Here is a 112,517-nt window from a genome sequence, read left to right on the forward strand (position 1 = left end):
TTCCGGGTGGCTTCCAGGTCGTACGGTGCTACCGCGCCGGCTCAGTTCTGCCGGTGGTCGCCCGCCGCGAGCCGGAGCAGGTGGTCGGCCAGGGCCTGGCCGCCCGCCGCGTCCCGGCTGATCAGCATGAGGGTGTCGTCGCCCGCGATGGTGCCCAGGATGTCGTGCACCTCGGCCTGGTCGATCGCCGAGGCCAGGAACTGGGCCGCGCCCGGCGGGGTGCGCAGGACGACCAGGTTGGCGGATGCCTCCGCCGAGATGAGCAGCTCGCCGGCCAGCCGGGCCATCCGCTCCTCCTTCACCGACTCCCCCAGCGGCGCCTGCGGGGTACGGAAACCGCCCTCGGACGGTACGGCGTAGATCAGCTCGCCGCCGGCGTTGCGGATCTTGACCGCGCCCAGCTCGTCCAGGTCGCGCGAGAGCGTCGCCTGCGTGACGCTCAGCCCGTCGTCGGAGAGCATCTTCGCGAGCTGGCTCTGCGACCGCACCGGCTGCCGGTTGAGGATGTCCACGATCCGGCGGTGGCGTGCGGTGCGGGTCTGCGGTACGGCCTGGCCGCCGTGCTGCGCCTCGGTCATCGTCGCATTTCTCCGGATCGTTGGTCGCTGTGTACCGCGTCGAGGACGGCGGGCAGAGCCTGGAGGAACACCTCCACCTCGTCGTCACCGACGATCAGCGGAGGCGCGAGCCGTACCGTGTCGGGCACAGCCGCGTTCACCAGGAGTCCGGCGTCCTGAGCCGCCTGCTGCACCTGCGCGGCGAGCGGCTCCGTGAGAACGATACCCAGCAGGAGCCCCGCACCGCGCACATGATCGACCAGCGGGTGCCCCAGTGCCTCGATCCCGTGCCGCAGCCGGTCGCCCTGCCGCTTGACGTTGTCGAGAATCCCGTCGGCCGCGATGGTGTCCAGTACGGCGAGCGCGGCGGCGCAAGCGACCGGGTTCCCGCCGAAGGTGGTGCCGTGCTGACCCGGCGTCAGCAGGTCGGCCGCCGCACCGAAGGCGATCGTCGCGCCGATCGGCAGACCGCCGCCGAGACCCTTGGCGAGGGTGACCACATCGGGCTCGACGCCGTGCGCCTGGTGCTCGAACCAGTGGCCGGTCCGGCCGATGCCGGTCTGCACCTCGTCCAGGACCAGCAGGGTGCCGGTGGCGGTGGTGATCTCCCGGGCCGCCTTCAGATAGCCGGCGGGCGGCACGACGACGCCGTTCTCGCCCTGGATGGGCTCGATGATCAGCAGCGCGGTGTCGGTGGTGACGGCGGCGCGCAGCGCGTCCACGTCGCCGAACGGCACATGGGTGACGTCACCGGGCAGCGGATGGAACGCCTCCTGCTTCTTCGGCTGGCCGGTGAGGGCGAGGGCGCCCAGCGTCCGGCCGTGGAAGGCGCCGGAGGTGGCGACCATGTGCGTGCGGCCCGTCAACCGGCCGATCTTGAAGGCGGCTTCCACCGCCTCCGCACCGGAGTTGGAGAAGAAGACCCGGCCGGCGCGCCCGAAGAGCTGCAGCAGCCGCTCCGCCACGGCCACCGGCGGCTCGGCGATGAAGAGGTTCGACACGTGGCCGAGCGTGCCGATCTGCTCGGAGACCGCCCGGACCACCGCCGGATGACCGGTACCGAGGGAGTTGACCGCGATACCGCCGATGAAGTCGAGGTAGACCTTGCCGTCGGCGTCCCAGAACTTCGCGCCCTCGCCGCGGACCAGCGGGACGCGCGGCGTCCCGTAGTTGTCCATCAGCGAGCCCTGCCAGCGCTGCGTCAGTTCCTCGTTGCTCATGACCCGTCCCCCTGCGCGTCGGGCACGATCATCGTGCCGATGCCGTCGTCCGTGAATACTTCGAGGAGCATCGAGTGGGGCACCCGGCCGTCGATGATCCGTGCGCTGCCGACGCCGTTGCGCACGGCGTGCAGGCAGCCCTCCATCTTGGGCACCATGCCGCTGGCCAGCTGGGGCAGCAGCTTCTCCAGCTCGCTCGCGGTGAGTTGGCTGATCACGTCCTCGCTGGACGGCCAGTCGGCGTAGAGCCCCTCGACGTCGGTGAGGACCACGAGGACCTCGGCGCCCAGCGCCGAGGCGAGCGCGGCGGCTGCAGTGTCCGCGTTGATGTTGTAGACATGGCCGTCCTCGCCCCGGGCGATGGACGAGACGACCGGGATCCGGCCGTCGTCCAGCAGCGCCTGGATGGCGCCCGGGTCGACATGGGTGATCTCGCCGACGAGGCCGATGTCCACCTGCTCCCCGTCGACGACCGCGTGCCGCTTGACGGCCGTCATGGTGTGCGCGTCCTCGCCGGTCATCCCGACGGCGAACGGGCCGTGCTCGTTGAGCAACCCGACCAGCTGCCGCTGGACCTGGCCGGCGAGCACCATCCGGACGACGTCCATCGTCTCGGGGGTGGTCACCCGCAGTCCCGCGGTGAAGGACGACGCGATGCCGAGCCGGTCGAGCTGCGCGCTGATCTGCGGGCCGCCGCCGTGCACGACGACGGGCTTGAGGCCCGCGTGCCGCAGGAAGACGACATCCTGGGCGAAGGCCGCCTTCAGCTCCTCGTCGACCATGGCGTTGCCGCCGAACTTGATGACGACGGTCTTGCCGTTGAAGCGGGTGAGCCACGGCAGCGCCTCGATGAGGATGCGGGCCTTGGGCAGCGCGGTGTGGTTGCGCGCGGTGGGGTTGGTCATGAGCTGTACGCGCTGTTCTCGTGGACGTAGTCCGCCGTCAGGTCGTTGGTCCAGATGGTGGCCGCGGCGGCGCCCGCGTTCAGGTCGGCGGTGATGACGACCTCGCGGAACCGCATGTCGACCAGGTCGCGGTCCTCGCCGACCGAGCCGTCCTTGCAGACCCAGACGCCGTTGATGGCCACGTTGAGCCGGTCCGGCTCGAAGGCGGCGGCGGTCGTGCCGATCGCGGACAGCACCCGGCCCCAGTTGGGGTCCTCGCCGTGGATCGCGCACTTGAGGAGGTTGTTGCGGGCGATCGACCGGCCGACCTCGACGGCGTCGTCCTCGGTCGCGGCGTTGATCACCTCGACCTTGATGTCCTTGGACGCGCCCTCGGCGTCACCGATCAGCTGCCGGGCCAGATCGGCGCAGACCTGCTCGACGGCGGCGGCGAAGTCGTCGTAGGCGGGGACGGTGCCGGAGGCGCCGGAGGCGAGCAGCAGCACGGTGTCGTTGGTGGACATGCAGCCGTCGGAGTCGGCCCGGTCGAAGGTGGTGCGGGTGGCGGCGCGCAGCGCGGTGTCGAGCGTGCCGGCGTCCAGGTCGGCGTCGGTGGTGAGCACGACGAGCATGGTGGCCAGGCCCGGTGCGAGCATGCCCGCGCCCTTGGCCATCCCGCCGACGGTCCAGCCGTCCTTCTCGACGACGGCTGTCTTGTGCACCGAGTCGGTGGTCTTGATCGCGATGGCGGCCTTCTCGCCGCCGTGCGCGGAGAGTTCGGCCGCGGCCTTCTCGATCCCCGGCAGCAGCTTGTCCATCGGGAGGCGCAGGCCGATCAGGCCGGTGGACGCGACGGCGACCTCGCCCGCGTTCTGGCCGAGGACCTCCGCGACCTTCTCGGCGGTCGCGTGCGTGTCCTGGAAGCCGAGCGGCCCCGTGCAGGCGTTGGCGCCACCGGAGTTGAGGACGACGGCGGACACCAGCCCGCCCTTGACGACCTGCTCGGACCAGACGACGGGCGCGGCCTTCACACGGTTGGAGGTGAAGACGCCCGCGGCGGCCAGGCGCGGCCCGTTGTTGACCACGAGGGCCAGATCGGGGTTGCCGCTGTCCTTGATCCCGGCGGCGATGCCCGCGGCCGTGAATCCCTGTGCTGCCGTGACGCTCACGGTGCCACTCCTGTCGTGGAAAGTCCCATGTCCTCGGGGAGTCCGAGGGCGACGTTCATGCTCTGCACCGCGCCGCCCGCGGTGCCCTTCGTCAGGTTGTCGATCGCGCTGATGGCGATGATGCGGCCGGCCGCCTCGTCGTACGCGACCTGCAGCTGCACGGCGTTCGAGCCGATCACCGCGCCGGTCGACGGCCACTGCCCCTCGGGCAGCAGGTACACGAACGGCTCGTCCGCGAAGGCCTTCTCGTACGCGGCGCGCACCGCGTCGGCGGTGACCCCCGCCTTCGCCCGCACGCTGCAGGTGGCGAGGATGCCGCGCGGCATCGGTACGAGGGTCGGGGTGAACGAGACGCCGACCGGCTCTCCGGCCACGGCCGACAGGTTCTGGATCATCTCGGGGGTGTGGCGGTGCACGCCCCCGACGCCGTACGGGGTGACGGATCCCATGACCTCGCTGCCCAGCAGGTGCGGCTTGAGCGCCTTGCCCGCGCCGGACGTGCCGGAAGCGGCGACGATCACGGCCTCGGGCTCGGCGAGCCCCGCCGCGTACGCCGGGAAGAGCGCCAGCGAGACGCCGGTCGGGAAGCAGCCGGGCACCGCGATGCGCTTCGAGCCCTGCAGCGCGACCCGCGCCCCGGGCAGCTCTGGCAGCCCGTAGGGCCAGGTCCCGGCGTGTGCGGAGCCGTAGAACCGCTCCCAGTCCGCGGCATCGCGCAGCCGGAAGTCGGCGCCGCAGTCGACGATCAGCACGCCGTCGCCGAGCTGCTCGGCCACCGCCGCGGACTGCCCGTGCGGCAGCGCGAGAAAGACCACGTCGTGTCCGGCCAATACCTCGGCCGACGTCGGCTCGAGCACCCGCCCGGCCAGCGGCAGCAGATGCGGCTGCAGCGCGCCCAGTAGCTGTCCCACGTTGGAGTTGCCGGTGAGCGCACCGATCTCGATCTCCGGGTGCCCCAGGAGCAGCCGCAGGATCTCGCCCCCCGCGTACCCGCTCGCTCCTGCCACCGCTGCCCGCAAAGCCATCGAACCCTCCTCGTCGATGGCATGACTATACGGTCCACCGAAGCTTTATGCAAAGCTGCTCCTGCGCCCCACCTCTCCCGGACGCCGGTGCGACGGCTCGCCCCGGCGCTGGGCCGTGTCCTAGCCTGAGCCGCATGGACGAGCTCGACGGAGTGGAGATCATCGCCTTCGCGAACGCCGGGGCGTTCGAGGACTGGCTGGCCGGACACGTCACGCGCCATGAGGGTGTGTGGATCAGGATGGCGAAGAAGACGTCGGGCATCGCGACGGTCACCTCCGACGAGCTGGTCGACATCGGGCTCTGCTACGGCTGGATCTCCGGGCAGCGGCGGTCCCTCGACGAGCGGTACTACCTGCAGAAGTACGTGCCGCGCCGGCCCAGGAGCCTGTGGTCGCAGGTGAACGTGGACAAGGTCGCGACGCTGACGGCCGCCGGGCGGATGCGCGAACCCGGGCTCGCCGAGGTGCGCAGGGCGCAGGAGGACGGGCGGTGGGCGGCAGCCTACGAGTCGCAGCGGACGGCGACGGTGCCGCCCGACCTGGCGGCGGCGCTCGATGCGAATCCCGCCGCCGGGAAGGCGTTCGAGGCGCTCGACAGGACCGGGCGTTACCTGACGATCCTGCCGCTGCTCCAGGCGCTCACGCCGGAGGCCAGGCAGGTCCGGCTCGACAAGGCCCTGCAGCGGCTGGTGAACGGCGAGGGCCCCGAACAGGCCCTGCCCGGGCCGTCGGTGTGAGCTTCCGTCCGGCGGGCGGGCGGACCCTGACCCGTACTCCCCGTACTTCAGAGCTACGCGGAAGGTGCGCTCCCCGGCGGGACGCCGACCACACCGTGTGATCCATAACTTCGGTACCGGAAGAACGAAGGACATCCCGGTACGGAAGGACCACCCTCCATGGCGTCCCGCCCGCGCGACAACCGTCTGCGCCGCACACTGCTCGCCGCGCTCGTCACCGTGTCCGTGGCGTTCCCGGTGGCCGGGGCCGCCCGTCCGGCGGCTGTTCCGGCGCCCGCGCCGGCCGTGCTCGCCCCGCTGACCGCGGCGACTCCCGCCGCTCTCGGTGTGCGGTACGCCGCCAACCGCGACGGCATCCGGGCGGCGGAGCGGATGGCCGGGGAGCACGGCGACCGCAGGCGGGCGCGTGCCTTGCGCGCCATGGCGGAGCCGGCGCGGCACTTCCTCTCGTTCGACGGGCGGAACGGCGGCCGCACCGCCGAGGTGTTCGGCGATCTGTCCCGCGCCACCGAGATCGCCGTGCTGGTACCGGGTTCTGACACCAACCTCGACACCTACGAGCGCTTCCGGGCCGGCGCGGTGGCGCTGGAGCAGGAGCTCGGCGCTCGGGCCGCGGTCGTCGCCTGGCTCGGCTACGAGACGCCCGGCACGATGAGCCGCGAGGTGCTGACGCCGGGGCGGGCCAAGGGCGCCGCGCCCCGACTCCGTTCCTTCATGGCCGAGTTGGGTGCGATCAAGCCCGCCGCCCGGACGTCGCTGCTGTGCCACTCCTACGGCTCGGTCGTCTGCGCCCTGGCCGCCCGGGACCTGAAGGTCGCCGCCATCGTGCTGTACGGCAGCCCCGGCACCGGCGCCGACACCGTCGGCGCCCTGCACACCCGGGCCACCGTCTGGGCGGGCCGGGGTGCGGACGACTGGATCGCCGACGTGCCGCATGTGCGGATCCGACTGCCGTTCCTCACCGTCGGGTTCGGGACCGACCCGGTGTCGAAGAGGTTCGGCGCCCACACCTTCGACGCGGGCGACGGCGGCCACAGCGACTACCTCAAGCCCCGTTCCGCGTCGCTGCGCAACATCGCCCGGATCGTCTCCGGCCAGAACCCTTCCGAGGAGGGCCGCCGTGCGTGAGCTCGTGCGACGGATCGACTCCGCCACCCCGCCCGACCGCGACCGTGCCATCGACGCGCTGCGCGCCCTCGCCGTCCTGGGCGTGGTGCTCGGGCACTGGCTGGTGACCGCGCTGGTCGCCGACAGCGGGACGGTGCACGGTGCGGGGCCGCTCCAGCGGATGCCCCGACTGGCCCCGGTCTCCTGGCTGTTCCAGACCCTCGCGGTCTTCTTCCTGGTCGGCGGACACGTGGCCGGGAAGGGTTACCCGGCGGCGCGGGCCCGCGGCACGACGTACGGGCAGTGGCTCGGCGCCCGGATGACGCGGCCGTTCGGACCGGTCGCCGCCGTGCTGGTGGTGTGGAGCCTGGCTGCCGGTGTTCGCCGTCGCGCTGCTGGTCTGCTGGGCCGCGTTCCGCACGTACGAACAGGGGCGCCCGAAAACGGGCGGCCTGGTCGTGCGCGAGGGGCGCCCCGCCCGATCGGCGGCGACGCGGCGTGCCTAGGCTGGATCTTGTGAAGCGGGGGGACATGACGGAGCAACCGGTGCCGGTTCTGCGGAGGTTGCTGCGTACCCTGCGCGAGGACCTGTGGACGGGGGCCGATCCGCTGCCCCGCACGGGACGGCCGCGCTGGCTGGACTGGCGCCCGGCGATCACGGTGCCGCTCGTGTTCGTCGCGTTGGGCCTGCTCATCGCCAATACGAACGAGTACGCCGTCAACTACCGGACGGGCGGGGCGGTCGGCCTGCTGCTCGCCACGATCCAGTCGGTGGCCCTCGTCGCGGTGCTGTTCCGCCCGGTCCCGGCCTGGTGGGCGTCGACGATCGCCATGGCTGTGGCCGCGGTGCGGGCCGATGTGGTCGGGAGCACGATCTTCCCGTGGACGGGCGCCGGCCTCACCCAGCAGGCCATGGTGCTGTTCCTGCTCGCGCTGCGGGTCCGCCCCCGCGTCGCCGCCGAGACGCTGGCCATCAGCGTCGTGGCGGGACTGATCAGTGGCGCGTCCGTCATCACGGGGCACGCCGACGATGTCCGCCTCGGCGCCGTGATCTTCACGACGGCCACGGTGCTCGGCGCGGCGCTGCGCGGGCTCGGGGTGGCCCGTACGGAACTGGTCGCGCAGGAGGAGATCACCGCCGAGGAGCGGGCCCGGCGCACCCTGCTGGAGGAGCGCAACCGGATCGCCCGCGAACTGCACGACGTGGTCGCCCACCACATGTCGGTGATCTCCATCCAGGCGCAGGTCGCCCCGCACCTGGTCGAGAACCCCTCCGAGGAACTGCGGGAGAACCTCGCGGGCATCCGCGCCAACGCGGTCGAGGCGCTCACCGAACTACGGCACGTGCTCGGCGTACTGCGCTCCGAGGACACGCTGCCGAACAGCGCCCGGCACACCCCGCAACCCACCCTCGACCGACTGGACGAGCTGGTCGGCAACGTGCGCGGCGCCGGGCTCCCGGTCACCACCCGGACCACCGGGGAGCCGCGACCGCTGCCGCCGGGAGTCGAGCTGTCGGCGTTCCGTATCGTGCAGGAGGCGCTCAGCAACGCGATGCGGCACGCGCCCGGGGCGGCGGTTCTGGTGGAGGTCGGGTACACCGCGTCCGGCGTCACGGTCCGGGTCACCAACACCGCGCCGGACCGGGCCGCACCGCCCTCGCGAGAAATCGGGCACGGGCTGCTCGGGATGCGCGAGCGCACCGCGATGCTGGGGGGCGAACTGGCCACCGGAGCCACCCCGGACGGCGGCTACGAAGTGACCGCGATACTGCCCGCGCGCCCCCCGGTCGCACCCGCAGACCCTGCCGCGCCCGCCGACCCCGTTGAGGACACTCCATGACGACCATCCGCGTTCTGATCGCCGACGATCAGATGATGGTCCGCCAGGGCCTGACGGTGCTGCTCAACGCCGAGCCCGGTATCGAGGTCGTCGGCCAGGCCGTGGACGGCATCGACGCCGTCGCCAAGGTGGCCGAACTCGCCCCCGACGTCGTCCTGATGGACATACGGATGCCCCGCCTCGGCGGCATCGAGGCGACCCGCCGTATCACCGAGCCGGCGGGCGCCACCGTCAAGGTCCTCGTCCTGACCACGTTCGATCTCGACGAGTACGTCTACGAGGCGCTGCGCGCGGGAGCGTCCGGTTTTCTGCTGAAGGACGCGTCGGCCGCCGAACTGGCCCAGGCGGTGCGGGTGGTGGCCTACGGCGACGCCCTGCTCGCCCCGAACATCACCAAGCGCCTCATCGCCGAGTTCTCCCGCATGGCCGGCGCCCCACGGGCCCCGCTCAAGGACCGCATCGGCGATCTGACGGAACGTGAGACCGAGGTCCTCTCCCTGATCGCCCAGGGTCTGTCGAACGCGGAGATCGCCCAGCGTCTCGTGGTGGCGGAGCAGACCGTGAAGTCCCACGTCAGCCGGATCCTGGTCAAACTCGGCCTCCGCGACCGGACCCAGGCGGCCGTCTTCGCCTACGAGACGGGCCTCATCCGCCCGACCGGCTACTGACGGCCGGGCCGTCCTCAGCTCAGGACGTGGAGTCGGCGATCTCCGTGACCGCTCGGCGAGGAGATTCCTCAGCCGGGCGGAACGGCTCCCTCGCCGGCCGGCGGGTCATACCGACGCCGACGAGGACGACGGCCATGCCCGCGACGGTCCGGAGGTTGACGTCCTCGTGGAGCACGATCGCGCCCAGCGCCACCGAGACCACCGGCAGCAGGTATCCGACCGTGGCGGCGTTGGTCGCGCCCTCGTCCGCGATGAGCCGGTAGGTGAGGTGGAAGGTGATCCCGGTGGCGAAGATCCCCAGGACGACCACCGCCGTCAGAGCGGCGGGACCGGGGTGAAGGGGCGCGAGTCCGCCGATCGGCAGGGTCAGCGCACTGAGTCCCGTCGCGGCGAGGAGTTGGGACGCGGAGAGCGCGATGGTGGCGGTGCCCTTCCCGACGAGATGGCGTCCCATGTAGGCGAACGCGACGGCGTAACTGGCCGCCGCTCCAAGGATGGCGGCGGAACCCCAGCTGACGAGTCCGCCCCGCCCCCACGGGGCGAAGATCAGCAGCGTGCCCGCGAAGCCGAGGAGGAGTCCGCCCAGCCGGGCGGGGCGGAGCCGGCGTTCCGTGCCGATGGCGACACCGATCAGCAGGGACCACAACGGGGTCGTCGCGTTCAGGACGCCGGCCACGCCGGAGTCGACCGTCTGCTCGCCGACGCTGAACAACGCGAACGGCAGCGCGTTGCAGAAGAAGGCGGCAACGGCGATGTGACCCCAGGTCGCACGGTCACGCGGCAGGCGGCGGCGCGCCGAGAAGCACAGGACGAGCAGGACCAGGGCGCCCAACGCGCAGCGGGTGAAGGTGACTTGGGCGGGCGACAGGCCGTCCAGGGCCACCTTGATCCACAGGAACGTCGATCCCCACAGCAGGGCGAGTACGCCCATCCGCACCAGCGCCATCGGGCCGGAACCGCCCTGTCCGCCCCGCGTGCCACTACCGCCGTCGCCGCCACTGCCGCTGCTGCTCACTCGCTGTCTCCCTGTTCGGTCTTCCGGCGTTCACCGTGCCTCCGGTCGACCCGACAGGACAAGAGAAAAGAGTTGCATGCACCATTAAGCTCTCCTACATGCTCGATGTGAGACGTATGCAGGTGCTGCGGGCGGTCGTCACCAGTGGTTCGGTGACCGCGGCGGCGGCGAATCTGGGGTACACGCCGTCCGCCGTCAGCCAGCAGGTGGCGGCCCTGGAGAAGCAGGCCGGAACGGCGCTGCTCGAACGCTTCGGCCGGGGCGTACGGCCGACTGCGGCCGGGCTGCTGCTCACCGAACACGCGGCCGTGATCAGCAGGAACGTCGCCGAGGCGGAGACCGCGCTGGCCGATCTCCGGGCCGGGCGCACCGGGCAGTTGTCGATCCGCTACTTCGCCACGGCGGGCGCGACGCTGGTGGCGCCGGCGCTGGCGCGGCTGCGCGACGAGCATCCGGGCGTGCGGATCGATCTCAAGCTCATCGACCCCGAGGACCCCCTTCCCGAGGTGCAGCAGGGCCGGGCCGATCTGGCGATCGTGGTCCATCCGCGCGACCGGCCGAGCGCGGGCATCCGCCTCGTGCACCTGCTCGACGACCCCTACCGCGCGGTGCTGCCCAAGGGGCACCGGCTCGCGGCGAAGAAGGTGCTGGATCTGACCGATCTCGCGGACGAGCCGTGGGTCGGCAACGAATGGCCGGCGGGCCCCTGCCTCGAATCCGTCCTCGACGCCTGTGCCGCGGCGGGCTTCAGCCCGGATTTCGTGGTCGAGAGCGTGGACTACGCCACGGCGCAGGGGTTCATCGCCGCCGGCCTCGGGGTCGGCCTGATGCCGACGCTGGGGCTGGGAAACCGCCATCCCGGAGTCGTCGTGCGCAAGGTCCGCGGACCGGAGCCGGTCCGGGCGATCTACGCGGCGGTACGCGAGACCTCGCCGGCCCAGCCCGCGCTGCTCGGCCTGATCGACGCCCTCCGGGACGCGGCGGCCCGCTGAGCCGGCGGGAAGTCCGCGATCAGCGTTTCACCGCTCGCACGATGACGAACTTCGGGTCGCTCGCGACGACCTCGCAGTTGCCGAAGACCCGGCGCAGCTTCACGTGGTAGCCGAGATGCCGGTTCCCGATGACCCACAACTCACCCCCGTCGCGCAGCGCGTCGCGGGACCCGGTGAACATGTGCCAGGCCGTCGTGTCGGTCGTCGCCTGGTGGGTGTGGAACGGCGGATTGTTCAGCACCAGGTCCACCGAGCCGGCGGGGACGGACGACAGGCCGTCGTCCACCAGGAACTCGGCCTTGCCTGCCGTTCCGGCGTTGGCCCGGAAGGTGGCCTCGGCGGAGGCCACCGCGGAGAACGACTCGTCGATGAACGTCACTTCGGCGTCGGGGTTGGCCAGCGCCGCGGCTGTGCCGACCACGCCGTTGCCACAGCCCAGGTCCACGACGCGTTCGGGGCCGTGGCGCTGCGGCAGGTGCCGCAGGAAGAACCGGGTACCGATGTCCAGGCGTTCGGCGCAGAAGATGCCCGCGTGGTTGGTGACGGCCAGGCCGGAGGCCGCGCCGAGGTCGGCGGGCAGCTCGTACGTGCGCGGCCACGGGCTGTCGGTACGGACGAGGGCGGGGTCCGGCGTACTGAAGACGAGCCGGGCCTTCTTCGCGGCCAGCGACGTCCTGGTCGGACCGATGAGCTCTTCGAAGAGCTTGAGCGTCGAGGTGTGGATCTCGGTGACCATCCCGGTGCCGACGACGACGGTACCGGCGTGCAACCGCGGTGCGAGCCGGTGCAGTTGGTCCTCCAGGAACGCCAGGCTCTTGGGCACCCGGACCAGCAGTACGTCGATCCGCTCCGGGACGGCGTCCATGGCCGAAAGCAGCCGTACCGCGTCGGCGTCGGCGCCGCTGCGCGCCAGATTCGCCCGGGTCGCCTGCTGGGCGAGGAAGGAGTCGGTGATCTGTACCGGGCGGTGCGCGGCGAGCGAGGTGACCAGCGCGCCCCACCGGTCGCCCACCACGACCACGGTGCCCGACAGGTCCACGGGCTCCGCGTCGATCCCGTCCAGGTGCCGCAGCAGGTACTCGTCGGCGGCGTCCCAGGCACGGAGCCTGTCGCGGGGGTCCTCGGGGAATCGGGTGAGGTCGTACGCACCCGATGACGTCGTCAAACGGTTCATTGTGCCCTCAGGCTAACCGAGTCCCCAAGGCCCCCGGGCCACCGAGTCGGGCGAGCACGGTCGGACGCGGGCCGGCGCCGGGCGGGCACCGGGCGGCGGACCGCTACGCCTCTGGGGCGGCTTCCGTGGTGAAGGTCCACGACAGCAGGGCGGTGGCCTCGTCGGTGTCCGCTCCGGTGGAGCGGTAGGTGGCGAGGGCGGCGGGGTTGTCGCGGTCGGTGAGCACCCACATCCCGTAGCAGTCGCGCTCGCGGGCGAGCGCCGCCAGCCCGCTGACCAGGGCCCGGCCGATGCCGCGCCGCCGGTGCCCTTCGGCCACCCCGAGCTCGTAGAGGAACATCTCGGTCCCCTTGTCCGGGTGGGTCATCTCCACCCCTGTGACGAACCCGGCCGGCTCCGCTCCCTGATAGGCCACCAGCAGGTGATGTCCCGCCTCGGCGAGGAACCGGGCCGCCCACTCCGGACGGGCCGGCCCGTCGAAGAGGGTCTCGGCGGCGATCACGTCCGCGGCCCGCGTCACCCGACGGATCTCCAGCACCTTCGCCTCCTGGTGTACGGCACAACGGTTCCCAGCAGGACTCTGCCCGACACATGCCCCCGCCCGCCCACCGTACCCAGCGATTCCGGCCGAAGCCCCGCTCCTGCGGGACCTCGGCCGGGGTACTAGCTGTCGACGGCGACCGGGGCGTCGGCGGTGCGGTGGGTGCCGGTGCGCGTGCGGGCGTGCTGGGCGGCCTGCGACAGGTCCGCGTCCGCGAGTTCGGGGAGCGCGGTGAGCAGGTCGAGCACCGCGCGCGCCACCGGCAGATCGGCGGCGGCGGTCGCGAGGCCGACGTCCTTGGCCGCGAGCGCCACGGGGAAGTGCGCCTCGCGGGCGAACGCCCGCTGTACGACGCCGGCCAGCGGGCCCTTCTTCAACTCGCCGACCACGAGCTCCTCGGGCAGCCTGAGGGTGTCCGCGAGGGCGAGCGCCTCTCCGACCAGCGCGACCCCGCCGATGATCGAGTTGATCAGCACCAGCTTCAGCGCCGCTCCCGATCCGGTCGCACCGCAGCGGGTCACCGTGCCGAGGCACTCCAGGATCTTCAGGACCGGGTCGGGGTCCCCGCCCGCCAGCACCCACAGTTCACCCGTCGCCGCACGGTCGACGCTGCCCATCACCGGGGCGTCGATCAGCGCCACCCCATCCGGCAGCCGCCCTGCCAGCTCGTCCGTGGCCCGCGGTCCGATGGTCGACATGTCGATGAGATACGTCCCGGGGCGCAGCGCGGTCGCGACACCGTCCGCCCCGTCCATGACCTGCCGCATCGCCTCGGGGCCGGCCAGCATCGTGATCACCACATCGGCGCCGGCTACCGCCTCCGCGGGGGTGCTCGCCTGACGGGCTCCCGCCGCCACGAGCGGTTGTGCCCGCGAGGCGGTGCGATTCCACACGGTCAGCGGGTGGCCTGCCGCAAGCAGCCGGCGCGCCATGACGGCGCCCATGTGTCCCAGGCCCAGAAACGCGATCTTTTCCATATCGACGACGCTAGGGGCGGCCAAGCCGTGCGACAAGCGAATGTCTAGCATAGAAGGCATGCCAGAACCGCATGTCTCCATGGCCTTCGCCGACGACTTCTCCATCTCGTGGCTCCGGATGTTCACCGAGGTCGCCCGCCTCGGTTCGTTCACCGCCGCGGCGAATGGCCTCGGCTACACCCAGTCCGCGGTGTCCCGGCAGATCTCCGCGCTGGAAGGGCAGACGGGCGCCCCGCTCTTCGACCGGCTGCCGCGCGGGGTGCGGCTCACCGAGGCGGGTCGCAGCCTGCTGCCGCACGCCGAGGCCGTGCTCGACCGGCTCGGCGCGGCCCGGCAGGACCTCACCGCGCTGCGCGACCTCGACGCCGGCCGGCTGCGGATCGGCGCGTTCGCGACGGCCGAGGCGGCGCTCGTCCCCAGGGCGATCGCCGCGTTCCACGCCCGCCATCCGGCGGTCGCCATCACTCTCAAGGAAGGTGTGACACCTGCCCATCTCGCCGGGCTGGCGGCCGGGGAGATCGATGTCGCCGTCGTCAGCACCACGTTCGGGCATCCGCTGGACGACTTCGACCTGCACCATCTGCTGGACGAGAGCATGCTCGTCGCGCTGCCCGCCGGCCACCCGTTGGCCGGCCGGTCATGGATCAGGCTCGCCGAACTCGCCGAGGAGCAGTGGGTGACGGGCAGCGCCCGGCCCGGGGGCACCCTGATCAGCTCCGCGCTGCGGACCGGATTCGAGCCGCGGATCGGCTTCGTCGCGGCCGAGTGGATCGCCAAGCAGGGCTTCGTCGCGGCGGGCCTCGGCGTCACCCTCGTCCCGGCCCTGGCCGCCGCCTCGGTGCGGGCCGACATCGCCCTCGTGGCGCTGCATCCCGACGACGTTCCGGGGCGGGCCGTCTACGCCGCCACCGCGCGCGGCCTGTCGCCGTCCCCGGCGGTCGGCGCGTTCCTCGGCCTGCTCGACGAGGCCGTCGCCGGGCTGCTCGCCGCTCTCGGCGGACCCGGTAACGGCGGAGCGGGCGGCGGCTGAAGGCCGTTGTCAGTGCCGGGTGCGACGATCCGGACATGACTGCGACCGCCGCTGACTTCACCTGGTTCGACGACCGCTTCCCCGGTCTGGCCGAGGCGTACTGCATCACGCTGGTGCGCGGGCTGGCGCCCGAGGAGCTCCTGGAACGGCTCCATGCCACCGGGCGGATACGCCTGAAGGGGGCCGAGTCCCTCGTCGAGCCCGCCTACGACGCCTGGGACGCGCACGACGGGGACCGGCTGTTCATCGCCGTGGCCGAGGTCGGCGAGTGGGCCCTCGCGATCGAGCCGAACGGCTACCTCGGCACGATGGACCAGTTGATCCTTCCGCTCTCCCAAGGCACCCGCCTGGTCTCGCACTTCAGGAACGTCAACGCCGTCGACCACTTCCACTGGTGCGAGGACGGCGAGTTGCGGCTGCATTTCGAACCGCTCTTCCCGTTCAGCCGGGACGGCAGCGACCCGGACGGGCTCGAACCGGTGATGCGTCAGGTCGGCTTCGATCTGAGCGACAAGGACGACCGGCAGTACCAGCTCAACACCGAGGCGGCGTTCGCCCTCGCCGAGCATCTGACCGGGGTCCGGCTGACGGCGGAGCTGCTGGAGAGCGCCGAGTTCCTGTGCGGCACCGCCCCGCTGCCCAGACGGTAGCGGGCAGGACATGGGCGGGGGAACGGACTTGGGCATGGAGCGGGGCCCGAGAGCGTGTCCAGCTCCCGGGCCCCTGTTGATGCCGCCCATGTGCACACGCCGGCGCGATGGGGTGCGGGTCAGTTTCACGTCGTCTTGTTCTGCCATTGAACTACCGCCGCAGGAGGGAGAGCGGCGGACCGGATTCGAACCGGCACCTGACGACCAAGCCCGAACCCGGAGGATCCGGCGATCGGCGGCGAATGCTGAGTCTGGAGCAAGAGTCTGAGATTGATCGCGGTCTGCCTCTGCCAGTTGGGCTACCCCGGCCGGTAGTGCCGGGAGAGGGACTCGAACCCCCACTGGAACCACGTCGTCACGACAAGCTTCAGGCTGAGCTTTGCGCTCCTCGCGCACCCTCCGCACACAGGCGGAGGGGGTCTGTTGTGGTGCGGTCGCCTACGGCCCGAGAAGGTAGCCGAGTACGGCGTCCCCGACCCGCTGGTCGGTGACTTCCGCGCTGTTGGCCTCCTCGCGGGCGAACTTGACCGCGTTCTGCAGCTTCTCCACCCGCTCGAGCAGCTCGTTGACCCGCCGGGCCGGAAGGGCGCCGGAGAACTTGACGGTCGTCCAGTAACCGACCGGCACGTCCTCGTAGTACACGTCGACCTGGGCGGGGTGCTTCTCCGTCGCCTCGGCCTTGACGTGGTTGCGCGGCACCTTCTTGGTACGGATGGTGCGTACGGGCTCGGTCTTCCACGCGTCGCTCGACGGGTCGAGGTTCCACGACTCCGCGGCGTCGAGCACCGGCAGCTTGCGGATGAAGGTGTGCAGGTCCACCAGCTGCTTCTCCAGGAACAGCAGGTACGACACGGGCACCTCCCGCACCAGCGCGCGCCCGTCGACCGTCACATCGGCGCGGGCCTCGCAGTTCGCCCAGTCCTTGGTGGCGGTGACGTCGAAGAGCCGGGTGAGGGTGACCGCGGTCGTCCGCAGCACGTCCTCGGCCTTGATCTGGACCCGGGTCGACTCGGGGGGCAGCTGTTCGCCCTCCTCGTCCTTCGGCTGGTAGGTCCGGGAGAGCCCGGAGAGCAGAGCGGGCTTCTGCAGGTCGTGATGGGAAGCGGTCAGTTCCTGATGGGACTTGGACTTGACGCCCTTCTCGACCGCGATGATCTGATTGAGTTTCGCCACACCGCGACGCTAACAGGCCGGAAGCCTCTTGATCGAACGAATATTCCCGCCGAATCCGGGCGGTAACCGGCGGGCGCGCCTAGACTTGGAAAGAATTCAGGTACATGTCCTCCTGATCAGGGGTGACCGCGGATGAACGCGAATGTGGGAGATGTCCTGCTGGTACACGGCAGGGTCGTCGGACAACACGACCGGTCCGCCGAGATCGTCGAGGTGCTCGGCGAGGACGGCACACCGCCGTACCGGGTGCGGTTCGACGACGGCCACGTGGCCCTGGTGTCACCGGGCCCGGATTCAGAGGTGCGGCACCGGGACCAGCCGACGCCCGCGCCGTGAGCGGCGCGGTGCGGCCGTGAGCGCGGCCGCTCCGCCCCTCAGTCATGCCCGGACCTAGCGCGGCACGTGCACGCAGTGGCCGTAGTGGTCGGCGACGACCCGGGACATCGCTCCGAGCGGGTCCGCCACCACCTGGGTCGACGAGTAGAAGATGTTGCCGCGCACCTGCGGGTGGTCGCGGTCGAAGGTGAGGTGGCGGGAGAGCTCGGCGGGGTCCTGCCAGGCCGCGGGCTGGCCCGCGAGGCCCACCTTGTACAGCGCCTCACCCACGTAGAGATCGACATCGGTGCCGGAGACCACGTCCGCCCACCAGGGGACGAGCTTGGCGTAGTCGGCGGCCGGGAACCCGATGTTCCAGTACACCTGCGGAACGATGTAGTCGATCCACCCCTTCTTCACCCACCCGCGGGTGTCGGCGTGCAGGTCGTCGTAGGTCTGGACGCCCGCCGTCGTGTCGGAGCCGAGCGGGTCGGTCGCCCGGTTGCGCCACACCCCGAAGGGGCTGATCCCGAAGCGGGTGCGCGGCCGGATCCGCTGGATGCGGACCGCCGTCTCCCGCACCAGCCGGTCGGTGTTGTCGCGCCGCCAGGCGGCCCGGTCCGGGAACCCCGATCCGAAGGCGGCGTACGCGGCATCGTCGTCGAAGACCTGCCCCGCCACCGGGTACGGATAGAAGTAGTCGTCCCAGTGGACCGCGTCGACCGGATAGCGCCGCACGGCGTCGAGCATCGCGTCCTGGACGAAGCGCCGCACCTCCGGCAGCCCCGGGTTGTAGTACAGCTTCCCGCCGTACGGGACGACCCACTCGGGGTGCAGCCGCGCCGGGTGGGTCGGGGCGAGCAGGCTCGGGTCGGCGTTGTTGGCGATGCGGTACGGATTGAACCAGGCGTGCAGTTCCAGGCCGCGCCGGTGCGCCTCGCGCACGGCCGTGCCGAGCGGGTCCCAGCCGGGGTCCTGGCCCTGGGTTCCGCTGAGGTACTGCGACCACGGCTCGTACGGCGACGCCCACAGCGCGTCCGCGGTGGGCCGGACCTGGAGCACCACCGCGTTGAGCCGGCGCTCGACGGCGGTGTCCAGCAGATCGAGCAGTTCCTGCCGCTGCGTCGCCGCCGGCAGGCCGGGGGCGGACGGCCAGTTCGTGTTGGCGACGGTCGCGATCCACATGCCGCGGAACTGCCGCTCCGGCCGGTCCCGTTCCGCGTCCGGTGCCGCTTCGGCCGCGGCGGCGGGTGTTCCGGTGGCGGCCCCCACGGCCACCGCGCCCGCGGTGCCGATGGCGCCCAGCGCGAAGGTCCTGCGAGTGATCTGGCCCATCCGTGCCCCCTGATCGTCGGGTGCTGTCCCGCTGATGATGGTGCGGCCGGGGGGCCGGAGCAATCCTCCGCACCGGCGGAGTAACGTCGGAGCGGGCGAGCCCGCTACCGCGTGGTCCGCCCGCTTATTCCTGTACCACAGCGAAAGGCTTACGAGTGAGCGACATCCAGCGCGTCGGAGTGGTGGGGGCCGGGCAGATGGGCTCCGGGATCGCGGAGGTCTGCGCCCGCGCCGGACTGGACGTCCGCGTCGCGGAGACCACCGGCGAGGCCCTGGAGCTCGGCCGTACCCGTCTGACGAACTCCCTCGGGAAGGCCGCCGAACGCGGCAAGATCACCGAGGAGGAGCGGGACGCGACGCTCGCCCGTCTGAGCTTCACCACCGACCTCGGCGAGTTCGCCGACCGTGATCTCGTGATCGAGGCCGTGGTCGAGAACGAGCAGGTCAAGACCGAGATCTTCCAGGTCCTCGACCAGGTGGTGACCCGGCCGGACGCGATCCTGGCCTCCAACACCTCGTCCATCCCCCTGGTGAAGCTCGCGGTGGCCACCTCGCGTCCCGAGTACGTGCTCGGGATCCACTTCTTCAACCCGGCCCCGGTGCAGAAGCTCGTCGAGCTGATCCCGGCCCTCACCACCGCCGACGACACCCTCAAGCGCACCGAGAGCCTCGTCACCGACGTCCTCGGCAAGCACGCGATCCGCGCCCAGGACCGCTCCGGCTTCGTGGTGAACGCGCTGCTGGTCCCGTATCTCCTGTCGGCGATCCGGATGTTCGAGTCCGGAATCGCCAACCGCGAGGACATCGACAACGGTATGGAAATGGGCTGCGCGCACCCGATGGGCCCGCTCAAGCTCTCCGACCTCATCGGTCTTGACACCATCGCGGCCATCGCGGATTCGATGTACCACGAATTCAAGGAGCCGCTGTACGCCGCTCCCCCGCTGCTCCAGCGCATGGTCGACGCGGGCCGTCTGGGCCGCAAGACCGGCGCCGGTTTCTACCAGTACTGACAGCTCGAAGGAATGAACAGCTGAACCGGCCCGCCATCTCGATGGCGGGCCGGTTCGTCATTTGTTGGAATTCTCGTAGGCGCTGACGACTTCCTCGGTCGGGCCGTCCATGAGGAGCTCGCCCTTCTCCAGCCACAGCACCCGGTCGCAGGTGTCACGGATCGACTTGTTGTTGTGACTGACCAGGAAGACCGTGCCGGCTTCCTTGCGCAGCTCGCGGATGCGCTCCTCCGAGCGCCGTTGGAAGGAGCGGTCGCCGGTGGCCAGCGCCTCGTCGATCATCAGCACGTCATGGTTCTTGGCCGCCGCGATCGAGAACCGCAGCCGGGCCGCCATGCCCGAGGAATACGTCCGCATCGGCAACGAGATGAAATCGTCCTTCTCGTTGATCCCCGAGAAGTCCACGATGCCCTCGTAGCGCTCCCGGATCTCCTCCTGCGACATGCCCATCGCCAGCCCGCCGAGCACGACGTTCCGCTCGCCGGACAGGTCGTTCATCAGCGCCGCGTTGACACCCAGCAGCGAGGGCTGGCCGTCGGTGTAGACCCGGCCGCTCTCCGGCGGCAGCAGGCCCGCGACGGCCCGCAGCATCGTGGACTTGCCCGACCCGTTCGACCCGATCAGACCGATCGCCTCACCCCGGTAGGCGGTGAAGCTCACCCCGCGCACCGCGTGGACCAGCCGGACGTTCGGGGACGACTTGCGGGACACGAGGCGGCCGAGGGCGGCCGTCGCGCTGCCCTTGCTGTTACCGGCGCCGTGCACCCGGTAGACGATGTGCACATCGTCCACGATCACGGTCGGGACGCGGGATCGGGCCGGAGCCGTCCCGGCGGCATGGGTGTCGGTCCCGGTGGCGCTCTTGTCGATCTCTGCGGTCTCAGCCACGGCCGTACTTCTCCTCAGCCTTCCAGAAATACACGTACCCGCCGACACCCACCAGGACCGCCCAGCCCACCGCGACCGCCCACACGTGCGGCGGCATCTGCTCGGCCGTCACGCTGTCGATCAACGCGAAGCGCATCAGGTCGATATAGACCGCGATGGGATTCACATCGAGCAGGATCTTCACGAAATACGGTGCCGACTTCGTGAAATTGCTGATGCTGTACATGACGCCGGAGGTGTACATCCACGTCCGCAGGATGAACGGCATCAGCTGCGCCAGGTCCGTCATCTTGCTGCCCAACCGGGCCACCGCCAGCGCCAGACCGGCATTGAACACCGACTGGATGAACAACGCCGGAATCGCCAGCAACCACGACCAGGTCGGCACCTCACCGGTCATCAACACGATCGAGAACAGCACCAGCATCGACATCAGCAACTGCTGCAACTGCATCAACGTGAACGCGATCGGCATCGACGCCCGCGGGAAATGCAACGCCCGGATCAGCCCCAGATTCCCCGAGACCGCCTTCACACCACTCATGATCGACGACTGGGTGAACGTGAAGATGAAAATACCCGCCACCAGGAACGCGATGAAGTTGTCCACACCACGGTCGGTACCCAACAACAGCCCGAAGATCAGGTAGTACACCGCCGCGTTCAGCAACGGCGTCATCACCTGCCACAACTGACCCAGCCGCGCGTCGGTGTACTGCGCCTGCGTCCGCGCCTTCGCGAACTCGTTGATGAAGTGCCGCCGGCCCCACAACTGCCGGGTGTACTCGCCAAGGCCCGGCCGGGCACCACTGACCGACAGCCCGTACTTCGCCGCCAGATCAGCGGCCGACAGACCGCCGTCCGGGCTGTCCAGGTCCTGCGCCGCCGCGGGGGCGTCCATATGCAAGGTCATGTGACGCGCTTTCGTTCGAGGCGAAAACGGGGAGTGAACGCGATGCGACGGAACGGATCCGTCTCGTCGTCCGGTCTGAACGGTAGAGCATTTCAAGGATGGAACGCAACCGTTCCGTCGCCACGTCGCGCTAGGCTCGGTGGCATGCCAACGGAGCCCCGTACCCCTCGTCGCGCCCCCGCGGGAGCCGCAGTGCTCCGGGAGGACGTGACGGACGCCATCCGCAGCGCCGTCTTCGACGAGCTGGCGGCGGTCGGCTACGGCCGGATGTCCATCGAGGGGATCGCCCGCCGGGCCGGCGTCGGCAAGGCTGCCGTCTACCGGCGCTGGCGTTCGAAGCTGCCGCTGGTCCTCGACACGGTCTCCGCCGTGGCGGTCCAGGGCATGCCGGCGCCCGACACCGGCTCGCTCCTCGGCGACGTCCGGTTACTGCTGGAGGTCACCGCGCGCGCCCTGCGGCACCCGGTCGCGTCGCAGATCATCCCGGACCTGCTCGCCGAGGCGGCGCGCAACCCGGAGATCGCCGCCGCGTTGCAGACGGCGCTGCGCGACACCCAGCGCGGCATCTCGGCGGCGGTCGTGCGCAAGGCGGTCGAGCGCGGCGAGCTGGCGGCCGGAACCGATGCGGACCTGTCGCTCGACCTGATCGCGGGCCCGCTCTACTGGCGGCTCGCCGTGATCCGCTCCCCGCTGCCCGCCGGCTACCTCGACAGCCTCGCTGCGGCCACGGTGACCGCCCTGAAGGCGGCCGGGCCGGCGCGCTGACCGCTGCCGGCCGGGGTCAGTGCTCGGGCGACCGGATGGAGACGATCTCGCCCTTCCAGAGCTGGAACCAGTGTCCTGCCGCGAGGAGTTCCTCGGAGGCGCTGTTGAGGGCCGCGACTCCGTCACGGGTGTGATGGCGGTCGGAGAGATAGACCTCGACCTGTCCGCGGCGTTCGCGGACGACCGCGCCGACATCGGGTTCGAGAGGGGCCAGGAGATAGACGATCCGGATCACGGTGTTCCCCACTGATGGCACGCGCGGCCGGCCGAATCCAGGCACCGGATGCGCGTCACGGGGCAACGTACCGCCCGGCCCGTACGCCGACAACGTCTGTATCAGCCAACAAACGCACGGCATCCGGCCCCGCACGGACGGGTCACCGCACGGGCCCGGCACGGCACCGACCGGACACCGCACGACCGACACCGCGCTTCCGGGCACCGCACCGGCCGGCGGCTGGCTACCGCTCCTCGGCCCGCGCCCGCTCCCACGCCTCGACCGTGGCCCGCAACCGCCTGCGCTCCGCCGGCGGCATGGCCTCCGCGTAGGTGACGATGACGCGCATGTCGTCGTCGTAGCCCTGCACCTCGTCCGAGACCCAGCCGAGGAACTGTTCCGCCGCGGCCCGCTGCACGAGCGCGGCCGGCCGGCGCAGGGCGGCGGCGATGGCGCGCAGCTGGACGGGCCCGGGGGCGGTGGCGACCTGGCCGCGGGCGAGCTTGTGCAGGTAGGGCTTGGAGACGGTGGCCCCGGTCACCGGGTCGATGGCACGGTCGGCGAGGTCCTGGTAGGACTCCCCGGCCGTCTGCGCCTCCTGGACCAACCGGGACAGCTGATCGTGGAGTTCGCTGCCCGCCATGCCCACCGTCCCAATTCGTAGACGAAACGTCTCTCAAGTGCTTCACTATTTTTACATGAGACCGGACCATCCCCATAGAGCACTCTCACCCGTGATCCTCAGCCTCCCCCTCAGCACGCTCACCATCGTCGTCGGCGGACGCCGCGCGCTGGTGCCCGCGGTCGCCGTCGCCGCCCTCTCCCTCCTGCTGCTGATCGGCGCCGCCGCACCCGCCGTGTGGTCCCGCAGGCCCGCACGGCGGGCGGCAGCGCTCCACGTCCTGAACAGCCTGCTCGGCCGCGAGCATCAGCCCAGGCGCAGATGATGCAGCATCAGCAGTGCGGCGGCCATGTTCGACGCGGGGACCTCACCCCGCGCGACCATGTCCGGCACGGTCTTCAGCGGCACCCACTCGCGCCGGTCCGACTCGAAGTCGTCCTCCGGATGACCGACGTACTCCGCCTCCTCCGACCAGTAGACGAAGTGCCGTGCGTCGGTGAGGCCGTTGGAGGGCTCGACGGTCAGCAGGTGCTGCAGCGGCCCCGGACGCCAGCCGGTCTCCTCCAGCATCTCCCTGGCCGCCGCCGCCTCGATGTCCTCACCGTCCTCGACGACGCCGGCCGCGAGCTCCCACCCCCAGCTGTCGGTGATGAACCGGTGCCGCCACAGCAGCAGCACCTCGTTCGCCTCGTTGACCACGGTGGCCAGCGCGACCGGGCGCAGCCTGATCAGATAGTGGTTGAGATGACGCCCGTCGGGGAGTTCGACATCGGCGAGATTGACGCGCATCCAGCGGTTTCTGTACACAGTTCGCTCACTAAGGTTCTTCCATTGCACGATTCCGCCACCTTCCTTTCGGATGGTGACAACATCGCAGCTCGCGTGAGCGTCACAATGGAACGCGGAGCAGCTCGTCGATGAGCCCCGCGGCCTGGACTGCCGGCACGCTGTCATAGGCGGCCAGATGGCGGCGGACCTCCGCGAACCGGTCGCGCAGACGCTGCGATTCCATACCCCGCCCCTGCTCCACCATCCGGACCGCCAGCACCGCGGCGTGATCGGCCTCGCCCCGGCGCAGCTCCACATGGGTCAGCACGGCCAGCCGGTGCACCCGTCCGCGCGCGTGCGAGGGGGAACTCACCGACTGGACGGCGTGTTCGAGCGCGGGCCGCAGTTCTCCCAGGCTCATGAACGCCTCGGCCAACTGCACGTCCACCAGCCCCGGTTGGACGTAGGCGGTCTCCGCGGGCTCCTCCTCCACCCTGATGCGCTGCTCCGCGGTCTCGGCGAGCCGACCGCAGCGATGCGCGCTCGGCCGGTCGCCGAGCCGCCCGTACGCCTTGGCCTGCATCGCGTACAGATCCGCGGCCAGCGCCGGGGTGACGTTGTGGCCCGCGGTGCGCAGCGCCGCCTCGGCGAACGCCACCGCCTGCCGGTAGTCGCGCAGATGGAGCGACTGGTAGACCAGCATGCCGACCACGCAGGCGCCCAGACCCCGGTCCCCCGACGCCTTGGCCAGTCGCAGCGACTGGTGGAAGTACCGCTGCGCGAGCCCGTGCGCGTCCGTGTCGTAGGCGCAGATCCCGGCGATACCGACGAGCGCCCCGACCGCGCGGTGCAGCTGCCGGCCGACTGGATCGGTGTAACGGCCGCGCAGCAGCGGTGCGGCCTGGGCGTTGAGGAAGCCGACGACGCGGTCCCGGGTCGCCACTCCGCCCGCGCCCCGGTACAGCTCCTCGTAGTGCGCGCGGGCGGCGTGCAGCATCGCCACGTCCGCTCCGGTCACCCGCTGCACCCCGGTCCGCGAGACGTCCATGTCCTCCGGCGGGTTCTCCCACTCCCACAACGGCATGACCGCCTTGGGCCCGGTCAGGACGGGCGCGGTCCGCACATGGGGGCGCTGCTGTTCGTCGGCGCGCCATAACGCGGTGGCGCGCTCCACGAAACCGGTCAGCGGAGTGCCCGCCGTCTGGGCCACGGCTCCCCGGTCCATCCCGATGTCGGCGAGGGTCAGCGGGCGTTGCACCAGGCCGCCGAGCACCTCGCAGATCAGCTCGGGCACCTGGCCGCGGGGGCGCTGGCCCTTGATCCAGCGGGTCACCGCGGTGCGGTCGTAGCGGAGCGGCATTCCCCGGGCCCTGCCGAGTGCGTTGATCCGGGCGGCCAGCCCCGCATGGGAGGCGCCCGCCTCGTCGAGGACTGCGTCGAACAGCGTGTTGGGTTCCATCCGGTCCCCCTGGTTTCGCCCACTGCGCGCAGCGTAGCGCCACCCCGTTCACACGGGGTGTGAGCGGAGCACCCGCATATGCCTGTCGCACACGCTCCCCCGGGAGTTGGCGGGGCGATTGACTGTGCCGCGGGTCGCCGACTCCCCCTCGTGCATTGGCGGTGACCCACCCCGCACCACCCGCCCTGCGTAGCCAGGCACACCGCGGCAGGACGGGTGGTGCGGTCCGCGACGATCTCTGGAGGCCGACCGTGACCGGTACATGCTTCCGCTGCGCGGTGAGCGGCGCCGGGACGACACGGGTCGGCACCCTGCGCCCGCGCGAGGGCGGCGACTATCCCGTCTGGGCCTGTGACGAGTGCCTGCCGGCCGCGCCCGACCCCGACTACTGCTTCTTCGTGCCGGCGACCTCCTGCACGGCGGCGTCCCCTGCGTCGCGCTTGGCGGAGTCCACACCGTTCATCGCACCGGACCGGGACGCGTACGCCGCATTGACGGCGATGATCTCGCCGTTGCCCGCCCTGAGACGGAACTTCCACCTGTCGGCCCTGTCCTGGTAGACCTCGAGCCCGCCGGTCACAGCGAGCGCCTCGCAGTCGGCGGCGCCGGGCGCATCAGCGGAGCGGCGTTCCCGACAGTGCGGAGGAACGGTTCCGCAGCGGGACACGAGCCACGGCGCGGAGCAGGACGAGCAACGCCATGTCGTCGGTCGGCCGCCCGCCGGTGTGCCGCAGGGCCGCGGCGCTCAGCGCGCGGGCCAGGGGTGCGGCGGCCAGCGCCCCGCCGATCCGCGCGGTGGCGGCCGCGGCCGCCACGGCTTCGGGGAGCGCGAAGAACGTCCCCGACGCGTTGCGGGCGTCCTGCAGCCCGTCGGTGTAGAGCACCAGGGCCTGGCCCGGCAGCAGCGCGCCGCGGTGGGCCGGCGCCGCCCGGTCTGCGTCGTCCAACAGGCCGAGCGGTGGCAGGGTTTCGCCCAGGGCCATCGGCCGCGGTCGCTCGCCCGTCGCGTACGGCCCGGTCACGAAGGGCAGCGGATGGCCGCAGTTGACCGTTTCCAGCGTTCCGTCGTCGCCCAGCTGCAGCAGCAGGAGGGTGACGAACTCCTCGGCGACCGGGTTCTGCGATTCGGTGTCCGCCACCGCCGGGTGCTCCGCGCACGACCGCTGCCGCAGATGGCGGTTGAGCGAGCGGTCCAGCCGGGACAGCACCCCGGTCAGTTCGGGCTCGTCGTGCGCGGCCTCGCGGAAGCTGCCGAGCAGCGCGGCGACCGAGTCGATCGCGGCCAGCCCGTGGCCCCGGACGTCGCCGACCACCGCCCGCAGCCCGTACGGCGTGGCCAGCACCTCGTACAGGTCGCCGCCGACCCGGGCGCCCCGGCTCGCGGAAAGGTACTCGCCCGCCACCGCGTAGCCGTTCACCCGCTGCGGCAGCGGCCGCTGCAGCACCCTTTGGGTGGCGACGGCGATCTCCCGGGTGCGCTCCAGCTCCGCGGCCATTCCCGTCCGGCGGGCGGCCATCCAGAAGCACAGGGCCACCACGGCGAGCACCGCCACTCCGGTACCGAGCCGCTCCTGGAACTCGCGGGTGCCGCGGCCGACCAGCCCGAACGCCAGCGCCGCGAACGCGACGACGCCGCTGACCAGCACGCACTGCCGCCGCCCGCTGCCCACGCACGCGATGGCGGGCGCCACGGCCAGCGCCGGCAGCAGGCTCACCCCGTCGGGCGCCACCGCCGCGAGCACCAGCACCACGGCGATCCAGACACCGGGCAGCACGTACAGCAGCACGGCCGGGAGACCGTACGGCACCCCGAGAACTGCTCTGATACGGATCATCCCGCCGGCTCCCCCTAGGTCGTGTCGTCGAAGTTTCGTCTGGCCGGCGGGGTCTGGCAGGCACGCTCGCGGCGTTGTCGTCGGTCGCCGATGGCCCCCAGCTACCGCTGGGAGGTGCCCCCACCGCAGGGACTCCTCCTCCGCCTTGCGATCGCACGCACCAGACCCCGCCGCCCCCGCCCTCCGGGCGGACGACGCTACTTCGACGACGCTCCCACGCAGCCGTTGGCGCGGTCGGCGACGAACCGCTCCCACAGGGAACGGACCCCCGCGTCGCGACCGATTCTGTCGATCCGTGCCGCACCCATGACACCCAGCCCTGCAGAATCACCCGATCGAGCGAAGAAACCTCTCGCCGGGGACAACCGCTTACCTATAACTCATACTTCTGCCTCTCATACGATCCATCTCTTCGACTTCTATGTCACGGCGACGCACCATGGGGAAGAGAAACGAATCGGCCGACGAACGACCCGAGGAGAGCGAAGACCATGACTGCCACACGCGAAGCCGCCGCACAGCCGGAGGATCTGGCCCGTCTGTTCGTGGAGCGTGCGAACGCGGGCGACGCCGAAGGGATCGCCGCCCTCTACGAGCCGGACGCGGTGCTGGGGTTCCCGCCCGGCAGCGAGACCATCGGCCGGGAGGCGATCCGCGGCGTCATCGAGCAACTGCTCCAGCAGGCGCCGCACTTCACGCTGGAGGAATCGCTGCCCACCCTGGTCAACGGCGATCTGGCGCTGACCGCGACGCGGGCCGCCGACGGGACCGGCGGCCGCGCCCAGGTGGCACGCCGCCAGCCGGACGGCAGCTGGCTGCGCATCCTCGACCGGCCCGAGTCCCGCGACCGGTAGCCGTGCGCCCGCGCCCTTCGCCGGGGCCGGACAGACGAGTGGGGCGCCCCCGGAGATCCGGGAGCGCCCCACTCGCGTTCGGTCAGGCCCGACGGCCCCGCGTCACGCGCCGCGCAGGACGGCGCCGGTGGCCGCGGTGGCCGCGGCGACGGCCGCGTCACGGGCGGCGGTCGTCTCCTCGGCCGTGAGGGTGCGGTCGGCGGCCCGGAAGCGCAGGGCGTAGGCGAGGGACTTCTTGCCCTCACCGACCTGCTCACCGGTGTAGATGTCGAACAGCCGCAGCGACTCCAGCAGTTCACCGGCGCCGGTGCGCAGTGCGGCCTCCACCTCGGCGGCCGGGACGGACGCCTCGGTGATCAGGGCGACGTCCTGCGTGGCCACCGGGAAGGTGGACACCCGGGGTGCCGGGACCGGGCCGGAGGACGCCCGCTCCACACGGTCCAGGTCGAGCTCCATGGCGGAGGTCTGCGCCGGCAGGTGCAGTGCCTTGACGACCCGCGGGTGCAGTTCACCGGCGTGACCGACGAGGATCTCCTCGCCGTCCACGACGGCGAGCAGCGCCGCGCAGCGGCCCGGGTGGAACGGGGCGTGCTGGTCCTGGCGGACGATCAGCTCGACCCCGGCCTCGCGGGCGACGGTGCGGCCGGCCTCGATGGCGTCCGCCCAGCTCGCAGCCTTCCCCCTGCCCCACCAGCCGGCCTGCTCGCGCGCGCCGGACAGGGCGACCGCGACGCGGCGCGGCTGTTCGGGCAGCGCGGCGTTCAGCGCCGCGATCTCCTCGTCGGTGGGCCGGCGGTCGACCGGCAGCCTGGGCGGCACCTGCTCGGCGCCGGTGGGCCGGAAGACCAGACCGGTCTCGAACAGGGCCAGGTCGTGCGAGCCCCGTCCGATGTTGCGGCGCAGCGTGGCCAGCAGCCCCGGCAGCAGCGTCGTGCGCATCGCCGGTTCCTCGTCGGAGAGCGGGTTGACGAGCTTGACGGTGCGGCGGCGCGGGTCGTCCGCCTCCAGGCCGAGCTGGTCGAAGGCCGCCTCGCCGAGGAACGGCGTGTTCTGCACCTCGACGTAGCCCGCTCCGGCCAGCGACCGGCCGACCCGGCGGCGCAGCTGCTGCGATCCGGTCAGACCGCGGCCGGACGGCAGCTTGGGCAGCGTCGACGGCAGGTTCTCGTACCCCTCCAGCCGGATGACCTCTTCGGCGAGGTCGTTCGGGTCGGTGAGGTCCGGGCGCCAGCTCGGCACGGTGACGACGAGCTCGTCGGAGCCGTAGACGTCGCAGCCGACCTGCTGCAGCCGGCGCACCACGGTCTCGCGGCCGTACTCGGTGCCCGCGACGCGGTCCGGGTGGTCGGCCGGGATGGAGATGGTGCGCGGCGCGGACGGGGAGATGATCTCCGTGACGCCGGCCTCCGCGGTGCCGCCGGCGAGCAGCACCAGCAGGTCCGCGGTGCGCTGTGCGGCGGCCGAGGTGGTCTGCGGGTCGGTGCCGCGCTCGAAGCGCTTGGACGCCTCGGAGGACAGCTTGTGCCGGCGGGCGGTGCGGGCGATGGCGACCGGCTCGAAGTGCGCGGCCTCGATGACGACGTCGGTGGTGCCGCGCACCTCGCCCGTCGTCTCGTCGCGGACCGCGTCCGCGATCTCGGTGTTGGCCCCGCCCATGACGCCGGCCAGGCCGATCACACCGCTGTTGTCGGTGATCACCAGGTCCTCGGCGTCCAGCACCCGCTTCACGCCGTCGAGCGTGGTGAGCTTCTCGCCGGGCTGCGCGCGGCGGACGCCGATCGGGCCGTCCACCCGGGTCCGGTCGTAGGCGTGCAGCGGCTGGCCGAGCTCCAGCATCACGTAGTTGGTGACGTCCACGGCCAGGCCGATCGGCCGCATGCCGGCCTTCTGCAGCCTGCGCTGCAGCCAGATCGGGGAGCGGGCCTCGGGGTCCAGGCCGACCACGGTGCGGGCGGTGAAGCGGTCGCAGCCGACCGGGTCGCCCACCTGGACCGGGTAGCCGTACGCGTTCGGCGCCGGCACGTCGAGGAGGGCCGGGTCGCTCAGCGAGATCCCGTAGGCGATGGCGGTCTCGCGGGCGACACCGCGCATCGACAGGCAGTAGCCCCGGTCCGGGGTGACGGCGATGTCGAGCACCTCGTCGACGAGCTCCAGCAGCGCGATGGCGTCGGTGCCGGCCTCGTGCTCCGGCGGGAGCACGATGATGCCGTCGTGGTCGTCGCCCATGCCCAGCTCGGCGGCGGAGCAGATCATGCCGTGCGAGGTCCTGCCGTACGTCTTGCGCGCGGCGATCTTGAAGTCGCCGGGCAGCGTCGCGCCGGGCAGGACGACGACGACCTTGTCGCCGACGGCGAAGTTCCGGGCGCCGCAGACGATCTCCTGCGGCTCACCGGTGCCGTTGGCGCTGCCGACGTCGACCGTGCAGAAGCGGATCGGCTTCTTGAAGCCTTCCAGCTCCTCGATGGTGAGGACCTTGCCGACCACCAGCGGGCCGGTCAGGCCGGCGCCGAGCTGCTCGACGGTCTCGACCTCGAGGCCGGAGGAAATGAGCTTGGCCTGGACGTCACGGCCGGTTTCGCCGGCGGGCAGGTCGACGTACTCCCGCAGCCAAGAAAGCGGGATCCGCATCAGATCTCCATCCCGAACGGAAGGGTGAAACGCACGTCACCCTCGATGATGTCTCGCATGTCCTCGATGTTGTGGCGGAACATCAGCAACCGCTCGATGCCGAAACCGAAGGCGAAACCGCTGTACTTCCGGGGGTCGACGCCGCACGCGGTGAGCACCCGCGGGTTGACCATGCCGCAGCCGCCCAGCTCGATCCAGCCCTCGGAGGAGCAGGTCCGGCAGGGGCGGTCCGGGTTGACGGCCGACTCGCCGCGGCACGCGAAGCACTGCATGTCCATCTCGGCGGACGGCTCGGTGAACGGGAAGTACGCGGGCCGCAGCCGGGTGGTGAGGTCGCTGCCGAACAGCGCCCGGACCATGTGGTCCAGGGTGCCCTTCAGGTCCGCCATGGTCAGGCCCTCGTCGATGGCGAGCAGCTCGACCTGGGCGAAGACCGGGGTGTGCGTGGCGTCCAGCTCGTCGGTCCGGTAGACCCGGCCGGGGCAGATCACGTAGACCGGCGGCTCGCGGTCGATCATCGAGCGGATCTGCACCGGGGAGGTGTGGGTGCGCAGCACCACGCCCGACTCCGCGCCGTCGCCGGCGGGGGCGCCGGACAGCGGCTTCACGAAGAAGGTGTCCTGCATCTCACGGGCCGGGTGGTCCGGCGGGAAGTTCAGGGCGTCGAAGTTGAACCACTCGGCCTCGATCTCGGGGCCTTCGGCGACCTCGTAGCCCATGGCCACGAAGACGTCCTCGATGCGGTCCGAGAGCGTGGTGAGCGGGTGCCGGGCACCGGCCGGGACCCGGTCGTAGGGCAGCGTGACGTCCACTGCCTCTTCGACGAGCACCCGGGCGTCGCGCTCGGCCTCCAGCTCGGCCTGGCGGCCGGCCAGCGCCTTGTTCACCGCGCCGCGGGCCTGGCCGACGCGCTTGCCGGCCTCCGCCTTCGCGTGCGGCGGCAGCGCGCCGATCTCACGGTTCGCGAGCGCGAGCGGCGACCGGTCACCGGTGTGTGCCACCTTGACCTCGTGCAGCTCCTCGAGGCCGGCGGCCGCGGCGATGGCGGCGAGCGCCTCGTCCCGCATGCGCTCGATCTCTTCGGGTTTCAGTGCCTCGACCTCGACAGGGTCGTACGACTTGTTCGGTGCCGACATCTCTTCCCGTTCCGAATTGGGTGCTGTGAGCGGCCTGCCCGACCGGACACATGCCAAGGGTCGAGTCTACTGGGGCCGCGCTGATTGGCCGGTCACGCCCATCGGACCGAGCAGGGCCATGGCTCAGGCCATGAACGCCGGCGCCCCGACGGGCAGAATAAATCGGAACTGTGCGCCGCCGCCGGGGGCCCGGCCGACCGCGATCGTCCCGCCGTGCGCCTCGACGATGCCCTTGACGATGTACAGGCCCAGGCCGGTGCCACCGCGCTTGCTGCCCCGCCAGAAGCGGGTGAAGACGCGGCTCATCGACTCCTCGGGGATGCCGGGGCCTTCGTCGCTCACCGTCAGTGCCGTACCTTCCGCGCGATCCTTGTCGGGGGCTCCCAGAAGGGAAGGTGCCACCTCGATGGTGACCTGTCCCTCGCCGTGCCGCACCGCATTTTCCAGCAGGTTGCCGAGGATCTGGTCGATCTTGTCGGGATCGGCCCACAGCGCGGGCAGCGGCTGGGTGACGTCGACGCGGAACCGCTCCCTGGACTGCCCGGCGGCCACATGGGAGTCCACATGGCGCTGGACCATCGCCGCGATGTCGACCGGCTGGCGACGCACCTCCAGGCGGCCGGAGTCGATCCGGGAGATGTCGAGCAGCTCGGCGATCAGCCGGGTGACGCGGTTGGCGTCCTGGTCGACGGTCTCCAGCATCAGTTTCTTCTGGTCGTCGGTGAACCGCTCCCACTTGGCCAGCAGGGTCGCGGTGAAGCCCTTGACCGAGGTCAGCGGCGAGCGCAGCTCGTGCGCGACGGTGGCGATCAGCTCGGCGTGGCTGCGCTCGGTACGGCGTCGCGCCTCGGTGCCGCGCAGGGCGACGACGAGCCGGCGGACGGGCCCGGTCGGGTGGGTGCGCACATAGCGCGCCGAGACCAGTACCTCGCGGCCGCCGGGCAGCAGCAGATTGCGTTCCGGCTGGCCCACCCGGATCGCGAGGCCCTTGTACGGGTCGGTCAGCGACCACCAGCGGCGGCCCTCGAGATCCTCCAGCGGCAGCGCCCGCTCGATGGGCACGCCCAGCACGTCGGCCGGGTGCAGCGCGGTGATCCGGGCGGCGGCGGAGTTGAAGCAGATGACCCGGCCGTCCTCGTCGGCGACGACGAGTCCGTCGGGAAGGTCGTCCGGTGTCAGCCCGTACTCGCCCAGGCCCGCCGCCCAGCCCTCGAGCGTGGCAGGCGTGGTGCTCTCGGTAGCCGCGACATCCATCCCGCACCCCCCTCTCAGGGCCCCCGGGCCGCAACCCTACTAGCTGGATGTGACGGAGCGGCACCCTCCGGGGGCACGCTGCGCGCGGGCGGAGGCATAGAGGCACACGGCGGCGGCCGTCGCGAGGTTGAGACTCTCGGCCTTGCCGTGGATCGGGACGCGCACCACCTCGTCCGCCAGGGCCCGGGTCTCCTCGGGCAGTCCCCAGGCCTCGTTGCCGAAGATCCAGCCGGTGGGGCCGCCCATGGTGCCCTCGTCGAGTTCGGCGTCCAGGTCCCGTACGCCGGCTCCGTCGGCGGCGACCAGCCGCACACCGGCCGCGCGCAGACCCGCGACGGCCTTCTCGACGGGCACTCCGACGGCGACGGGCAGATGGAAGAGACTGCCGACCGAGGCGCGGACGCACTTGGGGTTGTACAGGTCGACGGAGGCGTCGGTGAGGATCACCGCGTCGGCCCCGGCCGCGTCGGCGCAGCGCAGCACGGTCCCGGCGTTGCCGGGGTCGCGGACGTGCGCGAGGACGGCGACGAGCTTCGGGGCGGATCGCAGGATTTCGTCGAACGGGGAGTCCAGGAAACGGCAGATGCCGACGATGCCCTGCGGGGTGACGGTGTCGGAGATCTCGGCGACGACCTCGTCGGCCGCGGTGAGCACCGGGGCCCCGATCGCGCGGGCGGCCGCGATGATGTCAGCATGCCGCTCGGCGGCCTCCAGGGTCGCGTACAGCTCGACGAGCGTGCGCCCGGCGGGGCCGCCGCGGTGGCTGATGGCCTCCCTGACCGCCTGCGGGCCCTCGGCGATGAACCGTCGCTCCTTGCCGCGGAAGCTGCGCTTGGCCAGGCGGTGCGCCGCGGTGACACGCGGGGATCGCAAGGAGGTCAGCTCGGGCTCGGGGCTCGCCATGGGGAGTGCTCGCTTCTGGGGTGGATCCGGGGGGTGACGTAGGGGCCTGTCCGGACAGCACACGGACCCGCAGGCTCAGCCTGCGGGTCCGGGGACTGCGTGGGGGTCACTCGGGGCGACCCCGGCAGAACCCCGTCGCGTCGTTCTCAGGCAGCCTTGGGCGCGTTGACGTCCGTCGGCAGCGCCTTCTTGGCAACCTCGACCAGCGCGGCGAAGGCGTTGGCGTCGTTGACGGCCAGCTCGGCGAGGATCTTGCGGTCCACCTCGATGTTGGCGGCCTTCAGACCCTGGATGAGGCGGTTGTACGTCATGTCGTTCAGGCGGGCAGCGGCGTTGATGCGCTGGATCCACAGCTGACGGAAGTCGCCCTTGCGCTTCTTGCGGTCGTTGAAGTTGTAGACCAGGGAGTGGGTAACCTGCTCCTTGGCCTTGCGGTACAGGCGCGACCGCTGGCCGCGGTAACCCTTGGCCGCCTCGAGGACTGCCCTGCGCTTCTTGTGGGCGTTTACTGCCCGCTTGACGCGTGCCACTTGATGACTCCTTGTAGGGGACCGCGGGGGGACTCACGCGGCCCGAAAGCGATGGGATCCCGGTTTGACGTCGCGCCCCTTGATGTCCTCACGGACGACGGGGCGCGGCCGTCACAGACCGAGAAGCTTCTTGATCTTCTTGGTGTCGGCCTTGGCCAGCTGGACCGTGCCGGCGAGGCGGCGCGTCTTGCTCGACGGCTTGTGCTCGAGCAGGTGACGACGGCCGGCGCGCTCACGCATGATCTTGCCGCTGCCGGTGACCTTGAAGCGCTTGCTCGCACCGCTGTGCGTCTTGTTCTTCGGCATGTCGCCGTAGTCTCCTCGTCGCTGGCCCTCCCGTCCGCCACAGGTGCGGACGGAGAGCGTCAGTACTGCATTTCCATCCCGGAACGGTGCCCCGGGGCCTTACGCGGACTCAGTTGTCCTCGACCGGCTTGTCGGCAGGCTTCTCGGCCGATTCCTCGGCGGAGTCGACGACCGGCGCCTCGGCGGACGCTTCCGAACCCTCGGAGTTCTCGACGGTGCCGTCGAAGGACTCGTCCTGCTCGTCCGAATCGTCGTCGGGCGCGTAACCCTGACGCTCGGCCTTACGAACAGCCGCTGCCTCGCGGGCTTCGGCCATCGCTTCGGTCTTCTTCTTGTGAGGACCGAGAACCATGATCATGTTTCGGCCGTCCTGCTTCGGATTCGACTCGATGAAGCCGAGCTCCTCCACGTCGGACGCCAGCCGCTGCAGCAGTCGGAAGCCCAGCTCGGGGCGGGACTGCTCGCGACCACGGAACATGATCGTGATCTTGACCTTGTCGCCCTGCTTCAGGAAGCGGACGACGTGGCCCTTCTTGGTGTCGTAGTCGTGCGGGTCGATCTTCGGCCGGAGTTTCATCTCCTTGATGACCGTGTGCGCCTGGTTCTTGCGCGCCTCACGTGCCTTCATGGCCGATTCGTACTTGAACTTCCCGTAGTCCATGAGCTTGCACACGGGCGGACGTGCGGTCGCTGCGACCTCGACCAGGTCGAGGTCGTATTCCTGCGCAAGCTCCAGGGCCTTGGCAAGCGGCACGATGCCGACCTGCTCACCACTGGGACCGACGAGTCGCACCTCGGGGACGCGAATGCGGTCGTTGATGCGAGGCTCGACGATGCGGGGCTCGGCGCTGATGGGGCCTCCTCGGTTGCACCACGCGGCCGCCTGGCGGACAGCCACGTAACGTCTGTGTCGTCCGACCCCTGTACTCAGAACGTAAAAAACGCCCCATACAGGTCACAGGCAGGGCTCCTCAAAACCGGGAGCACCGCCACGGAACACCGCGGGGCGCATCGGGCAACGCGTTCGGCATCCGGGAGAACCATCCACCGAAGAACGCTGCCTGACCGGACCCGCCAACCTCTCGGTCGGTCGGGTGGGAGATCGGAGCCTCCACTTGTGGGCCGGGCACAGGTGTGTCCGACCGGTCGATTTGCAAGCATACCAGTGACCTGGGGAAGCCCGTAATCGGCGGGATCGTACCCGTCGACATCGGCCTGCCGCACGGTCGCCTATCGTGAGGGCCATGAGTGACGAGAACCAGACCCCCGACTTCGACGCGATGACCCGCGACATCGCGGACGTTCCCGCGGTCGAGGTCATCACGACGGTAGCGGTCCACCTGATGAGCGCGGCGGCCGTCAACCTGGGCCTCGCCGAGGAGGGCCCCGAGCACAAGGACCTGGACGAGGCCCGGAAGCTGATCACCGCGCTCGCCGGCCTGGTCACCGCGGGCGCGCCGGAGATCAGCACCTACCACGCCGCCCCGCTCAAGGACGGTCTGAAGTCGCTGCAGCTGGCCTTCCGCGAGGCGTCCCTGGTGCCGGACGAGCCCGGCCACGGACCCGGCGAGAAGCTCACGGGCCCCGTCTACAGCTGAACCGGGAGCGGACCTCCGGGAGCCGGCCGGGCGCACCGCGTCAGGCCGGCTCCGGCCGTTCCGCCCCGGCGTCGTCGGCCTCCTGCTCGACCTCCTGCTCGGCCAGCCGGAGGCCGCCGTGCCGGGCGGACGTCGGCGGGTGGGTCACATGGTGCACCAGCGCCGCCAGCGCGCCGCCGATCAGCGGCGCCACGATGAACAGCCACAGCTGCGACAGCGCGGCTCCGCCCGCGAACAGGGCGGGGCCGAGGCTGCGTGCCGGGTTCACCGACGTGCCGGTCAGCGGGATGCCGACCAGGTGGATCACGGCCAGCACCAGACCGATCGGCAGGCCGTCGAAGCCGAGCACCGCCACCTTGTGCGTGACGGAGAGCACCACGAACACCAGCAGGAACGTCAGCACCACCTCGACGACGAACGCGCCGCCGATGTTAATGCCGACCGCGGACCGGCTGCCGTAGCCGTTGGTGCCGAACGCCCCGCTGGTCTTCAGCCCCGGCACCTGCTTGGCCACCAGGAAGAGCAGCGCGGCGCCCGCGATGGCGCCCAGGAACTGGGCGACCCAGTACTCGACGGCGGTCCTGACGCCGACGCGCCCGGCGACGAGCATGCCGAGGGTGACGGCCGGGTTCACATGGCAGCCGGAGATCGGGCCGAGCGCGTAGGCCAGCGCCAGCAGCGTGAAGCCGAAGGCGAGGGCGATGCCCAGGGTGCCGATGTACTCACCCGCCAACACCGCCGATCCGACGGCGAAGAAGACCAGCAGCAGCGTGCCCAGGAATTCACAGGTCACCGTCCGCTTGTCCACGGGGCCTCCTTGCGTCCATCGCCGACCGTTCGTCCGCACTGTCTGATCTCGCATTCTCGGCCCCGGGACCGCATCGCACATTTTGGCAGACAGTGGGGCATACCGGATGCCTCGTAGCCGCGGACCGGGCCGGTTCGCTCAGCGGGCGAACAGTGGCTCGCCCGACACCTCGGCGTCCGGCCCCAGCAGCGCGAGATCGAGACCGCGGACCAGCCGGGAGCGCAGCACCTCGTCGGCGGCCAGCGCGGTGGCGATCCGCCGGGCCACCTCGGCCGCGGTCGCGGCCGGGGCGAGGACCAGGCCGAGGGTGCCGTCCGAGGTTCCCGCCGGGGACAGGTACGCGCGCAGCACACCCGGCTCGGCGGCGACGGCCGCGCGCAGCGCGCCGAGCACCTCCGGATCGCCGAGCGGGTCCACCTGCTCGCGCCCCAGGGCGACGGCGCGCAGCGCCGGACCGGTGAGGGCGTACGGGGCCGGGCCGGCCATGTCGATCAGCAGGGTGTCGGCCTTCTCGTGCGCGAGGGCCTGGAGCGCCTGGTGCAGCGGGACGGCGACCGGCCGGGCGTCGGGGCGCCAGCGGGCGAGGGACGCGACGGAGGTGAAGGCGGGCAGCGCCCGCCGTCCGTCGGCGGCCTGGATGGTGGGCACCGCCATGTCGCTGGTCTTCTCGCGGCGCAGCCCGTCGGGTCCGGTCTCGACCTCGCCCAGCACGGCGACGACGGGGACCAGCAGGCGGGCGGCGGGCAGTGCGGCGAGCACACCCGGCTCGGCGCGGCTGTCGTCGGCGTAGGCGGCGAGTGCGGCGGCCAGCGCCGCGTCGGCCGAACCGTCGTCGTCGGCGAAGCCTGGATCAGGGATATTCTTGAGCGACACGCTGTGCAGCGTATCGGGGACCCGGCCGCTGCCCGCCGACGGCCGCGTTGCGCCTGATTTCTTATGCCCTGTTCATCCGCGTCTCAGGGTGCACGCAGGTTCGATTCCTATGGTCGAGCAAATGCGAGCTCACCACCGGCACCGGACCCGTCGTACCGGCCGTACCGTCGTCATCGCGACCTCTGCGGCCGCCGTACTGGCGGCCGGCGGCGTGATGGCGGGCATCCACACGACAGCGCGGCCGCCGGCACTGGTGCACCAGGCCGCCGAGGCGGCGCCCTCCACCGGTGCCGCGCAGCCGACCGGGGAGGGCGGGGAGAGCGTGCAGCCCGAGGAATCCGCGGCGGACCGGGACCAGGAGCTGAGCGACGCGCTCGACACGGTGGCCGGCGCGACCGAAGCCGACTTCGCCGTCGCCGTGCTGGACACCGCGTCCGGTGTCCAGGCGGTGTACGGGGACGGGGCGTTCGACACGGCGAGCATCGTCAAGGTCGACATCCTCGCGGTGCTGCTGCTGCGGGCGCAGGACGCCGGGCGCGATCTGACCGTGCAGGAGAAGGCGTACGCCACCGTCATGATCGAGCAGAGCGACAACGACGCCGCCACGGCGCTCTGGCACTCCATCGACGCCGCGGACGGCCTCGCCGAGGCCAATGAACGCCTCGGGCTGACCGGGACCGAGGGCGGCGACGGCGACCTGTGGGGGCTCACCAGGACCACGGCCGCGGACCAACTGCGGCTGCTGCAGGCCGTGTTCAGTGACGACTCACCGCTGAACGCCACCTCGCGGACGTATCTACGGGGGCTGATGGAGCGGATATCCACCGGCCAGGACTGGGGGGTGACGGCCGCGGCGGCGACGGCGTCCGAGACCGCGCTCAAGAACGGCTGGCTGCAGCGCAGCACCAACGGGATGTGGGACATCAACAGCATCGGGCGTGTCGCCACGGACCGGAACACCTATCTCGTCGCGGTCCTCACCAGCGGAAACGCCACTCAGGCGGAGGGGATAGCGCTGGCCGAGGACATCGCGCAGGCGGCGGTGGGGGCGTTCACGTAGCGATGCCGTGCGACGCCCGGCGCCGCGGGCGGCGTCCGAGGCGGGGGCGGAACCAGAGCAGGGCCGCGGCGGCGACCAGGACGCCGCCCAGCAGCGCGCAGGTGACCGCCACACCGTCGCCGAGGCCGCCGCTGTCCCCGGCCGGCGAGAGCGTGATCGTCGGACCGGCGCCGAAGTACCGCCGCGCGGAGGGTGCCGGGGTCGGCGCCTCGGCCCGGGGTTCGAGCCTGGCCGCCGCCTTGAGCGCCGCGGCCGGGTCCACCAAGCCGGTGCCGACCGCGTCGCTGCGGCCGCCGGCGGGCCGCTCGCGGGTGGTGCTCTCCAGGAGCTGCTTGATCTGGGCGGGGCTCAGCTTCGGGTAGGCGGAGCGGATCAGGGCCACCGCGCCGGAGACGTACGCCGAGGCGGGGCTGGTCCCCCACCCCTCGAAGTACTTGCGGCTGGGGTCGGCCAGGACGACGTCGACGCCCGGCGCGGAGACGGAGGCGTACCAGCGCCGGGTGGAGAACGAGGCGTGCGCGCCGACCCGGTCCACGGCCGCGACCGCGATCACCCCCGGGTAGGCGGCCGGGTACGAGGCCCGGTCCGCCTGCTCGCCGCCGTTGCCCGCCGACGCGACGACGACCACGCCCTTGCTGAGCGCGTACTGGATCGCGTTGTCCTCGTCGGCCGCGGGCGCGGCGGTCGCGCTGTCGTCGCCGAGCGAGAGGTTGATGACGTTCGCACCGTGGTCGGCGGCCCAGCGGATCCCCTCGGGGAGAGCGTGTCCCCGGGTGGCACGGGCCTGGTCGCGCTTGGGGTCCTTCTCCTCCAGGATCACCCGGACCGGCAGGATCTTGGCCCGCGGCGCGATGCCGAGGACGCCCTGCTCGTACCCCGGGCCGTGGCCGTGTCCGGCGATGATGGCGGCCATTCCGGTCCCGTGCTTGGCCCAGGTGGGGGCTCCCGGGCCCGCTCCGAAGCCCACCAGGTCGTTGCCGGCCAGTACCTGTCCGGCCAGGTCGGGGTGGGTGCCGTCGACCCCGGTGTCCAGAACGGCGACGGTGACGCCCGCGCCCTGGGTCGTCCGCCAGGCGTCGTGCGCGTGCAGCGCGTCCAGCGCCCAGTCCGCGTCCCGTGCCGAGTCCGCCCGTGCCGACGCGGCCGGCAGCACGGCGAGGACGGCGGCCAGCGCGACGGCGGCGGTACGCCCGAGGGCGGTTGATCTCATCAGGGCCGATCTCATCAGGACGCCCCCGGGGACGACTCGGTGCCGGCCGCCACGGCCTTGCGCAGCCGGGCGTCGAGGTCGGCGGCGAGGACGAGGGCGTCGGTGCCGAGACCGGCCTGGGCCGGCGCCGAGGTGGCGCCCTTGGCGGTGGCTTCGGCGGCCGGCTGGGGTTCGGGGACCCGGCGGCCGTCCGCGAAGCCGCTCACCGCGTAGACCACGACGGGAAGGGTCGCGGAGACGGTCACCGTCCAGCTGGCCCGCTGCGCGTCGCCGAAGGAGGCGGCCGCGGTACCGGGGAAGGCGACCGGATGGGGCATCAGATCCATGCGGGAGCCGAGGTGTTCGCTGCTCCAGCGGTGATTCAGCGCGCTCATGCCGGCGGCGTCGCCGCCGGTGACGAGCAGGCCGACCGTGGTGACGCGGCTGGAGGTGGCGTCGACGTAGGTGGCCCGCAGGACCTGGACGCACCCCACGGGGGCCAGCACCTTCGCCAGCAGCGGGTCGAAGGCTCCCGCGCAGCCGGCGGCCGGGGCGACGCCGATGCGCGTGTAGGTGCGGTCGGCGCCCCCGGGTCCCGCGCCCGGCCGGCTCACGACGGGCGGCAGGAGGGTGTCGACCGGCACGCTGTGCCACAGGTCGCCGGCCCGGGCGTACGCCCCCTGCGTGGGCCCGACCGCGGCCGGATCGTGGTTGATCAGGGCCCCTGTCGCGGCGCCGGTGAACAGTCCGAGGCCCAGGACGAGGCAGAGCGCCGACGCGGTCCGGCTCGCGGCCGTCCGCGGACGGCGGGCGGGCGGCGCGGGCACCGTGAACGGCTCGGGTACGGCGGGTGCTTCGGGTCCGGCGGGCGCTGCGGCGTGCCGCCGCGGCGGCATCGGCGGCGCGGCGGGGCGCGGTGGCTCCCCGGGCTGCGAGGGGAACGCCGGCGCGGCGGCCGGGGGTGCGGCGGGTGGCGGCGGCACGGTCGGCGGCGCGGGCGTCCGGTCTCCCTGCGGATCCTGCGGGCGGCGGGCGGCGATGGGCTCGCGGGCCGCCGGGCGGTGCACGGGCCGCGGCGGAGTCGTCGGGTACAGCGGGGGAAAGGCGGGCGGCCGCGGGGCCGACGGCTGCCCCGGTCCGTTCTCGACCCCCGTGCTCACCGATGCCCCCTCGCGATGTCCGTACGTGGCCTGGGCGCCACTCTACGGGCTCCGGCCGTGCCGCGGATCGGGGGCGGCGCAGGTCGCGGGGGGTACCGCTCGCCGAGTGCCGCCACGGCCGCCGCAGACCCGGCGGTAACGGGATGTTCCACCCCGGGGGCAACCCCGGAGCAACCCCGGAGCAGTCCCAGAGCAGCCCCGGAGCGTTCCCGGACTCCCCCGGACCGGCCGCGGGCCGCCCGGGACCCGCCCGTGACCCGTGACCCCTACCGTTCGGTAGTCGCCGTCTGGCAAGCTGCGCGCATGTCTCATCCCGCAGCCGACCGCGTCCGGTACGACCGGGCCACCGCCCATCTCGACGCCCCGGTCGCCATCGTCGACCTGGAGGCGTTCGACGCCAACGCCGCCGATCTGACGCGCCGGGCCGGCGGGAAGCCGATCCGGGTGGCGTCCAAGTCGGTGCGGTGCCGGGCGCTGTTGGAGCGGGTGCTGGCCCGTGAGGGGTTCGCGGGCATCATGTCGTTCACCCTGGCCGAGTCGCTGTGGCTGGCGCGGGCGGGCTTCGACGACGTGCTGCTGGCGTATCCGTCCGCCGACCGCGACGGCTTCGCGGAGCTGGCCGCGGATCCGAAGCTGGCCGCCGCCGTGACGGTGATGGTCGACGACATCACCCAGCTGGATCTGATCGACGCGGCCCGCCGCGGCGGCTCGGAGCGGGTCCGGGTCTGTCTGGAGCTCGACACGTCCCTGCGGATGCTGGGCGGCCGGGTACGGATCGGCGCCCTGCGCTCCCCGCTGCGGGAGCCCGCGCAACTCGCCGAGCTGGCACGGGCGATCGCCCGCCGGCCCGGATTCCGGCTGGCTGGGATCATGGCGTACGAGGGCCATGTGGCCGGGGTCGGCGACTCGCTGGCGGGACGGCCGCTGCGCTCGCGGGCGATCCGGCTGATGCAGTCCGCGGCCCGCAAGGAACTGGCGGTCCGGCGGGCCGAGGTGGTGCGGGCGGTACGCGCCGTCGCGCCCGAGCTGGAGTTCGTCAACGGCGGCGGGACCGGCAGCGTGCAGCACACGGCGGCGGAGGACGCGGTCACCGAGATCGCGGCCGGCTCCGGGCTGTTCGTACCACGGCTGTTCGACAACTACACGTCGTTCCGGGGGCGTCCGGCGGCGCTCTTCGCGCAGCCGGTGGTGCGCCGTCCCGGGGTGGGCGTCGTGACCGTGCTGGGCGGCGGCTATCCGGCGTCGGGCGCCGCGGGCGCCGACCGGCTGCCCGTGCCGTATCTGCCGCAGGGCCTGCGCTACGACCCGCAGGAGGGTCCCGGCGAGGTGCAGACGCCGCTGATCGGATCGCCCGCGGACGATCTGCTGATCGGCGACAAGGTGTGGTTCCGGCACGCCAAGGCCGGGGAGCTGTGCGAGCGCTTCGCGGAGCTGCAGCTGGTGGAGGGCGACCGGGTCACGGCGACGGTGCCGACCTACCGGGGCGAGGGCAAGACGTTCCTGTGAACGTCCCGGCCCCACCTCCGGTGGCCGGCGGGCGCGCGGTCAGACGCCGGTGCCGCCCGTGCCGCCGGAGCCACTGGCGGCCTTGATGCCCTTGGTGATCTGGTCCATCACGTCCAGGCCGGGGGCCTGCGCGTTGATGTCGAAGCCGAAGCGGACCACGACGAGCTGCTGGGGGTTGGCCGGTGACGGGAAGACGAGCGACTCGACGTAGCCGTCGTCGCCGACCTTCGTCACGACCTGCCAGCGCACCAGGTACCCCTGCTTCCCCGCGACGGTGACCGCCTGCGACAGCAGTTCCTTGTGGGAGGTGAGCCCGCCCTCGTAGGACTGCTCCGCGTTGAGCGGGATGTCCTCCTTGGCGGCGGCCTCGGGCGTGGTGCTCTTGAGCTTGTACGCCGCGGCCGGCACGGAGAACACGCCACCGCGGACGCACTTCTTGGCCGGGTCGGAGACGCACGGGTAGCCGCCGATGGTCAGCCCCGCGCCGCCGGCGCCCGCCTTGCCCTGCCAGCCGGGCAGGATCGGCAGGCTGACCTTGTCGAGTGCGTCCACGACGACACCGCTGGTCTTGGGTGCCTGGCTGGGATCCGGGCCGGGGCTCTGTGTCGGCCCGCCCGACCCTCCGTTCGGCCCGCCGTCCGCGTTCGGCGCGCTCGTGGACGGGGACGCCTGGTCCGAGCCCTTGCCGTCGCCGCTGTCCTTCAGCATGACGACGCCGCCGATCACACCGCCGACCAGGACGAGGACGGCGATGATGCCGATCGCGATCGCCCCTCCCCTGCGGGCGGGCGGGACCGGCCCGCCGGCGCCGGGATAGGCGGCGTAGGACGGAATGCCGGGGGCGGCGGCCTGGTCGGCCGGGGTCTGGGCGGTCCGCGTGTACTCGCTCCACGCGGTGCCGTCCCACCACCGTTCCAACGCCGGGCCGTTGCCTGTGTGCCCGGGCTCTGGATACCAGCCGGGCGGGGTCGTCATGGTCACGGCCGTCACCCTATGGCCACTGCATGAGAATCCCGTAAGCCCGGCGGTTACAGGCAGGTCACGCGACCGGCCGGCGGTGCGCCGGGCAGCGCGCCGCACGTCCCACCGCACGTCATGCCGGCACGTCCCGTCACGCCGGCCGGCGGGTGAGGGACAGCAGGTCGCGGGCGGGTCCCGTCGGGCGGTGGCCGGTGGGCCAGACGGCGCGCAGGACGCGTTCCAGCGCGATGCCCTCCACCGGGACCTCGATCAGCCGGCGGGCGGTCAGCTCGTCGGCGACGGCCAGTTCGCTGAGTACGGCCGGGCCCGCGCCGCTCAGGGTGGCCCCCTTGAGCGCGGTGGTCGACGCGAGTTCGAGCAGCGGTACGGCCAGGCCGCCGTGTGCGGCGAGGGCTGCGTCCAGCACCTGGCGGGTGCCGGAGCCCTGCTCGCGCAGGATGAAGGCGGTGGCGGCGAGTTCGGCCGCGGACAGCGGCTTGCGCCGCCGCGCCCAGGGGTGCGCGGGCGCCACCACGACGACCAGCCGGTCATGGGCGACGACCACCGCGTCCAGGCCGCCCGGCACATCCAGGCCCTCGACGAATCCGAGGTCGGCGCCGCCGCTGATGACGCGTTCCGCGACGGCCGTCGAGTTCCCCGCGTACAGCGACACCGCGGTGTCGGGATGCCGGCCGTGCAGCACGATGAGCCAGCCCGGCAGCAGGTACTCGGCGATGGTCATGGACGCCGCGACCCGCAGCCGGGAGTCGCGGCGGGTGCGCAGCGCCCGCGCTCCGGCGTCGAACGCCTCCGCCGACTCCACGACCCGGCGGGCCCATTCGGTGACCAGCGCGCCCGCGTCGGTGAGGGTGGACCCGGTGGGCGAACGGTTCACCAGCGCGACGCCCAGCTGCCGTTCGACGGCCCGCACCCGGCTGCTCGCGGCCGGCTGGCTGATGCCCAGCTCGCGGGCGGCCCGGCCGAGGCTGCCGAGCCGGGCGACGGCGAGCAGCAGCTCCATCGCGCCGAGGTCGGGCACCCGGTGGGCCAGGCCCGCCCGGGGGGCGCGGTCACCGGTGTTTTCGTCGGAACTCATAAGTCCAGGTTATGCCCCCATAGAGACAGCCCGCCTTCCGGCCGGGCCGCCGGTCGGGGAGCGTAAGGGGCATGGCAACCCTCGCCCCTGTGCGCGCCCGCGCTCTCCACGATCTGGAGATCCGCCCCGGCGCCCTGCGTCACCTCGGACCCAACTGGTACGCCACCGTGATGGGCACCGCCATCGTCGCGAACGCGGGCGCCGCCCTGCCGCAGCACGTCCCTGGCCTGCACGTCGCCTGCACGTTCGTCTGGGCGCTCTCCGCGGTGCTGCTGGCGGCGCTGCTCACCGCCCGCGCCGGGCACTGGCTCCGCCACGGCGACCAGGCCCGCCTGCATCTGCTGGACCCGGCCGTCGCCCCGTTCTACGGCTGCCTGCCGATGGCGCTGCTCGCGGTGGGGGGCGGCACGCTGAGCCTGGGCTCCCCCGTGATCGGGCGGACGGCCGCGATCGCCGTCGACTCCGTGCTGTGGACCGCGGGCACCGTCAGCGGGCTGTTCATCGCGGTGGCGGTCCCGTATCTGATGATCACCCGGCACCGCGTCGAGCCGGGCAGCGCCTCTCCCGTCTGGCTGCTCCCGGTGGTGGCACCGATGGTGTCGGCCGCGCTCGGCCCGGCGCTGGTCGCGCAGCTGCCCGCCGGCCAGTGGCAGGAGGCGATGCTGCTGGGCTGCTACGCGATGTTCGGGCTGAGCCTGCTGGGCACGCTGACGATGCTGCCGCTGATCTGGTCCCGGCTCGTGCAGCACGGGCCGCTGCCGCTCGCGCTGACCCCGGCCCTCTTCCTGGTTCTGGGCCCGCTCGGCCAGTCCACTACCGCCGTGGGCCAGCTCGCCGATGTCGCACCGGGCGTCGTCCGGGCACCGTACGCGGCGGCCATGAGCGGGTTCGCCGTGCTGTACGGGGTACCGGTGATGGGCTTCGCCCTGCTCTGGCTGGCGCTGGCGGCGGCGCTGGTGGTGCGGGCGGCGCGCCGCGGAATGCCGTTCGCGATGACGTGGTGGGCCTTCACCTTCCCCGTCGGCACCTGCGTCACGGGCGCCGCGGGGCTGGCCCGGCACACCGGCCTCGACGCCTTCGGGTGGCTCGCGGCCGGGCTGTACGTCTTCCTCGTCGCGGCCTGGGCGGTCGCGGGTGCGAGGACGGTGCGCGGGCTCCTCAGTGGAGCGCTGCTCGCAGCGCCTCGCTGATCGCGGCGGGCGCGGCCCTGAGCGAGGGGCCGTACCAGGTGAGGTGGCGGCCGCCGACGAGTGCGGCGGGCAGGCCGGGAAAGGCTTCCGGGCCGTCGTCGGCGGTGAAGGCGTACGGCTCGTCGGGCAGCACCACCAGATCGGCGCCGGCGGCGCGCAGCTCCTCGACGGGGATCCGCGGATAGCGCTCGCCGTGCGCCGCGTAGACGTTGTCCACGCCCAGCCGGGCGAGGAGATCGCCCGCGAAGGTGTCCCGGCCGAGCACCATCCAGGGCCGCCGCCAGATCGGGACGACCGCCCGCAGCCGCCGCTCGGGGACAAGCAGCGAGCGCCAGGCGGCCTCGGCCTCGTCGAGCCAGCCGGGGCGCCGCAGACCGCAGCCGTCGACCAGCACCCGGTGGAGTTCGCCGAAGGCCTGGTCGAGGTCGCGGATCTCGGTGACCAGGACGGGGACTCCGGCGGCCCGCAGCTCGGCGAGGTCCGGCGCGCGGTTCTCCTCCTCGTTGGCGATCACGAGGTCGGGCGCGAGAGCGATGATCCGGGCGGTGTCGGGGTTCTTGGTCCCGCCGATCCTCGTCACGTCGAGACCGGCCGGGTGGTTGCACCAGTCGGTCGCGCCGACCAGCAGCCCGGGGGCGGTCTCCGCCACCGCCTCGGTGAGGGAGGGGACAAGAGAAACCACGCGCCGTACGGCAGGACGATTCGTCACCGGCCCACCGTACGGCGCGCGATGGGCCGCCCGGCGCGCGGTGCAGGTCGCGCGGCCGGGCGGCCGGTTCAGGAAGCCACCGGGGCCATCTTGTCGATGACGCCGGGGTTCTTCTTCAGCCAGGCGCGTACGCCGTCCTGCTCATGGCCCTGTCCCGCGTCCTGGATGGCCGCTTCGAGACTGGTCAGCTGCGCTTCGCCGAGCTTGAAGTCCTTGAGCCACTGGGCGATCCGCGGCTCCTTGGCGGCGAAGCCCTTGTGGGCGAGGGTGTGCACGCCGTCGCCGGCGCCCCAGGCGGCCTTGGGGTCCTTGAGCTTCTTCAGGTCGTACTTGCTGTAGGCCCAGTGCGGGGACCACAGGGTGACGACGACCGGCTCCTTGGCCTTCAGCGACCGGTCGAGCTGCGCGAGCATGCTCGCGGTGCTGCCGGTGGTGACCTGGTACTCGCCGTCCAGGCCGTACTCCTTGAGGACCTTGTCGTTGAGCATCTTCATCATGCCGGCGCCCGGCTCGATACCGATGATCCGGCCCTTGAACTTGCCGCCCTGCCCCTTGAGGTCCGCCAGCGAGTCGACGCCCTTGACGTAGGAGGGAACGGAGAGTTCCAGGGAGGTCGGGCCGTACCAGGAGCCCAGGTCGTCCAGGTTCTCCTTGTACTTGTCCCAGTACGACTGGTGGGTGGTCGGCAGCCAGGCGTCGGTCTGGAAGTCCACCTTCCCGGCGGAGAGCCCGGTGTAGAGCGGGCCGACGTCGTACTGCGAGAGCTTCGGCGTGTAGCCGCGCTCCTCCAGGGCTTCCTTCCACAGGTAGCTGGAGGCGATGCCCTCGTCCCAGGGGATGTAGCCGATGTTCACCGGGCGCCCGTTGCCGACGTTCTTGCCCGCGGCGGCGGTGTTCGTGTCGGCCGAGCCGCCGAAGATGTTCACGCCGCCCGCGACGAGGGCGAGGACGACCACGCCGACGACCGCGACGCTGGTGTGCGGCCGGTAGTTCCAGACGCGGATGCCGCGCAGCGCGGTCAGCGCCGCGGTGGCGCGGCGGCCGAGCGGTGAGACCCGGGTGCCGAGCGAGGCGGTCATCCGGTCCAGGTACATCGCCAGGATGACGACGGAGATCCCGCCCTCGAAGCCCAGCCCGACGTTGACCTGGCTGATCGCGGTGAAGACCGAGGCACCCAGGCCGCCGCCGCCGACCATGCCGGCGATCACGACCATGGACAGGCCCAGCATGATGACCTGGTTGATGCCCGCCATGATGGTGGGCAGCGCCAACGGCAGCTGCACCCGCAGCAGGGTGTTGCGCGAGGTGGTGCCGAACGCCTCGGCGGCCTCGATCAGATCGCCGTCGACCTGCCGGATACCCAGCTCGGTCATCCGGACGCCCGGCGGGATCGCGAAGACGATGCAGGAGATGACGCCGGGCACCTGGCCGACGCCGAAGAAGAAGATGCCCGGGATCAGATAGACGAAGGCGGGCATCGTCTGCATGAAGTCCAGCACCGGCCGCAGGATCGCGCTGACGGTGCGGTTGCGGGCCGCCCAGATGCCGAGCGGAATCGCGAGCACGACGGTGATCACGGTGGCGACCAGCACCAGCGACAGCGTCGCCATCGCCTGGTCCCACTGCTCGATCGAGTCGATGAGCGCGAAGCCGGCGAAGGTGAGCACGCCCGCCGTCACCCCGCGCAGCCACAGGGCGAGGACCGCGAGGATCCCGGCGAGCAGCAGCGGTGCCGGCGCGCCGAGCACGGCGTCCAGGCCGTCGTACATACCGGACACGACGTTGGTGATGATGTCGAAGAGCCAGGCGAAGTGGTCACGGAGGAACGTGACGGCGCTGTCGATCCAGTCGCCGAGATGGAGCCTAGGCATCGGCCGACTCCTTTCCGAAGGGGCTGTCCGGGGTGCCGGCGGAGCCCGCGCTCACGCCCGCCAGCGCCCGGCCGCGGTCCACGTCCTCCATGAAGGAGGCGACGTAGGAGTCGGCGGGCTGCAGCAGCAGTTCCTCGACGGTGCCGTTCTGGACGATCCGGCCGTCGCGCATCACCGCGATCCGGTCCCCGAGGCGCACCGCCTCGTGGGGGTCGTGTGTGATGAAGACGATGGTCTTGTGCAGGGTCTTCTGCAGATCCAGCAGCTGCTGCTGCATCTCGCGGCGGATCAGCGGGTCCAGCGCGCTGAACGCCTCGTCCATCAGCAGGACGGGGGCTTCGGTGGCGAGCGCACGGGCCAGGCCGACCCGCTGCTGCATACCGCCGGAGAGCTCGTCGGGCCAGGACTTCTCCCAGCCGCCGAGTCCGGTGAGCTCCAGTGCCTCGCCGGCCCGGCGCTCACGCTCGGCACGGGCGACGCCCTGCACCTCGAGACCGTAGGCCGCGTTCTCCAGGACGCTGCGGTGCGGGAAGAGCGCGAAGTGCTGGAAGACCATGCTGATGCTGTGCGAACGCACCCGGCGCAGCTCGGTGTCGTTCAGCGCGGTGAGGTCCTGGCCGTCGAACAGTACGCGTCCGGCAGTGGGCGGGAGCAGTCCGTTGAGCGTGCGCAGGAGGGTGGACTTGCCCGATCCGGACAGGCCCATGACGACGAAGACCTCGCCCTCCTGCACCTCGAAGGAGGCATCGATCACAGCTGGTGTGACGCCGTCCTCGCGCAGCTCGTCGCGGTCCGCACCGGCTTCGAGCCGGCGGACCGCTTCTTCGGGCTGTCGCCCGAAGACCTTGTACAGATGCTCAACTTGCAGCCTTGACACATATACCTCGCGGCTCGCAGGAAGAGCGACGCACAGCCCCCGCTTGTGGGTCGCTCACTTCAAGACCGGCGGCTGCCCCCCTTTACACAAACCAAACCCACCGGTGACTCAGGTCACATCTCGTCACATTCGGGACCATCGCACGGCTGAGGTCCTCGTACGGCCGGGATCACCCGGTCCGGGGCCACCGTTGCCGGACGCGCCGTGCAGCGCGCCGGAGTCACCCCGCGCGGGCGTGCCATGCTGGCCGCGTGACTGACGCGCGCCCGAACAAGCTGCTCCTGCTCGACACCGCGAGCCTGTACTTCCGCGCCTACTTCGGCGTCCCGGAGTCGGTGAAGGCACCCGACGGCACGCCCGTCAACGCGGTGCGCGGACTGCTGGACTTCATCACCCGGCTCGTCACCGACCACGCCCCCGACGAGATCGTCGCCTGCATGGACGCCGACTGGCGGCCGCAGTGGCGGGTCGACCTCATCCCCTCCTACAAGGCGCACCGCGTCGCGCAGGAGGCGCCCGAGGGTACGTCGGGGCCGGACACCGAGGAGATCCCCGACACGCTCTCCCCGCAGGTCCCCGTCATCGAGGCCGTCCTCGACGCCGTCGGCATCGCCCGGGTCGGCGTGCCGGGCTACGAGGCGGACGACGTCATCGGCACCCTCGCCGGCCAGGCCCTGTGGGCGACGGACATCGTCACCGGCGACCGCGACCTGTTCCAACTCGTCGACGACGCCCGCGGCGTGCGCGTGCTCTACCCCCGCAAGGGCGTCGGCGACTGCGACTTCATCACCGAGGACGTCATCCTGGAGCGCTACGGCGTCCGCGCCGACCAGTACGCCGACTTCGCGGCGCTGCGCGGTGACGCAAGCGACGGCCTGCCGGGGGTGAAGGGCATCGGCGAGAAGACCGCCGCGCAGCTCATCACCGAGCACGGCGACCTCGCCGGGGTCCGGCGGGCCGCCGCGGATCCGGTCTCCAAGCTCACCCCCGCCAAGCGCAGGGGCATCCTGGAGGCTTCGGCCTACCTGGACGTCGCCCCCAAGGTCGTCACGGTCGCCCCCGACGTCCCCCTCCCCCCGTTCAACCCGGCGCTCCCCAGCGAGCCGGCTGACCCCGAGGTCCTCGAATCCCTCGCCGTCCAATGGGGCCTGGGCAGCTCGCTGATGCGCCTGCTGGACGCGCTGGCCGAGGCGCACTAGAGGCTGCGCCGGGGTCCGTCGCCGGCGCCGCCCAACTCCTTCGGTCAGCAACGGGGTTACCACGCGTAGCACGGCGCGCCGCCGACACACACTCCGACACTTCGGACAGATCCAGTCCACGAATGGCTAAATTCGAAAGGATCTTCCCTCAAAACAGTGCGGGATCAGTCGGTCGCGGTGTGTACTGTGCGGATCCGCTTTCCGGGCGGACTGCACCGTTCCCCTCGCTCCCTGATCTCCCTGAGGTCCATTCGATGATGGAAATACCGGACCTGGCCGCCGGCGGCCTGGCCGCCGGGACCGTGTTGGCGTTCGTCCTGGGGGGCGGGCTGTGGCGCTCGCGCCGTCACCGGGCCCGGCAGGGCGAGGAGATCGCCGCCCTGCGCTCCCATCTGGACGGCGCGCGGCAGGAAATCGGCCGCTCCGCCGACGCGTTCACCGCCGAGATCGTCCATCTGGCGAACCAGCGCATGCCGGCGGAGGCCACCCGCGCCGCCCACCCGCACATCCAGGTGCCCGGCCCGCTCCACCCGGAGCTCGCCGGCACCGGGCTGGGCGCCGGGCTCGACAGCGTCTTGGACGGGCTGCTGACCGCCATCGCGCAGGAGCGCAAACGGGTCGACGCGGCCGCCCGCGCGGGCATGCGCGGCGCCACGCGCGACATCCAGGCCGGGCTGTACCGGCTGCAGGACGTGCTGCGCGGCATGCAACAGCGCTACGACGACCCGGAGTTGTCGCAGACGCTGTTCGCGCTCGACCACGAGAACGAGCAGTCGCTGCGGCGCGCGCAGGTCACCGCCGTGGTGTGCGGGGCCTGGGTGGGGCTGGCCCGCGAGGAGTCCCACCTGGTGGAGGCGGTGACAGGTGGCCAGTCCCGGCTCGTCGGCTACCACCGGGTCCAGATCCACAACCACCTGGAGTCGGGCATGGCGCTCGTCTCGCACGCCGTCGAACCCGTCGCGATCATCGTCGCCGAACTCCTCGACAACGCGCTGCGGCACTCCGCCCCGGACACCGAGGTCACGGTGAACCTCGAACGGGCCCACCACGGCGTCACGGTCACCATCGACGACGCCGGGGTCGGCATGGCCACGGACGAACGGGCCTACGCGCAGCGGATGGTGGCGGGACGCGACCCGATCTTGCTGTCGGAGCTGGGCGACCCGCCCCGGATGGGGCTGGCGGCGATCGGCCAGCTGACCCGGAAGTTCGACCTGTCCGTCGACCTGTCGTCGCCGTCGCCCTACGGCGGCGTCCGTGCGGTACTGCTCGTCAAGAACCACCTGCTCAGCCGGATCGACCCGGTAGAACGGCCGCCCGCGGCCAGCACCCCTCGCTCCACCCGCCCCGAGCTGTCGGCGGAACCGCGGCCCGTGCCGCATGCCAAGGCGCAGCCGCCGGCGCACGTCGCCACGCGCGACTCCGCCGCCATCACCCACGAACCCGCGCCGGACGGCGACGCCCTGCCGCAGCGCCGCCGCCGGGCCCGCGCCGACGTCGTGCCCGCCCAGGCCGCGGCGGAGCCGGCCGCGCCGCGCGTGCGCACCCCCGAGGAGGCGGCCGCCGCGCTCGGCGCCCTGCAGTCCGGGACCGCCGCGGCGCGATCCGCACTCGAAACCGAAGGGAACGACCCGCGATGACCAGCCGAGAAGCCGGTGACACGGCGTGGGTGCTCGACCCGATCCTGGAGATCCCGCACGTCCGGGCGGCCGTTCTGCTCACCAGGGACGGCCTGGTCTCCGGATTCTCCGCGGCACTGTCCCAGGCAACCGCGGAGCGCACCGCCGCGATCACCAGCACGGTGCAGGGCGCGTGCCGGGCGGCGGCCGCGGCCTTCGCGGACCAGGACGAGGCGCAGATCCGCCAGATCGTCATCGAGTCCGACCACGGCTACATCCTGGTCGCGCCCACCACGCACGGCACGGTCGTGGCCGCCTTCGGCGACCCGGAGGTACGGCTGGACCTGCTCGCCCACCGGGTGCACTCGCAGGTGGCACGGCTCGGCGAGAAGGCGATGGCCGCCGCGCCCCGGGGAGCCGATGGCGGCTCTCCGGTATGACGGGCCGCCGGAGCGGCCGCCCTCTGGTCCCCGCGTATCTGTCCACCGGCGGGGTGGCGCGGCCGAGCCGCAACAGCCTGGAGCGCCTCTCGGTGCTGACCGGCGAGAAGCACGTCCCCGACGGGCTGCCCGCCGCCCGGCACGCGCTGCTGAAGGCGCTGGACGGCGGCTCGCTGACCGTGGTGGAGGCCGCGGCCCTGCTGGAGCTGCCGGTCTCCGCCGTACGCGTCCTCGCCGCCGATCTGATCGATCTGGGGCTGGTGAGCGCCCGCCCGCCGGTCCCCGTGGCCGCCCTGCACGACCCCGACCTGTTGAAGAGAGTGGCCGATGGCCTCCGCGCCCTCAAGCAGTAGCACCGGCACCGACGGCCTGCACCTGCCGGACAGCGCCCGCGACCTGGTGAAGATCCTGGTCGCGGGCCCCTTCGGGGTGGGCAAGACCACGCTGATCGACTCGGTCTCGGAGATCCGTCCGCTGCACACCGAGGAGCACATGTCCGAGGCGTCGGTCCAGGTCGACGACCTGGCCGGGGTGCGGGACAAGACCACCACCACCGTCGCCATCGACTTCGGGCGGATCAGCCTGGCGGGGGGCGTCGTGCTGTACCTGTTCGGCACCCCCGGCCAGGAGCGCTTCCGCTCCCTGTGGGCGGACATCGCCTACGGGGCGCTCGGCGCGCTCGTGCTGGTCGACACCCGTCGCATCGACGACTCCTTCGACGTACTCGGCCTGGTGGAGGAGACGGGGCTGCCGTACGCCGTCGCGCTCAACACGTTCCCCGACTCGCGGCCCTACACCGAGGACCAGCTCCGCCGTTCCCTGGATCTGGATCCCGGCACACCCATGGTGAGCTGCGACGCCAGGGACGCGAACTCCTCCATCGACTCGCTGCTCGCCCTCGTCCAGCACCTGATAGCCCGCGACCGTCCGGAGACCTGGTGAACCCCTCTCCCTACCCCGCCCCCGCCGAGACCTTCTCGCTGTCCGCGCCGGTGCGCCTGTGGGAGGACGGCTTCGCCGCCGACCCGCACGCCTACTACGCGACGCTGAAGGCCCAGGGCCCGATCGGCTGGGCCGAACTCGCCCCCGGGATACCCGCGTACGTGGTCACCGACCGCCGCGCCGCCCTCGAAGTGCTGCACGACCCGGAGACCTGGTCGCACGACCCCAGGCCCTGGGAGGCCACGGTCGCCGAGGACTCGCCGATCCTCGGCATGATGCGCTGGCGGCCCAACTCCCTGTTCTCCGACGGCGACACGCACATCCGCTACCGCCGCACCCTGATCGACGCGTTCGACCTGGTGGAGCCGCACGATCTGCGCGAGCGGGTGCACCACGCGGTGGACGTGCTGGTGAACCGGTTCGGCCCCGCGGGCAGCGCCGACCTCGTCGCCGACTTCGCCCGCCCCCTGATGTCGCTGATCTTCAACAACCTCTTCGGCCTGCCCGACAGTGAGAGCGGACGCCTCGAAGCCGCGCTGGGCATGATGATGGAGGGCGGGGCGGAGTCCGCCCAGGGCGAGGCCGAGTACGGCAGTTACGTCATGGGGCTCGTCGGCGCCAAGAGCGCGCAGCGCGGCGAGGACCTGACGAGCTGGCTGCTGGACCACCCGCTGGCGCTGACGCCGGAGGAGGTCGTCTGGCAGGTCTTCCTCACCCTGGGCGCGGGCCACGAGCCGAGCGCCAACCTCGTCTCCAACGCGCTCTCCCGGATCCTCGGCAACCCGGCCTACTACTCGACGCTGACCAGCGGTTCGCGGCCGGTCATGGAAGCGGTCGTCGAGGTGCTGCGGTACGAGACCCCACTGGCGAACTACGGCATCCTCTACGCCCGCGAGTCGCTGAGCTTCCACGGTGTCTGGGTGCAGGCGGCCGTCCCCGTCGTCGTCTCCTACGGCGCCCTCGCGCTCTTCTCGGAGCAGGAGTTCGCCGGGACCCACCACCCCCGCGACGCCTCGCATCTGTCGTGGTCGGCCGGTGAGCACGCCTGCCCCGTCAAGCAGCACGCCCTGCTGATCGCCACCGAGGCCATCGAGCGACTCACGCAGTGGCTGCCCGACCTGACGGCGACCACCCCCCGCGAGGACCTCACCTGGCGTCCAGGACCTTTCCACCGCTCCTTGAAGGCCCTTCCCGTCCGCTTCACCCCGCGCATCCCCGACCAGCCTGGAGACCGAGCATGACCGTGTCCCCCCGTGTGGCCATCGACCCGTTCGGCGCCGACATCCCCGCCGAGAGCGCCCGGTTGCGCGCCCTCGGACCAGTGGTGGCCGTCGAGCTGCCGGGCGCCATCCCCGCCTGGGCGCCCACCGGCTACGACACCCTCAAGGCCCTGATCCTGGACCCCCGGGTCAGCAAGGACCCCCGCAAGCACTGGTCGCTCTACCCGGAGATCGGCGAACACCCGGCCTGGGGCTGGATCATGGGCTGGGTCGGCGTGGTCAACATGCTCTCGACGTACGGCCCGGACCACACCCGGCTGCGCAAGCTCGTCGCCCCCAGCTTCACCGCCCGGCGCACCGAGGCGATGCGCGCCCGGGTGGAGCAGATCACCGCCGAGCTCCTCGACCGGCTCGACGCGTCGGGTGCTTCGGGCGAACCGGTCGATGTACGGGCCGGCTACGCGCACCCGCTGCCCATGCAGCTGATCTGCGAGCTGTTCGGGGTCCCGGACGACCTGCGCGAAGACACCGGCCGGCTGATCGCCGCCATCATGGACACCTCCGATCCCAGCCCGGAGCACGCCGCGTCCGTCCAGCAGCAGATCGGCACCGTGCTGCCCGCGCTCATCGGCTACAAGAGCGAGCACCCCGGCGACGACATGACCACCGAGCTGATCAAGGTCCGTGACGAGGACGGCGACCGGCTCAGCGACGAGGAGCTGCTCTACACCCTGCTGCTCGTCATCGGCGCCGGCTTCGAGACCACCGTCAACCTCATCGGCAACGCCGTCGTCGCGCTGCTGCAGCACCCCGAGCAGCTCGCGGCCGTCCGCGCCGGCGAGATCGGCTGGGAGGGCGTCATCGAGGAGGTGCTGCGGGTCGCGCCGTCCATCGCCTCGCTCCCGCTGCGGTTCGCCGTCTCCGACATCACCATCGAGGGGGTGACGATCCCGGCGGGCGACGCCATCGTCACCACGTACGCCGCCGCGGGCCAGGACCCGGAGCACTACGGGCCGGGCGCAGCCGAGTTCGACGCGGCCCGCAAGTCGGACGACCACCTCGCCTTCGGCATCGGCGTCCACCGCTGCATCGGCGCCCCGCTGGCCCGGATGGAGGCCCTCACCGCGCTCCCCGCGCTCTTCGAGCGCTTCCCCGACCTCCAACTCGCCGTCAAACAGGATGAGTTGCAGCAGGTCCCGTCCTTCATCGCCTACGGCTGGCAGGAGATCCCGGTCCGGCTGCACGGCTAGGGCCTGTCCGGCGGACCACGGCCGCGGCGCTGCTCCCGCGGGAGTACGCGCCGCGGACCGGCTGCCGCGGACGAAGTACGGCCGGCCCCTCCTCGCGCCGGACGCGGCGGAGGGCGGCCGGGGGCGAGAGTGGTCCGCGGGGCGGAGCGCCCCCGACGGACCACCGACGACCGGGACAGCCGCCTTGGAACACGCACGCACCAACGAAGAGTCCGACGCGGACACCGCCGCGGAGGCACTGGGGTCGCCGCCCGACCCGGACCCGGACCCGGACCCGGCCCCACGGCGCTCCCGGCTGCGGTGGTGGGTCCGGCGTACCGCCCTGGTCTGTGCCGCACTGCTGGTCGTGGTGACCGCCGCGTCGTTCGCGTACAACGGGTTCACCTCCGACCGGGCGGCGCCGCCGCCGGGGCTGACGTACGTGGAGGCGGCCGGTATCCACACCCGCTACGAGACGTGGGGGCAGAAGGGCTCGCCGGTCGTCCTGGTGCACGGGGCCTTCGAATCGGCCGACACCTGGTCGCGGCTGGCCCCGCTGCTGGCCCGGGACCACCGGGTGTACGCCCTGGACCTGACCGGCTCGGGATACAGCGAGCGGAGCGGCCCGTACACCGTCGACCACTTCACCCGGCAGCTGCTGGGCTTCCTCGACGCCATGCGGCTGGGCGGTCCCGGTGAGCGCCCGATTCTGGTGGGCCACTCCAGCGGCGCCGCGATGGTCGCCGAGGCCGCGTTGCGCGCGCCCGGACGCGTCGGCGGGGTGATGCTCCTCGACGGCGACGCCCTCGACACGGGCGCCGGCCCGCCGCCCGGGCTGCACTACGTGCTGATCGATCCGTACCGCACGAGCCTGCTGCGGCTCGCGCTCGGTTCCGACTGGCTGATCCGCAAGGTGTACGACGCCCAGTGCGGGCCCGGCTGCCCGCGCCTGGACAGTGCGGGCGTGGACCAGTGGCGGCGGCCGCTGCGGGTGGCGGGCGCCGAGGGCGCCCTGTGGAGCATGCTGGGCGAGGGCGTACCCGGAATGTCCGCGGACCGGCTGGCGGGGCTGCGCGCGGTGGACGTTCCCAAGGCGGCCGTGTTCGGCGCGCAGGACGACGTGTTCAGCGAGCAGACGCCGGCCGAGACCGCGGAACGCATCGGGGCCCCCGCCCCGACCCTGATCCCCGGGGCCCGCCATCTGACGATGATCTCCAGCCCGGACGCGGTCGCCGCAGCGGTGGAAGCGCTCGCCGGCCGCACGGCACGCTGATCCGCCGGCCGGCCACACCGCGGCCGATCCGCCCCCGCCGGGCGCCCGGCGGCGGGCCGTCGCTCCGGCCGGTACCGGCCGAACCCGTACGCTGCTGGCACAGGTCGACCGAGGGAGACAGCGCATGGAACTGGCGCCACGAGTGCGGTACGCGGTCACCGACCGGCACGGCGGGGTGAGCAGGGCCCCGTTCGACAGCAGAAACCTCGGCGGGGCCACCGCCGACGACCCGGCCGCCGTCCGCCGCAACCGGCAGCTGACCGCGTTCGAGCTGGGGCTGGACGCCTCCCGTGTCGTCCTGATGCGCCAGGTGCACAGCGCGACGGTGGCCGAGGTGACCGCGCCCTTCGGTCCGGACGCGCCGCCGGTCGACGCCGTCGTGACCTCCGAAGTCGGCCTGGCGCTGGCCGCGCTGGCCGCCGACTGCGCCTCGGTCCTGCTGGCCGACCCGGTGGCCCGGGTCATCGGCGCCGCGCACTCCGGACGGGTGGGAACGGTGGCCGGCATCGTGCCGGCCACCGTCGACGCCATGGTCGCCAAGGGCGCCGACCCGGCCCGGACGGTCGCCTTCATCGGACCGACGGCCTGCGGCAAGTGCTACGAGGTTCCCGACGCCATGCGCGAGGAGGTCTGCGCCACGGTCCCCGAGGCGTGGGCCACCACCACGCAGGGCACCGCAGGACTGGATGTACGGGCGGGCATCGCGGGGCAGTTGGCCCGCGCCGGGGTGGCCCAGGTCCGGCACGACCCGCGCTGCACCATCGAGTCGAAGGAACTGTTCTCGTACCGGCGGGAGCAGACCACCGGACGGTTCGCCTGTTACGTCTGGTTGACGCTGTAGCGCGTCATCGACCGATCCCGGGACACCGCCCACACAACGGACCAATCGGTTAGGCTTACCTAAGTTGTGTCCGAGGTACCCAGGTGAACGAGAGGGTGGGAAGAGTCCATGGCGGACCGTCCGGCGCGCAGGACCCCGAAGCTCAACCGGGCGCGCGTACTACGCACCGAACGCATCACCCCGCACATGATCCGCGTGGTGCTCGGTGGCGAGCAGCTCGCGGGCTTCGGCGCGGGCGAGCACACCGATCACTACATCAAGCTGCAGTTCCCGGTGGACGGGGTCGCCTACCCCGAGCCCATGGACCTGGAGACGGTCCGCCGGGACTTCCCGCGCGACCAGTGGCCGCGTACCCGCACCTACACCGTGCGCGCCTGGGATCCGCAGGCGGTGGAGTTGACCGTCGACTTCGTGCACCACGGCGACGAAGGCATCGCCGGCCCGTGGGCGGCCCGTGTGCAGCCCGGCGAGGAAGTGCTGTTCGGCGGCCCCGGCGGCGCCTACTCGCCCGGTGAGGACGCCGACTGGCATCTGCTCGCCGGTGACGAGAGCGCGCTGCCGGCCATCGCCGCGTCCCTGGAGGCGCTGCCCGAGGGAGCGCTCGCGAAGGCGTTCATCGAGGTGGCGGGTCCGGAGGAGGAGCAGGAGATCATCCCGTCCGGGAAGGCGGACATCGTCTGGCTGCACCGTGGCGACCGGCCGATCGGGGCGGCGCTCGTCGAGGCGGTGCAGGCCCTGGAGTTCCCGCCGGGCACCCCGCAGGCCTTTGTGCACGGCGAGGCGACGTTCGTGAAGGAGCTGCGGCGCCATCTGCGGATCGACCGCGGTCTGGAGCGCGAGCAGCTCTCCATCTCGGGGTACTGGCGGCGCGGCGCCGACGAGGACGGCTGGCAGGCCTCGAAGCGCGAGTGGAACCAGCAGGTCGAGCAGGAGCAGGAGTCGGTTCCGGCCGGTTCCTGACGTCGGACGCGCCCACGGCGGCCGGGCCCGGATGTTCCGGGCCCGGCCGCCGTGTTCGCACCGTCCTCAGACCGACTTCTGGTACGCGCGGAAGGTGCGGGTGGACAGCCACACCGCGGCCACCGCCAGCGCCAGAAGCGCGCCGCCGCGGCTGAGCACCGAGCCCCAGTCGGGGTCGGCGGCCATCGCCGAACGGCCCGCCACCAGAGCCCAGTTGACCGGGTTGAAGTCGGCGATGTGCCGCATCCACGACGGCATCAGCGTCACGGCCATGAAGGCCGAGGACAGGAACGTCAGCGGCAGCAGCAGGAAGGTGTTGATGCCGATGATGCTCTCGCGCTGCCGTACCAGCATGCCGAGCGCGTTGGAGAACGCGCCGAACACCGTACCGAGCAGGATCGACGCGAAGACCAGGATCAGCAGTCCGGTGATGCCGCCCGGGTAGTCGGCGCCGCCCAGCTTGCCCAGCAGCACGATCACCACGGACTGCAGTGCGGTGCTGATGCCCTGCTGCACCACATTGGCGTTCATCAGCGCGGTCCGGCTGACCGGAGTGACGAGGAAGCGGTTCAGCGTGCCGCGTTCGATCTCCTCAAGGGTGCCCATGCCCGCCCACATGCTGGAGGACAGGGCGCTCATCACCACCACGCCCGGCACCAGGTAGTCCAGGTAGGACGTGGTGCCGAAGCCGCCCAGCTCGACGACCTTGCGGAACAGCGAGCCGAAGAGGAACAGCCAGATCACCGGCTGGACCAGGGTGATCACCAGGAAGGCCGGCTGCCGCAGGATGGCCATGAGCTGGCGCTGCGTCATGTACCAGGTGTGGTTCAGGGTCGCCGTACTCATCGGGCACCTCCAGCGGTGGCCGGGACGGGGGCGCCGTCACCGGTGTCGGCGTCCGCGAAGCGGCGGCCGGCGTAGCGCAGATAGACATCGTCGAGGGAGGGCCGGGCCACGGTCACCGAGGCGACGGCCGCGCCCTCGCGTTCGAGGACAGCGAGCACGTGCGGCACCGCGGAGGGGCCGTCGTCGGCGCGGGCCCGCAGGTGGCGGCCGTCGACGACCGCCTCGCGGACGCCCGCGAACTCCGACAGCGCCGTCTCCAGCAGCCGGGCGTCGACCGGACCGGTGTCCTCGCGCAGCACCACCTGGACGGCGTCGCCGTGCAGTTCGCCCTTCAGGTCGTCGGGCGTGCCCTCGGCAACGATGCGGCCGCGGTCCACGATCGCGACGCGCTCGGCGAGCCGGTCGGCCTCTTCCAGATAGTGGGTGGTCAGCAGGATCGTCAGGCCCTCGTCGCCGGCCAGCCGGGCGATCTCCTCCCACATGGCGGTACGCGCCTCGGGGTCGAGACCGGTGGTGGGCTCGTCCAGGAAGAGCACCTCGGGCCGGTGGACCAGTCCGATGGCCACGTCCAGCCGGCGCTGCATGCCGCCGGAGTACGTCTTGACCAGCCGCTTGGCGGCATCGGTGAGGGCGAAGCGGTCCAGCAGTTCATCGGCCCGCCGGGTCAGCGCGGCGCCTCGGAGCCCGTAGAGCCGCCCCTGCAGGAGCAGGTTCTCCCGGCCGGTGGCGACCGGGTCGGCGCCGGACTTCTGCGCGACCACGCCGATGGCCCGGCGGACCCGGTCCGGATGGCGCAGCGCGTCATGGCCCGCGACGGTCGCGGTCCCGGAATCGGGACGGGCGAGCGTGGTGAGGATCTTGACGGTGGTGGACTTGCCGGCGCCGTTGGGGCCCAGCAGCCCGAAGACCGTGCCGGCCTCGACCGTGATGTCCATACCGTCAAGGGCCTTGATGCCGCCGGGATAGGTCTTGGTCAGGTTGTGCGCCGCCACAGCGGGCGCGCGAGTGGTCGTCATGACGTTCCTCCGCATATCGGTGTTCGGTGTCCGCCGAACCGATCGCGGGAAGGGGGCCGGGCTATCCTGGGTGTGCCGCACCTGGATCGCCTGGCACCTGCTTCGCGCGGTTGTCCGGCCGATGGGTTACGCCTCCGGTGTCCGCTGTTCCCGCAGCGGGCGCCGGAGTTGTCGTTCTGAGCGTCGTATATCGAGGTCAGAGCTCTTTCATGTGCTCCCGGAACTGTTCGCCGATCCCGGAGTCGGTGACCTGCTTCTCGATCTCCGCCCATTCGCCGGGGATCTCGCCGCTCTGCTGCCAGGACCGCCATTCGGCGAGGCCGGAGATGGTTCCCTCGGCCAGTTCTGCGAGGAAGCCACGCGTCCAGGCGATCTCCGCCTCGATCATGTGGACCTGGTACTCGGTCTCGATGAGGAACATCCGGGGCAGGTCCCCGTCCAACTTGCCGAGCACCCCGCGGATCGCGGCCACCTGAATCTCCAGCTTGGCGACCCGCTGTCCGAGCAGACCGATCGCCTCGTCCGGCGGCAGCATCAGGATGAGCGAGAGCGCCGCCTCATAGGCGGGATACTCCCGCACCGGCACGGCCACCAGATCGGCCAGCCAGTCATGCATCTCCACCCGGCCGTCCGCGGTCAGACCGTACATCGTCCGCTCCGGGCGGTTGCCCTGCCGATGAGTCCCGGCGACCTCGACGAAGCCGTGCTTCTCCAGGTTCTGGACGACGGTGTAGAGCGAGCCGTAATTGATCTTGATGCTCTGCTCCTTCCCCCGCTGCCGGAGCACCTGCGCGATCTCATACGGATGCATCGGCCGCTCCCCCAGCGTGGCCATCACCGCCAGCGCCAACGGATTGGACAGCTTCCGCCGCTTCGCCATCATCGTCACCTCGCTCCCGGATATCCGTGGCCGAGCATATCGCGTGTACGCGAGTCCGACAAGCACGATACATCGCGAGTTTGACGCAATGCGCGCAAGCTGAGGCCATGCCACGGCACACCAAAAAAACCCCGCCCGCCGGTAAATCCGGCGGGCGGGGTGGCGGGTACCGCCTGGGCTCAGCCCACTGAGGAGTAGGACACGACGCCTCGGCGTAGTGCCTCTACGGCTTTGCGGGCGTTTTTGCGGACCGGGCTGTCGGCGGGGGCTGCGTCGGAGATCTGGCCGAGGACGTCGATGACCTGCTTGCACCAGCGCACGAAGTCGCCGGCCGGCATCTCCGCGTCGCTGAGCACCGCGTCCAGGCCGTGGCCCGACGCCCAGCGGTAGACCGGCCAGGCGAAGCCGAGGTCCGGCTCGCGCTGGCCGACGCCCTCGGTCTGGTGGATCCGGTGGTCCTCCTCCAGCGCGTCGAGCCGGCCCCAGATCCTGACCATCTCGGCGAGCGCCTCCTTGGCGTTGCCGGTCGGGAGCTTGGGCGCCATCGCGTCGTCGGACTGCCGTGCCTCGAAGACCAACGCCGAGACGCACGCCGCCAGTTCGGCCGGGCCGAGGCCGTCCCAGACGCCCTCGCGCAGGCACTCGCTGGCCAGCAGGTCCAGCTCGCCGTAGAGCCGGGCCAGCCGCTTCCCGTCGGGGGTGACCTGCTCGCCCTTCAGGTAGCCGAGCTCGGTGAGGAGCCCGCAGATCCGGTCGAAGGTGCGGGCGATGGTGTTGGTGCGGCCCTCGATGCGCCGCTCCAACTGCTTGGTGTCGCGCGCCAGTCGGTGATAGCGCTCGGCCCAGCGGGCGTGGTCCTCGCGCTCGTCGCACCCGTGGCAGGGGTGCGCGCGGATCTCGGTGCGCATCCGGGCGATCTCGGTGTCGTCGGCCGCGGCCGCCCGCGACCTGCGGTGCCGCTCCGGCTCGAAGTGACCGGCCTTGGTCCGCATCGCGGAGGCCAGGTCCCGACGGGACTGCGGGCTGCGCGGGTTGAAGGACTTCGGGATCCGCATCCGGTCGACGGCTTCGACCGGAACCGGGAAGTCGATCTGCGCGAGCCGCTTGACCTGCCGCTCGGCGGTGAGCACCAGCGGACGCGGGCCGTCCAGGCTGTCCTCGTGCCGCCGGTGGCCGGGGCTGCGGCCGGCCGGGATGCCGGGTTCGAGCACCAGGGCGAGACCCATGTACTTGCCCGCCGGGACATGGATGATGTCGCCCGGCTTGAGCTTCTCCAGCGCGTCCGACGCGGCGGCACGGCGCTGGGTGGCGCCCTGTCGCGACAGTTCGGCCTCGCGCTCCTTCAACTGGCGGCGCAGCCTCATGTAGTCGTCGAAGTTGCCGAGGTGGCAGGTCATCGACTCCTTGTAGCCGTCGAGCCCCTCCTCGTTGCGCTGCACCTGCTTGGAGATCCCGACGACCGACCGGTCGGCCTGGAACTGCGCGAAGGAGGTCTCCAGCAGCTCCCGCGAGCGGTGCCGCCCGAACTGGCCGACCAGGTTGACCGCCATGTTGTACGACGGCTTGAAGGACGAGCGCAGCGGATACGTCCGGGTACCGGCCAGTCCCGCGACGGCGCCCGGGTCGAAACCGCGCTGCCACAGCACGACGGCATGGCCCTCGACGTCGATACCGCGGCGGCCGGCCCGGCCGGTCAGCTGGGTGTACTCGCCGGGGGTGATGTCGGCGTGCGTCTCGCCGTTCCACTTGACGAGCTTCTCGAGCACCACGGAGCGGGCCGGCATGTTGATGCCCAGCGCCAGGGTCTCGGTGGCGAAGACCGCCTTGACCAGGCCCTTGAGGAACAGCTCCTCGACGACCTCCTTGAAGGTCGGGAGCATGCCGGCGTGGTGGGCGGCGACGCCGCGCTCCAGGCCCTCCAGCCACTCGAAGTACTTCAGGACGTGCAGGTCCTCGTCCGGGATGGCCTTGGTGCGCTCCTGGACGATGGCCCGGACCCGCTCCCGGTTCTCGTCGCTGTTCAGCCGCAGCCCGGCGTAGAGGCACTGCTGGACGGCGGCCTCGCAGCCGGCCCGGCTGAAGATGAAGGTGATGGCCGGCAGCAGCCCCTCGGAGTCGAGCCGCTCGATCACATCGGCGCGGCTCGGCGTCCACACCCTGCCGCTCGACCGGCGCTCGCGCTCGCGGTCCGCCTCGTAGCCGCGCTTGTTCCGGTCGCGGGGGTGGACGGTCCGCTGGTTCTCCATCCGGGCGAGGCGTACGAGGTCGGGGTTGACCTCGCGGCGGGCGGCCTCGGCGGCGCCCTCCTTCTCCTCGAAGAGGTCGTACATCCGGCGGCCGGCCAGCACGTGCTGCCACAGCGGTACCGGACGGTGCTCCGAGACGATCACCTCGGTGCTGCCGCGCACCGTGTCGAGCCAGTCGCCGAACTCCTCGGCGTTGGAGACGGTCGCCGACAGCGACACCAGCGTCACGGACTGCGGGAGGTGGATGATCACCTCTTCCCAGACGGCGCCGCGGAAGCGGTCGGAGAGGTAGTGGACCTCGTCCATCACGACATAGCCGAGGCCGTCGAGGGCCGAGGATCCGGCGTAGAGCATGTTGCGCAGTACCTCGGTGGTCATCACGACCACCGGTGCGTCGCCGTTGACGCTGTTGTCACCGGTCAGGAGGCCGACCTTGTCCGCGCCGTACCGCTTGACGAGGTCGCTGAACTTCTGGTTCGACAGTGCCTTGATCGGTGTGGTGTAGAAGCACTTGCGGCCCTCGGAGAGGGCGAGGTGGACGGCGAACTCGCCGACAATGGTCTTTCCGGAGCCGGTCGGCGCAGCGACCAGCACTCCGCTTCCGGCCTCCAGAGCCTGACATGCCGCGATCTGGAACGGATCCAGGTCGAAGTCGTACAGCGCGCGGAACGGCGCGAGGGCAGTGGCCTGATCGGCCGCGCGACGCCGGTCTGCGGCGTAGCGCTCGGCGGGGGACATCTCATCGGTCATCTTGCCACCGAGCGTACCGGCCCCCACTGACACACCGCGTGATCTTTTCTTCGTACCGGCACCCGGACCCGCGACGGACGGGCACATGACCAGCACGGTCGGACATCAGACCAGCAGCCGCAGGGCCCCCGGCACCGTCACGGCGGTCATCGGCAGCGGCCCGATCCGCTCACCGTCCGCGTACCCCGTCACATCGTCCGCGGCCAGCCGCACCCGTGCCGCCCGGTGCACGGTGACCTTCGGATGGCTGGGATGCGTCCCCCGGTAGACCCGGGGGAAGACCGTCAGGAGCGTGGTGCGGCTGCACGGCCCGACCACGGTGACGTCGAACAGCCCGTCGTCGAGGAGCGCGTCGGTGCAGATCCGCATCCCGCCGCCGTACGACGACCCGTTGCCGACCGCGATCAGCGTCGCCTCGATCTCCCGCTCCGGGCTGTCGTCGAGCTGGATGCGGTACCGGATCGGGCGCAGGGCGGCGAGTTCGGCGAGCATCGCGACGTCGTAGCGGAAGCGTCCGGTGGGCCGGCGCATCCGGTTGCCGCGGTCGTTGACCCGAGAGTCGAAGCCGGAGGCCAGTACGGTCCCGAACCAGCGGTCGCCGACCTTGCCCAGGTCGACCGCCCGGGTACGCCCTTCCTTGAGCGCGTCGGCGGCCGCCTGGCCCGCGGCCGCGGGGTCCCGGACGGGCAGCCCGGTGGCGCGGGCGAAGTCGTTGCCGGTGCCGACCGCGATCACCCCCAGCGGGGTGTCGGTGCCGGCCACCGCCTGCAGGGCCAGCGAGACCATCCCGTCGCCGCCGACGGCCACCAGTGCCCCGGTCCCGGCGGCGACCGCCTCGCGGACCCGCACCAGGGCGTCCGCGGCGTCCTGGCCGACGACGGTACGGACGGTGAACCCGGCGTCACGCATCGCGCGGGCGGCCGGCTGCGCGGCATGCGCGCCCCGGCCGCGTCCTGCGGTGGGATTGACGAAGAGGGTGATGTCGCTGGTCACGCGCGGACCCTACCGCGGGTGATCACCCGCGTCGAGGTCGAGGGCGTGGGCGAGGGTCGAGGTCAGGTGGCGTCGTCGAAGTCGTCGGTGGGACGGTCCGACGCGGACGGGGTGGGTGCGGCGCCGACCTGCTCGGGGATGTGGTCGAGGCTGGACGCCTCGTCGTCGTCGAGCGAGAAGTCCGGGTCGGCCTCGCGGCGGCGGCGCTTGCGCAGGTCGTTGAAGAACGCGATCCCCACGGCCCCGAAGTACAGGAACACGATCGGAGCGGCGAGCAGCGACATCGAGAACGGGTCGCCGGTGGGGGTGGCCACCGCGGCGAAGATGGTGATGCCGAGGACCATCACGCGCCACCAGCCGAGCATGCGCTTGGCGGTGAGCACTCCGGTGAAGTTCAGCAGGACCAAGAGCAGCGGCAGCTCGAAGGCGCAGCCGAAGACGATGATCATGCGCACGACGAGGTCGAGGTAGTCGTCGAGCGGGAACAGGTTGCGCGCGTCGTCGACCGTCAGGTCGATCATGATCTGCGCGGTCTGCGGCAGGATCACGTAGGCGAGATAGCCGCCGCCGAGGAAGAGCGGTACGCCCGCGGCGACGAAGGAGATCGCGTAGCGCTTCTCCTTGGTGTGCAGTCCCGGCGCGAGGAACGCCCAGAGCTGGTAGAGCCAGATCGGCGTCGTGGCCACCAGGCCTGCCATCAGGGAGACCTTCATCGCGATCGCGAAGGGGCCGGTCAGCCCGTTCACGGTCATCTCCGCGCACGGCTGGCCGTCGGCGCCCTTGATCTGGCCGTTGACACAGCCGACGGACTTCAGCACCGGGTGCATGAAGAATTCGATGATGTCGCGGTAGAAGAACGACGCGACGATGGTGACGATGATGATCGCCAGTACCGACTTCAGCAGCCGGTTGCGCAACTCGCGCAGGTGATCCGCGAGCGGCATTCGCCCTTCGGGATCCTTCTCCTGCTTGCGGGCAGACTTGAGCACCCACGTCCTCGTCTCGTGCGGCAGCCGTCAGCGGCTTGTTGCGAACCGGTACGGGCTGAGGTCAGCCCTGGGTGGTGTGGTTCGGCTCCGTCACCGGGCGGGCGCTGGTCACATCGCCGGGGGCGGCCTGGATCGTCTTCGGCGCGGCGGGCGCGGACTCGGCGGTGTGGGCGTCGGCCACCGGAGCCTCGTCGTCCTTCTTCATCGCCTTGGCCTCGCTCTTGAGGATGCGGGCCGACTTGCCGAGCGACCGGGCCATGTCGGGAAGCTTCTTGGCGCCGAACAGCAAGATGATGACGAGAAGGATGAGGACGATCTCGAGGGGCTTGAGATTGCCGAGCATAAGTGTCTACCTTCTCACCGAGGCGGCGTGGGTCCATGTCTTCGGCGACCCGGACGTGTGTCCGTACCGCCGTACTGGCTGTGATCGTAGCGTGCGGTGGTAAACGACCGGCAACCCGTCGGCAACCACCAGGTGCGGCCCCCGCCGCTCATTCATGGGGCCACGTTACGCAGCGTACCCTCCGGGACCGCCGGGAACGAGGGCCGTTGTGTAACGCCGGAGCCGCTCCGCTCCGCGATCCCCGGGTTCCGCCAGGTCCGCCGGGTCGGAGGGGCCGCGCGTCAGTGCCGGGAGATGTCTCCGGCGCGCTCCGCGAGCGGCTCCGCGGCCCGGCTCAGCCGCTCGGCGGCGCGGGAGAGGTCGTCGGTGCTCCTGGCCACCTGCCCGGCCAGCCGCCGGACCTCGGCGAAGACCCGGACGGCGAGCACGCCGAGCACGAGGATGCCGGCGGTCGAGAGGCCGACGTACAGGTAGAGCCACCACATGGCACCGAGCCTATCGGCTCGGCCGGCGCCCGGATGTCCTCGGGCACCGGGGCGTCAGCAGATGTGCAGGCGCATGGTGCGCACGCCGCCGCCGGTGAGCAGCTCGATGATCCGCTCCCCCGCCGGCTTGCGGACCGCCAGCCCGCACTCCGGGCAGGTGAAGGAGTAGAAGGTGGTCCGGTGGGTGCGGCCGATCGCCAGCCGCAGCTCCTGCGACGCCAGCTCGAAGCGACCGCGGCAGTCCGGGCACGCGGCCTTGAAGAGCACCGCGGACGGCGCCGGGGCCGTCATCGTCGAGGTCGCTGCCCCCGTCATCGTCACTCCCTATTCTCCGTACGCCGCCAGTGCCAGCACGGCCGCTTCGCGCGCCCGGTCCGCGAGGTCGGCCGGCGAGACGATCCGGCCGTCCCGGCCCAGCCGCAGCGCGAGCCGGCGCAGCGACCCCGGGTCGGGGGTGCGCAGGCTGATCCGCAGACCCCCGTCGGGCAGCTCGTCGGCGCTGTCGTACGGGTAGTACTCGGCGACCCAGCGGCCGCCGGGGCCCACCTCGATGACGACCTCCGGGTCGTCGCCCGCCGGCTGCACCAGGCCCAGCGACAGGTCGCGCGGCTCGATCCGCGGCGGGTCGGAGGGCTCGTCGAGCAGCTTGATCTCCGCGACCCGGTCGAGCCGGAAGGTCCTGCGGTCCTCCGACAGCCGGCACCAGCCCTCGAAGTACGTGTGGCCGACCGCGAAGAGCCGGATCGGATCCACCTCGCGCTCGGTGAGCGCGTCCCGGGCCGGCGAGTAGTAGCGGATCCACAGCCGCCGTCGCTCAGCGATGGCCCGGTCCACATCGGCGAAGACGCTGCCCTCGGACTCGAAGGTCACCGACAGCTGGGAGCTGGCGGCCGCCACCTCGCCGGCCGCGGTCTCCAGCTTCGCGGTGGCCCGCAGCAGCGCCTGCCGGTCGCTGTCGCGCAGACCCGGCAGGTTCGCCACCGCCCGCGCCGCCACGAGCAGCGCCGTGGCCTCGTCGGCGGCCAGCCGCAGCGGCTGCGCCACATCGTCGACGTTGTGCCACCAGATCCGCTCGCCGTCGGTGTCGATGTCGAGCAGGTCACCGCCGCGGAAGCTCGTACCGCACAGCGGCAGTACGTTCAGGTCGCCGATCAGCTCGGCCTCGGTGACGCCGAAGGCACGGGCCACATCGGTGACGCGCGCGCCGGGGCGCTCGCGCAGATAGGTCACCAGCGAGAGCATCCGCCGGGTCTGGTCGATCGCGTTCGCCATGTCGTGAAGTCCCGTCAGTCCTTGGCCACGGCACGCAGCCGGTCCACCACATCGGCCCGCAGTTCCGCGGGTTCCAGGACCACCACGTCGGGGCCGAACTCCACCAGCCAGGCGTCGAGTCCGTGCCCGTACGGGATCTCCAGTTCGTCCCATTCGGCGTCCACCGGCTGCGAGGTCACGGCCTTGGCCCGCAGCGGATAGCCCGAGTCGCGGCGCAGCCGGATCCGGGCGGTCGCGGTCGCGCCCTCGCCCGCCCAGCTCGCGACCGCGGCCCGTACGTCCACGTGGTCGGGGACCGGGGCGCTGAAGGCGCCGCCGCGGGAGCGGACCTTGCCGGAGATGCGGGAGAGCCGGAAGACGCGTACGGCGCCGCGGTCGCGGTCCCAGCCGGCCAGGTACCAGTGGCCGCGCCAGCACTCCAGGGCCCACGGCTCGACCTGCCGCGGCTCGGGGCGCACCGCGTTCGCCTTGCGGTAGTCGAAGGAGACGGCCCGGCGCTCGCGCGCCGCGACCATCAGGGACTCGAACGCCGGCTCGGGGGTCGGGATACGCGGTTCCAGCGCGCTGTGGGTGTCCTCGAACGGGACGCCCGCTGCCCGGAGTTTCTGCAGCGCGCCACTGGCGGCCTCGGCGAGCCGGGCCTGCTGCCACACCTTCGCGGCCAGGCTCAGCGCGGCGGCCTCCTCGGCGTCCAGCGCGATCTCGGGGAGCCGGTTGCGGTCGCGGCGGGCCAGATAACCCACATCGCCGTCGACACTCTCCACCGTCTCGATGATGAGCCCGAGTTCCCGCAGATCGTCCTTGTCGCGCTCGAACATCCGGTTGAACGCGTCGTCGGAACCTATCTCGTGATAGGCCTCGATCGACTCGCGCAGTTCCCGCTTGCTGACGGGACGCCGGGTGTTCATCAGGCACAGCGCCAGGTTCATCAGTCGCTCGGCCTTGGCAATCGCCATCGCGCACCCTTCGTCTTCAGCTCTCGATCGACGACCGTACCGCTCCGGGGAGCTGCGGCAAAAGCGAGGGCCCACGCCTGCCGGCGTGGGCCCTCGAATCGCTGCTGCTCAGACCGAGATCAGGTCCACGACGAAGATCAGGGTCTCGCCCGGCTTGATCGCCGGGGTCGGGCTCTGGTTGCCGTACGCGAGGTGCGCGGGAATGGTCAGCTGACGACGGCCGCCGACCTTCATGCCCTGCACGCCCTGGTCCCAGCCCTTGATGACGCGGCCGCCACCGAGCGGGAAGGTGAACGCGGAACCGCGGTTCCAGCTGGCGTCGAACTCCTCACCCGTGCTGAACGAGACGCCCACGTAGTGGACGCTGACGTTCTGCCCCGCCTTGGCCTCCTCGCCCGTGCCTTCCCAGATCTCCTTGATCTCGAGGTCGGCCGGCGGCTCGCCTGCGGGGAAATCGATCTCGGGCTTCTCGATGTTCACTGCGGTGACTCCTTGATACGTTGCGGGCAACCCGGACAGTCTTACAGAAGTCCCAGGATGTCCAGCGAGAAGACCACGGTCGAGTTCGCCGGAACCCCCTGCTGCGCGGTGGCGCCGAAGCCCTCGGACGGGGGCAGCACGAGCAGCAGCCGGCTGCCGACCTTCTTGCCGACCAGGCCGTTCACCAGGCCCTTGATCTGGAGCTGGTTCAGCACCGTGATCGGCGTCGTCTTGCCGGTGGCGTAGCCGTCGTCGAACTTCTTGCCGTCCTTCCACACGTATCCCACGTACTGGATGACGACACCGTCGGTGGGCTTCAGGACGGGTCCTGTGCCCTCGATGATGTAGTTCGAGACCAGCGCCTTCGGCGGGTCCACCTTCGGGATCGTGACGGTCGGTGCCTTGCCGTCGGTGTTGGTACCGACCTTCGGCAGCTTCGCGTCGTCCTGCTTGGCCTCGGTGCCCTTGGCCGTCTTCAGTACCGGCGGCGGCGTGCTGGCCTTGAGGATGTCCACGACGAACACCAGCGTGGAGTTGGCCGGGATGTCACCCTGCGCCTGGGCGCCGTAGCCGAGGGACGGCGGAATCGACAGCATCACGCGGCTGCCGACGTTCTGGCCCACCAGGCCCTGGTCCCAGCCCGGGATGACGCCGCCCGCGCCGAGCGTCACCGGGAACGACTGCTTCCGGTCGAAGCTGTTGTCGAAGGGCTTGTCCGAGACCCAGGTCTGGCCCAGGTAGTTGACCTCGACCTTCTGGCCCTTGGCGGTCTTCGCGCCGGTGCCCTTGCTGACGACCTCGACCTTCAGATCCTTGGGCGGATCCCCCTCGCCCTTGGCGATGGTCGGCTTCTCGCCGACCTTCACCCCGGCCGTGATGGATGGCAGCCCCATCGAGGACTTGAAAGCGGCGGAATCGGAGTCGGAGCCCTTGTCGCCACCGCACCCTGCAGCGAGCAGCAGCGCGGGGACGACGAGCAGAGCGGCAAGTCGGCGCACGTAATCCTCAGATCTCGGTTGGCACTGGCGTTTCGCGCCACTCTAAGGCGTGCGGCAGGCCCCGTACGAAGACGTACGGGGCCTGTGAGTGAGCTGTGACTCTTTCCCGCCGGATCCTGCGCAGGTCACATCCCGGCGATGAGCTTCTCCACCCGGTCGTCGACCGACCGGAACGGGTCTTTGCACAGCACCGTTCGCTGCGCCTGGTCATTGAGCTTCAGATGCACCCAGTCGACCGTGAAATCACGCCGCTGTTCCTGCGCACGGCGGATGAAATCGCCGCGCAGCCTGGCACGTGTGGTCTGCGGGGGAACGGATTTCGCCTCGAAGATCTTCAGATCACTGCAGATCCGCTTGGCCTGGCCCTTCTTCTCCAGCAGGTAGTACAGCCCCCGACGGCGGTGGATGTCGTGATATGCGAGGTCCAGTTGGGCGACGCGCGGGTGGGACATCGTGATGTTGTCCCGATTCCGGTACCGCTCGATCAGCTGGTACTTCATCACCCAATCGATTTCGGTGCCGATGGCCGCGAGGTCACCGCTGCCGATCGATTCCAGGGCGCGGCCCCACAGCTCCAGCACCTGCTCGATCACGCCGTTGCGGATGCCGCGGCGTTCACAGAAGTCAACAGCCTTGGAGTAGTACTCCTCCTGGATCTCCAGGGCGGACGCCTCGCGGCCGGTGGCCAGCCGCACCTTGCGGCGGCCGGTGATGTCATGGCTGACCTCGCGGATCGCCCGGATCGGGTTCTCCAGGGTCAGGTCCCGCATCACGATGCCCGCCTCGATCATGCGCAGGACGAGGTCGGTGGCACCGACCTTCAGCAGCATGGTCGTCTCGGACATGTTGGAGTCGCCGACGATGACATGCAGGCGCCGGTAGCGCTCCGCGTCCGCGTGCGGCTCGTCACGGGTGTTGATGATGGGCCGGGACCGGGTCGTCGCGGAACTGACGCCCTCCCAGATGTGCTCCGCCCGCTGGCTGACGCAGAAGACCGCACCGCGCGGCGTCTGCAGCACCTTGCCCGCGCCGCAGATCATCTGTCGGGTGACCAGGAACGGAATGAGGATGTCGGCGAGGCGGGAGAACTCGCCGTGTCGCGCGACGAGGTAATTCTCGTGACATCCGTAGGAGTTTCCCGCGGAGTCGGTGTTGTTCTTGAACAGATAGACATCGCCGGCGATGCCCTCTTCGTGCAGACGCCGTTCGGCGTCCACCAGAAGGCCTTCGAGGATGCGTTCGCCGGCCTTGTCATGGGTGACCAGCTCGGTCAGATTGTCACACTCCGGAGTGGCGTACTCCGGGTGCGAGCCGACATCGAGGTACAGGCGGGCGCCGTTGCGCAGAAAGACATTGCTGCTCCGGCCCCATGACACGACACGGCGGAAGAGGTACCGCGCCACCTCGTCAGGAGACAGACGCCGCTGCCCCCTGAACGTGCATGTGACGCCGTACTCGTTCTCCAGCCCGAAAATGCGGCGGTCCATGACTGAACATTACGCCTGATGCGTGGTGCTGAAACCGGGTTCGGCGCTACCGATTCGATCTTTTTCCAACTCGGTTTTCAGGTTTGGGAACGTGAGGAATCGGCCGGTCGCGACCAGCACCGCCAGCGCGGTCAACCCGCCGCCCGCCGCGACGGCGAATCCGGCGGCGACCCCGCCGAACTGCGCGGCAGGTCCCGCGGCGGCCGTTCCCAGCGAGGCGCCGACGCCGATCGCGGTCACCAGCCAGGAGAACGCCTCGGTCACCGTGCCGCTCGGCGCGTGCCGGTCCACCACCACGAACGCGCAGGCCAGTACCGGCGCCAGGAACACTCCCGCGAGCCCCGACAGGACCGTCATCGCGACCACCCCGGGGACGAGCATCAAGGGCGCGTAACAGACGGCCAGTCCGACGGTGAGCGCCCGCAGCCGGCGCTCCGGCGTGCCCGGCCACGTCCGGGCGCCGTACGTCACACCGCCGATGAGCGCGCCGAGCCCGAGCGACGACAGCAGATAGCCGTTCACCATGCCGCCGCCGTGCGCGTCCCCGTAGGCGACCGCGGCGACCGCGATCGCGCCGAGCGCGACGCCCACGAAGAACAGGCAGGCGATCAGCGCGCGCAGCCCCGGAGCGCGCAGCGGCCCGAGCCAGTCGGCGGCCCGCGGTTCCGCCCGCCACTGGCGGGACGGCGGCGCCGTGACCACGCCCAGCGCGCCCGCCACGCCGACCGCCGCGATCCAGAGCACGGCGGCGGTCTCGGAGGCGACCGCGACCAGGGCGGTGACGAGGAGCGGGCCGATCGTGAACATCAGCTCCTGGGCGGCGGCGTCCAGCGCGTACGCGGCGTGCAGCCGGTCCTCGTTCTTCAGGACGCCGGGCCACAGCGCGCGCAGCCCGCCCTCCAGCGGCGGGGTGAACAGCCCGGCGACCGCCATCGCGACACAGGCTACCGGGAGCGGGTCGGGGCCGACCAGGGCGAACAGCACCATGCCGGCGGCCGACAGCAGGGCCGCCGGGAGCATCACGCGGGGCTGGCCGTACCGGTCGACGATCCGGCCCAGCAGCGGCTGGCCGACGGCCGTGCCCAGCCCGTAGAGCGCGCCCAGCGAGCCGGCGAGCGAGTAGCTGCCCCCCTCGGAGCGGGTCAGCAGCACGATGCAGAGCGCGGCCGTCGCGTTGGGCAGCCGGCCGATCAACGTGCCGCCGAGCAGCCGCGCGGCATGCCGCGTCCTCAGAAGATCCCCGTACCCCGCCGCCATGCCGGCCCCTCTCCCCCGGACACCGCCGAAGTGTTACGTATAACTAGATGCGTCATACGTACCATGACGGCAGGCCGCGGGTCCATCCGCGGGGACCGGAAGGATGCCCGGAGTGACCGATACCGCACGCCCCACCTCACGGGACGTGGCCCGGGCCGTGGGCGTCTCGCAGGCGACCGTGTCGCTGGTCCTGGGCGGCAAGTCACGCGGGCGGGTCTCGGAGCGCACGGCGGAGGCGGTCCGCGAGGCGGCCCTGACGCTCGGCTACCGGCCGAACCTGGCGGCCCGCAACCTCCGGCTCGGCCGCACCCGGACGGCCCTGCTGGTCGTTCCGGCGCTGACCAACGAGTACTTCGCCCGGGTCTACACCGGCGCCGCCCGCGTCGCGGCTGAGCACGAGTTCGGCGTGGTGCTCTACCCCTCCCCCGACGGCATCGGTCCGGCCCGCGACCCCTTCGGCTCCGCCCGCGCCTCGCTCGACGGCGTCATCGCGTCCTCGATGGCCGCCGGCGCGCTCGACGCCATCGGCGGCGGCGACCTCCCGCTCGTCATGCTCGACAGCGACCCCGGCGCGGGGGTGGCTGCCGCCACCGTCAACTTCGACATCGCCGACGGCATGCGTCAGGTGGCCCGCTGCCTGCTGGGCCTCGGGCACCGCCGGTTCACCCACCTCGCCTCCGCGGTGGACACCTGGACCTTCCACGTACGCGCGGGGGCACTGGCCGACATGCTGGCGGGCGTCGGTGACGTGACGCTGCACACCGAGCGCTCCGCGCACAGCGTCGAGGATGCCCGGCGCGCCGCCGAGCAGGCCCTCACCCGACCCGGCCCCCGGCCCACCGCCCTGGTCTGCGACGACGACATCCTCGCCGCCGGGGCGTGCAAGGCCGCCCGCCGGCTGGGCCTGCGGGTGCCGACCGACGTGTCCGTGACCGGATTCGACGACCTCGCGCTCGCCACCGCCGTCGAACCGGAACTCACCACCGTCCGGCTCCCCGCCGACGAGATCGGCGGCCGCGGCATGTCCGCACTACTGGCCGTCCTGGACGGCCGTCCGGCCGACGGTAGCGACCTGCGGGTAGATCTCATCGTCCGAGGCTCCACAGCCCCACCGGCGACCTGAGTCAGATCGCAGCCTTCGCACGGCGCCGGCAGCGTCTCTGCAACGGCCGAGGAAGCGGCGTGAAAGACGCGCCCGCCTCCTCCCGCAGGCCGGAGCGGACGTGAGGGGGCCGGGGCCGCAGGGGTGGGGTTCGAAATGCTGCCGAGCTATTTGTGGGCCGCCAGGCCCGTAAATAGTCGATTTCGAAGCCCCGCCCCGGAGGGCCCGGCCCCCGTCACCGGAGCACCGGCGTGAGCCACGTAGCGGGCCGCAGGCCTACTCCTCTTCTTCGTCCGAAGGATCGTCCGTCTTTGTGGTTGCCGCGCTGTCCGCCTCCAGGAGGCGGGCCAGCTGACGGCCCAGGATCCGCTTGAACTTGCGCTGCTGCGGTCGCGTCCGGTCCAGCACCGCGACCTCCAACTGCTCGGCGGTGAGCGTGCGTTCCCCGCCGTTGCTGTCCCGGCCGAGGGACTCGGCCGCCAGCTTCAGCGCCTCCGCGAGCGTCATGCCGTCGCGGTGCCGCTGGTCCAGGTAGGTGCCGATCGAGTCCGAGTTGCCGCCGACCGCGACGGCGCCGTGCTCGTCGACGATCGAGCCGTCGTGCGGCAGCCGGTAGATCTGGTCGTCCTCGGCGGCCGCGCCGACCTCCGCAACGATCAGCTCCACCTCGTACGGCTTCTCGCCGACGCTGGAGAAGATGGTGCCCAGCGTCTGGGCGTAGACGTTGGCCAGACCGCGGGCCGTGACGTCCTCACGGTCGTAGGTGTAGCCCCGCAGATCCGCGTAGCGCACGCCACCGATCCGCAGATTCTCGAACTCGTTGTACTTGCCCACCGCCGCGAACGCGATCCGGTCATAGATCTCGCTGACCTTGTGGAGGGCGCGGGACGGGTTCTCAGCGACGAACACGATGCCGTCGGTGTACTGCAGCACGACGACGCTGCGGCCGCGCGCGATGCCCTTGCGGGCGTACTCCGCACGGTCGGCCATGGCCTGCTGGGGTGAGACATAGAACGGCGTCGACACCGGCTATCCGTCCCTTTCTGTCAGTGGCGAGAGTGCTTACTCCGGTCCTGCCGGACCGTCAGAGCAGCTCGGCACGCGGGCCGTCGGGCTGCTCCAGCCGGCGCTCGTGGATGGCACGGACGACATCGGACGACTCGTCCTCGGTGAGCTTGCGGAAGCCCTCTTCGGTGATGACGGTGACGATCGGATAGATGCGCCGCGCCAGGTCGGGACCGCCGGTGGCCGAATCGTCATCGGCGGCGTCGTACAGGGCCTGCACGACCAGCGTGATCGCCTGGTCCTCCGTCAGATCCTTGCGGTACAGCTTCTTCATCGAACCGCGGGCGAAGACCGAGCCCGAACCGGTCGACGCGAAGCCGTGCTCCTCGGAGCGCCCGCCCGTCACGTCGTAGGAGAAGATCCGGCCCTTCTCGCGGTCCACGTCGTATCCGGCGAACAGCGGGACCACGGCCAGCCCCTGGAGCGCCATCCCGAGATTCCCGCGGATCATCGTGGAGAGCCGGTTCGCCTTGCCCTCCAGGGAGAGCACCGCGCCCTCGATCTTCTCGTAGTGCTCCAGCTCCAGCTGGAACAGCCGCACCATCTCGACGGCGAGACCGGCGGTGCCGGCGATGCCCACGGCCGAGTACTCGTCGGCCGGGAAGACCTTCTCGATGTCCCGCTGCGCGATGACGTTGCCCATCGTGGCGCGCCGGTCACCGGCGAGGATCACCCCGCCGGCGAACGTCGCGGCCACGATGGTCGTGCCGTGCGGGATCTCGATGGCGCCCTGCAGCGGTGGCAGGCTCCGGTTGCGCGGCAGCAGATCCGGTGAGTGCTCGCCGAGGAAGTCGATGAACGAGGACGAGCCAGGCGTCAGGAAGGCAGCCGGTAGACGCCCTGTGCTACGAGTGTTGGCTTCCACACGTTTCCTTCCAGGTAAGCGGCAGCCCGGCGCATGGCATCAGGCCGGTCTTTGAACTGCCCCAGCGCTGCGTTGCAGCTGAAGCACAGTACGCCTCGGACCCTACCCGTCTCGTGGCAGTGATCCACATGCTCTGGCAGAGACGACAAACAGATGGGGCAGATTCCTACTTGGGATGTGACGAGCTCGTCCCGTTCTGCTTCCGTCATCCCGTACTTGTTCTTGAGATGCCTGGCGCGCCCTTCTACTGCACGGCACGCCTTGCAGTAGGTCGCCAAGCCGTCGGATGCGCTGCTGTTCCCGGACCACTGCGCAGGCGGTTTGATCTCGGTGCAACGCGGGCATCGCTTGTGTCCCGGTGGAACCGCAACTTTCTGGCGGACGCTGAGACCCTTGGCTTCCTGGCGCTGCCGGTAGTACTCCGCGGAGCACTCCCGACAGTAGGCCTGGAGCCCATCGCGCATCGACGTGTTGCTGGCGAACGCGTCCCGCGGCAACATCCTCTTGCACCGGGAGCATTTCCTTCCTTGGTGCAATTCGGACATGCTTCCGACTACTCTCCGCCCTTCTGAACGAAACTTCGAACGAAATCCTCAGCATTGGCCTCGAGGACGTCATCGATCTCGTCGAGGATGTCGTCGACGTCCTCCGAGAGCTTCTCGTGGCGTTCCTTGAGTTCGTCGGAGGCCTGCGCGTCCTGCGCTACCTCTTCGACTTCCTCTGTGGCGCGTGTCGCCTTCTGCTGTCCGCCGTCGGTGTCCTTCGTAGCCATGACGCTCACCCCGCTCGGTTGCGTTTCCTACTTGATCAGACCCTACAAGCCGGGTCCGACATCGGCCCTGTTTCCGCTCACTTGCTTGATTCCCGGTTCTGGGCCATTTCAGCCGCCGGAAAGGATGCGGACCAAGTCTTCCGCCGTACGACAGCGGTCCAGGAGCTCCTTGACGTGGTTGCGGGTGCCGCGCAGCGGTTCCAGGGTCGGAACCCGCTGCAGGGAGTCTCGGCCCGGCAGATCGAAGATGACCGAGTCCCAGGATGCGGCGGCGACGTCGTCGGCGTACTGCTCCAGGCAGCGGCCGCGGAAATAGGCGCGGGTGTCCTCAGGAGGCTTGGTCTCGGCCCGCACGACCGCGGGCTCGTCCAGGAGCCGTTTCATGCGGCCGCGGGCCACCAGGCGGTTGTAGAGGCCCTTGTCGGGCCGTACGTCGGCGTACTGAAGGTCGACGAGGTGCAGGCGCGCCGCGTCCCATTCGAGGCCGTCACGGCGCCGGTAGCCCTCCAGGACCTCCTTCTTGGCGACCCAGTCCAGCTCGCCCGACAGGCTCATCGGGTCGTTCTCCAGCCGGTTCAGGACGTCCTCCCAGCGGCTGAGGACATCCTTCGTCTGGTCGTCCGCGTCGGCGCCGAAGCGCTCCTCGACGTATTTGCGGGACAGGTCGAAGTACTCCATCTGGAGCTGCACGGCGGTGAGCGTCCGGCCGCTACGGAGTGTGATGAGATGTTGCAGTGTGGAGTCGTGGCTGACCTGGTGCAGGGTGCGCACCGGCTGGTCCACGGCCAGGTCCACCTTGATGAAGCCGTCCTCGATCATCGACAGCACGAGCGCGGTGGTGCCGAGCTTGAGGTAGGTCGAGATCTCGGAGAGGTTGGCGTCCCCGATGATGACGTGCAGGCGCCGGTACTTCTCCGCGTCCGCGTGCGGCTCGTCACGGGTGTTGATGATGGGGCGTTTGAGGGTGGTCTCCAGGCCGACCTCGACCTCGAAGTAGTCGGCGCGCTGGCTCAGCTGGAAGCCGTGGTCGTGGCCGTCCTGGCCGATGCCGACGCGGCCGGCGCCGGTGACGACCTGGCGCGAGACGAAGAACGGCGTCAGATGGCGCACGATGTCCGAGAAGGGGGTCTCCCGCTTCATCAGATAGTTCTCGTGGGTGCCGTAGGACGCGCCCTTGTTGTCGGTGTTGTTCTTGTACAGGTGGATCGGCTGGGCGCCCGGGAGCTGCGCGGCCCGCTCGGCGGCCTCGGCCATGATGCGCTCGCCCGCCTTGTCCCACAGGACGGCGTCGAGCGGGTTGGTGACCTCGGGTGAGGAGTACTCGGGGTGGGCGTGGTCGACGTAGAGCCGTGCGCCGTTGGTGAGGATGACGTTGGCCAGGCCGATGTCCTCGTCGGTGAGCTGGCTCGAGTCCGCCGTGTCACGGGCGAGGTCGAAGCCCCGGGCGTCCCGTAGCGGATTCTCTTCCTCGAAGTCCCAGCGGGCGCGGCGCGCCCGGTGCATCGCCGCCGCGTAGGCGTTGACGATCTGGGACGAGGTGAGCATGGCATTGGCGTTCGGGTGTCCGGGAACGGAGATGCCGTACTCCGTCTCGATACCCATTACTCGCCGTACGGTCATGCGGCCCTCCTTGCCCGGCGCCGCCCCGTGCTGGGGCTGACGCTCAAGTACCGCTGCGCATATGGCCCGAGCGCGACTGCTGTTCCCTGAGCCGCACTGCATGGCGCGGTACGGAAGAGCCTAGAACGCGATTGCGGCGGTGGGGAGATCATTTCACTCATTACTCCGGTCCTGGCCTACCTGTGGACAAACACTCCGGCTGCGGGTACCCGGTCGGGCGCCCGCAGCCGGAGGATTGCTTTACAGGTACTGCCCGGTGTTGGCCACGGTGTCGATCGAGCGGCCGGTGTCCGCGCCCTGTTTTCCGGTGACGAGCGTGCGGATGAACACGATCCGTTCGCCCTTCTTGCCGGAGATGCGGGCCCAGTCGTCCGGGTTGGTGGTGTTGGGCAGGTCCTCGTTCTCCTTGAACTCGTCGACACAGGCGGCGAGCAGGTGGGCGACGCGAAGACCGCGCTGGTTGTGGTCGAGGAAGGCCTTGATCGCCATCTTCTTGGCTCGGTCCACGATGTTCTGGATCATCGCTCCGGAGTTGAAGTCCTTGAAGTACAGGACCTCCTTGTCGCCGTTGGCGTACGTGACCTCCAGGAAGCGGTTCTCCTCCGTTTCGGTGTACATCCGCTCGACGACGGCCTGGATCATGGCCTCGACGGTGCCGGCCTTCGATCCGCCGTGTTCCGACAGGTCCTCGCTGTTGAGCGGGAGTGTGGGAACGAGGTACTTCGAGAAGATGTCCTTGGCCGCCTCGGCGTCCGGCCGCTCGATCTTGATCTTGACGTCCAGACGGCCGGGCCGCAGGATCGCCGGGTCGATCATGTCCTCGCGGTTGGAGGCACCGATGACGATGACGTTCTCCAGCCCTTCCACGCCGTCGATCTCGGCGAGCAGCTGGGGGACGATGGTGTTCTCCACGTCCGAGCTGACACCGGATCCGCGGGTGCGGAAGAGGGATTCCATCTCGTCGAAGAAGACGATGACAGGGGTGCCCTCGCTCGCCTTCTCCCGGGCTCGCTGGAAGACCAGGCGGATCTGACGCTCGGTCTCACCGACGTACTTGTTGAGGAGTTCGGGACCCTTGATGTTCAGGAAGTAGCTCTTCCCCTGCGGCTGTCCCGTGACTTCGGCGACCTTCTTGGCAAGGGAGTTGGCCACTGCCTTGGCGATGAGGGTCTTTCCGCAGCCGGGGGGGCCGTAGAGCAGTACGCCCTTGGGTGGGCGCAGCTCGTACTCCTTGAACAGGTCGGCGTGCAGGTACGGGAGTTCGACCGCGTCCCGGATCTGCTCGATCTGACCGGCGAGGCCGCCGATCTGCTTGTAGTCGATGTCAGGGACCTCTTCGAGTACGAGGTCTTCGACCTCGCTCTTGGGGACCCTCTCGTACACGTAGCCGGAGCGGGGCTCCAGCAGAAGTGCGTCGCCTACGCGGAGAGCGCCGTCCAGGAGTGGCTCGGCGAGCCACACCACCCTCTCCTCGTCGGTGTGTCCGACGACCAGGGCTCGTTCGCCGTCCTCGAGGATCTCCTTGAGGGTGACGATGTCGCCGACGCGCTCGTACTTCATGGCCTCGACCACGTTGAGCGCCTCATTGAGCATGAGTTCCTGACCTCGCCGGAGGTCTTCAAGTTCGACGGAGGGGCTGACGTTCACCCGCAGCTTTCGGCCGCCGGTGAAGATGTCCGCCGTTCCGTCCTCGTTCGCCTGCAGAAAGACGCCGAAACCGGCAGGAGGCTGCGCGAGCCTGTCCACTTCTTCCTTGAGGGCCACGATCTGGTCGCGGGCCTCGCGGAGAGTGTTCGCGAACCGCTCGTTCTGAGCGGACACGCCTGCCAGGTTGGTCTGCAGCTCGACGATCCGCTCTTCGAGAATTCTCGTGTGACGCGGAGAGTCGGCGAGCTTACGTCGCAGGACGGCGATTTCCTGCTCAAGAAAGGCGACCTGGCTCGCGGTGTCTTCTGAACCACGAGCGGGTCGGCCGCCACGGGTGATGTCGTCGTCGTGGGCCGCCACGGTCCTCACCTCCTCCAAGGGGAGCTGGACGTTTCCAGACCCTACCTGGGCCGGTGGGGGTTGAAACCCCTAGATCACAAAGACGGTCGGGGTGTGTCCGATCTTCACCCTTGCGTACGTCCTCACGCCAGGGGGATACCCACGGATCAACATCGGAAAGCGGCCGGTTGTATCGTCGGTTCGGTCAACACCCGTCAGGGACTGTTGCGGTCCGTGTGCGGGCCGATCCATGAACGGCAGGCGAGGTACCCCGTGAGTGACGTGTCCGAGGCCGGCGCGGAAGAGCTGGAAGTCTGGATCGACCAGGACTTGTGCACCGGCGACGGGATCTGTGTGCAGTACGCGCCGGAGGTGTTCGAGCTCGACATCGACGGCCTGGCGTACGTCAAGGGCCACGACGACGAGCTGCGGCAGGCGCCCGGCGCCACGGCACCGGTTCCGCTGACCATGCTGACCGATGTGGTGGATTCGGCCAAGGAGTGCCCCGGCGACTGCATCCATGTGCGCCGCGTCGCCGACCGGGTCGAGGTGTTCGGTCCCGACGCCGGGTGACGGCCCGCGAGCGGCCGGTGACGGACGACAGCGGCGGGTGACGGTTCAGATGCTGTTCGCGAGCGCGCCCGGTGTGGCGTAGTACCGGCCGGCCCGCCACTGCCAGGTGTACGCGCGCTTCTGGTCCGGGCAGCAGCGCGGCGTGGTGTCGCTGGAGTACCCGAGGACCGTCGCTCTGATGATGCGGCCCTGGATTCCGAACCCGGTGATGCTGCGCTGCTCCGCCGGATCGACCAGGGTCGCCACGATGCGCGGCGCGCTGCCCGGCGCCGCGCCCGCCGTCAGCACGTAGACACCGCTGGGCGGGGTGCCCGCCTCGGTCCGGCAGCGCACGACGGCGACGGTCTCGGGCCTGCCGTCCTGGTCCAGATCCCCCGAGACGCGGCTGACGACGTCCACCGCGGCTCCCGCACAGTCGAGCGGGTACGTGGCCGACTTCGGGTCGGGTGCGGCCTGCGTGGTGGCTTCAGGGGCGTGCGAGGAGGCATCGGCGGGCTGGACCAGGGCCCCGGCGCCGATGACCGCGCCGAGCAGCGCGGCGGTGGAAATCCAGTGCACCGAGCGGGCTCGGGTATGCGGAAGGGCCGGTCCTGCGGAGGGCTGCACTCGCCTGGCTCCTGGGGAGTTCGATCGGGGGGTGGCCAGCATGGTGCCACACGTCACACTCCGGTGGAACAGCAGGGGCGGCCGGGAGAACCGGGATATGGGAAACGCGAGAGGCGCCGGTGCCGGATCCCTTGCGGGGGATCCGGCACCGGCGCCTGTCGACGTTCTCGGTTCGCGACCGGGCGTGGCCCGGTACTACTCAGCGGCTGCCTCGGGGGCGGCCGGCGCCTCGACTGCGGGCGCCTCGACTGCAGGCGTCTCGACTGCAGGCGTCTCCACGGCCGCGGGTGCGTCGGCGGTGGCGTGCTTACCGCCGCTTTCGCTGCCGGGGCCGGTGTAGTCCTCGCCGTACGAGCCCTTGGAGGGGCGGCGGCGGCGCATCGGCGGCTCCACGCCGTCGGCGAGCCGGCGGGCGGTGAGCAGGAAGCCGGTGTGCCCGATCATGCGGTGGTCGGGACGGACCGCGAGACCCTCGACGTGCCAGTTCCGGACCATGGTCTCCCAGGCCGCGGGCTCGTTGAAGGTGCCGTGCTCACGGATGGCCTCGACGGTGCGGGCCATCTGCGTGGTGGTGGCGACGTAGCAGCACAGGATGCCGCCGGGGACGAGCGCCTTGGAGACGGCGTCGAGGCATTCCCAGGGGGCGAGCATGTCCAGGATGACGCGGTCGACATCGGTGTCGGACAGATTGTCCTGGAGGTCGCCGACGGTCAGCTGCCAGGCGGGGTGTTCCCCGCCGAAGTAGCGCTGGACGTTCTGGGTGGCGATCTCCGCGAAGTCGGCGCGGCGCTCGTAGGAGTGCAGCATGCCCTGGTCGCCGACGGCGCGCAGCAGGAAGCTGCTGAGCGAGCCTGATCCGACTCCGGCTTCGACGACACGGGCGCCGGGGAAGATGTCGGCCATCGACAGGATCTGCCCCGCGTCCTTGGGGTAGACCACTGCGGCACCGCGTGGCATGGACAGGACATAGTCGGGGAGCAGGGGGCGCAGCGCCAGGTAGGCGACGTTCCCCGTGGTACGGACAACACTTCCTTCAGGAGCACCGATCAACTCGTCATGCTGGAAAGCACCCTTGTGGGTATGGAACTGCTTTCCGGCTTCGAGCGTGAACGTGTAGTGGCGTCCCTTGGGGTCGGTGAGCTGGACCTGGTCCCCGACTTGGAATGGGCCGCGACGGCGGGCGGCACCGGTCGGTTCGGACATGTGAACAGCCTAGCTGCTCTTTATGGGGCTCGGTTCGCCTCGGGTTCTGGTGTTGGCGTTCAGACCTCGGGGCTGACGTTCAGACCTGTGGCCTTGCCATCGCGGCGATGAAGGCTCGCTCCACGTCCGCCGTGGAGAGCACTCCGTAGATCTCGCCCGTCGGCTCGACCACGAGGTACTCCGTCGACGGCGTCGCCCGCAGGGTGTCGAGCAGGTCCTCGCCCGCCAGCTCCGTCGAGACCCTCATGCCCGGCTTGAGGTCCTGGGCCAGGCCGCTGACCGCGACCCAGGGGCGGCGGTGTTCGGGGACTCCGACGATGGCGGCCTCGCGGACGACCGCGGTCGGGTCTCCCTGGCCGTCGACGACGACCAGGGCGCGGGCGCCGGCCTCGTTGGCGCGGCGCAGGGCCTCGGACAGCGGGGTGTCGGAGCTGACCGGCACGGCACGCCGGGTCAGGGTGCGGGCGCGCAGGTCGGGGAGGCGTTCGCGCAGCCGGGCCATGCGCAGGCTGTTTCCGGCGCCGGTCCAGATGATGGCGGCGAGGATCGCGGCGAGCAGGGCGTCGGTGAGGGAGTCGAAGCCGCTGCTGTCGGCGGTGTTGTTGTAGGTGAGCAGGGGCAGGCCGAGGACCGCGATGGCCAGCGCGCGGCCGGTCCAGGCGGCGGCGACCGTGCCGCTCATGGGCTTGCCGGTGATCTTCCACACGACGGCCCGGAGCATCCGGCCGCCGTCCAGCGGGAGGCCGGGAAGCAGGTTGAACACGGCGACGATCAGGTTGCTGATCATGAGGCCGGCGAGGAGCACGCCGGGCACCGTGCCGGGCTCCACGACCTTCATGCCGCCGTAGAAGACGCCGGCCAGCACGAGGGAGAGCAGCGGTCCGACGAAGGCGAGGACGAACTCCCGGCCGGGGGTCTCGGACTCCTTCTCGATCTCCGAGACACCGCCGAAGAACTGCAGCTGGATCCGGCGCACGGGCAGGTCGAAGCGCAGAGCGGCGACGGTGTGCGCGAGCTCGTGGATGAGCACCGAGGCGTAGAAGGCGACGGCGAAGAAGAGCGAGACGAGGTAGCGGACGTTGCCGAGTTCCGGCAGGACCTTGTCGAGCTGGCCGCCGAAGACCCAGGTGATGAGGGCGGCGACCAGGAACCAGCTGGGGGCGACATAGACGGGTACGCCGAAGATGCGGCCCATGAGGATGCCGCCGCCGGCTTCGCGCGGGCTCTTGTTCTGACCGTTCCCCGGCTGGGCCTGCGTGCCCCGGGACGGCGGCTGCCCGCTCTCGCTCACTGGTTCCCCTCGTTCATGTGTGAACCCTCGCACCGGCCAAGTGGATCATGCAATGCGAGGGGCTCTGCCATCGATGGTATTGCCCGGTGGTCCGCGGCCGACACCGGCTGTCGGTGGGAGGCCGTAGGGTCGTCTGCCATGGGCACCAGCACCTCAGACATCCCTCCCCGGCCACCGTCGTCGCTCTCCCCGTCGCGGGCCTCGGACTTCATGCGGTGTCCCCTGCTCTACCGGCTGCGGGTGATCGACAAGTTGCCGGAGAAGCCGAGCGAGGCCGCCACGCGGGGCACCGTGGTGCACGCGGTGCTCGAACGGCTCTTCGACTCCCCCGCTGTCGAGCGTACGGCGGACCGCGCCCGGTCGATGGTTCCGGGCGAGTGGGAGAAGCTGCTGGCCGCCCGGCCCGAGCTGGCCCAGCTCTTCGAGGTGGCGGACGCACCCGCGCTCACCCGGTGGCTGGAGAGCGCCGAGCAGCTCGTCGACCGCTGGTTCACGCTGGAGGACCCGACACGGCTGGAGCCCGCCGAGCGGGAGCTGTACGTGGAGACGGTGCTGGACTCGGGGCTGACGCTGCGCGGGTACGTCGACCGGCTCGATGTGGCGCCGTCCGGCGATCTGCGGGTGGTCGACTACAAGACCGGCAAGGCGCCCCGCCCGGAGTACGCCGGCGAGGCGCTCTTCCAGATGAAGTTCTACGCGCTGGTGCTGTGGCGGCTGCGCGGGGTGGTTCCGCGCCGGCTGCAGCTGGTCTACCTCGGCAGCGGCGATGTGATCATGTACGACCCGTCCGAGTCGGACCTGCGGAGCGTGGAGCGCAAGCTGCTTGCGCTGTGGGAGGCGATCCGCGAGGCCACCGCGACCGGCGAGTGGCTGCCGCGCCGGACCAAGCTGTGCGGCTGGTGCGACCACCAGGCGGTCTGTCCGGAGTTCGGGGGCACTCCCCCGCCCTATCCGCTGCCGCTCCCGGGCCCCGCGCCGTCCGGGGACGACGTGATCTAGGCAAGAATGGGGCGGGTCCGGCAACGACGAGGGAGATCTTGTGGCGATTCGCGTCCTACTGGTGGACGACCAGCCGCTGCTGCGTACCGGCTTCCGCATGATTCTGGAGGCCGAGCCGGACCTTGCCGTGATCGGTGAGGCCGGGGACGGCCAGCAGGCGCTGGACCAGGTGCGGGCGCTGCAGCCCGATGTGGTGCTGATGGACATCCGGATGCCGCGGATGGACGGGGTCGAGGCGACCCGCCAGATCACCGGCCCCGGGCGGGACGGGCCGGCCAAGGTCCTGGTGCTCACCACCTTCGACCTGGACGAGTACGTGGTCGAGGCGCTGCGCGCCGGTGCCAGCGGCTTCCTGCTCAAGGACGCGCCGGCCGCCGAGCTGGTGCAGGCGATCCGGGTGGTCGCGGCGGGCGAGGCCATGCTCGCGCCCAGCATCACCCGCCGGCTGCTGGACAAGTACGCGGGGCGGCTGCCGTCCGGCGAGGAGTCCGTGCCGCAGCCGCTGCACACCCTCACCGAGCGCGAGGTCGAGGTGCTGAAGCTGGTCGCCCGCGGCCTGTCGAACGCGGAGATCGCCGCGGAGCTCTTCGTCAGCGAAACGACCGTGAAGACGCATGTCGGGCATGTGCTGACCAAGCTGGGCCTGCGCGACCGCGTCCAGGCGGCGGTGTACGCGTACGAGAGCGGGCTGGTGCGGCCCGGAGCCGGCTGAGTCGCGGCCGGTAACGTGCCCGCCATGCAGACCACTCTCCACGGGACCTCGGTCACGCTGCGTCCGGCCGGGGCCGACGACATTCCCGCGCTCGCCGCGATCCGCTCGACCCCGGAGGTGTTCGAGCGGTGGCGCGGTGAGCGGGACGGCATGGCCGCGTCCATCGCCGAGGACCTGGCCGAGCCCGGCACCGAGATGTTCGTCATCGAGTACGAGGGCCGGGTGGTCGGCGCGATCCAGTGGGCCGCCGAGGAGGAGCCCGACTACCGGCACGCGAACATCGACATCTATCTCGACCCCGCCTGCCACGGCCGCGGGCTCGGCACCGATGCCGTCCGCACCCTCGCCCGCCATCTGATCACCGACCACGGCCACCACCGGCTGGTCATCGATCCCGCGGCCGACAACACCGCCGCGATCCGCTGCTACGCCAAGGTGGGATTCCACCCGGTCGGCATCATGCGCGACTACGAGCGCGGTCCCGACGGAACATGGCACGACGGCCTCATGATGGACCTGCTGGCGCGAGACTTGTCCGGTTAGGACAGAACCCGGCAGGGTCCGACCGATCCCGGGCGCTCTGTCATACCCCCCGCCTAGGATGACCGGGACGGCTGGAGCTGACGGCCGACGGTCGACAAGGGGCTCTCGATGAGTGATCTCGCGGCAATGGACGGCGTGGCCTCGGAGCTGCAGCTGGAGCGGCACCGGGTGGAGCTGACGGGGTACTGCTACCGGATGCTGGGATCGGCGTTCGAGTCGGAGGACGCCGTCCAGGAGACGCTGGTCCGGGCGTGGCGCAGCTTCGACCGGTTCGAGGGCCGGGCGTCGCTGCGGTCGTGGCTGTACCGCATCGCCACCAACGTCTGTCTGGACATGCTGAAGGCGCGCGAGCGCCGGGCCCGCCCGATGGATCTCGCCTCCCCCGTCTCGTCCTCGTCCCCGTTGACCCCGGCCCTGCCGGAGGCGACGTGGATCGAGCCGATGCCCGACGGCCGGATGCTGCCCTCCGGCGGCGATCCGGCCGAGGTGGCCGCCCAGCGCGATTCGGTGCGGCTGGCGTTCGTCGCCGCGCTGCAGCACCTGGCGCCCCGGCAGCGTGCGGTGCTGATCCTGCGGGAGGTGCTGGCCTGGAAGGCGAGCGAGGTCGCCGAGCTGCTCGACACGACGGTGGCGTCGGTCAACAGCGCGCTGCAGCGGGCCCGTTCCGCGCTCGCCGCCAGCGATGTCACCGCCAGTGACCCGGCCCGGCCGATGGACGAGACGCAGCGGGCGCTGCTGGCCCGCTATGTGGACGCCTTCGAGCGCTACGACCTGGACTCGCTCACCTCGCTGCTGCGCGAGGACGCCACGCTGTCGATGCCGCCGTACGAGCTGTGGTTCCGCGGTCCCGCGGACATCCGCGGCTGGATGCTCGGGACCGGGATCGGCTGCGCCGGATCGCGGCTGCTGCCCGTCACGGCGAACGGCTCACCGGCGTTCGGTCAGTACCGGCCCGCCGCCGACGGCGGCCACGAGCCGTGGGCGCTGCAGGTCATCGAGATCTCAGGCGACCGGATCACCGGGATCAACTCCTTCCTCGACACCGCGCACCTGTTTCCGCTCTTCGGCCTGCCCCCGCGGCTGGAGCCGTAGCCCCGGCCCCGGCTCCAGGGGGAGGACGTCCCGCAGCCCCGCCAGGGCCAGCAGGTCGCGCAGCCGCCCGCCGGCGTTCCGCAGCCGTATCCGGCAACCGAGCCGCCGGGCGGTGAGCTGCAGCCGGGCCAGGGCCTCGACGGTGGCCACGTCCGGTTCGGTGAGCGCGGCCACGTCGCAGGTCACCCAGCCCGGCTCCGCGCCGTGCAGCCGGGCCCGCAGGCGCGCGCACAGCTCGGGGATGCCGGCGCGGGTGAGAGGGCCGGCCAGGGCCCAGACGAGCACGTCCGGGCCCTGCTCCGGCTGCCGTTCGTCGCGCTCCGGCACCTCGTCGGCTGCACTCAACGTCGGCCTCCTGTCGTGGGGTTCTTCTACGACAGACCTCCCGGCGGGGCAGAACTCATCGCCGGTTGGGTGTTCCAGCCGGAGAGGCCCTAGCAGCCCGGTTCTCCGGCCGGCTCGACGACGTCGGCGACGGCGCAGCTGACGTTGTCGGGCCCGCCGCCCGCGTTGGCCAGCGCTATCAGCTCGCGGACGGCCTGCTCGGGGTCGGTGACCGCGCGGAGCACCTGGTGGATGTCCGGTCCCGGCACCACGGCGGTCAGGCCGTCGGAGCACAGCAGGTAGCGGTCGCCGGGGAGGGCGTCGTGCAGGCGCAGGTCGGCGGCGGACGCGTCGCCGCCGTCGAGGGCCCGCAGCAGCAGCGTCCGCTGGGGGTGCGAGGCCGCCTCTCCGGGGCTGATGCGGCCGTCGTCGACCATGGACTGGACGAGGGTGTGGTCGTGGGTGATCTGGAAGAGTTCGCCGCCGCGCAGCAGATAGGCGCGCGAGTCGCCGATGTGGACGAGCGCCAGCTGCGATCCGGTCCACAGCATGGCCGTCAGGGTCGTTCCCAGCCCCTGAAGCGACGGATCGGTGTCGGCCAGGCCCCGCACGGCCAGGTTGGCCTGTTGTACGGCGTTCTCGAGGGCGTTGAGGAGACCGCCGGCGGGGACGCCGGGGCCCGTGGCGCCCGTGCGGGCCGCCTCGGCGGTGTCGAAGCGCTTGAGCGCGTCGATGGCGGCCGCGCTCGCGGGCGCTCCGCCGGCTCCGAATCCGTCGGCGACGGCGAGCAGCCGCGCGCCGGCGTAGGCGGCGTCCTGGTTGCTCTCGCGGATCAGGCCGGTGTCGGTGAGCGCTGCGTAGCGGATCGCCAGTGGTGCTCCGGTCCGGTTCATGTCGGTGTCCTTCCGTGCCAGGTGGTCGACGAGGAAGGTCGCGAGGTCCCGCCGGGCGTCGGTGTCGGACTCGACCTGTTCCCAGAACGCGGCGACGGCTTCGGCGGCCGCGCCAGGTGCCAGGTCGCACACCACCCGTATCCGCGCCAGCGGCATGCCGAGCCGCCGGAGCCAGGCCACCAGCCCGGCCCGTTCCAGCTGGGCCGGATCGTAGAACCGGTAGCCGGTCAGCGGGTCGACGCGGGCCGGTGGCAGCAGTCCGAGTTCGTCGTACAGGCGCAGCGCCTTCGGCGACAGGCCGGACGCGTGTCCGAACTCCCCGATCGTCAGCAGCACCGTGGTCGCCTCCTCCTGCCGGGCGACGTGCCCGGCTGCCCCGATGCTGTGGTCTGCCCCAGGGACAAGGTCAACCCCCGCTGCCCCGGCACAGCGGAACGGGCCCGGACGACAGTGTCGTCCGGGCCCGCACCAGTGTCCTGATCAGCCGGTCACACCTCGGCCCAGCTCCCAGTACTGGGTCGTGGAGGAGGCGTTGAGCGTCCACTCGGTGCCCGTGATGTCGCTGCGGGCGGCGAGGTACTGCTTGCCCTGCCACAGCGGCAGCATCGGCACATCGCCGGCGATGATGTTCTGCACCTGGGTGAAGTCGCCGATGGTGGCGCTGCGCTGGGTCTTCTGCCGGGTGGAGTCGATCAGCTGGTTCTGGATGAGGGGGTTCGCGTACGCCAGCGCCAGGAAGTTGTCCTTGGCGAGGAACGGCGCGACGTAGTTGTCCGGGTCCGGGAAGTCGGGGAACCAGCCCATCCCGTACACCTGGTACTGGTGCTTGCGCCCACCGTCGGTGTACGCGTGCCAGTCGGCCACCGGCTGCAGTTTGATCTTGAACAGCCCGCTGGCCTCGAGCTGCTTCTTGAGCAGCTCGAACTCCGCTTTGGTCGCCTCGCCGTAGTGCTCGGTCGTGTACGAGAGCGTCAGCTCGACCGGCGAGGTGATGTTGGCGTCCTTCAGCGTCTTGCGGGCCTTCTGCGCGCTCGGGACGCCGTAGGAGTTGTAGAACGAGTTGGCGTGGCCGGTGATGCCCGCCGGGACCATCGAGTAGAGCGGCTCGGCGGTGCGCAGGTAGACGTCGCGCGTGATGGCCTGCCGGTCCACGACCTGGGCGAAGGCCTCGCGGACCGCCTTCTGCTTCACGACCGGGTCGGCCGTGTTGAAGACCAGGTAGCGGATCTCGGTGCCGGGCGCCTCGGTCAGCTTGACGTTGCTGTCGGTGCTGATGTTGAGCCGGTTGAGCTGCTCGGGCGTCATCGTCCGGTTCATCACGTCGATGTCGCCGGCCTTGAGGGCCTTCTCCATGTCCGTGGAGCTCTTGAAGAACTTGAGCTCGATCTTGCTGTTGTTCAGCTTGATCGTGCCCTTGTAGTGCGGGTTCTTCGTGAAGACGGCCGAGTCGCCCTCCTTGAAGGACTCCAGCTGGTACGGCCCGGAGCCCACGATGTCGAAGCCCGGGTGCTGCTTCTTCGCGTCGTACACCTCGCTGTCCACGATGGCCGCGGCGGGCGTGGCCAGCTTGTACGGGAAGGTGGCGTCGGGGTCCTTGAGGTGGAAGACGACCGTGGCGTCGTCCGGCGTCTCGACCTTGTCGACGTTGGTCAGAAGGCTGTACGGGCCGTTCTCGTCCTTGATCGTGAGCATGCGGTCGATGGAGAACTTCACGTCCTTGGACGTGAGCGCATGCCCGTTGGAGAACTCCAGACCGTCACGCAGCGTGCAGCGGTACTGCTCGCCGAGCCCGTCGGTGAAGTGGCATTCCTTGGCGGCCTCGGGCTCCGGGTCCGTACCGCTGCGCGGGTAGCGCAGCAGTGTCTGGTACGTGTTGTAGAAGACGTTCCAGGACTGGATGTCGTAGCCCGTGACCGGGTCGAGCGGCGCCGGCGCCTGCGGCGTCATGTGGAACTCGTCCGTGGTGCCGAAGACGATCGCCTTGCCGTCGTCCCCGCTGCCACTGCCGGATCCACAACCGGCGAGTACGGGCGTCATCAGACCCACGACTATCGGCAGCGCGAGCAGCTTGCGATTCATCCTCGACGTTCTCCCTTGTATGTGCTGATCAACCCGTTACACCCCGACCGAGTTCCCAGAACTGGGTGGTGGTGGAAGAGTTGAGCGCCCATTCCACACCGGTGATGTCACTGCGGGCAGCGATGTACTGCTTGCCCTGCCACAGCGGCAGCATCGGTACGTCCTGGGCGATGATCTTCTGAGCGGTCTCGAAGTCATTGATGGTGGCGCTGCGCTGGGACTGCTGGCGGGTCTGCGGGATCACCTGGCGCTGGATGACATCGCTCTGGTAGGGCAGCTTCAGGAAGTTGCCCTTGTCGAAGAACGGAGCGATGTAGTTGTCCGGGTCCGGGAAGTCGGGCAGCCAGCTCAGAGCGTAGGCCGCGTACTTGTGCTTCTTCACCTCGGTGAGGAAGACGTTCCACTCCTCGCTCTTGAGCGTGACGTCGAAGAGGCCGCTCGCGTCGAGCTGCTTCTTGATCGCCTCGGCCTCCTCCTTGTTGCTGGAGCCGGCGAGGTCCTTGCGGTACCAGTAGTCGAACTTCACCTTGTCGTCGATCCCGGCCGCGTGCAGCAGCGCCTTGGCCTTGACCGTGTTCGGGTCGCCGTAGGTCTTGAAGAACGAGTTGGCGTGGCCGGTGATGCCCACCGGGACGGGCGAGTAGAGCGGTTCCGCGGTCCGCTGGAAGACATCACGGGTCAGCGCCTGGCGATCGACGATCTGGGCGATGGCCTGGCGGACGGCCTTGGGCCGTACCGCGGGGTCCGTGGTGTCGAAGAACAGATAGCGGGCCTCGGTGCCGGCCGCCTCGGTGAGCTTGACGTTCTGGGTGTCGCCGGCCTTGAGCAGCCGGTTGATCTGGTCGGGTCGCATGGTGCGGGTGGCGACGTCGACGGTGCCCTTCTCGAGCTCGGACTCCATCGCGTCCGCGGACGTGAACATCCGCAGCTCCACCTTGCTGTTGTTCAGCTTCAGCGTGCCCTGGTAGTTCGCGTTCCTGGAGAAGACGGCCTTGTCGTCCTGCTTGAACTCGTCCAGCGTGTAAGGACCGGAACCGACGATATTGAAGCCGTCGTACGGCTTGTCCGCGGGATAGACCTGGCTGTCGAGGATCGCGGCGGCGGGCGTCGCCAGCTTGAGCGGGAAGGTGCTGTCCGGCGCCTTGAGGTGGAAGACCACCGTCCTGTCGTCGGGCGCCTGCACGGTGGCGACGCCGGATATCAGCGAGGCCGGGCCGTTGTCACTGTTGATCTTCAACATGCGGTCGACCGAGAACTTGACGTCCTCGGCCGTCAGCGCGTGACCGTTGGAGAAACTGAGCCCCTTGCGGAGGGTGCACTGGTACACCTGCCCGACCAGGTCGCTGAAGCCGCATCTCTCCGCGGCGTCGGGTTCCGGGTTGGTGCCGCTGCGCGGGTAGCGCAGCAGCATCTGGAAGGTGTTGTAGAAGACGTTCCACGTGGCGCTGTCGTACGACGTCGCCGGATCCAAGGGGGACGGGTTCTCCTTGGTCAGCTTGATGCTGTCCGTGGTCCCGACGACGATGGGTTTACCGCTGGTGTCACCGCCACTGCCCGAGCTGCCGCAAGCGGCGAGGGCGGGTGCGACGACGCCGAGAAGCATCGGCAGCACCAGTAGCTTACGGTTCATCCTCGTCGTTCTCCCTTTGGTCTTTCAGTGCTCAGTCGATCCTTGCCGTTCCCGGGCGGGCGACGCTACGCCTGCGCCGCCCGCCACCGTGTAGGTGATGATGCGGTTATCCGCCGGATCCGGGGTACAGGTGGCAGGCCACTTGGACATCCGTTTCCGACAGCAGGTTGAGCCGCGGGTCCTGTGCTGGCGAGAACTCCACCACGGCCCGGCCGCCTTCGGCGTGCATTGTGATCACGCCCCGCCAGAAGGGCTCGCGCGGCTCGGCCGCCGAGGCCTCCTCACGGAGTCGGCGGAGGTATTCCAGCACATCTTCCGCGCTGTGCCCCCGGCCGGGGGTGACAGCGGCAGAAGTGACACCGGGTTCGGAGAGCCCTTCAAGATCGCCGAAGAGCGCCCTTTCCTTGGTCACCTCGGCCACCGGCAGTTCCATCCAGCGGCGTTCCAGCAGGCCACGCAGGTCGCGGGCCTCCCAGCCGCAGCCGGCCAGGGCGACCGGGCAGCGGGGGTGGAAGGAGCAGCCGAGCGGCGGCTTGGCCGCGTCAGGAATCTCGCCGCGCAGAAGTTCGCGCTCGACCGCGAGGGTCGGGTCGGGCTCGGGGATCGCCGCCAGCAGCGCCTTGGTGTACGGGTGCTTGGGGTCGGCGAAGACCTCCGCGGTGGGCCCGTACTCGACGATCCGGCCGAGGTACATGATCGCGATGGTGTCGCAGAAGAACTTCGCGCTGGCCAGATCGTGCGTCACGTAGACGTACGTCAGGTCCAGGTCCCGCTTGAGGTCCAGCATCAGCTGCAGGATCTTGGCGCGGACGCTCATGTCGAGCATGGAGATCGGCTCGTCGGCGACGAGGAGCTCCGGCTCGGCGATGATCGCGCGGGCCAGCACGGCCCGCTGCTTCTGGCCGCCGGACAGGTCGCCGGGGAACTTCGTCAGGTACCGCTCGGGAGGGGTCAGACCGACCCGCTCCAGGGCGTCGGTGACCTTGGCGTCGTACTCCGCGTCGCTGCTCACCAGGTTGTGGATGCGCAGCGGGTGGCCGACGGCGGTGCGGATGTCCATCGCCGGGTTGAGCGAGGCGTGCGGGTCCTGGAAGACCATCTGCAGCTTGCGGCGCAGCGGCCGCATCTTGCGCTCGCCGAACTCGGTGATGTCCTCACCGCGGTAGCGGATGGCGCCGCCGGTGGCCCGGTTCATGCCCAGCAGGGTCCGGCCGAGGGTGGTCTTGCCCGAGCCCGACTCACCGACCAGGCCGAGCACCTCGCCCTTGCGGAGCTTCAGGTTCACGCCGTCGACGGCCTTGACCGCACCGGCGGCCTTGCCCGTCAGCCGGCCGAAGACGTTGCCCCGCATGCCGAAGTGGACCTCGAGGTCCTCGAGCTCGACGAGTGTCTCGCGGTCGTCGAGCGCTACGACACCGCTCGCTTCTGTCTCAGGCTTCGTCAGCAACGCTGATCTCCTTCACGGCGGCGAGCGGCTCGCGCCCACCCGTTCCCAACTCGTCGGCCATCGAGGGATCGACCTCGATCGCCTGCTGCCAGCAGACGCTGTGCACGCCGGACGGCAGTACCACCTCGGGCGGCTCCACCTTGGCGCATCCCTGCATCGCCACCGGGCAGCGCGGGCTGAACCGGCAGCCCTCCGGGGGGTGCACCAGGTCCGGGGGGCTTCCCGGGATGAAGTGCAGTCCGGTGGTGGAGAGCGAGATCGTGGAGCGGAGCAGCTCCTTGGTGTACGGGTGCTGGGGGTTCGCGAACACTTCGCGGGCATCGCCCTGTTCGACGATGTGGCCCGCGTACATCACCGCGACCCGGTCGCACGCTTCGGCGACGATACCGAGATTGTGGGTGATCAGCACAAGGGATGTGTCGAAGTTCTTGCGCAGATCGGCCAGGATTTTAATGATCTGTGCCTCGACGAGGACATCGAGAGCCGTGGTGGGCTCGTCCGCGACGATGAACGCCGGGCGCAGCACCAGGGCGAGCGCGATCATGATGCGCTGGCGCATACCGCCCGAGAACTCGTGGGGGTAGCTCTCGTACCGGCTGGCCGGGATGCCCATGCCGCGCAGCGCCTCGACGGCGCGCTCGCGCAGCTCCTTCTTCGAGAGCTCCTTGTGGTGCGTGTGCAGGGCCTCCTCGAAGTGCTGGGAGATCCGCATCAGCGGGTTGAGCCGGGTCATCGGCTCCTGGAAGATCAGCCCGAGGTCCGGGCCGCGGAGCTTCTGCAGCTCCTTGGGCGACAGGCCGACCAGATTGCGGCCCCTGCCCCCCTTGCTGTTCAGGATCACTTCACCGTCGACGGAGGCGACGGTGGGCGCCAGGCCCAGCACGCCGCGGCCGAGGGTGGACTTGCCGCAGCCGGACTCGCCGACCAGGCCGAGCGTCTCGCCGGGGCGGACGTCGAAGCTGACGCCGTCGACGGCGCGGACCGGTCCGCGCTCGGTGCCGTACCAGACGCGCAGGTCGCGTACGGAAAGGACAGGTTCGGTCATTTCGCGGCCTCCCCTTCTTCTGCAGTTGCTGCGGTGACGGTGCGGCGGCGGCTGAACGCGGGCAGCAGCACCTTGGTGATACGGCGACGGCGCATGGTCGGGTTCAGCACGTCGTTGAGGCCCTCGCCGAGCAGCGTGAAGCCGAGGATGGCGATCACCATGGCGGCGCCCGGGTAGACGGTGGTCCACCACATGCCGGCGTTGATGTCGTCGATCGCGCGGTCGAGGTCGTAGCCCCACTCGGCGGCGTCGGTGGGCTGGATGCCGAGGCCCAGGAAGCCCAGGCCGGCCAGCGTGCCGATGGCATCGGCGGCGTTCATCGTGCCGATGACGGGCACCGACTGGATGACGTTGCCGAACAGGTACTTGCGGATCACCACGGACGGCTTGGCGCCCATCGCGCGGGCCGCCTCCACGAAGGTGGCCTCACGGGCGGAGAGCGCCGAGGCGCGGACCACCCGGAAGTACTGCGGGATGTAGACCACGGTGATCGACAGCGCGGCGGTCACCACGCCTCCGCCGGTGATGCCGGAGAAGACGAAGCCCGTCACGATGGCGAGCAGCAGGTACGGGAACGCGAAGAGCGCGTCCATCACCAGCACCAGGATGCGGTCGAGCCAGCCACCGAAGTACCCCGACAGAAGGCCCAGGAGGACGCCCAGGACGAGCGAGAAGACGACGGCGAGGACCATCACCTCCAGCGCGGTGCGGGCGCCGTAGACGGTCCGTGAGACGACGTCCAGGCTCTGCACGGTGGTACCGAACCAGTGGTCGCCGTCCGGCGCGCCCTGCTTCGGGAAGTTCTTGCCGCCCGACTGGTACGTGTCGAAGTTGTACGGGGCGATCAGCGGGGCGAAAACCGCGGTGAGCACGAAGATCGCGGTGAGGGCCGCACCGGTCCACAGCATGAACTTGGGCACGCCGTGGGCCTGCCGGACGGCGATCACGATGCGTCGCAGACCGCCGAAGCGGATGGACTTTCCGGTGCCCGGAGCCTGGGGGGTGATCTCCGGGTCGAGCGGAACGGGGAGAGTTGTCTGGGCCATCAGTACCGCACCCTCGGGTCGATCAGCGCGTTGACGAAGTCGATCAGCATGCTGATCGCGACGACGACGAGGGCGAAGACGGTGACGATGCCCTGGACGGCGACGTAGTCGCGCTGGGTGATGTAGTCGATGAGCTGGCGGCCGATACCGGGCCAGCTGAAGATCTTCTCGGTGAGGACCGCACCGCTGAGCAGCATCGCGACCTGGAGGCCGAGGACCGTGATCACCGGGACCATGGCGTTGCGGAAGGCGTGCCGTCCGACGACGGCGCCCTCCTTCACGCCGCGGGCGCGGGCCGCCTCGATGTAGTCGCCCTGCAGCGACTGGATGAGGTTGATGCGGATCATGCGGATGAAGACACCGACGATGATCAGGCCGAGCGCGATCGAGGGCAGGACCAGGTGGGTGGCGATGTCGCTCACCGCGTCCCAGTCACCCGCGATCATGGCGTCCACGATGAGGATGTGGGTCTGGGTCGGCACGTTCAACTGCACCAGGGGCGAGGCCTGTCCGGAGGTGGCGCCGAAGGCGAGCATCAGCATCGGCCCGGCGACGGTGACCGGCACCGCGTAGCTGAGGATGCCGAAGAGCCGGCCGCCCACGTCGACCGCGCTGTCGCGCAGCCGGCCCGCGAGCAGGCCCACCGGGATGCCGATGACGGTCGCGAAGACCAGGGCCCCGAAGGTCAGGGTGAGCGTGGCGCCGCCGTTCTCGATGATGATGTCGCGCACGCTGCGACGGTCGGAGAACGTGGTGCCGAAGTTCAGGGTGACGACGGACTTCAGGTAGTCCCAGAACTGCTGGTACAGCGGGGCGTCGAAGCCCGCGGCGTGCTTTCTCGCAGCGAGTTCCGCCGCGTTGAGCTTGCCGCCCTGGGAGGCCGAAATGGGATCACCGGGGGCCACCCGCATCAGGACGAAGACCATTACCAGCAGGATGAGGACCATGGGTATGGCGAGCGCGATCCTGATGAGGATGTAGCGGCGCAGTGACCCGGACTGCTTGCTCATGGAGGGGTGTCTTTCTTAGCCGGAGTGGCGGGGGGGGGGGGGGGGGGGGGGGGGGGGGGGGGGGGGGCGGCGGGGGGGGGGGGGGCGCGGGGGGGGGCCCCCCCCCCCCCCGGGGCCCGGCCGGCCGTCACTTGCCCGTCGAGAGTTCGTAGAAGCGGAACATCGTCGGGTCCAGCGCCTTGTCCACGCCGGTCACACCGTCACGCACGACAGCGGTCTGCTTGCCCTGCCAGACCGGGATGATCGGGGCGTCCTCGGCGACGATCTTCTGGATCTCGGCGAAGGCCTCGTTGCGCACCTTGGGGTCGTCGGAGCCCTGCTCCTTGACCAGCAGCTGCTGGATCTGCGGGTTGTCGTAACCCGTGCCCAGGAACGGCGACTTGCTGAGGAACGGCGACACGTCGTTGTCGGCGTCCGGCAGGTCAGGGAACCAGCCGATCATGTACGAGGCGTAGCTGCCCGCCTTCTCGTCCTTCTGGTACTGCTGCCACTCGGTCGAGCTCAACTTGACGTTGAACAGGCCGGAGGCGTCCAGCTGACGCTTGATGGCGGTGGCCTCGTCGGCAGCCGCGGCACCGTAGTGGCTCGGCGTCCAGGTGTACGACAGCGCCACCGGGGTGGTGATGCCGGCGGCCTGCAGGATCGCGGCGGCCTTCTCCTTCGACGGAGCGCCGTACTTGTCCTTGAACGCCTCGGTGTGACCGTCGATGCCGTTGCCGACCATCGAGTAGAGCGGGGCGACGGTGCCGTTGTAGGCGTCCTTCGCGATGCCCTCGCGGTCGATGACCTGCGCGACGGCCTGACGGACCGCCTTCTGGTCGGACGGCTTCACCTTCGCGTGGAAGACGAAGTAGCGCTTCTCGGTGCCCGTGCCCTCGACGACCTGCACGCCCTGGGTCTTCTTCAGGTCGGCGGTGTCGGTGGGCGACAGGGTGCGGAAGGCCGCGTTGACGGTGCCGTTCTTGACGGCCGCCTTCAGCCCGGACGCCTCGGCGAAGTACTGCAGGACGAACTGGTCGTTCTTCGGCTTCACCGGGCCGCTGTACTTCGCGTTGACCTTGAAGGAGGCCTGCTGCTTCGCGGTGTACTTGTCCAGGGTGTACGGGCCGGAGCCGATCACCTTGGTGCCCGCGAGGAGCTTGTCCGCCGGGAAGGTCTTCTCGTCGACGATCGCACCGGCGTCGGTGGCGAGGACCGACGGGAAGGTGGAGTCGGCGCTCTTCAGGTGGAAGATCACCTGGTCCGCACCCTTGGCCTCGGTCGACTCGAGGGTGCCGAAGAGGCTGGACGGCCCGTTCGGGTCCGCGATCTTCAGCATGCGGTCGAACGAGAACTTGACGCTGGCCGAGGTCAGCTTGTCACCGTTGGAGAACTGAAGGCCGGTCTGCAGGGTGCAGGCGTAGGTCTTCGGGTCGGTGAAAGCACACGACTTGGCGGCGTCCGGCTCAGGCTTGGTGCCGCCCGTCGGAAAGCGCATCACCTTCTGGTAAACGCTGTCGATGACCTCCCAGGAGCCGTAGTCGTACGCTCCTGCCGGGTCGAGTGACGACACGGAGTCGATGGTCCCGACGATCACGGCGCCCTTGCTGCCGGACGCCGAATTGTCCTTGTTGCCACCGCACGCGGTCACACCGACGGCCAGGAAGGCCACGGCAGCTGCGGCGACGACACGCTTAGTACGTGACATCTAGTGATTCCCCTTGCTCAAATGCCGGTCGTTCGATTCGGCATTGACCAGTCAGGACACTAGTGGGAACGCTCTACTGCGCCAGAACACGGAGAAGTTGAGGCAAAATCACATCCCGATAACGGCACTGCAAGTACCGATATGCGGACGATGGAACGATCCGCCCCTCTGTGTCGCAACCCGGACACAACGGCGCGTTTCTTGCCCTCAAATACGCAAACGGATCATGCGCGTCCGTACCTGTCGACCAACTGGGGGGTGACAAAAATCACGTGCCCAAAAATTGGTCCAGGTCGGAATTCAGCCATCACATTCGTAACGCGGAATGAGCAGCCGGGCGCCCAGAGTTTCCAAGCTATTCAGCGGCATACGCTCAGTGAACAGTCGCATTCAGAGAGCGCAGAAAGGGCACGCTCAGCTGCTCCAGGGAGCCCACCACGGTGCGGCCGGGAGCCGCCTCGATCGGGACGATCGAGGGCACCGCGACCACCTGGCAGCCGGCCGCCTCGGCGGAGGCCACACCGGTCGGCGTGTCCTCCACGACCACGCACCGGGCCGGCTCCGCGCCGAGCCGGGCGGCGGCGAGCAGATACGGGTCGGGGAACGGCTTGGTGCGGGCGATCTCGTCCCCGGCGAGGGTGAACGCGAAGTTCTCCGCGCCGAGCGAGCGCAGCACTGAGTCGATGATGTGCCGGTGCGAGGCGGAGACCAGTGCCGTGGGCACCTCGTGGGCCGCCAGCTCCGTCAGCAGCCGCCGGGCGCCGGGCATCAGCGGCACGCCCCGGGCGATCAGCTGGACGAAGCGCGCGTTGATCGCGGCGGACAGCTCCGGCAGTGTCACCTCGGTGCCAGTGACGGCGATCAGATGGCCCAGGCTGCGGGCCATGGGGCCGCCGACCACGATCCCGCGGTGCTCGGCGTCCAGGGCGTGGCCCAGGGTGGCGAAGACCTCCACCTCGGCGGCCCACCAGATGTCCTCGGTGTCGACCAGGGTGCCGTCCATGTCGAGGAGCACGGCCTGCAGCCCGCGGCCCTGGGCCGGACGGGTGTCGACGGCGGGGATGCTACTGGTCATGCGCACCACTCCTCAGCTGGGCCAGGGGGGCACAAAGGCCGGTCGCGGCACACTCCTGATCGGAGAGTCGCGACCGGCCTGTGCCGGACCGTCCAGTGTACTTCGGGCGGCTGACTAACGCTTAACGGGCGTTGAAGTACTTCGCCTCCGGGTGGTGAATGACGATCGCGTCGGTGGACTGCTCCGGGTGCAGCTGGAACTCCTCGGACAGCTTCACGCCGATCCGCTCCGGCTCCAGCAGCTCGGCGATCTTCGCCCGGTCCTCCAGGTCGGGGCAGGCCCCGTAGCCGAGCGAGAAGCGCGCGCCCCGGTACTTCAGGGCGAACATGTCCTCGACCTCGTTCGGGTCCTCGCCGGCGAAGCCCAGCTCGCTGCGGACCCGGGCGTGCCAGTACTCGGCCATGGCCTCGGCGAGCTGGACGGACAGTCCGTGCAGCTCCATGTACTCACGGTAGGCGTTGGCGGCGAACAGCTCGGCCGTCGCCTCCCCGATCCGGTTGCCGACCGTCACGACCTGCAGACCCACGACGTCGATCTCGCCGGAGTCCTCGGGGCGGAAGAAGTCCGCCAGGCAGAGCCGGCGCCCGCGGCGCTGGCGCGGGAAGGTGAAGCGGGTGCGCTCGCTGCCGTCGTCGTTGAGCAGGATCAGGTCGTCGCCCTTGGACACACACGGGTAGTAGCCGTAGACCACGGCCGCTTCCAGCAGGCCGTCGGTCTGCAGCCGATCCAGCAGGCCGCGCAGCCGGGGCCTGCCCTCGGTCTCCACCAGCTCCTCGTACGTCGCGCCGCCCGCGCGGGCCTCCTTCAGGCCCCACTGGCCCTTGAAGAGCGCGCCCTCGTCGACCCAGGACGCGTAGTCCTTGAGCGGGATGCCCTTGATGACGCGGCTGCCCCAGAACGGCGGCGTCGGGATCGGGTTGTCCACGGCCACGTCCGAGCGGATCTGCCCGAGGTTGATCTCGGGCTCCTCCTCCACGACACTGGCGCGCTTGGCCACCCGGCGCTGCTTGAGCTCGGGCAGGACGGCGCCGGGGACGCCGCGCTTGACGGCGATCAGCGCGTCCATGAGGCGCAGGCCCTCGAACGCGTCGCGGGCGTAGCGGACTTCGCCCTCGTAGATCTCGTGCAGGTCCTGCTCGACGTATGCGCGGGTCAGGGCTGCGCCGCCGAGGATGACGGGGTAGTCGGCGGCCATCTTGCGCTGGTTGAGCTCCTGGAGGTTCTCCTTCATGATCACGGTCGACTTCACCAGGAGTCCCGACATGCCGATCACGTCGGCCTTGTGCTCGGTCGCCGCGTCCAGGATCGCCGCCACCGGCTGCTTGATGCCGAGGTTCACGACGTTGTAGCCGTTGTTGGACAGGATGATGTCGACGAGGTTCTTGCCGATGTCATGGACGTCGCCGCGCACGGTGGCCAGCACGATCGTGCCCTTGCCCTCCGCGTCGGACTTCTCCATGTGCGGTTCGAGGTAGGCGACCGCGGTCTTCATGACCTCGGCGGACTGGAGCACGAACGGCAGCTGCATCTGGCCGGAGCCGAACAGCTCACCGACGACCTTCATGCCCTCCAGCAGCGTGTCGTTGACGATCGCCAGGGCCGGGCGGGTCTCGAGCGCCTCGTCCAGGTCCCGGTCCAGGCCGTTCTTCTCACCGTCGATGATCCGGCGCTGCAGCCGCTCGTCGAGCGGCAGGGCGGCGAGCTCCTCGGCCCGGCTGGCCTTGACGGACTTCATGTCGACGCCCTCGAAGAGTTCGAGGTACTTCTGCAGCGGGTCGTAACCCTCGCTGCGCCGGTCGTAGATCAGGTCCAGGGCCACATCACGCTGCTCCTCGGTGAGCCGCGCGATCGGGAGGATCTTGCTGGCGTGCACGATCGCGGAGTCGAGGCCGGCTTCCACGCACTCGTTGAGGAAGACCGAGTTCAGCACGACGCGGGCGGCCGGGTTGAGGCCGAAGGAGATGTTCGACAGGCCCAGCGTCGTCTGCACCAGCGGGTGGCGGCGCTTGAGCTCGCGGATCGCCGCGATGGTGGCCAGGCCGTCCTTGCGGGACTCCTCCTGGCCGGTGGCGATGGTGAAGGTCAGACAGTCGACGAGGATGTCCGATTCGAGGATGCCCCAGTTGGTGGTCAGGTCCTCGATCAGCCGCTCGGCGATGGCGACCTTGTGCTCCGGGGTGCGCGCCTGCCCCTCCTCGTCGATCGTCAGCGCGATCAGCGCGGCACCGTGCTCCGCCGCCAGCGCCGTGATCTGCGCGAAACGGGACTCGGGGCCGTCGCCGTCCTCGTAGTTGACGGAGTTGATGACGGCGCGCCCGCCGAGCTTCTCCAGTCCGGCGCGCAGCACCGGGACCTCGGTGGAGTCCAGCACGATGGGGAGGGTGGAGGCGGTCGCGAAGCGGCCGGCGACCTCGGCCATGTCCGCGGCGCCGTCGCGGCCGACGTAGTCCACGCACAGATCCAGCAGGTGCGCACCTTCGCGGATCTGGTCGCGGGCCATCTCGACGCAGTCGTCCCAACGGCCTTCGAGCATGGCCTCACGGAACTTCTTCGACCCGTTGGCGTTCGTCCGCTCGCCGATGGCGAGGTACGAGGTGTCCTGCCGGAACGGGACGGTCTGGTAGAGCGAGGCGGCGCCCGGCTCCGGGCGCGGGCTGCGCGGGGTCAGCTCCAGGCCGCGGACGCGCTCCACGACCTGCCGCAGGTGCTCGGGCGTGGTGCCACAGCAGCCGCCGACCAGCGACAGCCCGTACTCGCGCACGAAGGTCTCGTGCGCGTCAGCGAGCTCCTCCGGTGACAGCGGGTAGTGCGCACCGTCCTTGCCCAGCACCGGCAGGCCCGCGTTGGGCATGCAGGAGACCTGGGTGCGGGCGTGGCGCGCCAGGTAGCGCAGGTGCTCGCTCATCTCGGCGGGGCCGGTGGCGCAGTTCAGGCCGATCATGTCGATGCCGAGCGGCTCCAGCGCCGTCAGCGCCGCACCGATCTCGGAGCCCAGCAGCATCGTGCCCGTCGTCTCGACGGTCACGGAGCAGATGAGCGGCAGGCTGAGGCCGGCCGCCTTGAGGGCGCGGCGGGCACCGACGACCGAGGCCTTGGTCTGCAGCAGGTCCTGGGTGGTCTCCACCAGGATCGCGTCCGCGCCACCGGCGATCAGACCCGCCACGTTCTCCTCGTACGCGTCGCGCAGGGCGGCGTAGGGGGCGTGGCCGAGGGTGGGCAGCTTGGTGCCGGGGCCGACGGAGCCGAGCACCCAGCGCGGGCGGTCGGGCGTGGCGAAACCGTCCGCCACCTCTCGGGCGAGCCGGGCGCCGGCTTCGGCGAGCTCGAAGATGCGCTCGGGGATGTCGTACTCGCCGAGCGCCGCGAGGTTGGTGCCGAAGGTGTTGGTCTCGACGCAGTCGACACCGGCGGCGAAGTACTCCTCGTGGACCGACCGGACGATGTCCGGACGGGTGATGTTCAGGATCTCGTTGCAGCCTTCCAGGTCCTGGAAGTCCTCGAGCGAGGGGTCCTGGGCCTGGAGCATGGTGCCCATCGCGCCGTCGGCCACCACCACCCGGGTGGCGAATGCCTGACGCAGCGCGTCGGCTCGGGCTTGGCTGGCGAGGGTGGAGGACGACTGCGGGGCCATGGATGTACTCCCAGGAGTGCGACGGCTGTCGGCTTTACGTGCCTGGCCAGGGTAGCGGGCGCGGTGCGCCGGCCTCGAAAGAGTTCCGAGGGGTGGACGAAGGTGTCAGAATCTTCTCTGAGACTATGGAGTTCGACAATGTCGAACGGCTTGCGGAGGTTGGCGGATGCCCGGACCGATTCAGTCGCTGGCGAGGGCAGCCGCGATCCTACGGTTGCTGGCCGGTGGTGAGCGCCGGCTGGGCCTCTCCGACATCTCCTCCTCCCTGGGCCTGGCCAAGGGGACCGCGCACGGCATCCTGCGCACCCTCCAGCAGGAGGGCTTCGTCGAGCAGGACGCCGAGTCGGGCAAGTACCAGCTGGGCGCCGAGCTGCTGCGGCTGGGCAACAGTTACCTGGACGTGCACGAGCTGCGGGCCCGCGCGCTGGTGTGGACCGACGACCTGGCCAGGTCCAGCGGCGAGGCCGTCTACCTGGGCGTACTGCACCAGTCCGGCGTGCTGATCGTGCACCACGTCTTCCGCCCGGACGACAGCCGCCAGGTGCTGGAGGTGGGTGCCATGCAGCCGCTGCACAGCTCGGCGCTGGGCAAGGTGCTGGCCGCGTTCGACCCGGTCGCGCACAGCCAGGCGGCCGAGAACGAGCGGGCCGCGCTCACCGCGCGCACGGTCACCGACGCGGTCGGCTTCGAGGAGGTACTGGAGCTCGCCAGGACCCGGGGCTGGGCCGCGGACCTGGAGGAGACGTGGGAGGGCGTGGCCTCGGTCGCCGCGCCCATCCTGGACCGGCGACGGATGCCGGTCGGCGCGGTGGGGATCACCGGAGCCGTGGAACGGGTCTGCCAGGAGGACGGCGACATCCAGGCGCGGCTGGTGGCGGCGGTGCGGGACTGCGCCCGCGCCGTCTCGCGCGACCTGGGCGCAGGACGGTTCTAGGCCCCGGGTCACGATCCGGAGTCCTCGGCCCCAAGCTCTTGACGGGGAAGATATTGAAGAGAAAACTGCCGTTCGGCGGTCGACATTGTCGAACATCGGACGGGACCCGGTCCGCCTGAATGGACGTATGACAAGGGAGTCGCGGTGTCCAACAGCCATATCTTCTTCGGCGAGACCATCGGTACCGCCATCCTCATCCTGCTGGGCGGTGGCGTCTGCGCCGCCGTCACGCTCAAGAGCTCCAAGGCCCGCAACGCGGGCTGGCTCGCCATCACCTTCGGGTGGGGTTTCGCGGTACTCACCGCGGTCTACATCTCCTCGAGCCTCTCGGGGGCGCACCTCAACCCCGCCGTCACCGTCGGTATCGCCGTCAAGACGGGCGACTGGAACGATGTGCCGCTCTACATAGCCGGGCAGATGCTCGGCGCGATGATCGGCGCGGCGTTGGTCTGGGTGGCCTACTACGGACAGTTCCAGGCGCACATGGACGACAAGGAGCTGGCACCGCCGCTCGGACCCGACAGCGGTCCGGGCGGACCGGTCCTCGGCATCTTCTCCACCGGACCCGAGATCCGTAACACCGTGCAGAACCTCGCCACCGAGATCATCGGCACCGCCGTTCTCGTCCTGGCCGTTCTCACCCAGGGCCTGACGCCGGGCCTCGCACTCTCCGGAACCGGCGCCCTGATCACCGCTCTGGTGGTCGTCAGCATCGGTCTTTCACTCGGAGGGCCCACCGGCTACGCGATCAACCCGGCCCGGGACCTCGGCCCGCGTATCGTGCACAGCCTTCTGCCGCTGCGCAACAAGGGCGGCTCCGACTGGGGCTACGCCTGGATCCCCGTCGTCGGCCCGCTCGTCGGCGCCGTTCTGGCGGGCGGCCTCTACCGGCTGGCCTTCGCGTAACCCCTCCTGTCCGACCGACGCAGACCCCTTGAGGAGCACACCGTGACCGACGCACACACCGCAGGGCCGTTCATCGCCGCGATCGACCAGGGCACCACGTCCAGTCGCTGCATCGTCTTCGACCGGGACGGCCGCATCGTCTCCGTCGACCAGAAGGAGCACGAGCAGATCTTCCCGAAGCCGGGATGGGTCGAGCACGACGCCGCGGAGATCTGGACCAACGTCCAGGAAGTCGTGGCCAGCGCGATCGAGAAGGCGGGCATCACCTCCGCCGACGTCAAGGCCATCGGCATCACCAACCAGCGCGAGACCACGCTGCTGTGGGACAAGAACACCGGCGAGCCGGTCCACAACGCGCTCGTCTGGCAGGACACCCGTACCGACGCGCTCTGTCGCGAGTTGGGCCGCAACGTCGGCCAGGACCGCTTCCGCCGCGAGACCGGCCTGCCGCTGGCGAGCTACTTCGCCGGCCCGAAGGCCCGCTGGCTGCTGGACAACGTCGAGGGCCTGCGCGAGCGCGCCGACCGCGGCGAGATCCTCTTCGGCACCATGGACAGCTGGGTCATCTGGAACCTGACCGGCGGCCCGGACGGCGGTGTGCACGTCACCGACGTCACCAACGCCTCCCGCACGATGCTGATGAACCTGCACACCCTGGAATGGGACGAGAAGATCTGCGAGTCCATCGGCGTCCCGATGACGATGCTCCCGGAGATCCGCTCCTCCTCCGAGGTCTACGGCACCACCGCCGCCGGCGTGCTGGCCGGCGTGCCGGTCGCCTCCGCGCTCGGTGACCAGCAGGCCGCGCTCTTCGGCCAGACCTGCTTCGCCGAGGGCGAGGCCAAGTCGACGTACGGCACCGGCACCTTCCTGCTGATGAACACCGGCGAGAAGGCCGTCAACTCCTACAACGGGCTGCTCACCACCGTCGGTTACCGCATCGGCGACCAGAAGGCCGTCTACGCCCTCGAAGGCTCCATCGCCGTCACCGGTTCGCTGGTGCAGTGGATGCGCGACCAGATGGGCATCATCAAGAGCGCCGCCGAGATCGAGACCCTGGCGAGCTCCGTCGACGACAACGGTGGCGCGTACTTCGTACCGGCCTTCTCCGGTCTGTTCGCCCCGTACTGGCGCGACGACGCCCGCGGTGTGATCGCCGGCCTGACCCGTTACGTCACCAAGGCGCACCTGGCCCGCGCGGTGCTCGAGGCCACCGCCTGGCAGACCCGCGAGATCGTCGACGCGATGAGCAAGGACTCCGGCGTCGAGCTGGCCGCGGTCAAGGTCGACGGCGGTATGACCTCCAACAACCTGCTGATGCAGACGATCGCGGACTTCGTGGACGCCCCCGTCGTCCGTCCGATGGTCGCCGAGACCACCTGCCTGGGCGCCGCCTACGCGGCCGGTCTCGCCGTCGGCTTCTGGCCCGACACCGACGCACTGCGCGCCAACTGGCGCCGGGCCGCTGAATGGACCCCCCGGATGGACGCGGACAAGCGCGACCGCGAGTACAAGAACTGGCTCAAGGCCGTCGAGCGGACCATGGGCTGGATCGAAGAGGAGAACTGATCAGAATGTCTTCCACCCTGCAGAGCGTCCCCACTCTCGGGACGCACCCGACCGCCGGCACCGACCCCAGCCGATCAGAGACCCGGGAGCTGCTCAGCCACGCCACGTACGACCTACTGGTGATCGGCGGCGGCATCCTCGGCACCTCGGTCGCCTGGCACGCCGCGCAGTCCGGGCTGCGGGTCGCGATGGTGGACGCCGGCGACTTCGCCGGCGCCACCTCGTCGGCGTCCTCCAAGCTCGTCCACGGCGGGCTGCGCTACCTGCAGACCGGCTCGGTCAAGCTGGTCGCCGAGAACCACCACGAGCGGCGGGTGCTCGCCAAGGACGTGGCTCCGCACCTGGTCAACCCGCTCACGTTCTACCTGCCGGTCTACAAGGGCGGCCCGCACGGCGCCGCCAAGCTCGGTGCGGGTGTCTTCGCGTACTCGGCGCTGTCCGCGTTCGGTGACGGCGTGGGCCGGGTCATCTCCCCGGCGAAGGCCGTGGCGGACAACCCGGGCCTGCGCACGGAGAACCTCAAGGCCGTCGCGGTCTACCACGACCACCAGATGAACGACTCGCGGATGGCCGTCATGACGGTCCGCGCGGCCGTGGAGTCCGGTGCCGTGGTGCTGAACCACGCCGAGGTGACGGGGCTGCGCTTCACGCACGGCAAGGTCACCGGCGCGGAGCTGCGCGACAAGCTGGACGGGACCGAGTTCGGGGTCAGCGCGCGTCTGGTGCTCAACGCCACCGGGCCGTGGGTGGACCACCTGCGGTCGATGGAGGACAAGGGCTCCTCGCCCAGCATCCGGCTGTCCAAGGGCGCGCACGTGGTGATGAAGCGCAAGGTGCCGTGGAAGGCCGCCATGGCCACCCCGATCGACAAGTACCGCATCACCTTCGCCCTGCCGTGGGAGGACCAGTTGCTGCTGGGCACCACGGACGAGGAGTACACCGGCGACCCGGCGGACGTCCGGGCGACCGAGGCCGACATCCAGCAGATCCTGGACGAGGCCGCGTTCTCCGTGAAGGACGAGCACCTGGACCGGGACCTCATCACGTACGCCTTCGCGGGTCTGCGGGTGCTGCCGGGCGGGCCCGGCGGCGTCGAGTCCGCCAAGCGCGAGACGGTCGTCTCCGAGGGTCGCGGCGGGATGCTCTCGGTGGCGGGCGGCAAGTGGACCACGTACCGGCACATCGGCCGCACGGTGATGAACAAGCTCGCGAAACTGCCCGGCGGGCCGCTCGGCGAGGACATGGAGCCGCAGAAGCTGCTCCCCCGGCGGATGCCGCTGCCGGGTCTCGCCAACCCGAACGCGGTCGCCCACCGGTTGCTGGTGGACCGTGAACCGGGCATGCGGATGGACCCGCTGACCGCGCGTCACCTCGCGAGCCACTACGGTTCGCTCTCCTTCGACATCGCCCGGCTCGTCAACGAGGACCCGACGCTCGGCGAGCGGATCCACGAGGACGGCCCGGAGATCTGGGCGCAGGTCGTGTACGCCCGCGACCACGAGTGGGCGCAGACCGCCGACGACGTGCTGCGCCGCCGCACCACGCTGACGGTGCGCGGTCTGGACACCGAGGACGTCAGGACGCGGGTCGAGGACATGCTGACCCGCAGGGCCTGAGCCGTCCGGCAGTACGCGACAGCGGAACGGCCGGGTGGGCGGGGGATTCCCCGCCCACCCGGCCGTTCGCGCGTTGCGACCACTCCCTGCGGATCACGCGCTCCAGCGCGGGTCGCGGCCGGAGAGCGCGAGCGCGCGCTCGAAATCGGTCGCCGGGCCGGTGATCTCGACGGGGTCGGTGAAGCCCTTGTACTGGCGGTACATCTCGGCCTGCTGCTCGACGGCGGCGAGCACCACCGCGCCGGTCTCCTCGTCGGTGCGGAACTCCTGGCCGACGGTCTTCGCGACGTCCCAGCCGTGCAGGACCAGCTCCAGCAGCAGCATCGCGGCGATGTCGGCGGCGGGCGTCTCGGCCCCGCCCATGTCGATGCCGCCCTCCCACGCCTCGGGCCTGTCCCAGGCCGCGAGCGCGCGGTCGAGCTGGGCCGCGTACGCCTCGGCCCACTGCGGGTCCGCGGTGAAGTCGTGCTCGGTGAGCTCCTCGGGGAGGGTCGTGCGCAGCGCGCGGTGCTCCAGGCCGTGGGAGGTGTAGAGCACCCAGTGGTTGATCAGGGTGCGGGCGTCGAACTCCAGGCACGGGGTCGGCGCGGTGAGCTGTTCCGGCGTGATGGTGCGGGCGATACGGGCGGCTTCTGCGGCACTGCGGGCCAGCTGCGGATGAATGTTCATGGATCTCACGCTAGATCCGCGGCCGGGGCGCGTATTGAACAAACGCGACAGCTCACAGCCCCTAGGCTGGTTCGATGACGACCCCCGAGATGGGGCGGGGAGTGCTCCGTCCCGCCGTCGCGGCGACCAAGTTCGAGCTGCTGCGGGAAGAGCCGGCCGAGGCGGTGGCTCCGTACGTGGAGTTCTACTGGATCGTGCGCTGGGACCTGCGCGGCCGGCCACCGCACGAGCAGAAGGTCCTCTCGCACCCCAATGTGCATCTGGTCTTCGAGGAGCCCGCGACCGCGGTCTACGGGGTGCAGCGCGGGGTGTTCACCCGGGTGCTGCGGGACCGCGGCCAGGTGCTGGGGATCAAGTTCCGGCCCGGCGGCTTCCGCCCGCTGCTGGGCTCGCCGGTCGCGGAGCTCGCCGACCGGTCGGTGCCCGCCGCGGAGCTGTTCGGGCCCGCCGTCACCACGGCGGAGCGGACGATCCTGGGGGCGTCCGACGTATCCACCATGACCGCCACCGCCGAATCGTTCCTTCTGAGCCTGCTCCCCGGCCCGGACGCGGCCCCTGATCCGGTCACGGTGGAGGTCGCCGCCATGGTGGAGCGGATCACCGCCTCCCCCTCCATGTTCCGCGTCGACCAGGTCGCCGAGGACCTCGGAGTCTCCGTCCGCAGGCTCCAGCGGCTCTTCGCCGAGCATGTCGGGGCCAGCCCCAAGTGGGTCCTGCGCCGGGCCCGCCTGCACGAGGCCGCCGCCCGCGCCGACCAGGGCGTCGGCATCGACTGGGCCGCCCTCGCCGCCGATCTCGGCTACAGCGACCAGGCCCATCTCACCCGGGACTTCACCGCCACGGTGGGCGCCTCTCCGGCCCGCTACGCGGGCGCGTAGGCCGCGGCAGGACACCGAGTGCGCAGGGAGTCCGCGCACTGGCCCGTCCGGGGGCATAATGGCCGCATACATCGGAGGTCTGGCGGCGGGTAGCGGGACCAGGACAGGGGGAGGTCGCTGATGGCGGTCACCGACGAGGCGATCGAGAAGATCAAGGAAATGATCGTCTCAGGGGCGCTGCGGCCCGGCGACCGGCTGCCGAAGGAGAGCGAGCTCGCGGCGGAACTGGGGTTGTCGCGCAATTCGCTGCGCGAGGCGGTGCGGGCGCTGTCGCTGATCCGGATCCTGGACGTGCGGCAGGGCGACGGCACCTACGTGACGAGCCTGGATCCGCAGCTGCTGCTGGAGGCGATGAGCTTCGTGGTGGACTTCCACCGCGACGACACCGTGCTGGAGTTCCTGGCCGTCCGGCGGATCCTGGAGCCGGCCGCGACCGCGATGGCGGCGCTGCGCATCCCCGGGACGGAACTCGACGTGCTCCAGGGAAAGCTGGACGCGCTCGGCCCCGAGCCCTCCGTCGAGGAACTGGTCGCCTCCGACCTGGAGTTCCACCGCGGCATCGTGCAGGCGTCGGGGAACTCGGTGCTCTGCTCGCTGCTCGACGGGCTGTCCGGGCCGACCACCCGGGCCCGCGTCTGGCGCGGGCTCACCCAGCAGGACGCGGTGAGCCGCACCCTGCACGAGCACCAGGCGATCCTGTCCGCGCTGCGCGACCGCGACGCGGAGGCCGCCCGCTCCTGGGCGACGGTGCACATCGCGAGCGTCGAGCAGTGGCTGCGCTCGACGCTGTAGGGCTTGCTCCCAGGCCATTACCGCGGGTCGTCACCGCGTGGGCAGCGGAAGGTCCTCGTCGAGCAGTCCCCGCTCGACGAGCGCCTCCCACATCAGGACCGGGATGTCGTACGAGAAGAGCGCGGCGTTGTCCCTGACCTCCTCGGGGGTGGCCGCACCGACGACGGCGGAGACCACCGACGGGTGTGCGAAGGGGAAGCGCAGCGCGGCGGCCCGCAGCGGCACGCCGAACTCCTCGCAGACGGCGGCGATGTCGAGGGCGCGGCGGACCAGCTCGGGCGGCGCCGCCGCGTAGTTGTAGGGGGCGCCGGGCTTCGGATCGGCGAGCAGCCCGGAGTTGTAGACGCCGCCGACCACGACGGTGGTGGAGCGCTTCGCGCACACCGGCAGCAGGTCGTCGTAGGCGGAGCGCTCCAGCAGTGTCCAGCGGCCCGCAATCAGCACCACGTCGGCGTCGAGGTCGGCGACCAGCCGGGCGAGCAGGCCGCTGTCGTTCATGCCGAAGCCGATGGCGCCCACGATTCCCTCGTCGCGCAGCGCGGCGAGCGCCGGGAAGCCGGTCGCGTAGACCTCCTCCAGGTGCTCCTCGACGTCGTGCAGATAGACGATGTCGATGCTGTCCGTGCCGAGCCGCTCCAAGGAGGCCTCCAGCGTGGCCCGGATCCCGTCGGCGGTGAAGTCCCACTCACGGGCGCGCGCGGGGGTGTCGACGAAGCCCTGGCCGTCGATCCGCTCCC

General features: G+C 70.8%; 109 protein-coding genes and 2 pseudogenes (1 of these 111 cut by a window edge). 39 read left to right on the forward strand and 72 right to left on the reverse strand.

The annotated features are described in order from the left end of the window. Positions 1-41: 41 nt before the first annotated feature. From AC07DC_RS18580 to argC, 5 genes are read right to left on the reverse strand one after another with little or no spacing between them, the layout of a single operon-like run. A complete protein-coding gene (locus tag AC07DC_RS18580) occupies positions 42-578 on the reverse strand; it encodes an arginine repressor (RefSeq protein WP_478915486.1) in 537 nt (178 codons plus the stop codon). After that, positions 575-1,777: an acetylornithine transaminase gene (locus AC07DC_RS18585; protein WP_478915487.1), complete on the reverse strand. Its 1,203-nt coding sequence runs from the start codon at positions 1,775-1,777 to the stop codon at positions 575-577. Before AC07DC_RS18585 ends, AC07DC_RS18580 begins: the two co-directional genes overlap by 4 nt. After that, a complete protein-coding gene (gene argB / locus AC07DC_RS18590) occupies positions 1,774-2,682 on the reverse strand; it encodes an acetylglutamate kinase (protein WP_478915488.1) in 909 nt (302 codons plus the stop codon). The genes AC07DC_RS18585 and argB overlap by 4 nt, the downstream gene beginning before the upstream one ends. Next, complete coding sequence (gene argJ, locus AC07DC_RS18595; RefSeq protein WP_478915489.1) at positions 2,679-3,830, reverse strand: bifunctional glutamate N-acetyltransferase/amino-acid acetyltransferase ArgJ; 1,152 nt, start codon at positions 3,828-3,830, stop codon at positions 2,679-2,681. The genes argB and argJ overlap by 4 nt, the downstream gene beginning before the upstream one ends. Next, positions 3,827-4,855, reverse strand: a complete 1,029-nt coding sequence (argC, locus tag AC07DC_RS18600) for an N-acetyl-gamma-glutamyl-phosphate reductase (protein ID WP_478915490.1) — start codon at positions 4,853-4,855, stop codon at positions 3,827-3,829. Before argC ends, argJ begins: the two co-directional genes overlap by 4 nt. 134 nt (positions 4,856-4,989) lie before the next feature. Here argC and AC07DC_RS18605 point away from each other — a divergent pair, with 134 nt between their 5' ends. The 5 genes and pseudogenes from AC07DC_RS18605 (at position 4,990) to AC07DC_RS18625 (ending at position 9,209) form a co-directional block, all read left to right on the forward strand. Next, complete coding sequence (locus AC07DC_RS18605) at positions 4,990-5,592, forward strand: YdeI/OmpD-associated family protein (protein WP_478915491.1); 603 nt, start codon at positions 4,990-4,992, stop codon at positions 5,590-5,592. A gap of 159 nt (positions 5,593-5,751) precedes the next feature. Continuing rightward, a complete protein-coding gene (locus tag AC07DC_RS18610; protein ID WP_478915492.1) occupies positions 5,752-6,720 on the forward strand; it encodes an alpha/beta hydrolase in 969 nt (322 codons plus the stop codon). After that, a pseudogene (locus tag AC07DC_RS18615) lies at positions 6,713-7,078 on the forward strand (acyltransferase family protein); the annotation flags it as partial. The gene AC07DC_RS18610 and the pseudogene AC07DC_RS18615, both read left to right, overlap by 8 nt. A 152-nt stretch (positions 7,079-7,230) precedes the next feature. Further along, positions 7,231-8,541: a sensor histidine kinase gene (locus AC07DC_RS18620; protein WP_478915493.1), complete on the forward strand. Its 1,311-nt coding sequence runs from the start codon at positions 7,231-7,233 to the stop codon at positions 8,539-8,541. After that, positions 8,538-9,209, forward strand: a complete 672-nt coding sequence (locus tag AC07DC_RS18625) for a response regulator (RefSeq protein ID WP_478915494.1) — start codon at positions 8,538-8,540, stop codon at positions 9,207-9,209. The genes AC07DC_RS18620 and AC07DC_RS18625 overlap by 4 nt, the downstream gene beginning before the upstream one ends. A gap of 19 nt (positions 9,210-9,228) precedes the next feature. Here the strand turns inward: AC07DC_RS18625 and AC07DC_RS18630 are convergent, their stop codons facing one another. Continuing rightward, positions 9,229-10,140 carry a DMT family transporter gene (locus AC07DC_RS18630; RefSeq protein ID WP_478915607.1) on the reverse strand — a complete coding sequence of 304 codons (912 nt, stop codon included), beginning with the start codon at positions 10,138-10,140 and terminating at the stop codon, positions 9,229-9,231. Positions 10,141-10,322: 182 nt separating this feature from the next. Between AC07DC_RS18630 and AC07DC_RS18635 the strand changes: the two genes are divergently transcribed. Then, the gene (locus AC07DC_RS18635; protein ID WP_478915495.1) at positions 10,323-11,216 is read left to right on the forward strand and encodes a LysR family transcriptional regulator; all 894 of its coding nucleotides are present in this window, start codon (positions 10,323-10,325) and stop codon (positions 11,214-11,216) included. A gap of 19 nt (positions 11,217-11,235) precedes the next feature. Here the strand turns inward: AC07DC_RS18635 and AC07DC_RS18640 are convergent, their stop codons facing one another. From AC07DC_RS18640 to AC07DC_RS18650, 3 genes are all read right to left on the reverse strand, one after another. Then, positions 11,236-12,390, reverse strand: coding sequence for a methyltransferase (locus AC07DC_RS18640; protein ID WP_478915496.1), 1,155 nt, complete (start codon positions 12,388-12,390; stop codon positions 11,236-11,238). Positions 12,391-12,493: 103 nt separating this feature from the next. Next, positions 12,494-12,925: a GNAT family N-acetyltransferase gene (locus tag AC07DC_RS18645; RefSeq protein WP_478915608.1), complete on the reverse strand. Its 432-nt coding sequence runs from the start codon at positions 12,923-12,925 to the stop codon at positions 12,494-12,496. Between the two features lie 128 nt (positions 12,926-13,053). Then, entirely contained in the window at positions 13,054-13,908 is an 855-nt protein-coding gene (locus AC07DC_RS18650) for an NAD(P)-dependent oxidoreductase (protein WP_478915497.1), read from the reverse strand. 58 nt (positions 13,909-13,966) lie between these two features. On the opposite strand from AC07DC_RS18650, the gene AC07DC_RS18655 reads away from it, so the two are divergent. Beyond that, positions 13,967-14,938, forward strand: a complete 972-nt coding sequence (locus AC07DC_RS18655) for a LysR family transcriptional regulator (RefSeq protein WP_478915498.1) — start codon at positions 13,967-13,969, stop codon at positions 14,936-14,938. A 35-nt stretch (positions 14,939-14,973) separates the two neighbouring features. Next, positions 14,974-15,588 (forward strand): DUF6461 domain-containing protein, encoded by a 615-nt coding sequence (locus tag AC07DC_RS18660; RefSeq protein ID WP_478915499.1) that lies wholly within the window; start codon positions 14,974-14,976, stop codon positions 15,586-15,588. A gap of 438 nt (positions 15,589-16,026) precedes the next feature. On the opposite strand, the gene AC07DC_RS18665 is transcribed toward AC07DC_RS18660, so the two are convergent. Next, positions 16,027-16,761 carry a DUF7873 family protein gene (locus tag AC07DC_RS18665; protein ID WP_478915500.1) on the reverse strand — a complete coding sequence of 245 codons (735 nt, stop codon included), beginning with the start codon at positions 16,759-16,761 and terminating at the stop codon, positions 16,027-16,029. Positions 16,762-16,893: 132 nt separating this feature from the next. Here AC07DC_RS18665 and AC07DC_RS18670 point away from each other — a divergent pair, with 132 nt between their 5' ends. Continuing rightward, positions 16,894-17,097, forward strand: coding sequence for a DUF1918 domain-containing protein (locus tag AC07DC_RS18670; protein ID WP_478915501.1), 204 nt, complete (start codon positions 16,894-16,896; stop codon positions 17,095-17,097). A 54-nt stretch (positions 17,098-17,151) separates the two neighbouring features. Here AC07DC_RS18670 and AC07DC_RS18675 read toward each other — a convergent pair whose 3' ends face one another. After that, the gene (locus AC07DC_RS18675) at positions 17,152-18,411 is read right to left on the reverse strand and encodes a glycoside hydrolase family 10-like protein (RefSeq protein WP_478915502.1); all 1,260 of its coding nucleotides are present in this window, start codon (positions 18,409-18,411) and stop codon (positions 17,152-17,154) included. 155 nt (positions 18,412-18,566) lie between these two features. Between AC07DC_RS18675 and AC07DC_RS18680 the strand changes: the two genes are divergently transcribed. After that, positions 18,567-19,424, forward strand: a complete 858-nt coding sequence (locus AC07DC_RS18680; RefSeq protein WP_138352721.1) for a 3-hydroxybutyryl-CoA dehydrogenase — start codon at positions 18,567-18,569, stop codon at positions 19,422-19,424. Between the two features lie 57 nt (positions 19,425-19,481). Here AC07DC_RS18680 and AC07DC_RS18685 read toward each other — a convergent pair whose 3' ends face one another. Beyond that, positions 19,482-20,294: an ABC transporter ATP-binding protein gene (locus AC07DC_RS18685; RefSeq protein WP_478915609.1), complete on the reverse strand. Its 813-nt coding sequence runs from the start codon at positions 20,292-20,294 to the stop codon at positions 19,482-19,484. Positions 20,295-20,304: 10 nt separating this feature from the next. Then, the gene (locus AC07DC_RS18690; RefSeq protein ID WP_478915503.1) at positions 20,305-21,225 is read right to left on the reverse strand and encodes an ABC transporter permease; all 921 of its coding nucleotides are present in this window, start codon (positions 21,223-21,225) and stop codon (positions 20,305-20,307) included. Positions 21,226-21,369: 144 nt separating this feature from the next. Here AC07DC_RS18690 and AC07DC_RS18695 point away from each other — a divergent pair, with 144 nt between their 5' ends. Next, positions 21,370-21,990, forward strand: coding sequence for a TetR/AcrR family transcriptional regulator (locus AC07DC_RS18695; RefSeq protein WP_478915504.1), 621 nt, complete (start codon positions 21,370-21,372; stop codon positions 21,988-21,990). Positions 21,991-22,006: 16 nt separating this feature from the next. Here AC07DC_RS18695 and AC07DC_RS18700 read toward each other — a convergent pair whose 3' ends face one another. After that, positions 22,007-22,225: a hypothetical protein gene (locus AC07DC_RS18700; protein ID WP_478915505.1), complete on the reverse strand. Its 219-nt coding sequence runs from the start codon at positions 22,223-22,225 to the stop codon at positions 22,007-22,009. Positions 22,226-22,451: 226 nt separating this feature from the next. Then, a complete protein-coding gene (locus tag AC07DC_RS18705; protein ID WP_478915506.1) occupies positions 22,452-22,850 on the reverse strand; it encodes a hypothetical protein in 399 nt (132 codons plus the stop codon). A 91-nt stretch (positions 22,851-22,941) separates the two neighbouring features. On the opposite strand from AC07DC_RS18705, the gene AC07DC_RS18710 reads away from it, so the two are divergent. Next, positions 22,942-23,154 (forward strand): hypothetical protein, encoded by a 213-nt coding sequence (locus AC07DC_RS18710; RefSeq protein ID WP_478915507.1) that lies wholly within the window; start codon positions 22,942-22,944, stop codon positions 23,152-23,154. Here the strand turns inward: AC07DC_RS18710 and AC07DC_RS18715 are convergent. The 4 genes from AC07DC_RS18715 to AC07DC_RS18730 all read right to left on the reverse strand — a co-directional run bounded on the left by AC07DC_RS18715 (position 23,136) and on the right by AC07DC_RS18730 (position 26,891). Further along, positions 23,136-23,618, reverse strand: coding sequence for an NUDIX hydrolase (locus AC07DC_RS18715; protein ID WP_478915508.1), 483 nt, complete (start codon positions 23,616-23,618; stop codon positions 23,136-23,138). The two genes, AC07DC_RS18710 and AC07DC_RS18715, sit on opposite strands and share 19 nt — an antisense overlap. A gap of 100 nt (positions 23,619-23,718) precedes the next feature. Then, complete coding sequence (locus tag AC07DC_RS18720) at positions 23,719-25,056, reverse strand: transcriptional regulator (protein WP_478915509.1); 1,338 nt, start codon at positions 25,054-25,056, stop codon at positions 23,719-23,721. Positions 25,057-25,441: 385 nt separating this feature from the next. Further along, positions 25,442-25,636: a YegP family protein gene (locus tag AC07DC_RS18725; RefSeq protein ID WP_478915510.1), complete on the reverse strand. Its 195-nt coding sequence runs from the start codon at positions 25,634-25,636 to the stop codon at positions 25,442-25,444. 34 nt (positions 25,637-25,670) lie between these two features. Further along, complete coding sequence (locus tag AC07DC_RS18730; RefSeq protein ID WP_478915511.1) at positions 25,671-26,891, reverse strand: PP2C family protein-serine/threonine phosphatase; 1,221 nt, start codon at positions 26,889-26,891, stop codon at positions 25,671-25,673. Between the two features lie 491 nt (positions 26,892-27,382). Here AC07DC_RS18730 and AC07DC_RS18735 point away from each other — a divergent pair, with 491 nt between their 5' ends. Then, on the forward strand, positions 27,383-27,745 hold the full coding sequence (locus AC07DC_RS18735) for a YybH family protein (RefSeq protein ID WP_478915512.1): 363 nt from the start codon (positions 27,383-27,385) through the stop codon (positions 27,743-27,745). A gap of 102 nt (positions 27,746-27,847) precedes the next feature. On the opposite strand, the gene pheT is transcribed toward AC07DC_RS18735, so the two are convergent. The 7 genes from pheT to infC form a co-directional block, all read right to left on the reverse strand. Next, positions 27,848-30,373, reverse strand: coding sequence for a phenylalanine--tRNA ligase subunit beta (gene pheT, locus AC07DC_RS18740; protein ID WP_478915513.1), 2,526 nt, complete (start codon positions 30,371-30,373; stop codon positions 27,848-27,850). Further along, positions 30,373-31,509 carry a phenylalanine--tRNA ligase subunit alpha gene (gene pheS / locus AC07DC_RS18745; protein WP_478915514.1) on the reverse strand — a complete coding sequence of 379 codons (1,137 nt, stop codon included), beginning with the start codon at positions 31,507-31,509 and terminating at the stop codon, positions 30,373-30,375. The genes pheT and pheS overlap by 1 nt, the downstream gene beginning before the upstream one ends. Positions 31,510-31,632: 123 nt before the next feature. Next, a complete protein-coding gene (locus AC07DC_RS18750; RefSeq protein WP_478915515.1) occupies positions 31,633-32,763 on the reverse strand; it encodes a sensor histidine kinase in 1,131 nt (376 codons plus the stop codon). Positions 32,764-32,802: 39 nt separating this feature from the next. Next, positions 32,803-33,666, reverse strand: coding sequence for a TrmH family RNA methyltransferase (locus tag AC07DC_RS18755; protein ID WP_478915516.1), 864 nt, complete (start codon positions 33,664-33,666; stop codon positions 32,803-32,805). A 146-nt stretch (positions 33,667-33,812) separates the two neighbouring features. Beyond that, positions 33,813-34,196 carry a 50S ribosomal protein L20 gene (gene rplT, locus AC07DC_RS18760; protein ID WP_478915517.1) on the reverse strand — a complete coding sequence of 128 codons (384 nt, stop codon included), beginning with the start codon at positions 34,194-34,196 and terminating at the stop codon, positions 33,813-33,815. Between the two features lie 111 nt (positions 34,197-34,307). Beyond that, positions 34,308-34,502, reverse strand: a complete 195-nt coding sequence (rpmI, locus tag AC07DC_RS18765) for a 50S ribosomal protein L35 (RefSeq protein ID WP_138354851.1) — start codon at positions 34,500-34,502, stop codon at positions 34,308-34,310. A 109-nt stretch (positions 34,503-34,611) separates the two neighbouring features. After that, a complete protein-coding gene (gene infC / locus AC07DC_RS18770; protein WP_478915518.1) occupies positions 34,612-35,400 on the reverse strand; it encodes a translation initiation factor IF-3 in 789 nt (262 codons plus the stop codon). Between the two features lie 346 nt (positions 35,401-35,746). On the opposite strand from infC, the gene AC07DC_RS18775 reads away from it, so the two are divergent. Further along, positions 35,747-36,100 carry a DUF1844 domain-containing protein gene (locus AC07DC_RS18775; RefSeq protein ID WP_478915519.1) on the forward strand — a complete coding sequence of 118 codons (354 nt, stop codon included), beginning with the start codon at positions 35,747-35,749 and terminating at the stop codon, positions 36,098-36,100. Between the two features lie 40 nt (positions 36,101-36,140). On the opposite strand, the gene AC07DC_RS18780 is transcribed toward AC07DC_RS18775, so the two are convergent. Further along, complete coding sequence (locus tag AC07DC_RS18780; protein WP_478915520.1) at positions 36,141-36,908, reverse strand: MIP family channel protein; 768 nt, start codon at positions 36,906-36,908, stop codon at positions 36,141-36,143. A 138-nt stretch (positions 36,909-37,046) separates the two neighbouring features. Then, a complete protein-coding gene (locus AC07DC_RS18785) occupies positions 37,047-37,781 on the reverse strand; it encodes an SseB family protein (protein WP_478915521.1) in 735 nt (244 codons plus the stop codon). 121 nt (positions 37,782-37,902) lie between these two features. On the opposite strand from AC07DC_RS18785, the gene AC07DC_RS18790 reads away from it, so the two are divergent. Further along, complete coding sequence (locus tag AC07DC_RS18790; RefSeq protein WP_478915522.1) at positions 37,903-38,841, forward strand: serine hydrolase; 939 nt, start codon at positions 37,903-37,905, stop codon at positions 38,839-38,841. On the opposite strand, the gene mycP is transcribed toward AC07DC_RS18790, so the two are convergent. Together mycP and AC07DC_RS18800 are read right to left on the reverse strand one after the other, a co-directional pair. Next, positions 38,834-40,051 carry a type VII secretion-associated serine protease mycosin gene (mycP, locus tag AC07DC_RS18795; RefSeq protein WP_478915523.1) on the reverse strand — a complete coding sequence of 406 codons (1,218 nt, stop codon included), beginning with the start codon at positions 40,049-40,051 and terminating at the stop codon, positions 38,834-38,836. The genes AC07DC_RS18790 and mycP overlap by 8 nt on opposite strands. 14 nt (positions 40,052-40,065) lie before the next feature. After that, positions 40,066-41,190 (reverse strand): hypothetical protein, encoded by a 1,125-nt coding sequence (locus AC07DC_RS18800; RefSeq protein WP_478915524.1) that lies wholly within the window; start codon positions 41,188-41,190, stop codon positions 40,066-40,068. A 303-nt stretch (positions 41,191-41,493) separates the two neighbouring features. Here AC07DC_RS18800 and AC07DC_RS18805 point away from each other — a divergent pair, with 303 nt between their 5' ends. Continuing rightward, positions 41,494-42,696, forward strand: coding sequence for an amino acid deaminase/aldolase (locus AC07DC_RS18805; protein WP_478915525.1), 1,203 nt, complete (start codon positions 41,494-41,496; stop codon positions 42,694-42,696). Between the two features lie 39 nt (positions 42,697-42,735). Here AC07DC_RS18805 and AC07DC_RS18810 read toward each other — a convergent pair whose 3' ends face one another. After that, on the reverse strand, positions 42,736-43,671 hold the full coding sequence (locus AC07DC_RS18810) for a DUF2510 domain-containing protein (RefSeq protein WP_478915610.1): 936 nt from the start codon (positions 43,669-43,671) through the stop codon (positions 42,736-42,738). Between the two features lie 136 nt (positions 43,672-43,807). Then, positions 43,808-44,752 (reverse strand): LysR family transcriptional regulator, encoded by a 945-nt coding sequence (locus tag AC07DC_RS18815; protein ID WP_478915526.1) that lies wholly within the window; start codon positions 44,750-44,752, stop codon positions 43,808-43,810. Positions 44,753-44,823: 71 nt separating this feature from the next. Between AC07DC_RS18815 and AC07DC_RS18820 the strand changes: the two genes are divergently transcribed. Next, entirely contained in the window at positions 44,824-45,942 is a 1,119-nt protein-coding gene (locus AC07DC_RS18820) for a TDT family transporter (RefSeq protein WP_478915527.1), read from the forward strand. Here the strand turns inward: AC07DC_RS18820 and AC07DC_RS18825 are convergent. The 3 genes and pseudogenes from AC07DC_RS18825 to AC07DC_RS18835 all read right to left on the reverse strand — a co-directional run. After that, positions 45,911-46,651 (reverse strand): helical backbone metal receptor, encoded by a 741-nt coding sequence (locus tag AC07DC_RS18825; protein ID WP_478915528.1) that lies wholly within the window; start codon positions 46,649-46,651, stop codon positions 45,911-45,913. The genes AC07DC_RS18820 and AC07DC_RS18825 overlap by 32 nt on opposite strands. A gap of 68 nt (positions 46,652-46,719) precedes the next feature. After that, complete coding sequence (locus AC07DC_RS18830) at positions 46,720-48,522, reverse strand: ABC transporter permease/substrate binding protein (protein WP_478915529.1); 1,803 nt, start codon at positions 48,520-48,522, stop codon at positions 46,720-46,722. Positions 48,523-48,541: 19 nt separating this feature from the next. Then, positions 48,542-49,399: pseudogene (locus AC07DC_RS18835) on the reverse strand (quaternary amine ABC transporter ATP-binding protein); the annotation flags it as partial. A gap of 251 nt (positions 49,400-49,650) precedes the next feature. Here AC07DC_RS18835 and AC07DC_RS18840 point away from each other — a divergent pair. The 10 genes from AC07DC_RS18840 to AC07DC_RS18885 all read left to right on the forward strand — a co-directional run bounded on the left by AC07DC_RS18840 (position 49,651) and on the right by AC07DC_RS18885 (position 59,122). After that, complete coding sequence (locus AC07DC_RS18840) at positions 49,651-50,598, forward strand: 5'-3' exonuclease (protein ID WP_478915530.1); 948 nt, start codon at positions 49,651-49,653, stop codon at positions 50,596-50,598. A gap of 254 nt (positions 50,599-50,852) precedes the next feature. After that, positions 50,853-52,238, forward strand: a complete 1,386-nt coding sequence (locus AC07DC_RS18845; RefSeq protein WP_478915531.1) for an ATP-binding protein — start codon at positions 50,853-50,855, stop codon at positions 52,236-52,238. After that, positions 52,235-52,657, forward strand: coding sequence for a roadblock/LC7 domain-containing protein (locus tag AC07DC_RS18850; protein WP_478915532.1), 423 nt, complete (start codon positions 52,235-52,237; stop codon positions 52,655-52,657). The genes AC07DC_RS18845 and AC07DC_RS18850 overlap by 4 nt, the downstream gene beginning before the upstream one ends. Continuing rightward, positions 52,654-53,010, forward strand: a complete 357-nt coding sequence (locus AC07DC_RS18855) for a DUF742 domain-containing protein (protein ID WP_478915533.1) — start codon at positions 52,654-52,656, stop codon at positions 53,008-53,010. The genes AC07DC_RS18850 and AC07DC_RS18855 overlap by 4 nt, the downstream gene beginning before the upstream one ends. After that, entirely contained in the window at positions 52,985-53,599 is a 615-nt protein-coding gene (locus AC07DC_RS18860; RefSeq protein WP_478915534.1) for a GTP-binding protein, read from the forward strand. Before AC07DC_RS18855 ends, AC07DC_RS18860 begins: the two co-directional genes overlap by 26 nt. Continuing rightward, a complete protein-coding gene (locus AC07DC_RS18865) occupies positions 53,596-54,840 on the forward strand; it encodes a cytochrome P450 family protein (protein ID WP_478915535.1) in 1,245 nt (414 codons plus the stop codon). The genes AC07DC_RS18860 and AC07DC_RS18865 overlap by 4 nt, the downstream gene beginning before the upstream one ends. Next, on the forward strand, positions 54,837-56,069 hold the full coding sequence (locus tag AC07DC_RS18870; protein ID WP_478915536.1) for a cytochrome P450 family protein: 1,233 nt from the start codon (positions 54,837-54,839) through the stop codon (positions 56,067-56,069). The genes AC07DC_RS18865 and AC07DC_RS18870 overlap by 4 nt, the downstream gene beginning before the upstream one ends. A 184-nt stretch (positions 56,070-56,253) precedes the next feature. Then, positions 56,254-57,321 (forward strand): alpha/beta fold hydrolase, encoded by a 1,068-nt coding sequence (locus tag AC07DC_RS18875; RefSeq protein ID WP_478915537.1) that lies wholly within the window; start codon positions 56,254-56,256, stop codon positions 57,319-57,321. Positions 57,322-57,445: 124 nt separating this feature from the next. Next, positions 57,446-58,162 (forward strand): peptidoglycan editing factor PgeF, encoded by a 717-nt coding sequence (pgeF, locus tag AC07DC_RS18880; protein ID WP_478915538.1) that lies wholly within the window; start codon positions 57,446-57,448, stop codon positions 58,160-58,162. A gap of 108 nt (positions 58,163-58,270) precedes the next feature. Beyond that, positions 58,271-59,122, forward strand: coding sequence for a siderophore-interacting protein (locus AC07DC_RS18885; RefSeq protein WP_478915539.1), 852 nt, complete (start codon positions 58,271-58,273; stop codon positions 59,120-59,122). Positions 59,123-59,188: 66 nt separating this feature from the next. Here AC07DC_RS18885 and AC07DC_RS18890 read toward each other — a convergent pair whose 3' ends face one another. From AC07DC_RS18890 to AC07DC_RS18960, 15 genes are all read right to left on the reverse strand, one after another. After that, complete coding sequence (locus AC07DC_RS18890; RefSeq protein ID WP_478915540.1) at positions 59,189-59,968, reverse strand: ABC transporter permease; 780 nt, start codon at positions 59,966-59,968, stop codon at positions 59,189-59,191. After that, positions 59,965-60,984, reverse strand: a complete 1,020-nt coding sequence (locus AC07DC_RS18895) for an ATP-binding cassette domain-containing protein (protein WP_478915541.1) — start codon at positions 60,982-60,984, stop codon at positions 59,965-59,967. Before AC07DC_RS18895 ends, AC07DC_RS18890 begins: the two co-directional genes overlap by 4 nt. A gap of 196 nt (positions 60,985-61,180) precedes the next feature. Beyond that, on the reverse strand, positions 61,181-61,867 hold the full coding sequence (locus AC07DC_RS18900; protein ID WP_478915611.1) for a PadR family transcriptional regulator: 687 nt from the start codon (positions 61,865-61,867) through the stop codon (positions 61,181-61,183). A 176-nt stretch (positions 61,868-62,043) separates the two neighbouring features. Next, positions 62,044-64,860 (reverse strand): DEAD/DEAH box helicase, encoded by a 2,817-nt coding sequence (locus tag AC07DC_RS18905; protein ID WP_478915542.1) that lies wholly within the window; start codon positions 64,858-64,860, stop codon positions 62,044-62,046. A 105-nt stretch (positions 64,861-64,965) separates the two neighbouring features. Beyond that, on the reverse strand, positions 64,966-65,853 hold the full coding sequence (locus AC07DC_RS18910) for a diacylglycerol kinase (protein WP_478915543.1): 888 nt from the start codon (positions 65,851-65,853) through the stop codon (positions 64,966-64,968). Positions 65,854-65,915: 62 nt separating this feature from the next. Beyond that, positions 65,916-66,842, reverse strand: coding sequence for a twin-arginine translocase subunit TatC (tatC, locus tag AC07DC_RS18915; RefSeq protein WP_478915544.1), 927 nt, complete (start codon positions 66,840-66,842; stop codon positions 65,916-65,918). 61 nt (positions 66,843-66,903) lie between these two features. Then, entirely contained in the window at positions 66,904-67,185 is a 282-nt protein-coding gene (tatA, locus tag AC07DC_RS18920) for a Sec-independent protein translocase subunit TatA (protein WP_478915545.1), read from the reverse strand. A 281-nt stretch (positions 67,186-67,466) separates the two neighbouring features. After that, complete coding sequence (locus tag AC07DC_RS18925) at positions 67,467-67,670, reverse strand: hypothetical protein (protein ID WP_478915546.1); 204 nt, start codon at positions 67,668-67,670, stop codon at positions 67,467-67,469. 54 nt (positions 67,671-67,724) lie between these two features. Continuing rightward, entirely contained in the window at positions 67,725-67,985 is a 261-nt protein-coding gene (locus tag AC07DC_RS18930) for a hypothetical protein (protein WP_164293719.1), read from the reverse strand. Positions 67,986-67,994: 9 nt separating this feature from the next. After that, on the reverse strand, positions 67,995-68,942 hold the full coding sequence (locus tag AC07DC_RS18935) for a helix-turn-helix transcriptional regulator (protein WP_138354822.1): 948 nt from the start codon (positions 68,940-68,942) through the stop codon (positions 67,995-67,997). A 14-nt stretch (positions 68,943-68,956) separates the two neighbouring features. Then, complete coding sequence (locus AC07DC_RS18940; RefSeq protein ID WP_478915548.1) at positions 68,957-69,898, reverse strand: helix-turn-helix transcriptional regulator; 942 nt, start codon at positions 69,896-69,898, stop codon at positions 68,957-68,959. 108 nt (positions 69,899-70,006) lie between these two features. After that, positions 70,007-70,378 (reverse strand): FKBP-type peptidyl-prolyl cis-trans isomerase, encoded by a 372-nt coding sequence (locus tag AC07DC_RS18945; RefSeq protein ID WP_399648098.1) that lies wholly within the window; start codon positions 70,376-70,378, stop codon positions 70,007-70,009. Positions 70,379-70,419: 41 nt separating this feature from the next. Continuing rightward, positions 70,420-71,376, reverse strand: coding sequence for an FKBP-type peptidyl-prolyl cis-trans isomerase (locus AC07DC_RS18950; protein WP_478915549.1), 957 nt, complete (start codon positions 71,374-71,376; stop codon positions 70,420-70,422). A gap of 125 nt (positions 71,377-71,501) precedes the next feature. Next, positions 71,502-72,863, reverse strand: coding sequence for a Pup--protein ligase (gene pafA, locus AC07DC_RS18955; RefSeq protein WP_138354818.1), 1,362 nt, complete (start codon positions 72,861-72,863; stop codon positions 71,502-71,504). Positions 72,864-72,872: 9 nt separating this feature from the next. Further along, positions 72,873-74,120 (reverse strand): MFS transporter, encoded by a 1,248-nt coding sequence (locus AC07DC_RS18960; RefSeq protein ID WP_478915550.1) that lies wholly within the window; start codon positions 74,118-74,120, stop codon positions 72,873-72,875. A 103-nt stretch (positions 74,121-74,223) separates the two neighbouring features. Here AC07DC_RS18960 and AC07DC_RS18965 point away from each other — a divergent pair, with 103 nt between their 5' ends. Continuing rightward, positions 74,224-75,243, forward strand: a complete 1,020-nt coding sequence (locus AC07DC_RS18965) for a LacI family DNA-binding transcriptional regulator (RefSeq protein WP_478915551.1) — start codon at positions 74,224-74,226, stop codon at positions 75,241-75,243. A 255-nt stretch (positions 75,244-75,498) separates the two neighbouring features. On the opposite strand, the gene prcA is transcribed toward AC07DC_RS18965, so the two are convergent. The 6 genes from prcA to arc form a co-directional block, all read right to left on the reverse strand. Then, positions 75,499-76,248, reverse strand: a complete 750-nt coding sequence (gene prcA, locus AC07DC_RS18970) for a proteasome subunit alpha (protein ID WP_250991664.1) — start codon at positions 76,246-76,248, stop codon at positions 75,499-75,501. A 58-nt stretch (positions 76,249-76,306) separates the two neighbouring features. Beyond that, complete coding sequence (gene prcB / locus AC07DC_RS18975; RefSeq protein WP_478915552.1) at positions 76,307-77,152, reverse strand: proteasome subunit beta; 846 nt, start codon at positions 77,150-77,152, stop codon at positions 76,307-76,309. Beyond that, complete coding sequence (locus tag AC07DC_RS18980) at positions 77,104-77,697, reverse strand: endonuclease VII domain-containing protein (protein WP_478915553.1); 594 nt, start codon at positions 77,695-77,697, stop codon at positions 77,104-77,106. The genes prcB and AC07DC_RS18980 overlap by 49 nt, the downstream gene beginning before the upstream one ends. An 8-nt stretch (positions 77,698-77,705) precedes the next feature. Continuing rightward, positions 77,706-77,924: a ubiquitin-like protein Pup gene (locus AC07DC_RS18985; protein WP_250991661.1), complete on the reverse strand. Its 219-nt coding sequence runs from the start codon at positions 77,922-77,924 to the stop codon at positions 77,706-77,708. Positions 77,925-78,032: 108 nt separating this feature from the next. Beyond that, entirely contained in the window at positions 78,033-79,544 is a 1,512-nt protein-coding gene (dop, locus tag AC07DC_RS18990) for a depupylase/deamidase Dop (protein WP_478915554.1), read from the reverse strand. A 240-nt stretch (positions 79,545-79,784) separates the two neighbouring features. Continuing rightward, on the reverse strand, positions 79,785-81,551 hold the full coding sequence (arc, locus tag AC07DC_RS18995; protein WP_399648112.1) for a proteasome ATPase: 1,767 nt from the start codon (positions 81,549-81,551) through the stop codon (positions 79,785-79,787). Positions 81,552-81,803: 252 nt separating this feature from the next. Between arc and AC07DC_RS19000 the strand changes: the two genes are divergently transcribed. Continuing rightward, positions 81,804-82,103 (forward strand): ferredoxin, encoded by a 300-nt coding sequence (locus tag AC07DC_RS19000; RefSeq protein ID WP_399648114.1) that lies wholly within the window; start codon positions 81,804-81,806, stop codon positions 82,101-82,103. Positions 82,104-82,148: 45 nt separating this feature from the next. Here the strand turns inward: AC07DC_RS19000 and AC07DC_RS19005 are convergent, their stop codons facing one another. The 3 genes from AC07DC_RS19005 to AC07DC_RS19015 all read right to left on the reverse strand — a co-directional run bounded on the left by AC07DC_RS19005 (position 82,149) and on the right by AC07DC_RS19015 (position 85,203). Further along, positions 82,149-82,709, reverse strand: coding sequence for a hypothetical protein (locus tag AC07DC_RS19005; RefSeq protein ID WP_478915555.1), 561 nt, complete (start codon positions 82,707-82,709; stop codon positions 82,149-82,151). Positions 82,710-82,904: 195 nt separating this feature from the next. Beyond that, complete coding sequence (locus AC07DC_RS19010; protein ID WP_478915556.1) at positions 82,905-83,912, reverse strand: tRNA (adenine-N1)-methyltransferase; 1,008 nt, start codon at positions 83,910-83,912, stop codon at positions 82,905-82,907. 79 nt (positions 83,913-83,991) lie between these two features. Further along, on the reverse strand, positions 83,992-85,203 hold the full coding sequence (locus AC07DC_RS19015; protein ID WP_478915557.1) for a site-2 protease family protein: 1,212 nt from the start codon (positions 85,201-85,203) through the stop codon (positions 83,992-83,994). A gap of 138 nt (positions 85,204-85,341) precedes the next feature. Between AC07DC_RS19015 and AC07DC_RS19020 the strand changes: the two genes are divergently transcribed. From AC07DC_RS19020 to AC07DC_RS19035, 4 genes are all read left to right on the forward strand, one after another. Then, positions 85,342-86,202, forward strand: coding sequence for a RecB family exonuclease (locus AC07DC_RS19020; RefSeq protein ID WP_478915558.1), 861 nt, complete (start codon positions 85,342-85,344; stop codon positions 86,200-86,202). A gap of 40 nt (positions 86,203-86,242) precedes the next feature. Next, the gene (locus tag AC07DC_RS19025) at positions 86,243-86,914 is read left to right on the forward strand and encodes a response regulator (RefSeq protein ID WP_138354806.1); all 672 of its coding nucleotides are present in this window, start codon (positions 86,243-86,245) and stop codon (positions 86,912-86,914) included. Positions 86,915-86,938: 24 nt separating this feature from the next. Next, positions 86,939-87,457, forward strand: coding sequence for a GNAT family N-acetyltransferase (locus tag AC07DC_RS19030; RefSeq protein ID WP_478915559.1), 519 nt, complete (start codon positions 86,939-86,941; stop codon positions 87,455-87,457). Between the two features lie 108 nt (positions 87,458-87,565). Then, the gene (locus AC07DC_RS19035) at positions 87,566-88,549 is read left to right on the forward strand and encodes a sigma-70 family RNA polymerase sigma factor (RefSeq protein WP_478915560.1); all 984 of its coding nucleotides are present in this window, start codon (positions 87,566-87,568) and stop codon (positions 88,547-88,549) included. Here the strand turns inward: AC07DC_RS19035 and AC07DC_RS19040 are convergent. The 11 genes from AC07DC_RS19040 to metH all read right to left on the reverse strand — a co-directional run bounded on the left by AC07DC_RS19040 (position 88,460) and on the right by metH (position 104,416). After that, positions 88,460-88,894, reverse strand: a complete 435-nt coding sequence (locus AC07DC_RS19040; protein ID WP_478915561.1) for an STAS domain-containing protein — start codon at positions 88,892-88,894, stop codon at positions 88,460-88,462. The two genes, AC07DC_RS19035 and AC07DC_RS19040, sit on opposite strands and share 90 nt — an antisense overlap. Before the next feature lie 89 nt (positions 88,895-88,983). Further along, the gene (locus AC07DC_RS19045) at positions 88,984-90,102 is read right to left on the reverse strand and encodes a MerR family transcriptional regulator (RefSeq protein ID WP_478915562.1); all 1,119 of its coding nucleotides are present in this window, start codon (positions 90,100-90,102) and stop codon (positions 88,984-88,986) included. Positions 90,103-90,246: 144 nt separating this feature from the next. Continuing rightward, positions 90,247-91,845: an ABC transporter substrate-binding protein gene (locus AC07DC_RS19050; RefSeq protein ID WP_478915563.1), complete on the reverse strand. Its 1,599-nt coding sequence runs from the start codon at positions 91,843-91,845 to the stop codon at positions 90,247-90,249. Between the two features lie 28 nt (positions 91,846-91,873). Continuing rightward, positions 91,874-93,475 carry an ABC transporter substrate-binding protein gene (locus tag AC07DC_RS19055; protein WP_478915564.1) on the reverse strand — a complete coding sequence of 534 codons (1,602 nt, stop codon included), beginning with the start codon at positions 93,473-93,475 and terminating at the stop codon, positions 91,874-91,876. Between the two features lie 106 nt (positions 93,476-93,581). Beyond that, positions 93,582-94,922, reverse strand: a complete 1,341-nt coding sequence (locus tag AC07DC_RS19060; protein ID WP_478915565.1) for an oligopeptide/dipeptide ABC transporter ATP-binding protein — start codon at positions 94,920-94,922, stop codon at positions 93,582-93,584. Beyond that, on the reverse strand, positions 94,906-95,967 hold the full coding sequence (locus AC07DC_RS19065; protein WP_478915566.1) for an ABC transporter ATP-binding protein: 1,062 nt from the start codon (positions 95,965-95,967) through the stop codon (positions 94,906-94,908). Before AC07DC_RS19065 ends, AC07DC_RS19060 begins: the two co-directional genes overlap by 17 nt. After that, positions 95,964-97,013 carry an ABC transporter permease gene (locus tag AC07DC_RS19070; protein WP_478915567.1) on the reverse strand — a complete coding sequence of 350 codons (1,050 nt, stop codon included), beginning with the start codon at positions 97,011-97,013 and terminating at the stop codon, positions 95,964-95,966. Before AC07DC_RS19070 ends, AC07DC_RS19065 begins: the two co-directional genes overlap by 4 nt. Then, positions 97,013-98,023 (reverse strand): ABC transporter permease, encoded by a 1,011-nt coding sequence (locus tag AC07DC_RS19075; protein ID WP_478915568.1) that lies wholly within the window; start codon positions 98,021-98,023, stop codon positions 97,013-97,015. Before AC07DC_RS19075 ends, AC07DC_RS19070 begins: the two co-directional genes overlap by 1 nt. A 127-nt stretch (positions 98,024-98,150) precedes the next feature. Next, the gene (locus AC07DC_RS19080) at positions 98,151-99,710 is read right to left on the reverse strand and encodes an ABC transporter substrate-binding protein (protein WP_478915569.1); all 1,560 of its coding nucleotides are present in this window, start codon (positions 99,708-99,710) and stop codon (positions 98,151-98,153) included. A 373-nt stretch (positions 99,711-100,083) separates the two neighbouring features. Next, positions 100,084-100,785: an HAD family hydrolase gene (locus tag AC07DC_RS19085; RefSeq protein ID WP_478915570.1), complete on the reverse strand. Its 702-nt coding sequence runs from the start codon at positions 100,783-100,785 to the stop codon at positions 100,084-100,086. Between the two features lie 121 nt (positions 100,786-100,906). Then, a complete protein-coding gene (gene metH, locus AC07DC_RS19090) occupies positions 100,907-104,416 on the reverse strand; it encodes a methionine synthase (RefSeq protein ID WP_478915571.1) in 3,510 nt (1,169 codons plus the stop codon). Positions 104,417-104,582: 166 nt separating this feature from the next. Here metH and AC07DC_RS19095 point away from each other — a divergent pair, with 166 nt between their 5' ends. The 4 genes from AC07DC_RS19095 (at position 104,583) to AC07DC_RS19110 (ending at position 109,441) form a co-directional block, all read left to right on the forward strand. Next, entirely contained in the window at positions 104,583-105,350 is a 768-nt protein-coding gene (locus AC07DC_RS19095; protein WP_478915572.1) for an IclR family transcriptional regulator, read from the forward strand. Positions 105,351-105,494: 144 nt separating this feature from the next. Further along, a complete protein-coding gene (locus AC07DC_RS19100) occupies positions 105,495-106,256 on the forward strand; it encodes an MIP/aquaporin family protein (RefSeq protein WP_478915573.1) in 762 nt (253 codons plus the stop codon). A 42-nt stretch (positions 106,257-106,298) separates the two neighbouring features. Beyond that, positions 106,299-107,825, forward strand: coding sequence for a glycerol kinase GlpK (glpK, locus tag AC07DC_RS19105; protein ID WP_478915574.1), 1,527 nt, complete (start codon positions 106,299-106,301; stop codon positions 107,823-107,825). 5 nt (positions 107,826-107,830) lie between these two features. Further along, a complete protein-coding gene (locus AC07DC_RS19110) occupies positions 107,831-109,441 on the forward strand; it encodes a glycerol-3-phosphate dehydrogenase/oxidase (RefSeq protein WP_478915575.1) in 1,611 nt (536 codons plus the stop codon). A 93-nt stretch (positions 109,442-109,534) separates the two neighbouring features. On the opposite strand, the gene AC07DC_RS19115 is transcribed toward AC07DC_RS19110, so the two are convergent. After that, positions 109,535-110,110, reverse strand: a complete 576-nt coding sequence (locus tag AC07DC_RS19115) for a TIGR03086 family metal-binding protein (protein ID WP_478915576.1) — start codon at positions 110,108-110,110, stop codon at positions 109,535-109,537. 74 nt (positions 110,111-110,184) lie between these two features. On the opposite strand from AC07DC_RS19115, the gene AC07DC_RS19120 reads away from it, so the two are divergent. Beyond that, positions 110,185-110,988 (forward strand): AraC family transcriptional regulator, encoded by an 804-nt coding sequence (locus tag AC07DC_RS19120; RefSeq protein WP_478915577.1) that lies wholly within the window; start codon positions 110,185-110,187, stop codon positions 110,986-110,988. A gap of 120 nt (positions 110,989-111,108) precedes the next feature. Then, entirely contained in the window at positions 111,109-111,780 is a 672-nt protein-coding gene (locus AC07DC_RS19125) for a FadR/GntR family transcriptional regulator (protein ID WP_478915578.1), read from the forward strand. A 30-nt stretch (positions 111,781-111,810) separates the two neighbouring features. Here the strand turns inward: AC07DC_RS19125 and AC07DC_RS19130 are convergent, their stop codons facing one another. Further along, positions 111,811-112,517: the 3' portion of an aldo/keto reductase gene (locus AC07DC_RS19130; RefSeq protein WP_478915579.1), read on the reverse strand. Its footprint extends 256 nt past the window's final position; 707 of the gene's 963 nt are visible here — the last part of the coding sequence; its start codon lies beyond the right edge, outside the window — the gene reads right to left on this strand; its stop codon occupies positions 111,811-111,813.

The organism is Streptomyces sp. NPDC045021 (assembly GCF_056432645.1).

Excerpts from the sequence above, each read along its gene's own strand:
- AC07DC_RS18580 (WP_478915486.1), bottom strand. The coding sequence starts at position 578 with ATGACCGAGGCGCAGCACGGCGGCCAGGCCGTACCGCAGACCCGCACC.
- AC07DC_RS18585 (WP_478915487.1), bottom strand. The coding sequence starts at position 1,777 with ATGAGCAACGAGGAACTGACGCAGCGCTGGCAGGGCTCGCTGATGGAC.
- argB (WP_478915488.1), bottom strand. The coding sequence starts at position 2,682 with ATGACCAACCCCACCGCGCGCAACCACACCGCGCTGCCCAAGGCCCGC.
- argC (WP_478915490.1), bottom strand. The coding sequence starts at position 4,855 with ATGGCTTTGCGGGCAGCGGTGGCAGGAGCGAGCGGGTACGCGGGGGGC.
- AC07DC_RS18605 (WP_478915491.1), top strand. The coding sequence starts at position 4,990 with ATGGACGAGCTCGACGGAGTGGAGATCATCGCCTTCGCGAACGCCGGG.
- AC07DC_RS18610 (WP_478915492.1), top strand. The coding sequence starts at position 5,752 with ATGGCGTCCCGCCCGCGCGACAACCGTCTGCGCCGCACACTGCTCGCC.
- AC07DC_RS18620 (WP_478915493.1), top strand. The coding sequence starts at position 7,231 with ATGACGGAGCAACCGGTGCCGGTTCTGCGGAGGTTGCTGCGTACCCTG.
- AC07DC_RS18625 (WP_478915494.1), top strand. The coding sequence starts at position 8,538 with ATGACGACCATCCGCGTTCTGATCGCCGACGATCAGATGATGGTCCGC.
- AC07DC_RS18630 (WP_478915607.1), bottom strand. The coding sequence starts at position 10,140 with ATGGGCGTACTCGCCCTGCTGTGGGGATCGACGTTCCTGTGGATCAAG.
- AC07DC_RS18635 (WP_478915495.1), top strand. The coding sequence starts at position 10,323 with ATGCTCGATGTGAGACGTATGCAGGTGCTGCGGGCGGTCGTCACCAGT.
- AC07DC_RS18640 (WP_478915496.1), bottom strand. The coding sequence starts at position 12,390 with ATGAACCGTTTGACGACGTCATCGGGTGCGTACGACCTCACCCGATTC.
- AC07DC_RS18650 (WP_478915497.1), bottom strand. The coding sequence starts at position 13,908 with ATGGAAAAGATCGCGTTTCTGGGCCTGGGACACATGGGCGCCGTCATG.
- AC07DC_RS18655 (WP_478915498.1), top strand. The coding sequence starts at position 13,967 with ATGCCAGAACCGCATGTCTCCATGGCCTTCGCCGACGACTTCTCCATC.
- AC07DC_RS18660 (WP_478915499.1), top strand. The coding sequence starts at position 14,974 with ATGACTGCGACCGCCGCTGACTTCACCTGGTTCGACGACCGCTTCCCC.
- AC07DC_RS18670 (WP_478915501.1), top strand. The coding sequence starts at position 16,894 with ATGAACGCGAATGTGGGAGATGTCCTGCTGGTACACGGCAGGGTCGTC.
- AC07DC_RS18675 (WP_478915502.1), bottom strand. The coding sequence starts at position 18,411 with ATGGGCCAGATCACTCGCAGGACCTTCGCGCTGGGCGCCATCGGCACC.
- AC07DC_RS18690 (WP_478915503.1), bottom strand. The coding sequence starts at position 21,225 with ATGACCTTGCATATGGACGCCCCCGCGGCGGCGCAGGACCTGGACAGC.
- AC07DC_RS18695 (WP_478915504.1), top strand. The coding sequence starts at position 21,370 with ATGCCAACGGAGCCCCGTACCCCTCGTCGCGCCCCCGCGGGAGCCGCA.
- AC07DC_RS18705 (WP_478915506.1), bottom strand. The coding sequence starts at position 22,850 with ATGGCGGGCAGCGAACTCCACGATCAGCTGTCCCGGTTGGTCCAGGAG.
- AC07DC_RS18715 (WP_478915508.1), bottom strand. The coding sequence starts at position 23,618 with ATGCGCGTCAATCTCGCCGATGTCGAACTCCCCGACGGGCGTCATCTC.
- AC07DC_RS18720 (WP_478915509.1), bottom strand. The coding sequence starts at position 25,056 with ATGGAACCCAACACGCTGTTCGACGCAGTCCTCGACGAGGCGGGCGCC.
- AC07DC_RS18730 (WP_478915511.1), bottom strand. The coding sequence starts at position 26,891 with ATGATCCGTATCAGAGCAGTTCTCGGGGTGCCGTACGGTCTCCCGGCC.
- AC07DC_RS18735 (WP_478915512.1), top strand. The coding sequence starts at position 27,383 with ATGACTGCCACACGCGAAGCCGCCGCACAGCCGGAGGATCTGGCCCGT.
- pheT (WP_478915513.1), bottom strand. The coding sequence starts at position 30,373 with ATGCGGATCCCGCTTTCTTGGCTGCGGGAGTACGTCGACCTGCCCGCC.
- pheS (WP_478915514.1), bottom strand. The coding sequence starts at position 31,509 with ATGTCGGCACCGAACAAGTCGTACGACCCTGTCGAGGTCGAGGCACTG.
- AC07DC_RS18750 (WP_478915515.1), bottom strand. The coding sequence starts at position 32,763 with ATGGATGTCGCGGCTACCGAGAGCACCACGCCTGCCACGCTCGAGGGC.
- AC07DC_RS18755 (WP_478915516.1), bottom strand. The coding sequence starts at position 33,666 with ATGGCGAGCCCCGAGCCCGAGCTGACCTCCTTGCGATCCCCGCGTGTC.
- rpmI (WP_138354851.1), bottom strand. The coding sequence starts at position 34,502 with ATGCCGAAGAACAAGACGCACAGCGGTGCGAGCAAGCGCTTCAAGGTC.
- AC07DC_RS18775 (WP_478915519.1), top strand. The coding sequence starts at position 35,747 with ATGAGTGACGAGAACCAGACCCCCGACTTCGACGCGATGACCCGCGAC.
- AC07DC_RS18790 (WP_478915522.1), top strand. The coding sequence starts at position 37,903 with ATGCGAGCTCACCACCGGCACCGGACCCGTCGTACCGGCCGTACCGTC.
- mycP (WP_478915523.1), bottom strand. The coding sequence starts at position 40,051 with ATGAGATCAACCGCCCTCGGGCGTACCGCCGCCGTCGCGCTGGCCGCC.
- AC07DC_RS18805 (WP_478915525.1), top strand. The coding sequence starts at position 41,494 with ATGTCTCATCCCGCAGCCGACCGCGTCCGGTACGACCGGGCCACCGCC.
- AC07DC_RS18810 (WP_478915610.1), bottom strand. The coding sequence starts at position 43,671 with ATGACGACCCCGCCCGGCTGGTATCCAGAGCCCGGGCACACAGGCAAC.
- AC07DC_RS18815 (WP_478915526.1), bottom strand. The coding sequence starts at position 44,752 with ATGAGTTCCGACGAAAACACCGGTGACCGCGCCCCCCGGGCGGGCCTG.
- AC07DC_RS18820 (WP_478915527.1), top strand. The coding sequence starts at position 44,824 with ATGGCAACCCTCGCCCCTGTGCGCGCCCGCGCTCTCCACGATCTGGAG.
- AC07DC_RS18830 (WP_478915529.1), bottom strand. The coding sequence starts at position 48,522 with ATGCCTAGGCTCCATCTCGGCGACTGGATCGACAGCGCCGTCACGTTC.
- AC07DC_RS18845 (WP_478915531.1), top strand. The coding sequence starts at position 50,853 with ATGATGGAAATACCGGACCTGGCCGCCGGCGGCCTGGCCGCCGGGACC.
- AC07DC_RS18850 (WP_478915532.1), top strand. The coding sequence starts at position 52,235 with ATGACCAGCCGAGAAGCCGGTGACACGGCGTGGGTGCTCGACCCGATC.
- AC07DC_RS18855 (WP_478915533.1), top strand. The coding sequence starts at position 52,654 with ATGACGGGCCGCCGGAGCGGCCGCCCTCTGGTCCCCGCGTATCTGTCC.
- AC07DC_RS18860 (WP_478915534.1), top strand. The coding sequence starts at position 52,985 with ATGGCCTCCGCGCCCTCAAGCAGTAGCACCGGCACCGACGGCCTGCAC.
- AC07DC_RS18870 (WP_478915536.1), top strand. The coding sequence starts at position 54,837 with ATGACCGTGTCCCCCCGTGTGGCCATCGACCCGTTCGGCGCCGACATC.
- pgeF (WP_478915538.1), top strand. The coding sequence starts at position 57,446 with ATGGAACTGGCGCCACGAGTGCGGTACGCGGTCACCGACCGGCACGGC.
- AC07DC_RS18885 (WP_478915539.1), top strand. The coding sequence starts at position 58,271 with ATGGCGGACCGTCCGGCGCGCAGGACCCCGAAGCTCAACCGGGCGCGC.
- AC07DC_RS18890 (WP_478915540.1), bottom strand. The coding sequence starts at position 59,968 with ATGAGTACGGCGACCCTGAACCACACCTGGTACATGACGCAGCGCCAG.
- AC07DC_RS18895 (WP_478915541.1), bottom strand. The coding sequence starts at position 60,984 with ATGACGACCACTCGCGCGCCCGCTGTGGCGGCGCACAACCTGACCAAG.
- AC07DC_RS18900 (WP_478915611.1), bottom strand. The coding sequence starts at position 61,867 with ATGATGGCGAAGCGGCGGAAGCTGTCCAATCCGTTGGCGCTGGCGGTG.
- AC07DC_RS18905 (WP_478915542.1), bottom strand. The coding sequence starts at position 64,860 with ATGACCGATGAGATGTCCCCCGCCGAGCGCTACGCCGCAGACCGGCGT.
- tatA (WP_478915545.1), bottom strand. The coding sequence starts at position 67,185 with ATGCTCGGCAATCTCAAGCCCCTCGAGATCGTCCTCATCCTTCTCGTC.
- AC07DC_RS18925 (WP_478915546.1), bottom strand. The coding sequence starts at position 67,670 with ATGTGGTGGCTCTACCTGTACGTCGGCCTCTCGACCGCCGGCATCCTC.
- AC07DC_RS18930 (WP_164293719.1), bottom strand. The coding sequence starts at position 67,985 with ATGACGGGGGCAGCGACCTCGACGATGACGGCCCCGGCGCCGTCCGCG.
- AC07DC_RS18935 (WP_138354822.1), bottom strand. The coding sequence starts at position 68,942 with ATGGCGAACGCGATCGACCAGACCCGGCGGATGCTCTCGCTGGTGACC.
- AC07DC_RS18940 (WP_478915548.1), bottom strand. The coding sequence starts at position 69,898 with ATGGCGATTGCCAAGGCCGAGCGACTGATGAACCTGGCGCTGTGCCTG.
- pafA (WP_138354818.1), bottom strand. The coding sequence starts at position 72,863 with ATGGACCGCCGCATTTTCGGGCTGGAGAACGAGTACGGCGTCACATGC.
- AC07DC_RS18960 (WP_478915550.1), bottom strand. The coding sequence starts at position 74,120 with ATGGCGGCGGGGTACGGGGATCTTCTGAGGACGCGGCATGCCGCGCGG.
- AC07DC_RS18965 (WP_478915551.1), top strand. The coding sequence starts at position 74,224 with ATGCCCGGAGTGACCGATACCGCACGCCCCACCTCACGGGACGTGGCC.
- AC07DC_RS18980 (WP_478915553.1), bottom strand. The coding sequence starts at position 77,697 with ATGTCCGAATTGCACCAAGGAAGGAAATGCTCCCGGTGCAAGAGGATG.
- AC07DC_RS18985 (WP_250991661.1), bottom strand. The coding sequence starts at position 77,924 with ATGGCTACGAAGGACACCGACGGCGGACAGCAGAAGGCGACACGCGCC.
- dop (WP_478915554.1), bottom strand. The coding sequence starts at position 79,544 with ATGACCGTACGGCGAGTAATGGGTATCGAGACGGAGTACGGCATCTCC.
- AC07DC_RS19010 (WP_478915556.1), bottom strand. The coding sequence starts at position 83,912 with ATGTCCGAACCGACCGGTGCCGCCCGCCGTCGCGGCCCATTCCAAGTC.
- AC07DC_RS19020 (WP_478915558.1), top strand. The coding sequence starts at position 85,342 with ATGGGCACCAGCACCTCAGACATCCCTCCCCGGCCACCGTCGTCGCTC.
- AC07DC_RS19030 (WP_478915559.1), top strand. The coding sequence starts at position 86,939 with ATGCAGACCACTCTCCACGGGACCTCGGTCACGCTGCGTCCGGCCGGG.
- AC07DC_RS19035 (WP_478915560.1), top strand. The coding sequence starts at position 87,566 with ATGAGTGATCTCGCGGCAATGGACGGCGTGGCCTCGGAGCTGCAGCTG.
- AC07DC_RS19050 (WP_478915563.1), bottom strand. The coding sequence starts at position 91,845 with ATGAATCGCAAGCTGCTCGCGCTGCCGATAGTCGTGGGTCTGATGACG.
- AC07DC_RS19055 (WP_478915564.1), bottom strand. The coding sequence starts at position 93,475 with ATGAACCGTAAGCTACTGGTGCTGCCGATGCTTCTCGGCGTCGTCGCA.
- AC07DC_RS19065 (WP_478915566.1), bottom strand. The coding sequence starts at position 95,967 with ATGACCGAACCTGTCCTTTCCGTACGCGACCTGCGCGTCTGGTACGGC.
- AC07DC_RS19070 (WP_478915567.1), bottom strand. The coding sequence starts at position 97,013 with ATGGCCCAGACAACTCTCCCCGTTCCGCTCGACCCGGAGATCACCCCC.
- AC07DC_RS19075 (WP_478915568.1), bottom strand. The coding sequence starts at position 98,023 with ATGAGCAAGCAGTCCGGGTCACTGCGCCGCTACATCCTCATCAGGATC.
- AC07DC_RS19080 (WP_478915569.1), bottom strand. The coding sequence starts at position 99,710 with ATGTCACGTACTAAGCGTGTCGTCGCCGCAGCTGCCGTGGCCTTCCTG.
- AC07DC_RS19085 (WP_478915570.1), bottom strand. The coding sequence starts at position 100,785 with ATGACCAGTAGCATCCCCGCCGTCGACACCCGTCCGGCCCAGGGCCGC.
- metH (WP_478915571.1), bottom strand. The coding sequence starts at position 104,416 with ATGGCCCCGCAGTCGTCCTCCACCCTCGCCAGCCAAGCCCGAGCCGAC.
- AC07DC_RS19095 (WP_478915572.1), top strand. The coding sequence starts at position 104,583 with ATGCCCGGACCGATTCAGTCGCTGGCGAGGGCAGCCGCGATCCTACGG.
- AC07DC_RS19110 (WP_478915575.1), top strand. The coding sequence starts at position 107,831 with ATGTCTTCCACCCTGCAGAGCGTCCCCACTCTCGGGACGCACCCGACC.
- AC07DC_RS19115 (WP_478915576.1), bottom strand. The coding sequence starts at position 110,110 with ATGAACATTCATCCGCAGCTGGCCCGCAGTGCCGCAGAAGCCGCCCGT.
- AC07DC_RS19120 (WP_478915577.1), top strand. The coding sequence starts at position 110,185 with ATGACGACCCCCGAGATGGGGCGGGGAGTGCTCCGTCCCGCCGTCGCG.
- AC07DC_RS19125 (WP_478915578.1), top strand. The coding sequence starts at position 111,109 with ATGGCGGTCACCGACGAGGCGATCGAGAAGATCAAGGAAATGATCGTC.